Consider the following 112921-nt stretch of genomic DNA (forward strand, 5'->3'; position numbering starts at 1 on the left):
CGTCGCCTTCGGCTCCTCGCAATGACGAGGACGAGAGCTTCGTAAGTCATGACGCGCCCCGTCATCGCGAGTCGCGAAGCGACGTGGCGATCTCCGTCCAGAGCCACCGGTTCCGGCGTGCCGGCAAAGTCGGCCGATTGCCGCGTCGCCTTCGGCTCCTCGCAATGACGAGGACGCTATGGGATGGACGAAAAGGCCAGCGCGAGCGCCAGCAGCAGGATCATGGTGGTGGCCACGCGCCCGATGACCGGCCAGCGATGCAGCTGGCGTTCCGTCAGGGTCCACCAGTGGGCCAGCCGGCCCATGCCGGGCAGGGGGCGCGGGGCGCTTCGGCCGGGTGCGGGTGGCCGCGCCGGGGCCACGCCGATCCCGGGCCACAGGGATCGCAGCCACCATGCCCCGCCTGCCAGCACCCCGGCCAGTAGAAGCGGCCAGAGACCGTTCCCGATGGCCGATGCGGTCAGGGCGTATCCGCGCAGGGAAGCATCGGCCACCCACCAGGGCAGCACAAGTCCGGCAGCGAGGGTCACCCACCAGAGCATCATGCCGGCCATCATGCCCCCGTGGCGGTCATTGCCGCCGGTCGACCGCTCCGGTTCTGGCTCCGGGGTGCGGCTGGCCGCGCGGCGCAGGAAATGCAGCATCAGCAGGGCGGTGGCGGTGCCGGTCAGGCCCGCCAGCCAGCCGGGCATGCCGGACGTGAGGGCGGCTTTGGCCAGGGCTCCGCCGGAGAGCGGAGCGGCCGCGAGCGCGGCCCCGGCCAGCGCCAGACCGAGCAGTATCGTCCTCCGGGTGAAGCGATCCGCCGCCGTCGCCAGCAGCCCGGTCCCGAGGAACAGCGCCCCCTTGGCCAGGCCGTGATGAGTGAGCATCACCGCCAGGCCCGCCCAGACCGCCGCCGGTGGCGCTCCCGGCGACGTCCCGGCCGCGCCCATGCCGAGCAGGGCGACCACCAGGCCCATCTGACTGACGCTGGACCAGGCGAGGATGGTCTTGGGTTCGGACTGGCGCAGACCCACGGCCACGGCATAAAAGGTGCCCGTGAGGCCCAGCGCGGTCAGGATCAGGGCGCCGTGCCCGGGGATCTCAAGACCGCCTTCCAGCAGTCGCCATGCCCCCAGGGCGCCGACCTTGATCATTACCCCGCTCAGCACCGCGCTGGCCGGCACCGGCGCCACCGCGTGGGCCCGGGGCAGCCAGGCATGCAGCCCCGGCGCGCCCAGCTTCAGGCCGAAGCCGATCGCGAACAGCAGGGCGGCGGCCGGTTCCATGCCCGCACCCAGTCCGACGAGATCCGGCGAATTCCCCGGACCGGCGAGCATGGTGGTCCAGGCCACCGCCGTGAACAGCGCGACCTCGCCGATCAGCATCAGGCCGAGGTAGAGCCGTCCGGCCCGCAGGGCCGTCACGCCGCCGGTGTGGGTGACCAGACCGTAGGCCGCGAAGGTCATCAGCGCGAAGCCGGCATAGAAGGTGAGCAGATCCGCCGCCAGCACCAGCAGCAGGTAGCCGGCCAGGGTCAGCAGCCAGAACACGGCAAACCGCAGCGGGTGTGTCAGCGGGTGTCGATGGGCGTACGCCCCGGCGAGCAGCCACAACAGGGCGCCGGGCAACAGAAAGGCGCGGGCCGTGCCATCCAGCGCCAGACGGGCCTGATCCAGCAGCCCGGGCAGCACGATCCCGGCATCGGGGTCGGGGCCTGCCAGGGCCAGCAAGAGCGCCGGCAGGGCCGCCAGCGGCAGCAGGATGGTGGCCCGGCGACGCAGGGCGGGGAGCGCGAGCGCGGTCAGGGCCAGCCATGGCGCCAGCACGACCAGCGGCAGTGCGAGCTGCGTGGCGTTCATCCGGCCAGCCCCCCGGCCGCAAAGGCCGAGCGCAGCGCCGTGGCGAACAGGCCGCTTGCGATCGCCGCCAGGGCCAGCAGCAGTGCGGCCCGGGGCATGGCGAGCGGAATGGGCAGCGGTGGCCCCTGCGCGGGCGCCGCGGCCGCGTCATCGCTTCCCAACCGCAACGGATCCCGCAGGATGCGCCACAGGTATCCGGCGGTGATGAACGTCCCGAGCACGATCACCGCCGCCCAGGGCCAGGCGCGCGCGGCCAGCGCCGACTCCAGCAGCCACCACTTGGCGACGAAGCCTCCGCTGGGTGGCAGGCCCACCAGACTCGCCGCCGCCAGCGCGATCGCGATCCAGGCCAGCAGGCTGCCACCGGCCATCGGCGGGCCGATGCGGCGCAGATGGTCGCTGCCCCATTGCCACGCCAGGCAGCCCGCCGCCAGGAACAGGCTGCCCTTGGCCAGGCCGTGGGCCAGCAACAGCATCAGCATGCCCGCATGGGCCTGGCCGGGCAGGGCCCCGGCGGCCGCCAGCGGGAACACCAGCAGGCCGAAGCCCAGCTGCGAGACGGTCGAATACGCGATCACCATCTTCAGGTGGCGCTGGAGCATGGCCAGCACACCGCCCCAGATGACCGCCGCCGCCCCCAGCAGGCCCAGCAGCTGTGCCGGCAGCCCCGGAAGCATCCCGCCAAACGGGCCGAACCACAGACGCACCAGCAGATAGAACGCCGCGGTCACCACCACAGCGGAAAGCACCGCACTGACCGCCGCATGGGCCCGGCCATGGGCCGGGGGCAGCCAGAAGTGCAGCGGGAAGATCGCCCCCTTCAGCAACAGACCCAGAGTGATCATCACCGCGGCCGCCAGGGTGACGGGTTCCTCCGCGGCCCGGCCGGTCAGCAGGGCGATGTCCAGTGCGCCGTACTGGCCGTAGAGCAGGGCGACACCCAGAAGATACAGCGTGGAACCCAGCAGCGTTGCGAGGAAGTAGCGCCATGCCGCGGCCAGCGCCGGCCCGCCGGCGGCGGCGATCAGCGCCACCGCGGCGAGGGCCACCATCTCCAGGATCACGTAGAGATTGAACAGATCGGCAGACAGGAACAAGGCATTGAGCCCGCCCCACAGGAACAGCCACAACGGCCAGAAATAACGTCTCTGGCGACTGTCCGGCACCAGACGGCGCTCGGCAAGGCGATAGATCGCCGCGGCCAGCGCGACCATAGTGGTCAGAACAAGCAGGGTCAGGGCGAGGGCATCGATCTGCCAGCCGATTCCCAATGGCGCGGCCCAGCCCCCCAGATCCTGGCGCCAGGGGCCGGTGCGCAGGTTTTCGAGGACCAGAACGGCCAGTACCGGCAACAGCAGCAGTCCGGTACCCAGCGTCGCCATGCGGCCCCGGCGCGGATGCGCGAAGGCGACGGCCGCCGCCATCAGCGGCAGCCCCACCACCAAGGCCGTGGCCAGCGCGGTGTTCACGGGTTGCGCGACTCCCGGTCGCGGCCACTCACCGGCCCGCCACGGCGTTCCAGCAGGCGGACCATCAGCCCCAGCGCCACCGCGGTGGTGGACACCGTCACCACGATGCCCGTCAGCACCATCGCGTGGGGCACGGGGTCCAGCACCTCGGCGGCATGCGCCAGCGCCACCAGGAGCAGGAAGACCGCGGTGGTCAGGACATTCAGCGCGAGGATCTTGCGCATCAGCTGCGCACAGACGAACAGCCCGTGCAGGCCGATGATCAGCAGCGCGACGGCCAGCAGCAGATACAGGATCATGCCGGCCTCCGGGTGTCCCAGTCGGCCGGGGGTTCACCGCCCAGATACAGCGCAAACAGCAGCAGCGCGATCGACAGCCCCGCGGCCAGCTCCAGCAGCAGGATCAGCGGCCCGGCCAGCTCGACCGGGTACTCGAAGAACCCGTGACCCCCGACCATCACCGCGAAGGCCACCCCCAGCATCGCGGTCATCCCCAGCGCGAGCGCCCAGCGCCACGGGCCGTAGACATCACCCGACAGCCAGGGGCGGGCGCCGGCCAGCAGCATCAGCACGCCACCGGCGCCCATCACCGCACCTGCCGGGAAGGCACCCCCGGGCGCATGACTGCCGCGCCACAGCAGATAGGCCGAAACCAGCACGAAGGCCGGGAACAGCACGCGGCCCAGAGCGGGCAGGGCGGGCGACACCAGTTCGGGCGAAGAAGGCCAGGGAGTAGGACCCAGCGACCACAGCACGACCACGCCCAGCAGCAGAATGGCAATCTCCAGCAGGGTGTCGAAGGCGCGAAAGTTGAGCAGGACCGCGGTGACCGGGTTTTCCACCCCGGAGCGCCCGAGTTCCGCGGCCACCGGTTCGCCCAGTCCCGGGGCCGGGAGCAGCCACGCCGCCCCGCCCAGACCGGCCAGCAGCAACAGGCCCATCGGCAGCCAGAACGCCCGGTCGCGCCCGCGCAGACACACATCCGACGCGCGCCCCGACTCCCAGTCCAGCCGCCCCAGCGCGGACAGCAGCAGCGCACCGGTAATGCCCGCGCCGATCGCCGCCTCGGCCAGAGCGATGTCCGGCGCCTCCAGGCGCACCCAGGCCAGCGCCATCAGCAACCCGAACACCATGAAACTGACCACCGCGCGGAACAGTCCAGCCGCGTGGATCGCCTGCCAGGCGGTCCACAGCAGGGCCGTGGCCAGAACCCCGTCGAATGCCAGACCCAGGGCGCCCATTCACAGCCCCCACGGGCGGATTCCACGGCGCAGGGCGGCGCGCGCGATCAGGCCCGCCCCCACCGCCGTGGCGACCAGCATCAGCAGCCACACCAGCAGCAGTTTCAGGGTCACTGCAAGACTCCCCGAATATACCCCCAGCCCCAGGCAGATCATGCCCAGGCCGATGTTGTCGGCCTTGGGCTGGGCATGCAGGCGGGTATACACATCCGGGAAACGCAGCAGCCCCAGCGTGCCCAGCAGCAGGAACAGCACACCGCCCACCGTCAGGATTCCCCCGATCACGCCCGTCAGGCTCACGGCCGGTCCTCCCCGTCGCTGGAACGGGCGCGGCCGGACCAGGCTCGGTTCACGAACGTGACCACCGCCAGCGCCGACAGCAGCGCGAACACCAGCGCCAGATCCACCAGGGCCTCGCGCTGCGTCAGCACCGCCATCAGCAGCGCGATGGCAATGGCCGAGGTCGCGAACATCTCCGCGGCCAGCATGCGGTCGGCGGCCGTTGGCCCGCGCAGCACCCGCATCAGCCCCACCACGATGTTGAGCATCAGCAGGATCACCAGGAACGGGAACAGGTCAGTCATTGGGCGATTCCGGCTGAAACATGTTCATCACATGCCCCTCCAGACGCTCCAGGGTGTCCTGAGTACGGCGCGGGTGGGCCAGCACGTGCAGCGTAATCGCCTGTTCCGAGATGCGCACGCACAGGGTCCCGGGCATCAGATTCACCAGGTTGGCGAACATCAGGCGCGGGGTCCCCGCCGGCAGCGCCCAGGGATAATCCAGCAGGGCCGGTTCCAGCGGGCAACGGGGATGCACCGCGCGCCAGGCCACATCCAGCGCGCTGCGCAGCGAAAAGAACAGAAACACCGGCACGAAGGTGATAATCCCGCGGATACGCCAGCCACCCGTCCATCCCGGCGCGAAGGGATTGAACCACGCTGCCGCCAGGATCGCCGGAAGGCCCCACCACCAGGCGCCCGGGTCGCCTTCGGTCAGGATCCACCAGATCCCGGCGTAGGCCGCCACGCGCAGCACCGGGCCGGACCAGCGCGCCCGGGCCCATCCCGCACGGTTTTCCCGCAGCCCGCCGCCGGATCCGTCCATGCTTCATCCCCGCACCACAGTCGCCAGTGCCCGACAGTTTCCCCCACCCGGGCCGCATCGTGCCAGCGGGCGGAGACCATCATGCCCTGGTGGCCCGGTCGTGGCGGGGTGGAATCGGGGTCGATATCGTGGTGCTCGGGCGGATGCAGGGCGTGGGGTTCGCGCTGCGGGACAAGACCAGCGAGTCAACCTGGAATTGACCCATTGGAACCACACCAACGCCGATACCCTTCGTCCCCGCTACGGCGGTTTTTTTGGGCTCGGAACATCGTCCGTGTCCGCGATGGCGTTGGTAACCCGCAGAGCGACCGTTGGTACACGCTCCTGTACACGACTCGCGAAGTGGTACAAATCCGGGTACACAAACGAAAAAGGCCAACCCGAAGGCTGGCCTGAGTCGTTATTTTATCTGGCTCCCCGGGACGGGCTCGAACCGCCGACCTAGTGATTAACAGTCACCCGCTCTACCGACTGAGCTACCGGGGAATTAGCCGCGTATCGTATAGCCCGATCCGGGGTCCGTCAAGCGTTTCGGGAAGCGAACTCGCGCAGGCGTTCCAGTGCCTTGTCCAGCATCTCCAGGCTGGTGGCGAAAGACACGCGCAGATGCCCCGGGGCGCCGAACGCGCTGCCCGGAACCAGCGCCACGCCGGCCTCGTCCAGCAGCCGCTCACCCAGAGCTACGTCGCTGTCGACCCCGGCACGTTCCATCAGGCCGGTGACCCGCGGGAAGCAGTAGAAGGTCCCGTCGGGCATGCGGCATTCGATGCCGTCGATGGCGTTGAGGCCGTCCACCACGTGCCGCGCACGCTGGGCGAACGCCGAACACATCTGGCGCACGCAGGTCTGGTCGCCGTTGAGGGCGGCTTCGGCGGCTGCCTGGGCGATGGATGTGGGGTTGGAGGTGCTCTGCGACTGGATCTTCTTCATCGCGCCGATCAGGTCGGCCGGCCCCCCGGCGTAGCCGATGCGCCAGCCGGTCATGGCGTAGGCCTTGGACACGCCATTGAGGACAACAGTGCGCTCCAGCAGGTCGGGGGCTGCGTTGACGATGTTCACGAACTCGGTTTCGCCGAAACGGATGTGTTCGTACATGTCGTCAGTGGCGATGACGATCTGCGGATGACGCCGCAGCACCTCGGCGAGGGCCTCCAGTTCGCCACGCGAGTAGGCGGCGCCGGTGGGGTTGGAGGGGCTGTTGAGGAAGATCAGCCGGGTGCGTTCGCTGATGGCCTCTTCGAGGGCCTCGGGGCGGAGCTTGAAGCCCTGTTCCTGCGAGGCGCTCACGATGACGGGCCGCGCGCCGGCCAGCATCGCGATGTCGGGGTAGGAGACCCAGTAAGGGGCCGGCACGATCACTTCGTCACCCGGGTTGAGCAGGGCCTGGCACAGATTGAAGATGCTCTGCTTGCCGCCGGAGGAAACCAGGATCTGGCCGGGAGTGAACGTGAGCTCGTTATCACGTTCAAACTTGCGGATGATGGCGTCCTTCAGACCGGCCGTGCCGTCGACCGCGGTGTACTTGGTCTCACCGCGGGCAAGCGCATCAATCGCCGCCTGCTTGATATGCTCCGGCGTATCGAAGTCCGGCTCGCCGGCCCCCAGCCCCACGATGTCGCGGCCTTCGGCGCGCAGCCGGGCGGCCAGGGCCGTCACGGCCAGGGTGGGGGAGGGCTGGATGCTCTGCACGCGGTCGGATAGCTGGATTTCCAAGGGACTGCCTCGATGTGGATGGGGTCGAGCAGGCGGAGTGGCCGGCCGGCTCGCGGCCCGAAATGATACTGAAATCAGACGCGGAGGATAAGCGGTTGGCGGAACATGAAGACGGAACGTTCCGGGTGGTGTCGAAATACCAGCCGGCGGGGGACCAGCCCCAGGCCATTCGCGAACTGACCCGGGGCATCGAGGACGGCCTTGCGCACCAGGTCCTGCTGGGTGTGACGGGTTCGGGCAAGACCTTCACCATCGCCAACGTGGTGGAGAACCTGCAGCGCCCGACCATCGTGCTGGCGCCCAACAAGACGCTGGCCGCGCAGCTCTACGGCGAGTTCAAGGAGTTCTTCCCCAATAACGCGGTGGAGTATTTCGTTTCGTATTACGACTACTACCAGCCGGAGGCCTATGTCCCGTCCTCGGATACGTATATCGAGAAGGACGCGTCGATCAACGACCATATCGAGCAGATGCGCCTTTCGGCCACGCGTGCACTGCTGGAGCGGCGCGATGCGATCATCGTCGCTTCGGTCTCGGCGATCTACGGTCTGGGCGATCCGCGCAAGTATCTGTCGATGGTGCTGCACCTCAAGCGTGGCGAGCGCATCGACCAGCGCGATCTGCTGCGCCGCCTGGCGGAGCTGCAGTACACCCGCAACGATACCGAGCTGCGCCGCGCGACCTACCGGGTGCGCGGCGAGGTGATCGACATCCATCCGGCGGAATCCGAGCGGGAGGCGGTGCGCGTCGAGCTGTTCGACGACGAGATCGAGCGGCTGTCGTATTTCGACCCGCTGACCGGCGAGGTGCTGAACACGGTGCCGCGCCTGACGATCTATCCCAAGACCCACTACGTAACCCCGCGCGAGACCCTGCTGGAGGCGGTGGACCAGATCCGCGACGAGCTGAAGGAACGGCTGGACTTCCTGCGCCAGGAGAACCGCCTGGTGGAGGCGCAGCGGCTGGAGCAGCGCACCCAGTTCGATCTGGAGATGATCCTGGAGATCGGCTACTGCAACGGGATTGAAAACTACTCGCGCTATCTTTCCGGACGTGCGCCGGGCGAACCGCCGCCGACGTTTTTCGACTACCTGCCGGAGGATGCGTTGCTGGTGATCGACGAGTCTCACGTGTCCGTGCCGCAGGTGGGCGGGATGTTCAAGGGCGACCGTTCGCGCAAGGAGACCCTGGTGGAGTACGGCTTCCGCCTGCCGTCGGCGCTGGACAACCGCCCTATGCGCTTCGAGGAATTCGAACAGCTGATGCCGCAGACCATCCACGTCTCGGCGACGCCGGGGCCGTACGAGCGCGAACATGCCGGTGCCATCATCGACCAGGTGGTGCGGCCCACCGGGCTGCTGGACCCGGAACTGGAGGTGCGTCCGGTGGCTTCCCAGGTGGACGACTGCCTGTCCGAGATCCGCGACCGGGTGGAGCGCGACGAACGGACCCTGATCACCACGCTGACCAAGCGCATGGCCGAGGACCTGACCGACTACCTGTCGGAGCACGGCGTGCGGGTGCGCTACCTGCACTCGGACATCGACACGGTCGAGCGCATGGAGATCATCCGCGACCTGCGTCTGGGCGAATTCGACGTGCTGGTGGGGATCAACCTGCTGCGCGAGGGCCTGGACATGCCCGAGGTCTCGCTGGTGGCGATCTTCGACGCCGACAAGGAGGGCTTCCTGCGTTCCGACCGCTCGCTGATCCAGACGATCGGCCGCGCGGCGCGCAACGTGCGCGGCAAGGCCATCCTGTACGCGGACACCATCACCGGCTCGATGCGCCGCGCGATCGACGAGACCGAACGTCGCCGCGCCCGCCAGATCGAGCACAACGAGGCCCACGGGATCACCCCCGAGGGCATCCACAAAAGCGTGGCGGACATCCTCGAGGCCGGGCAGGCCGCGCCCGGCACCCGGCGCAAGTCCGGTGAGCGCAAGGGCGCGGACAAGAAGGTGGCCGAGGAGGCCGCCGACTACGTCGACGCGCCACAGAATGCGGCGCGCGAGATCGAGCGCCTGGAACAGGAGATGTTCCAGAAAGCGCGCGACCTGGAATTCGAGGAGGCGGCGCGTCTGCGCGACCGTATCGAGAAGCTCAAGGCGCTCGCCTTTCTGCCCGAGGCTTCGCTATCCTGACGCGCCTCTGACACCCGTCTGACAAGGGACTGCCCCCTTCATGCGTTATCAGCCCGATCCCCGTCCGCCCGGTCCGGTCATGCTCGACGTGTCCGGCCCCGAACTGAAGGCGGAAGACCGCGAACGCCTGCAGCACCCCGCGACCGGCGGGGTGATCCTGTTCGACCGCAACGTACACGGCCCGGAACAGGTCGAAGCCCTGACCGCAGACATGCGCCGCCTGCGCCCGGAACTGCTGATCGCGGTGGACCAGGAAGGAGGGCGGGTGCAGCGTCTGCGCGAGGGCTTCACCCGCTTCCCGCCGATGCGCAGTCTCGGCCACCTGCACGATCAGGTGCCGGCGCGGGCACGCGAGCTGGCGCGCGGGGCGGGCGAGCTGCTGGCGCTGGAGCTGCAGGCGGTGGGGGTCGACTTCAGTTTCGCGCCGGTCCTCGACCGCGATCTCGAGATCAGCGAGGTGATCGGGGATCGGGCGTTCCATTACGATCCCGCGGTGATCGCCGATCTGGGACTTGCGTTCGTACGTGGCCTGACGGTGGCCGGCATGGCCTCGGTGGGCAAGCACTTTCCCGGACACGGCGCGGTGGCCGCCGATTCGCATGTCGCGGTGCCGGAGGACCCGCGCCCGCTGGCCGAGATGGAGGCCAGCGACATCGAGGCGTTCCGGCCGCTGGCCGGCAACCTCGAGGGCATGATGCCGGCCCACGTGGTGTATCCCGCGGTGGACGACCGACCGGCCGGGTTCTCGCGCACCTGGCTGCAGGACATCCTGCGCGGCCGGATCGGTTTTCAGGGCGCGATCTTTTCCGACGACCTGGCCATGGCCGGTGCCGAACAGATGGGTTCGCCCGCGGAGCGGGCCGACGCGGCGCTGGAGGCCGGCTGCGACATGATCCTGATCTGCAATCGGCCGGACGAGGCGGACGTCATCCTCGATCACCTCGCCGACCACCGCCAGGACGCCGATACCCGGGCTCGCCTCCGGCGCATGCACGCACGCGCGGTGGCGGACGATGTGCAACATCGCACGGCATTGCAGGCCCAGTTGCATGCCTGGCTGAAGGCGGGCAGTGGCGGGGCATGACCCCCTTCGCAACCCCATGCCGCAAGCAGCGTTGGCGCCGCGCTTCCGACCCGCCTATAATGCGCCACCGGTTCGACACTGAGCTGCTAATAATATAGTTAACCAATCCCACAATGATGGAGAATCGTCATGGCCGATAAGCTCATGATCGTCATGGTCAACACCGACCCGAACAATCCGTCCGAACTCGGCGCCCCGTTTTTCCAGGCGACCGTGGCCGCCGCCATGGAATACGACGTCGAAGTCGTGATGACCGGCCGGGCCGGTGAACTGGCCAAGAAGGGCGTGGCGGAAAACCTGTTCGTGCAGGAAGGCAGCAGCAAGAGCGTCTACGACTTCATCAAGGATGCCCACGAAGCCGGCGTCGTGATGAAGGTCTGCACCCCGACGCTGGACCTGTGGGGCAACGACCTGATCGACGAAGTGGACGAGACCGTGGGCGGTGCCTACGTGATCTCCGAGGCGATGGACGACGACACCGTCACCTTCACCTACTGAGGCGAAGCGACGGAATCCGTCGAACGACCGGCCGGCCCCTGTGCCGGCCGGTTCTGTTTCGGGGCGGGGCATTCGCCGCGCCGCCAGGCCGGGCTCACAGCCCCGGCCCCAGATGAACCCCGGGGGCCCGCATGAATCCCGAACAGGCACGAGCCACGCTGCGCGACGCCGACTGCCTCTACAGCCGCGACGCGGTGGAAACCGCCATTGACCGCCTGGCCGAACGCACCGCAAGGGAACTGGCGGACGAGAATCCGCTGGTGCTGGGCGTGATGAACGGCGGGGTCGTGCTGCTGGGCGGCCTGCTCACACGCTGGTCCTTCCCGATGCAGGTGGACTACCTGCACGCCACCCGCTATCGCGGGGCCACCCGCGGCGAAGAACAACTGCACTGGCTGTCCCTCCCGCACCAGTCCATGCAGGGACGCACCGTCGTCATCGTCGACGACATCCTCGACGGCGGCATCACCCTGGCCGGTATCCAGAGCTTCTGCCAGGAGCAGGGCGCCCGTCGCGTGGTGACCATCGTGCTGGTGGACAAGACCAACCCCGAGCGGGACCCCTCGATCACCGTCGACCATGCCGCACTGGAAGCACCGAACCGGTATCTGTTCGGTTACGGCATGGATTATCAGGATTACCTGCGCAACGCGCCCGGCATCTTTGCCGTGGCCGATCACTGAAGGACGCGTGCCATGACCGCACCCCGACTGGCCATCATTGGCGGCACCGGACTGACCCGACTGAAGGACCTGGAGATCACCCACCGCCGGGTCATGCATACGCCGTACGGCGAACCCTCCGGACCCCTGGTGTTCGGGCGGCTGAACGGCATCGAAACGGTCTTTCTCCCGCGCCACGGGGCGCGACACACCATCCCGCCGCACCAGGTGAACTATCGCGCCAACATCTGGGCGCTGCATAACACGGGCGTGGAGACGGCGATCGCGGTGGCCGCGGTCGGCGGCATCAGCGAGTGCATGCAGCCCGGGCGACTCGCGATTCCGGACCAGATCATCGATTACACCTGGTCGCGTGCGAACACTTATTTCGAAGGTGGCCATCTCGATGAAGTGACCCACGTGGACATGACCTGGCCGTACTGTCCCGAAGTGCGCCGGAGGCTCCTGGAGGCGGCCCGTGAACTGGACCTGCAAATCTGCGAACAGGGGACCTATGGCGCCACCCAGGGTCCGCGCCTGGAAACCGCCGCGGAGATCGATCGCATGGAGCGCGACGGCTGCGACCTGGTGGGCATGACCGGCATGCCGGAAACGGCCCTGGCGCGGGAGCTGGGCCTGAGCTATGCAGCGTGTGCGGTGATTGCCAACCGTGCCGCAGGGCGCAGCGGCGGCGAGATCACGATGGACGAAATCGGCCGTAATCTGGAAACCGGCATGGAGCAGGTCAAGCAGCTCCTGGCCCGGGTCATCGCAACCCTGAAGTGAGTGGAAGTGAGTGAAGGAGAGGCCTGCAATCCAGGGCCTTTCCAGGTCCATTACCTAATTTAACATAATCTCCATTATGCGACGTCGTGGATCATCTCCCATCGTCAGCGTATCCGGATATTCATCGTGCTGTTGGGTCCCTGGCTGCGTGAGCGTGTCACGTTGCCGTTCTTCTTCAGCATGATCTCGAGCACCCCGTTGCCGTGGGTCTGCACGACGCGGCAGTCGACGGAATCGCCCTTGAATTCAATGGTCAGCGGGACTTCGCCCTCGAACTCCATCTGATGCAGCTCGGCGTCTTCCATGACCGCGCACTCGATGGAATATCCGGTGCCTTCCGGACCCTGCGCACTCAGCGCGATCCGGGTATCGGTTGTTGTGCCCATGGCACTGACGCCCCCAGTTATCAGCAACGTTGCGGCCGCCAATCCGGCCTTCCACCCGCCAGCGCCTCCATTCCGCGGGACCCGTAACACCCGGCATCGATTCATGAACCACCACCCCTTGCGGGAAGGAAAAATCCGACCCCGAGAAACCGGGGCCGGACAAGTCCGTTCTTCGATCAGTTCTGGAAGACGTTGGCCATGTTACCGCCACCCGCCTGGTTGACCGTCGACACGTTGCTATGACCGACCTGCTGAACGGTCGCGTGGTTGCTGGCAATGCTGCCCCAGCCGCCCAGCGTCTGGGTCACGTAGGAGCGATGGCCCAAGCCGGTCTGCTTCACGTTGGCCCGGTCGTTGTAGCCGGTCTGTTCGATATCGGAGAAATTCTTGGTTCCGTTCTGCGACACCTTGGCCCGGTTACCCAAGCCGCTCTGGTAGGTGTCCGCACGGTTCCATTCTCCGTGCTGGGAGATGTCCGACTGATTGAAGCGCCCGGACTGCTCGACGTTGGCCTTGTTGAGGTTGCCACGCTGAGTCACTTCCGAATGGTTCTTCTGGCCGGACTGCGAGACATCGGCGCGGTTATAGTTGCCACGCTGATCCACCTCGGAAGACAGACGGTAACCGTCCTGTTCGACGTCCGCACGGTTCTTGACACCCTCCTGACGGACATCGCTGGAGTTGCGGATACCGGTCTGCTCCTGGGTGGCACGGTTGCCCCAGCCTTTCTGGAAGGCGCTGGCACTGTTCTTCATGCCTTCCTGGTCAATGTCGGACATGTTGGAATATCCGATCTGAGAAACGTCGGCATTGTTGAACATGCCCGCCTGGTCAATCGTGGAATCGTTGTTGGCCGCCATGGCGGAACCGGAAAACAGAGCGCCCATCGCGATCGCAATCATGGAATATTTGAGTTTCATAATGACTACCCCCCTGAGGGTTGAGTTAGGAACACGCAGTTGAGTCATCGGGTCCCCCATCACTGGGAGGAATCCCCTGAAGGTGGAAGCGTTTCTTTCCGCCTTCACCCTGAATTCTGCACGCCCCTATAACCCCCGGGAATCAGCCGGATGGATGATTGTGGAGGTGAACTTTTTAGTACTTTCTTCATGCACCTGAATCAAAAAAGCGGACCCCCCCCCCGTAAGAGGCCCGCCCTGCTCTCGATCCAACCTTCTTTTACCCGACCCTTCTTTTACATTATGGGAACCTGGTGCGAGCGGTAAGCCTGAAACACGGGGTGCTCCACGTCCGTCGGATCATCAACATTCCACAGGCCCTTGTCCACGCCCTGCGTAATCAGATGGAGGACCGCGGACTCGATGGCCGACATCACAGCCAGCTGTACCGGCTCGTTGCGGGTATACCCGATTTCGGCGTCCAGCAATCGGCGAAAATCAATGAACCGGAAAACCCCGGCACGGATCTCCTGAGAGTAGATCGTCTTGCTGGCATTGACATTCAGGAGGACATCACCGGTGGCTACGTCCACGGCCCGCAGGTTCACCGTGACCTGATCCGACTTGAACTCACCGGACGCCCCCACACCGTAATATTCAAGACCGGCACCCCCGGTGCGCAGGTTGGAATCGTAGGCAATGATCCCGCCCTCGAACACGATTCGCGCGGCACGCAGGTTATCGAGGCTGTCTTCCTGGCCGATCCGTTCCAGATTGGCGCGAATGATGCGCCGTTCGGTCAGCAGGTTTTGCAGACCTTCGCGCTCCAGAGGCCGAAACCAGCCCGATTCGGCCAGGGCCGCACTGAGCATGGCACTACCACCCTGAGTCACCGCCGTGGAAAACGTGCTCGCCGGTGCCGGCCGGTACTGGCCGGTCTGGTCGCGGAAGTCGTAGACAGCCGCGTCCACGGGAGCCGCTGGTCGGGGCAATTCCAGGAGATCGAAATAGGTTCCGGCCCGGGGCATCAGGGTCGCCTCGGTCCCCTCCAGGTTGCCTGGCTGCGCAGCAAACGAGGCACACCCCGAGAGGATCAGGGCTGCGCCCAGCATGACGCCGATACGCGAAAGCTGTTTCATGACCATCTCCTTGTCGCTTCGTGGTCAGAACTGGCCATTGACCTGACCCAGATTCACGGTCGTCGTCTCGCCGGTGCGGCGGTCGAGGATGGTCATCACGAACCCGCCCTGGCCGGTACTGTCAATGCGGATCCTCAGGGTGGAACTTTCAATCAGGCTGGAACGCCCCTCCTCACCCTCGACGGCATCGGAAATGGCATCGTTGACCAGCGAATTACGCAGGTCCTGGAGAAAGAAATCCGTCTCGGAGAACGACCCGAAATCGGGTGCATTCGGATCGGTGTAAGTGTCCTGAGCCTGCGCCTTGTTCAGCAGGAAGCTGCCGTTCAGCGGATCGCCGCCGAAACTCGGGCTGCGGGGCTCGTAGATCAGTTGTTGAGCCTGTACGGCTCCGGCGCAGGCGAGCAGCAGACCGCCGGCGAAAATCGTCGTGACACGCATGATGGTCCTCCTCCCGGGTCAGTGCTGGATGACCTGGACTCGCGCATGCCCGCGGGCATGCTGGTGAACCTGCACCGGAGACGCGCTGCCGTTTCCGCGCTGGTCGACATGCAGATGTCCGCCGACACCGGTCTGACGGAGAAAGGCCTGCTTGCCGTAGCCGGCCTGATCCAGACCGGCCTGATGGCCGACGCCGTACTGCACAATGGTGCCCTCGTGGCTGCCCCCCAGCTGGCGTACTCGGGCATCGTTGCCGGCCCCGGACTGCACGACGGTGGCGTGGTTGTTGCGGCCGCGCTGATCGATCATGGCCAGGGATCCCTGGCTGCCGCTCTGTGTCAGACTGCTGGCAGGGGCAAGTTCGTCCACGGCGTGGAGATCGGCCGCCATCGCCGGTGACGCGAATAACGCCGCCGCCAGGGCCAGGGGAATCAGGATACGTTCGGGCTTCATGGCACACTCCTTCTCGAAGTGAATGGACTCGGTATCGAGTGTGGTGCCATGCGGGGCGCGGGCCCATCCGCCGAAGGCATGGAGCGGCGGATGGACTTTCTCCCACTTGTTCAGCCCGCGGAAGTAGCAGGTCTTTCATACCCCCCGCCGGGGGTCAGAATTCCTCGTCGGCCAGGTCGCTGCCGTCGCGGAACAGCCGTTCGAGCTCCCGCTGCACCAGCGCAGTTTCCACCTGCTCGGCGGCGGAGTCGGCAATGTCCATGATCTCCGACGGGCGTGGCGGGAGCGTCGCCGCGAACAGCACCTCGCTGCCCCGGGTCGTCACCCAGATCTGACTACCGAAGCGTGCCGACGGTCGTTCCACGATGGTGAGATCGGTACTCTGCAAAACGCCGCTTTCCAGCCGCAGTTGAGCGAAACGACGAAAGAACGTCTTGCCCATCATGGTAATGGTGCGGTCCACCACCACCGCCCCCAGCCCGGGCTCGCCGGCCGGGCGCGGAGGGCGGGATGGAAGAATGGCTCCCTCGTTGGCCTCCGCTTCCGGCTCGCCTTCCAGGTCCGTGGGGGCATCGACCTCCACCGGGGAGGATTCCCCGGCCCCGACCGAAGCCCAGGGGACCAGGCACACAATCCCGGCCACCACCAAGCCCGCAAGAACGCCCGGCGAAGAACGGACCGGGGGAATCATGCGTGCATCGCCTGACAGGTTTCTGTCAGGTTGACCGGCGGCACACCCAGATTCTCCCTCGCCCAGGCAATCGCCTGGGTGCGGTTCCTGACTTCGATTTTTCGAAACACGTTATAAAGGTGTGATTTTACGGTATGTTCCGAGATAAAGAGCTGCTTTGAAATCTCCAGGTTGGTGGCTCCCGACCCCAGCATCAGGAGGATCTGGACCTCCCTTTGTGTCAGGCCACAAGAGGGACGGAAGACGTTGATCCGGCGACGGCGGTACGTCCGGATCAGCCGCGTCATCAGGTGCCGGGACATCCACCAGTCGGCATGCAACAGGGACTGAATGCCCTTGCAGATCAACTCCGCCCGGTCGGTTCGGTAAAAGACACCCTGCAGGTAGAGCCGATCCAGCAAATCGACGGCCTCGTTCTCGTCCCGGACGTTGAAGGCCGCCATGGTCAGATCGTCATTGTGCACCAGGGCCTGCTCCACAAAGGCGATGTCATCCATCGTCAATGCGGTTGCGTCAAACAGGATCAGGGCCGAATCCAGCAGCTGTTCGGTCCAGCGCGGAGCCCGGGGCTCCACCCCCGTAACCGGCATCCCGGTCTGCTCGGATACGTAATCGAAAAACAGTTGTGCCTGTGGCGTGATCGGGGTGATAAAAACGATGGAACGCTCGGCATCGACGTCACTCATCGCGGTCAGCTCCTTGGCCGCAGAACGGCCGCTTTTCCGGAAAACTCCTGCCCGCCACCCTGCGCCGCTCGCCCGCGGGTAGTAGAAATCTGGTACGTCGGCGCGCGAACGGGTTACGAAGGTCATTCGAAAATTATCGAAAATGAATGAATGACTACGAAAACGTCCGCATGGTGCGGGTACAGGTCCTTTATGCGCCGCTCTTCCGGCGTGGTCAAGCCCCTGGAGTGAAAGCGTGATGCCGGTCCGCTTCAGTCGCGGGTGGCGATGTCGATGCCCTCGCCCATGACCTCCACGAGGAAGTCGATCTGCTCCTCGGTGATCACGTAGGGGGGCATGAGATAGGAGACGTTGCCCAGCGGGCGCAGCAGCGCCCCGCGGGTCAGACCGTTGCGATAGATATCGAGGCCCCGCCGCTCCTGCCACGGATACGGGGTCCGGCTGGCCTTGTCCTGCACCAGCTCGACCGCGGCGATCATGCCGTGCTGGCGCACGTCGGCCACGTGCGGGTGATCGTTGAGCGGTTCCAGGCGCCGTGCAATGTGCGCGGCCAGCTCGCGATTGCGCTCCAGCACCGGTTCGGACTCGAAGATGTCCAGCGTGGCCAGCGCGGCCCGGCACGCCAGCGGGTTCCCGGTGTAGGAATGCGAGTGCAGGAACATGTTGAGCTTTTCGTAATCGTCGTAGAACGCCTGATAGACCGTATCGGTGGTCAGCAGCGCGGCCATCGGCAGATAACCGCCGGTCAGGCCCTTGGACAGGCACAGGAAGTCGGGCGTGATCGGTCCCTGCTCGCAGGCGAACAGGGGCCCGGTACGGCCGAAGCCCACCGCGATCTCGTCGGCGATCAGGTGCACGCCATGGCGGTCGCAGGCGTCGCGCAGCAGGCGCAGGTATTCCGGGTCGAACATGCGCATGTGACCGGCGCACTGCACCAGCGGCTCGATGATGACCGCGGCGACCTCGTGGGCGTGGCGTTCCAGGGCCTGTTCCATGTGCGCGAACTGACGGCGGGCCACGTCGGCACAGTCCTCGCCCGGCTCGCGGTGGAAGCAGTCGGGCCCCGGGACATTGATCACGTCCAGCATCAGCGGCTCGTAGGTATGCCGGTACAGCGGCACGTCACTGACCGACAGTGCGCCGATGGTCTCTCCGTGATAGGCGTTGGAGACCCCGATGAAGCGGGTCTTCTGCGGCTGGCCGACATTGCGCCAGTAGTGGAAGCTCATCTTGAGCGCGGCTTCCACGCCGGCCGAGCCGTTGTCGGCCAGGAACACCCGGTCGAGCCCTGCCGGCGTGATGTCGATCAGGCGTTCACTCAGCTCCACCACCGGCTCATGGGTGCAGCCGGCCAGGATCACGTGCTCCAGCCGGTCGACCTGATCCTTGAGCGCGTCGTTGATGCGCGGATTGGCGTGGCCGAACAGGTTCACCCACCAGGAGCTGATCGCGTCGAGGTAACGGTTGCCGTCGAAGTCGTACAGCCATACGCCCTCGCCCCGCTCGATCGGCAGCAGGGGCAGCGTGCCCTCCTCCCCGTAATCCTTCATCTGGGTACAGGGATGCCACAGGGCCCGCAGGTCGCGCCGGCGTACGTCTTCGTTGCTCATAGGTCAGATCCCGTGGCCGGCCTTCATCGCCTCGAATTCGTCCTCGAAGAAGAACTTCTCCTCGCCGAAAGCCGGTTTCAGCTGATTCAGCCAGGTGGCGTTCTCGTCGTAACGGGCAAAGAACGGACGCTGCACCCAGTCCGGGTTGCGGCCCTGGATGAAGCGCAGCACGAAGACCTTCTCCCCGCGGATCTCGGTCACGCCCTGGATCTCCACCTTGCCCGGATCGGCGCTCATGGATGGCCCGCGCGCGGTGCGAGCCAGCCCCGAGACCTGCTGCATGGCCTCGCGATAGACCTCCCAGGCGCGCGCCAGGGGCACCTCGAAGTAGCGCCGCGCGCCGGTGTCGCGTTCCACGAACATGTAGTACGGGATGATCCCCAGCCGCACCTGTTCGCGCCACAGATCGGCCCAGGCCTGCGGATCGTCGTTGATGTGGCGCAGCAGCGGGCCCTGGGCGCGGATCTCGGCGCCGGTGTCACGCACCCGGCGGATCGCCTCGCGGGCGATCGGCGTGCGCAGCTCGTTGGGATGGTTGTAATGCGCCATCAGCGCCACGTGCTTGCCGCCTTCGATCAGCTGTTCCAGCAGCCGCAGCAGGTCATCGGCATCGCTTTCGGTCACGAAACGGTAGGGCCAGAAGGACAGCGCCTTGGTTCCGATGCGTACCGTCTGGACATGCTCCAGCCCGGGGTCCAGCAGGGCTTCGAGATAGCCGCGCAGGTTCCTGGTTTTCATGACCATCGGATCGCCGCCGGTCATCAGCAGATCGGAGATCGCCGGGTGCTGGCGCAAGTACTGGTGCAGCAGATCGGCATCGGTAGAAGCGATACGCAGTTCCTTGTCCCCCACGAACTGGGCCCAGCGGAAGCAGAAGGTGCAGTACGAATGGCAGGTCTGCCCCTGACTGGGGAAGAACAGCACCGTCTCGCGATACTTGTGCTGCAGGCCGTTCATGACCTCGCCGTCATCCTCGTTGGGCCGGTTCAGTTCCATCTGGCCAGCCGGATGCGGGTTCAGCTCATCCCGCAGCTCCTTCGCCAGGGCCGCGATCTCCTTGCGCTCGGCCCCGCGGCGATGCAGCGCAGCCATCCGCTCGTAGGCCTCCGGGGACAGCATCTCCCGCTGCGGGAAGGTCAGCTGGAACATCGGGTCGTCCGGGATATTGTCCCAGTCGATCAGCTCGTCGATCACGTACTCGTTGATACGGAATGGCAGCACGCTGGACACCACGCGCATGTCGAAACGCATGGACTCGGGCACGCGCTCCAGGGCTTCGATCCGGTCCAGATTGCGATCGTTGTAGACCTTGAAGTCACGTGGCTCGATCGAGCCCATCTCCGGGTCCCGGTAGAACTTGAGAACGGAATTCATCCGTGCCTCCTGTCGACGGTCGATGCGCCCGCTCCGCCCCTCCGGGCCGTCGCGATCGTGGGAATTACGGTTACTTCGGGACCGAGGCGGTCACACGGCGGGCCTTCGGGGCGAGGGCTGCCGCCTCGGTGGTGAGCGGCGTCAGGGAAACAGCGACGCGTACGTTATCAAGCACCTTGCGGGCGGACAAGAGATTTCGCGTGACTCTCAGGTTACCACCCCTGCGGCAGTGTGGGTTACCCTCGCCGAACCTGAAAGGAGGGCGTCATGCACCCGGAATTCCCCCATGAGGACATCATCCACCTCAACCATGCCGCGGTCGGACCGTGGCCCCGGCGCACCGCCGAAGCGGTCGAGGCCTTCGCCCGCGAGAACCTGCATCACGGCTCGCGGGGTTATGGACGCTGGCTGGAAACCATCAGCGCCACTCGGGAGCTGGCGCGGCAACTGATCGGTGCCCCCGAAGCGGAAGACGTGGCCTTCGTGAAGAACACCTCGGAGGCGCTGTCCATGGTGGCCTTCGGTCTGCCCTGGCGATCGGGGCAGAACATCGTGATTCCCGAGGGGGAGTTTCCCTCCAACCGCGTGGTATGGCACGCCGCTGCCCAACGTTACGACCTGGAAGTCCGGGAGGTCGCCATCGGCGAGGAGCCCGAGCTGGATCTGCTAAGGGCCTGCGACCATGCCACGGCCCTGGTGTCCGCGAGTGCGGTGCGCTATGACTCGGGCCTGCGCATGGACGTGCAGTTCCTCGGTAACGAGCTGCACGGGCGCGGCATTCTGTTCTGCGTGGACGCCATCCAGCATCTGGGCGCCCTGCCCTTTGACGCGCCGGGATGCCGTGCCGATTTCGTGATGGCCGACGCGCACAAGTGGATGCTCGCGCCGGAGGGCATCGGTCTGTTCTACGTCAATCCCGAGGTCCGTGATCGCCTGGAGCTGAACGAATACGGCTGGCACATGCTCGAGCACGCCGGGGACTTCGACAATCCCGCGCTGACGCCCTCGCCCGGCGCCCGGCGTTTCGAGCCCGGCAGCCCCAACATGCTGGGCATCCAGGCGCTCCACGGCAGTCTGTCGCTGTTGCTGGAAACCGGCATGGACCGGGTGGACGAAGAGATCCGGGAGCACTGGCTGCATCTCGAGGATCGCCTGCGCGGGCTGGGCTGCGAAATCCTCAGTGCCCGCCACCGCCGCGCCGGCATCCTGACCTTCCGGCCCTCCGCGGGGCTGCTGGGGGACACCCCCCTGGAGACCGTTTACCACCGGCTGCAGGCGGATGGCATCCTGTGCGCCATGCGCGGCGGCGGGATCCGTTTCTCCCCGCATTTCTACCACGAGACCGCGGACCTGGACCGCGCGGTGGAGGGACTGCGCGAGGCCCTGCCGGTCCGGTAAGGCCGTTCAGAAGGTGTGAGTCTTGCGATCCGAATTGAGCATGCCGCCCAGGTGATCCTCGATGCGGCGGCGGGTCTGCCCCTTGTCGGAGGTGTTGAACTGGACTCCGATACCGCGCAGGCGGTTGCCCTGGGCCCGTGGCGGGGTGATCCACACCACCGTACAGGGCGTTGGCAGGCGATCGCCGTCGTCCAGCAGGGACAGCAGCAGGAAGACCTGATCGCCCAGCTTGTACGACTTGTCGGTAGGAATGAACAGCCCGCCGTTGCTCACAAAGGGCATGTACGCCGCATACAGCGCGGGTTTTTCCTTGATTGCCAAGGTCAGCATCCCTTGCCCGGCCATGAGCCCTCCCCGATTTCCACAGTGGTTTTTGCAGCGGCGCTCAGTATGCCCCGGAGCGCCCCCGGGATGCCAGCCGCCCCGCCGTCGTCTGCGCCAGCATGGCCGCCGCCATGTCTTCCAGCCGCAGCTGCGGGTTCAGCTGCGCGCGCGCCTGGCGCTGCCAGCGCCGCGATTCCTGGACCAGCGAGGCCAGTCCCCGCGCCCCGCGCTCGCGGGCAAAGGCCTGCAGCCGGTCCTGCGGGAACTGCGCGCCGAATCGATCCACCTCGCCGCTCGCCAGCCAGCGCTGGGCCGACAACAGCAGGGCCTGCCAGCGCGGCAGCAGGGTCTCCAGGTTGCAGCGCGCCAGCTGCGTGACCGCCGAATGCAGCTCACGAGCCTGCAACAGTTCCGCGAGGGCCTCACGTTCCTGTCGCCAGGCGGCGTGACGCTCGGGATCCGCCAGGAGTTCGGCCGCGACCACCGGGCGTCCGAGGCTGGCCGCCCAGGCCTCGTCCACCGCCGCAGGCTCCGGCGCGCCGGCGGCCAGCCAGTCACGTGCGGCCTCGAGATCCGGCGACGGAAGATGCAGATCCTGGCAGCGGCTGCGAATGGTGGCCGGCAGGGCCGAGGGTCGCGCGCTCTCGAGAACGATCAGCCCGCCCGCCGGGGGCTCTTCCAGTGTCTTGAGCAGCGCATTGGCCGCACTCGCGTTCATGGCGTCCGCCGGATGCAGCCGCAGCACGCGCCAGTCACCGGAGCCGCTGAGCGCCAGGAACTCACCGGCTTCGCGCACGGCATCCACCGGGATGTCCTTGCCCGACTCCGGCGGCATCACGTCGTGCAACTCCGGATGCACGCCCCCGACAAAACTGCGGCACCCGCCACATTCCCCGCAGGCCGGCTGCGTGCCCGCAGCCCGTTCGCAGAACAGGCGCTGGAGCAGAGCCGTAACCAGCAGGCCCTTGCCCACGCCCTCGGCGCCGGTGACCAGCAGGCCACCGGGCAGATGCCCGGCCGCCGCACGCTGCACCAGCGTCTCCCAGGGCTGCGCGAGCCACGGCGGCACCGCGCCCGGCTCGTTCACGTGGACGCCTCCAGCAGACCGCGGCAGCGCAGCCCCTCGAGCATCCGCTGTGCCACGGTGGCGGCATCCGCCGAGGCATCCACCACCAGGTAGCGCTGCGGTTCTGCATCGGCCCGGCGCCGGTAAGCCGCGCGGGCACGTTCGAAAAATTCCTCTGCCTCGCGCTCGATGCGGTCCCGACGTCCCCGCTGCACGGCCCGCTGCAGTCCGGTTGCCGGGTCGATGTCGAGCAGGATCACCAGATCCGGGCGCAGATCGCCCTGCACCCAGTCCTCCAGTGCTGCAACCCGAGTGTCGCCCAGACCGCGCCCGCCGCCCTGGTAGGCAAAGCTCGCATCGGTAAAACGGTCGCTGACCACCCACTGTCCCGCATCCAGGGCCGGGCGGATCACTTCGGCGAGATGCTGCGCGCGCGCCGCGAACATCAGCAACAGCTCCGCTTCAGGGATCATCTCCGGCAGGTCCGGATCCAGCAACAGGCCGCGCAGGCGTTCGCCCAGCCCGGTGCCCCCGGGCTCGCGGGTCGCGCACACCCGCTGGCCGGCCGCCTCCAGTGCCTCGACCAGGGTTCCCATCTGGGTGGTCTTGCCGGCCCCTTCGATGCCCTCGAGGGTCAGGAATTGCCCCGTCATCAACGTCCCCTTCGGCCGTAGCGGCTCGCGTCGCCATCCAGCTGATAGCGAATCACGGCCTCGCGATGTTCGCGATAGGTCTCGGAAAAATGGTGGCTTCCATCATTGCGCGAGACAAAAAAGAACTCCCGGGTGTCCGCCGGCCGCGCGGCCGCTTCGATGGCGGCCCGGCCCGGCAGTGCGATGGGCGTCGGCGGAAGCCCTGGCCGGGTATAGGTGTTGTACGGATGATCCCGCTCCAGCTCCGCGCCCGTCAGTCGTTGCACGCCGGTCTCCTGCACATACAGCAGCGTGGGATCGGTCTGCAGCCGCATCCCCTCGCGCAGGCGATTCACGAACACGGCCGCCACCCGATCACGCTCGTCGCCGCGCCCGGTCTCGCGTTCCACGATCGAGGCCAGGATCAGCAGCTCGTACGGATCCTCCAGCGGCAGATCCTCGGAACGCCCCGCCCAGGCCGCATCCAGCGTGGCCCGCATTGCCTCGTGGCCACGCCGCAGGACGTCCAGCGAGTCGGTCCCGGAGCCGAAGAAATAGGTATCCGGCAGGAACCAGCCTTCGGGATGCTCGATGTCGTCGAGGCCCAGAACATCCGGCAGATTATGGACCCCTACCGACTCCGCCGGCGGGTCCAGTTCATCATGCCCGCGCACCGCAGCGAGTGCCTGGCGCACGGTCCAGCCTTCCGGCAGTGTCAGACGGTGCCGGACCACGTCGCCACGTGCCATGGCCTGGACCAGTTCCGCCGGGGTCATCCCGGCATCCACCGCGTACTCGCCGGCCTGGAGCCGGCCCGCCACACCCTGTCGCCGCGCATACACCTCGACCACCCGCGCCGACTCCACCCAGCCGCGGCGTTCGAACTCCCGGCTGAGGCTGCGCAACCCGGTCCCCGGCTGCAGCTCGAAGCGCTGCGACTCCTCCAGGGCCAGTGGCCGTTCCAGCTGGCCCCGATACCAGTCGGCCAGCCACAGCGCCCCGGCCGCGACCGCAACGAGCGTCAGTACGCCCGTTACCGCCATGATCTTCCTAATCCGTTTCATGCAGTGCCCTCCTGAGCGCCTGCAGGGCCGCAGGCTCGGTCCTCGCCGCCCCGCCCCCGATCAACACGCCCGCGGCCAGCCCCAGCCGCGCGTTGCTTACATACAGTCCGTCGGCGGCCTCCAGACGCTCGTACGTCGGCCAGGCGACCTCGGTGCTGACGCCGAATGCCTCGGCGTTTTCCAGCACCCAGGCACGCCGCGTGCCGGCGATTCCGGCCCCGTCGACCGGCGGTGTCACGAGGTGAGTCCCCTCGCGCAACCACAGGTTCCCCTGCGTTGCACAGGTAATCCGGCCGACCGCGTCCTCCAGGATCGCCTCATCCTCGCCCTCGCGCCAGTGCATGCGCGCCAGCACGTTTTCCAGGCGTCCCAGGTGCTTGATCCCGCCGAGGGCCGGATTGACGCTGGCCGGTATCGTCGAAAACCCGATGCGCAGCGGCGTCGCCTCCGCCGGGTCCGGACGGGACAGCTCCGGCCCGGCACGGACCAGCCGGGTGACCGCCGGCTGCTCCGGAGGTGCATAGCCCCGCGGGCCGCGGCCCCGGGTCAGCGTCAGACGCACCAGCCGTTCCCCGGGCCCCGCCGCCGCCTCGATTTCTTCGCGCAACCGTTCCGGGTCCTGTGCGGGAAAGCCGAGGCGCTGCAGCCCCAGCTCGAGGCGCGCCCGATGCCGGGGCCACAGGCAGGCATGCCCCTGACGTACCAGCACCGTCTCGAACAGCCCGTCGCCCAGCAGCAGGCCGCGATCGTCGGCCGTCACCTCCGATCCGGAACCACCGTTCGCCCGACTCACCCCGCGCGCTCCACGTCGGCACCCAGTGCATCCAGCAGCCCGCGCGCCTTGTGCCGCGTCTCTTCCAGCTCCTGGTCGGGGTCCGAATCGGCGACGATCCCGGCACCGGCGCGAAAACGCAGTTCCCGATCCCGAACCACCAGGGTACGGATCAGGATATTGGTATCCATGCGACCATGATCACTGACATAACCACAGGATCCGGTGTAGGCGCCGCGCGGCACCCGGCCTTCCAGTTCCTGGATCACCTGCATGGAGCGGATCTTGGGGCATCCGGTGATGGTCCCGCCGGGGAAAGTCGCGCGCAGCAGTTGTTCCGCGCGCGTCCCCGGCCGCAGCCGAGCCGTGATGCTGGAGACGATGTGATGGACCCGGCGGTAGCTCTCGATGGTCATCAGCTCGGCGACCCGCACGCTGCCGGTGCGCGCCACGCGACCCAGATCGTTGCGTTCCAGGTCCACCAGCATGACGTGCTCGGCGCGCTCCTTGAGGTTGACCTCCAGTTCGCCATACAGCTCACGATCGGCCCGCGCATCCGGATCGCGCCTGCGGGTCCCGGCGATCGGCCGGGTTTCCGCCACACCGTCCTGCGCCGATACCAGACGTTCCGGCGAGGAGCTGATCACCTCCGCTCCCGGCAGCCGCAGCCAGGCCGCGAACGGCGCAGCGTTGGCACCCCGCAGGCGCCGATAGAGCTCGCCGGTATCCAGGGGCCGGTTCGCACGCGCGTGCCATTCGCGTGACAGGTTGGCCTGGAAGGTATCCCCGGCGCGGATGTACTCCAGCGCCCCGCGCACGGCCGCGCGGTAATATTCGGGATCGTCCTCCTCGATCTGCAGCGCCGGCAGGTGGCCGCCACCCGGGCCCGCCGCGGCATCCGCCGCCACCACCGCCAGATCGGCCTCCAGCTGCTCGCGTCGCGCGCGATCATCCCCGGCATCCACCCACCAGGTGACCCCTTCGTGATGATCGCGGATCAGCGCGGCGGGAAACCGCGTCGCAACGGCCGTCGGCAACCACGGATCCGGTGCGCAGTATCCCAGCGCCGGTTCCAGGTACCAGGCGAATTCGTAGCCCACATAGAGGAACCAGCCCCCGAAGAACGGCAGGTGGGCATGTTCGGGGGCCGGCGTGTACGCCGTCGGCGGAGACCCCAGATCGACATCGGCCGCTGCCAGCAATGCGTCGCCATCGCCGGCGTCCAGCGTGCGCCCGGGGAACGCAAACAGGATGGAAAAGCGCGCCGGCGCCTGCCCGATCAGGGCCGACTCCAGCAGATGCGGATAACGCTGGGGAAAACGCCCTGCGAGGATCGCCAGATCGATCCCCGAGGGCAGCCTTTCGACGGCCATGCCCGCGCGAGGCCGGCGTCAGATGGCGCGGAACACCAGGGTTCCGTTAGTGCCGCCGAATCCGAAGGAGTTGGAAAGCGCCACGCGGGTGTTCATGTCACGGGCCTCGTTGGCGACATAATCCAGATCGCAGCCCTCGCCCGGGTTGTCCAGGTTGATGGTTGGCGGCGAGACCTGATCACGCAGGGCCAGCGCGGTAAACACACCCTCGATCCCGCCCGCGGCACCCAGCAGGTGTCCGGTCATGGACTTGGTCGAATTGACCAGAAGGTTCTTCGCATGATCGCCGAAGGTCCGCTTGAGCCCCTCGGTCTCGGCCAGATCCCCGGCCGGGGTGGAGGTCCCGTGGGCGTTCACGTACCCCACTTCCTCCGCCTCAACGCCCGCGTCCTTCATCGCCCGCACCATGCACTTGGATGCCCCGCTGCCGTCCTCGACCGGCTGGGTCATGTGGTGGGCATCGGAATTCCAGGCAAACCCGGCGATTTCGCAGTAGATGTTCGCACCGCGGGCCTTCGCGTGCTCGTACTCCTCAAGGACCATGACCCCGGCCCCGTCACTGAGTACGAAACCGTCCCGGTCGGCGTCCCATGGCCGCGAGGCGCGGGCGGGGTCGTCGTTGCGGGTCGACAGCGCGCGCGCCGCGGCAAAGCCGCCAATGCCCAGCGGCGTGGTGGCCATCTCGGCCCCGCCTGCAACCATCGCGTCGACATCGCCATACGCAATCATGCGCGCGGCGTCACCGATGTTGTGGGTGCCGGTGGCACAGGCGGAGACGATGGAGATGTTCGGCCCCTCCAGTCCCCGCATGATGGAGAGATTGCCCGCCACCATGTTGATGATGGCGCTGGGCACGAAGAACGGGGAGATCTTGCGGGCCCCGCCCTTCAGGTAGGCCCCGTAGGAACGCTCGATGTAGGGCAGCCCCCCGATGCCGGAACCGATCGCGACCCCGATCCGCTCCGGATCGGAACTGTCCGCGGACAGCCCGGAATCATCCAGGGCCTGGAGCCCCGCCGCCAGACCATAGATGACAAACGTGTCCATCTTCTTCTGGTCCTTGACCGGGACATAGTCATTGGCATTGAAGTCCCGCACCGCGCCGGAAATCTTGACCGGCATGTCCGAGGCATCGAACACGTCGATGGGCGTGATCCCGCTCTTCCCGGCCTTGATGCTGGACCAGGCCTGGTCGATGGTGGATCCGACCGGGGACACGATGCCGAGGCCGGTGACCACAACACGTCGCTTAGCCAATGATGTTCTCCCTCGAAAGACGGCTGCACGCAGACGACGAAAAGGGGGCGCCCGGCGCGGGCGCGCACCCCATCGCCGCGACCATGGACCGGATCAGTCCTTGGCGTGCTCGTTGATGTAGTCGATCGCCTGCTGCACGGTGGTGATCTTTTCGGCCTGCTCGTCGGGGATTTCCGTTTCGAATTCCTCCTCGAGCGCCATCACGAGTTCGACGGTGTCAAGCGAGTCCGCGCCCAGATCGTCGACGAAAGCGGCGGCGTTCGTGACATCCTCTTCCTTGACTCCCAGCTGCTCGACAACGATTTTCTTGACGCGTTCTTCAATGCTGCTCATGGTTGAAACATCCCCTTGGATATGAGGCGGGTCCGGTAAAGGTCCGCCATTCTATTGAAAAGCACCGCCGTGATCCACAACCCCGGCGGAGGGCTCCGCGTAACGGGCCCGTGGCTCAGTGCATGAATCAGTGCATGAACATGCCACCATTGACGTGCAGGGTCTCGCCGGTAATGTACCCGGCCTCGTCGGACGCCAGAAAGCCCACCGCCGCGGCCACTTCTTCGGCATCACCCAGCCGGCCCAGCGGGATCTCGCCCAGCAGACGTTCGCGCGTCGCCTCGTCCAGCTCGCGCGTCATGTCGGTGTCGATGAACCCGGGGGCCACCGTGTTGACGGTGATGTTGCGGGCACCCACCTCGCGCGCCAGGGAGCGGGCGAAGCCGGCCAGCCCGGCCTTGGCCGCGGCGTAGTTGGTCTGTCCGGCATTCCCGGCCGTCCCGACCACCGAGCCGATCAGGACCACCCGCCCGCGGCGGGCCTTCATCATGCCCTTGATCACTTTCTGCGTGAGCCGGGCGGCCGCGGTGAGGTTGGTGTCGATCACCGCATCCCAGTCCTCGTCCTTCAGGCGCATGAACAGATTGTCGCGGGTGATGCCGGCGTTGTTCACCAGTACCTCGATGGCGCCCTCGGTCGCCTGAATGTCCTCCAGCGCGGTCCTGACCGATTCGGCATCGGTGACGTCCATGGCGACCCCGCGGCCACCCCAGGGGGCCAGGGCCTCCGAGATCCGGCCGGCGCCGGCGTCACTGGTGGCGGTGCCCACCACCTGCATGCCCTGTTCCGCCAGACGGCGGGCGATGGCCGCGCCAATGCCGCGGCTCGCCCCGGTCACGAGAGCGATTCGTTGGTTTTCCGACATCAACGGTTTCCTTGCTGTTGGGAAATGGGCGGTCAGCCGGCGGTCAGCCGGTCACGGACGCTTTCCAGGGTGGCCCGATCGGCCACGTCCGGATGATCAATCGAACGGTCGATGCGTTTCGCCAGGCCGGTCAGCACCCGACCGGGACCACATTCCACCTGCACGCCGGCGCCCGCATCGCGCAGCCCCTGCACGGTTTCCACCCAGCGCACCGGGCGGTACAGCTGCTCCGCCAGACGGGCCTTCAGGCTGTCCACGTCGCTCGCCGGTGCGGCAGTCGCGTTCTGCCACACGGGGATCTCCGGGGCACGGAATTCGGTATTGTCCAGCACCGCCTGCAGACGTTCGGCCGCCGGGCGCATCAACGCACAGTGGGAGGGGACCGACACCGGCAGCTTCAGCGCCCGTTTGGCGCCCGCATCGCGAGCCGCCGACACCGCGCGGTCCACGGCCCCGGCCGTGCCGGCGATCACCACCTGTCCCGGTGCATTGAAGTTCACCGCCTCCAGAGTGTCGCCGTCCGCCTGTGCCTCGCACAGGGCGATCACGTCGGCATCCTCCAGGCCGAGGATCGCGGCCATGGCTCCCTCCCCTGCGGGCACGGCGTCCTGCATGGCCCGGGCGCGCTCGGCGACCAGACTCACCGCATCCCGAAACCGCAGGGCCCCGGCCGCGACCAGGGCGCTGTACTCGCCCAGGCTGTGGCCGGCCACCGCTATGGGCTCCGGCACCCCCTGTTCACGCAGCATCCGCCAGCAGGCCACGCCGGCCGCCAGCATCACGGGCTGAGTCCAGCGGGTCTCGTCAAGCTGTTCCGCCGGTCCGTGCTGAACCAGGCTCCACAGGTCGGCATCCAGGCAGTCCGAGGCTTCCTGGAAGGTATCGCGCACCACGGCGAAATCATCACCGACATCGGCGAGCATGCCCACCGACTGGGACCCCTGTCCCGGAAAAACCGCTGCCCAGGAAACTGTCATGGTTCGTGTCCGAAATTCACTGGATGAGAAAGCGGGCGTAGTTTAGGCGCTGACGCCGCCCCCGGCAAACCCCGCAACGCGACCGGCACCGTGTCCGTAAAACGAAAAACAGGGGGTTTCCCTTGAGTTCCGTCCACGCATCCGCATAATGTCGCAACCCTGACTCATTACGCGAGGAACTGCATGGCGAAGGAAGACGAAATCGAGCTCGAAGGAACGGTCGTCGAGACGCTCCCCAACACCACCTTCCGGGTGGAGCTCGAGAACGGGCACACGATCACCGCGCACATCTCCGGGAAGATGCGCAAGCACTATATCCGGATCCTGCGCGGCGACAAGGTCATCGTGCAGATGACGCCCTACGACCTGAGCAAGGGTCGCATCGTCTACCGCAACAAGTAAGCGCGCCACAGTCTCTCCGGCATGCAAAAGGCCGGCGCCCCGAGGGGTGCCGGCCTTTTTCGTGAGGGACACCACAGGCTCGCAGTGTCCCGGTCGCGGTCGGGTCAGGAAGAGACGGCGGGTTCGTGGATGTCCATCTCGAGGCCGTCCTCGCCCAGGCGCACGGTCACTTCGCCACCCTGCGCCAGCTTGCCGAACAGGAGTTCGTCCGCCAGCGGCTTCTTGATGTGCTCCTGGATGGTCCGTCCCATCGGCCGCGCACCCATCTGGGCGTCGTAGCCGTGTTCGGCCAGCCAGGCGCGCGCCTCGGATTCCACCGTCAGGGTCACCTTCTTCTCGTCCAGCTGGGCCTGGAGCTGGGTGAGGAACTTGTCGACCACGTTCAGGATGGTCGCCTCGTCCAGCGGGCCGAACTGGATGGTGGCATCCAGACGGTTGCGGAATTCCGGGGTGAAGGTCCGCTTGATGGCCTCCATCGCGTCAGTGGAGTGATCCTTGCGGGTAAAGCCCACCGACGGCCGCGAAGCCGCTTCGGCACCGGCGTTGGTGGTCATCACCAGGATCACGTTGCGGAAATCCACTTCCCTTCCGTTGGCGTCGGTCAGCGTGCCGTGGTCCATCACCTGCAGCAGCACGTTGAACACGTCCGGGTGCGCCTTTTCGATCTCGTCCAGCAGCAGCACCGAATGCGGATGCTTGAGGATGGCGTCCGTCAGCAGGCCGCCCTCGTCGTAGCCGACATAACCCGGCGGCGCACCGATCAGCCGCGAGACCGTGTGGCGCTCCATGTATTCGGACATGTCGAAGCGGGCCAGATGGATACCCATCTGCTGGGCCAGCTGACGCGTGACCTCGGTCTTGCCGACACCGGTCGGACCGGCGAACAGGAAGGAACCGATCGGCTTGTCCTGGTCACCCAGGCCGGAGCGCGACATCTTGATGGCGGTGCTCAGGGTGCCGATGGCCTCGTCCTGGCCGAACACCGTCATCTTCAGGTTGCGTTCCAGGTTGCGCAGGGTCTCCTTGTCGGTGCTGGACACCGATTTCGGCGGAATCCGCGCGATCTTGGCCACGATGTTCTCGATGTCCTGCACGCCGATGGTCTTCTTGCGCTGGCTCACCGGCAACAGCTGGCGACTGGCCCCCGCCTCGTCGATCAGGTCGATCGCCTTGTCCGGCAGGAACCGATCGGTGATGTAGCGGTCCGACAGCTCCGCCGCAGCCTGCAGCGCCGGCTTGGTAAAGCGCACGTTGTGGTGCGACTCGAAACGCGACTTGAGCCCTCGCAGGATCTGATAAGTTTCATCCACCGTGGGCTCGGGTACCTCGATCTTCTGGAAACGCCGCGCCAGTGCGCGGTCCTTTTCGAAGATCCCGCGATACTCCTGATAGGTGGTCGAACCGATGCACTTGAGCTCACCGGAGGCCAGCATCGGCTTGATCAGGTTCGAGGCATCCATTACCCCGCCGGACGCGGCACCGGCCCCGATGATGGTATGGATCTCGTCGATAAACAGGACCGCGGCGGGTTCCTTCTTGAGCTGGGCGAGCACCCCTTTCAGGCGTTTTTCGAAGTCGCCGCGATACTTGGTTCCGGCCACCAGCGCGCCCAGGTCCAGGGCATAGACCGTGGCTTCCTCGATCGCTTCCGGCACCTGGCCATCGACCACACGCCGCGCCAGCCCCTCGGCGATCGCGGTCTTGCCGACCCCGGCCTCGCCCACCAGCAGCGGGTTGTTCTTGCGCCGCCGGCAGAGGATCTGGATGGTGCGCTCGATCTCGTGGTCCCGCCCGATCAGCGGGTCGATCTCGTCATTGCGCGCCTTCTCGTTGAGGTTGGTCGCGTACAGCTGCAGCGCGTTGGTCTTTTCTTCGGTCACCGTCTCGCCCTGCTGCTCGGAGGATTCCTCCGCCTGCTCCTGGTGAATCTGGCCGAGCTCGTCCTCGCCGACCTTCGAGATACCGTGGGAAATGAAGTTGACCACGTCCAGACGCGAGATGTTCTGCTGGCCCAGCACGTACAGCGCCTGACTGTCCTGCTCGCCGAACAGCGCCACCAGGACGTTGGCCCCGGAGACCTCCTTGCGACCACTGGACTGCACGTGGAACACCGCGCGCTGCAGGACCCGCTGAAAACCGAGGGTCGGCTGGGTCTCGCGCGTGTCGTTCGGCGGGATCCGCGGGGTGTTTTCGTCGATGTAGGACTCCAGTTCGTCGCGGATCCGGTCAAGATCCGCACCGCAGGCACGCAGTACGGTGGCTGCACTGGGGTTCTGGGCCAGGGCCATCAGCAAGTGCTCCACGGTCACGAACTCGTGGCGTTTCTCGCGGGCCTCCTTGAAGACCAGGTTCAGACTGAATTCGAGTTCCTTGTCGAGCATGGGGGTCAGGCCTCCTCCATCGAGCATAGCAGTGGGTGCTGATGGCTCCGGGCGTATTCATTCACCTGGGCCACCTTGGTCTCGGCGACATCGCGGGTATAGATGCCGCACACGCCCTTGCCCCGGGTATGCACCTGCAGCATCACCCGGGTGGCCTTCTCGCGATCCATGCCGAAGAAGGTCTCCAGGACCTCCACCACGAATTCCATCGGCGTGTAGTCGTCGTTGTTCAACACGACCTTGTACTGCCGTGGCGGCTTGAGTTCCGGCCTCGATTCGTCGACCGCAACGGAATCGTCGTGATCGGGTTGGCGGGGCTTGTCGTCACTCATTTCTCGGTCCAGCTCGCACCCGTGGCGCCCTCGGGCACCGCGTGTTCATTTCTGTAGAGTCCTGACATCATCGAACGGTTCCCGGCGCTTGCCAAGTGTCCGCATGGCGCGGGAGGCCTGCCCCTGCGGGAGGCCCTGCCCCTGTGGGAGGCCAGCCCCTTGGCCGATCGGTCATGCCTGATCGCGCAGAGGGCTGCGCTCCCACAGGGGCAGGCCTCCCACCACAGGCTGGCCTCCCACAGGCTGCATCTCCACTGGCTGCCTGCGCCCGGGTCGTTCAGTCGTCCATGTGGCGGATCATCGCCTCGCCGAAGGCGGAGCAGGCGATCGGTTCCACCCCGTCCATCAGCCGCGCAAAGTCATACGTCACCTCGCCGGCGGCGATCGCGCCCTCCATGCCGCGCACCACGAGATCCGCCCCCTCGGTCCAGCCCAGGTGGCGCAGCATCATCTCGGCCGACAGCACCAGCGAGCCCGGATTGACCTTGTCCTGGCCGGCATACTTGGGCGCGGTACCGTGCGTGGCCTCGAACATCGCGGTGGTGTCCGAGATGTTGGCCCCGGGGGCGATGCCGATCCCGCCGACCTGGGCAGCCAGGGCGTCGGAGATATAGTCCCCGTTCAGGTTCAGGGTGGCGATCACCGAGTAGTCCTCCGGGCGCAGCAGGATCTGCTGCAGGAAGGCATCCGCGATGACGTCCTTGATTACGATCTCGCGACCGGTCTTCGGGTTCCGGAACACCTGCCACGGGCCACCGTCGAGGTCCTCGGCACCGAATTCCTCGCGCGCCAGCTCGTAGCCCCAGGCCTTGAAGGAGCCCTCGGTGAATTTCATGATGTTGCCCTTGTGCACCAGGGTCACCGACGGGCGGTCATTGTCGATCGCGTACTGGATGGCCTGGCGCACGAGGCGCTTCGTGCCCTCGCTGGAGACCGGCTTCACGCCAATGCCGGCGGTATCCGGGAAACGGATCTCGCGCACGCCCATCTCGTCCTGCAGGAAGCCGATCAGCTTTTTCGCCTCGGGCGTGCCGGATTCGAACTCGATGCCGGCGTAGATATCCTCCGAGTTCTCGCGGAAGATCACCATGTCGGTCTTTTCCGGCTCCTTCAGCGGGCTGGGCGTGCCCTGGTAGTAGCGCACCGGACGCAGACAGACATACAGATCCAGCTTCTGCCGCAGCGCCACGTTCAGCGAACGGAAGCCGCCGCCCACCGGAGTGGTCAGCGGGCCCTTGATCGAAACCTTGTACTCGCGCACCGCATCCAGCGTCTCATCGGGCAGACCGGAGTCATCGTCGTAGACCTGCGTGGCCTTCTCGCCGGCATAGACTTCCATCCACTCGATCGCCTTCTGGCCGCCATAGGCCTTCTCCACCGCCGCATCCGTCACCCGGCGCATCACCGGGGTGATGTCCACGCCGATGCCGTCCCCCTCGATATAGGGGATCACCGGGTGGTCGGGCACCACCAGGCCGCCGTCCTTGCCCACCTCGATGGGTTGGCCTTTCTCCGGGATGCGAATGTGCTGGTACGCCATGAAGACTCCTTTTGCAGCGCCGTGTCATTGGGATTTGGATTTCGGCGATTATACATGGCCTCCGTGGCCTTCGCCGCCGGGCGGCGGGTATCATTGCATCATGAATGAACGCCTGCGCTGCCATATCACCGTCGCCGCGGTCATCGAGAATCGAGGCCGTTTCCTGTTTGTCGAGGAAGAGGACGCGGGCCTGCGCGTTCTCAATCAGCCCGCGGGCCATCTCGACCCGGACGAGGACCTGATCGCCGCGGTGCGGCGCGAGGTCCGCGAAGAGACGGCCCTCGAATTCACCCCGCAGCACTCGCTGGGCTGCGACCTGCTGCGTCTGGCCGACGGCGCGGTCATCCTGCGCGTGGCCTTCACCGGCACGGTGTCGACACCGGCGCAGCCGATCCGCCGCGACCCCGCAATCCTCGCCACCCACTGGCTGGAAGCCGCCACCGCGCTGAACGATCACCCCCTGCGCAGCCCGCTGGTGGCCCGCAGCCTGCGACGCTGGGAATCGGGTCTGCGCCTGCCGCTGGAATCCGCCGGCGAACTCGTCGACAACGTGCGGCCCGCCCCCGCACGCCCCGAGGAATGAGCGGCATGGCCACCAGTGAACGAATTATCGTCGGGCTCTCCGGCGGCGTGGACTCGGCCGTCGCCGCCCTGCGCCTGGTGGAAGCCGGCCACCGCGTGGAGGGCCTGTTCATGAAGAACTGGGAAGACGACGACACCGACGGCCAGTGCGCGGCCGAGGACGACTACGCGATGGCCCGCGAGGTCGCGGCCACGCTGGAGATCCCGTTGCACAAGGCGAACTTCGCGGAGGATTACCGCCAGCGGGTCTTCAACCACTTTCTGCACGAGTACCGCGCCGGCCGCACCCCCAACCCGGACATCCTCTGCAACCGCGAGATCAAGTTCCGCGCCTTTCTCGAGCAGGCGCAGGCACTGGGCGCCGACGCCATCGCCACCGGACACTACGCCCGCGCCTGGCACGGCCCCGACCACAGCGAACTGCGACTCGCCGCGGACGCCAACAAGGACCAGACCTATTTCCTGCACGCCCTGGATCAGGCACAGCTGCGTCCGGCGCGCTTCCCGCTGGGCGACCTGCCCAAGAAACGGGTGCGCGAGCTGGCATACGAGCACGGCCTGCCCAATCACGCGCGCAAGGATTCCACCGGCATCTGTTTCATTGGCGAGCGCCCGTTCCGCGAGTTCCTCGCCCGTTATCTCGAGGGTAGCGAGGGCGACATCTGCACGCCGGACGGTCGGGCAATCGCGCGGCATCACGGACTGATGTTCTACACCCTCGGCCAGCGCCAGGGGCTGGGCATCGGCGGCGTCGAGGGCGCGGCCGATGCCCCGTGGTACGTGGTCGACAAGGACCTCGCGGGCAACCGCCTGATCGTGGCGCAGGATTCGGCCCATCCGCTGCTGATGAGCCCGGAACTGACGACCGAACCCGTGCACTGGATCCATCGCGTGCCCGCCGAAGGCGAGCGCCTGCAGGCACGCCTGCGTCACCGCCAGCCACTGCAGGACTGTCGCATCCACCTGGCGGCGGGCGGACGCACCCGGGTAGTCTTCGATCAGCCCCAGCGTGCGGCGACACCCGGTCAGTCCGTGGTGTTCTACCACGACGGTACCTGTCTCGGCGGGGGGGTGATCGCCACGCGCCGCACCCTGCCCTCGGACACCCCGGTGGCCGCCGGGGCATGAGTCCGGCGGCCGGTTTCCGGTATAGTGCGAGCCCTGATACCCAGACCCGGACGGACACGGCTTGGAGCGCAGCGACCACAACCGCACCCTGGCACTGGCGGCCATCTTTCAGGCCGCGAGCCTGGTCAAGGACCTGGCCTGGCGAGGCTCCTGCGACGAATACGAGCTGGAGGTCCTGATCGGGAGCCTGTTCGCCTTCGACGCGACCACGCCCGAGGAGATCTATCGCGGCGAAGTCAGCCTGCGTACCGGGCTGGAACGCGTACGGACCCAGCTGGAAAGCGGCGGCAAGCCGCCGGACATGGAGATTACCCGCTATGCGGTGGGGCTGATCTTTCTCGAGCGCAAGCTGCAGAAGCGCGGCGACATGATGCAGCAGCTGGCCGACGGCCTGCAGGGCGCCCAGCGTCAGGTGGACTACTTCACCCTGACTCACGAGAGCGTAATCTCGCGGCTGGGCGAGATCTACAAGGAGACCATCTCCGAGCTCGGCCCCCGCATCATCGTCCAGGGCGAACAGAACAATCTATCCAACCCGGATACCGCGGCCCGTATTCGCGCGCTGCTGCTGGCCGGCATCCGCGGCGCCGTGCTCTGGCGCCAGGCCGGCGGCTCGCGCTGGAAGCTCCTGTTCGGGCGCAAGCGCCTGATGAACGAGGCCGACCGCATTCTTCAACGTCTCAACACCTGAATCGGATGGACGCATCATGAGCGACGCTATGCCCCGGAACACCCGCACCCTGTCCGCCGGCGGACACGAGTGCCAGTACGTCCCGATCGCCGACGACCCGCGCGCGCAGACCCTGCCCTTCGCGCTCAAGGTGCTGCTGGAAAACCTGATGCGCCACGAAGACGGGCGCACCATCACCCGCGACGACATCGAGGGGCTGCTCGACTGGGACCCGGCCGCGGAACCCGCGCGCGAAATCGCGTTCCGCCCGGCACGCGTGCTGCTGCAGGATTTCACCGGGGTCCCGGCGGTGGTCGACCTGGCCGCAATGCGCGATGCGATGGAAGACCTCGGCGGCGATCCGGCGAAAATCGCGCCGCTGCAGCCGGCGGAACTGGTGATCGACCACTCGGTGCAGGTCGACGCCTACGGCAATCCGGATGCAATGAACCTGAACGCCGAGCTGGAGTATTCGCGCAACCGCGAACGCTACAGCTTCCTCAAGTGGGGCCAGCAGGCGTTCGAGACCTTCAAGGTCGTGCCCCCGGATACCGGCATCGTGCACCAGGTCAACCTGGAGTACCTGGCGCGCACCGTGTTCCTCGAGGACCGCGCCGACGGCAGCTGCATGGCCTATCCCGACACCCTCGTCGGCACCGACTCGCACACCACCATGATCAACGGCCTGGGCGTGCTGGGCTGGGGCGTGGGCGGGATCGAGGCCGAGGCCGCCATGCTCGGCCAGCCGATCTCCATGCTGATCCCGCAGGTGGTCGGCTTCCGCCTGACCGGCAAGCTGGCCGAGGGCGCGACCGCCACCGACCTGGTGCTGGTGATCGTCGAGCAGCTGCGCAAGCACGGCGTGGTCGGCAAGTTCGTCGAGTTCTTCGGCGACGGCCTGGCCGATCTCCCGCTGGCCGACCGCGCAACCATCGCGAACATGGCTCCGGAATACGGCGCGACCTGCGGGATCTTCCCGATCGACGACGAAACCCTGGAGTACCTGCGCCTGACCGGCCGCGAAGAAGGCCACGTCCGGTTCATCGAGTCCTATGCCCGCGAACAGGGCCTGTGGCGCGACGACAGCGCCCCGGTGGCGCGCTACAGCAACCTGCTGGAACTCGACCTTTCCTCGGTGGAACCCAGTCTGGCGGGCCCCAAACGGCCCCAGGACCGCATCCCGCTGGGCCGTGCCGGAGCCATGATCAGCCAGCACCTGGATACCCTGCTGAAGGAACGCGCCTCGGGGGCCGACGAACCGGCCGAAGCCGAGCGCTTTGCGGCCGAGGGCGGTCACACCGCGGTGGGCGTGGAACATCAGGCGGAGGAACCGCACCACACCGCCATCGAGATGAACGGCGAGACCTTCACCCTGGACCACGGCGACGTGGTGATCGCGGCGATCACCTCCTGCACCAACACCTCCAATCCGTCGGTGATGCTGGGTGCGGGCCTGGTCGCGCGCAAGGCGCGCGAGCGGGGTCTGAAGGTCAAGCCGTGGGTCAAGACCTCGCTCGCCCCCGGGTCGCGCGTGGTCACCGATTATCTGCAGAACGCCGGCCTGCTGGAGGACCTGGAAGAACTGGGCTTCCACGTAGTGGGCTACGGCTGCACCACCTGCATCGGCAATTCCGGCCCGTTGCCCGAGGCGATCAGCGAGGCCATCATCAAGGATGACCTGGTGGTCTCCTCGGTGCTCTCGGGCAACCGGAATTTCGAAGGCCGCATCCATTCCGAGGTGCAGATGAACTTCCTCGCTTCGCCCCCGCTGGTGGTCGCCTATGCCCTGGCGGGCCGCACCAACCTGGATCTCTACAACGATCCGCTGGGCGAAGATGACGCCGGCAATCCGGTCTATCTCAAGGACATCTGGCCCGGTTCGCAGGAAATCCGTGAGCAGGTGGACCGTCACGTCGGCGCCGGCAGCTTTACCAGTGCCTATGGCGACCTCTATACCGGCGAGGACCGCTGGCGCAACCTCGAGGCCCCCGCGGGCGACCGTTTCGAGTGGCAGGAAGACTCCACCTACGTGCGCAAGCCGCCCTACTTCGACGGCATGGGCATGACGCCGGCCGAGACCCCGGATATCGAAGGCGCACGGGTCCTGGCCCTGCTGGGGGATTCCGTGACCACCGACCATATTTCGCCGGCCGGCTCCATCGCGCCCGACAGCCCCGCCGCCCGTTACCTCGAAGAACAGGGCGTCAAGCCCGCCGACTTCAACTCCTACGGTTCGCGGCGCGGCAACCACGAGGTGATGATGCGCGGCACCTTCGCCAACGTGCGCCTGCGCAACCTGCTGGCGCCCGGCACTCAGGGCGGCGTCACCCGGCACCTGCCGGATGGCGAACCGATGTCGATCTACGACGCCTCCATGCGCTATCAGGCCGAAGGGACCCCGCTGGTGGTGATCGCCGGCAAGGAATACGGCACCGGTTCCTCGCGCGACTGGGCGGCCAAGGGCACCCTGCTGCTGGGCGTGCGGGCGGTGATCGTGGAGAGCTTCGAACGCATCCATCGCTCCAACCTGGTCGGCATGGGCGTGCTGCCTCTGCAGTTCCACGACGGCGAAAACGCCGAATCGCTGGGCCTGACCGGCGAGGAGACCTATACCATCAGCGGCATCCGGGGTGGCGAGGCGAAGGAAGCGACGGTGACCGCCACCGCCGATGACGGTGCACGGAAGGAATTCCGCGTGCGCGTGCGGCTGGACACCCCGCAGGAGATCGACTACTACCGTCACGGTGGAATATTGCCGTACGTCCTGCGTCAACTGGCGGGCAAAGGCTGAACCGCTATCATGACGCAAACCGTCCCCACTGCGGAACTGCGTGCCGGAATGACGCTGGCCGCCCCGGTGCACGACCGTTCCGGTCGCCTGCTGATCCCCGCGGGCATGACCCTGCAGGACAAGCATCTGCGGGTCCTGCAGGCCTGGGGCGTCAGCGAGGTGCGGATCCAGGACGGGGACCCGCCGGCCACCGAACCCGTCCCGGAGGCGGCAGAAGGGGCGGCGCCGACCGCCGGCGAAGAGGATCCGGATGCCGCCGAGGCGCGCCTTGGCGCCACCGCGGACGAAGCGCTGGCGGAACGCTTCCAGCACTGCGACATCGAGCGTTTTCCGATGGACGGGATCTACCGCATCGCGCGACGCGCGATGATCGATGAACTGCGGCGCTCCACGGGCGGGGGGTCACAATGACGCCGCGGCTGGAAGATTTCCTGCAGGCGGACGACGCGCTGTGCAGCTTCTCCGGTGCATTCAATGCCATCGTCGAACGCATCAACGATCCGACCTCGAGCGTCGCCGACATCACCGAGGCGATCGAACTGGACCCCACGGTCGCGGCCAAGACCCTGCGCCTGGCCAATTCGTCGTTGTACGGGTTCCCGCAGGAGATCGAGACCCTGCATCGGGCAGTGGCCATCATCGGCCTGCAGCAGATCCGGCAGATCGTACTGTCCACCGTGGTGATCGAACATTTCCGCGGCCTGCCGGTGATCGGCGTGGACATGAGTTCGTTCTGGCGACACAGTCTGGCGACTGCGATCATCGCCCGCGGGATCGCCCGTTTCCGACGCGAGGCCAATGTGGACCGGCTGTACCTGTTCGGGCTGCTGCACGACATCGGCCGCCTGGTCCTGTTCCTGCGCCTCGGCCGCGATACCGAGGAGCTGATCAACCTGCGCGAACGCGACGGTGAGCTGATGTTCGTCACGGAACAGCGTTTTCTCGGATTCGACCATGCGACCATCGGCAGCGGTCTGCTGGAGCAATGGGGCATGACGCCCGCCCACGTGGAAGCCACCCGCTATCACCACGACCCGCTGGCGGCACCCGCCTTCCCGGTCGAGGCCGGCATCGTGCATGTCGCCGACGCAATCGCCAACGCCCTGCGCCTGGGTTCTTCCGGAGAGCGCATGGTGCCGCCGGTCCATGCCGAGGCCTTCGAACGGATCGGACTGGAGATGGCTGCCTGTGAAGAAATCGCCGACACGGCACGCGAACAGCTCGACCAGCTGGCCCGAATCCTCCTGGACTGAACCCGCGATGAGCGGAAAGGCCCTGACGCCATGAGCCCTTCGTACCGGACCCCGGAAGACTTCGAGCAGCTGCAGGAGCGGATCCGCTACCTGGAGCAGAGTCTCGAGGACAATGCCTACGTGATGGACGTACTGTCCTCGACCACGGCGATCTTCGGTGACACCGAGGGCAACCGCTGCCCCGACGTCATCGTGCGCAACACCCTGGAGGCCGTGCGCCGCCTGCTGGCCCTGCCGGAGTCGGCCATCTATCTGCTCGACGGCGACGCCTCGTTCAATCTGGCCGAGCACGACGCGGAAGACGACAGCCCCGGTGACCTGCCCGACCGGGTGGAACAGCTGATCCGGAAGGGCACCTTCTCCTGGGCCCTGCATGAAAACCACCCGGTATTCCTGCCCGCCGGCGAAGATGGCGGGATGGTGCTGCTGCATGTCATTTCCACCCGTACCCGGGTGCGCGGGATGTTCGCTGCCCGGCCGGGCCGGGACGAAACCCCGCGCCACGAGCTGGTCATGTCCGCCCTGACCCTGGTGCTGTTCAACGCGGCCTACGCGCTGGAATCGGCGGATCTCTATCACCTGATGGAACGGCGCCAGCAGGCCCTGCAACGCATCACCGAACGGCAATCGCGCGAGCTCCTGCATCACATGTCGCACGACTCGCTGACCAACCTGCCCAACCGCATGCTGTTCAGTGACCGTCTCGCCCGGGCCATGGAACGTCACGCCAACGGCTCCAGCCATGTCGCGCTGATCCTGCTCGACCTGGACAATTTCAAGCGGCTGAATGATGCGCTGGGTCATCGCGCGGGGGACGAACTGATCCGCAAGGTAGCCACCGACCTTTCCGCCCTGCTTGAAAGTCCCCGCGGATCAACGGGTGGCCAGGGCGCCAGCCCGACGCTCTCGCGGCTGGGTGGCGACGAGTTCGGCATCCTGGTGGAAGGGATCCAGGGGCTGGAGGGCGTCGTCCGGCTGGTGACCGAAATCGTGCGGACCACGGCGGTGGAACGGACGGTGGCCGAGCATCCGGTGCTGACCTCCTGCTCGGCCGGGATCGCGGTGTTCCCCTACGATGGCGACGAACCCGACACCCTGCTCAGCAACGCCGACGCCGCGATGTACGACGCCAAGGAACGCGGCCGCAACGGCTTCCGTTTCTACACCCAGGACCTCAATTCACGTACCTTCCGGCACTTCCGCCTGGAAACCGACCTTGGCGGCGCCATCGAGGATGACCAGCTGCGGCTGCACTATCAGCCCAAGATCGAGCTGGCGACCGGCCGTGTCGTGGGTGCCGAGGCCCTGATCCGCTGGGACCACCCGCGTCTGGGGATGCTGCCCCCCGGTCAGTTCATGGAAATCGCGGAAGACATGACCCTGATCGAACAGATCGGAGAATGGGTTCTGCAACAGGCCTGCCGCGATCTCGCCTCCCTGCCCGGAACCGCGCAGGCGCTTCCGCATATCGCCATCAACGTCTCCGCGCGCCAGCTGCGCCAGCCCAATCTTGCGGAGGAATTCTTCGCGATCACCGAGGAACACGGGATCCCCGCCGACCGCATCGAGCTGGAGCTCACCGAGAGCGTGATCATGGATGACGCCGACACCGCCGCGCGCGTGTTCCAGCGCCTGCGCGAAGTCGGCATGTCACTGGCAGTGGACGACTTCGGTACCGGACATGCATCGCTGACCCAGCTCAAGCAGCTTCCGGCCGACACCCTCAAGATCGACCGCTCCTTCGTGATGGATCTGGAGAAGAGCCACGAGGACGCCAAGATCGTGCGTGCGATCGTGGTCATGGCGCGCAGCCTGGACATGCAGCTGGTGGCCGAAGGGGTGGAAACCGACGCGCAGATCCACTTGCTGCGGGAATTCGGCTGCGATTACGCCCAGGGGTTTCGCTATTCCCGGCCGGTCGCCTTCGACGAATTGCGGGAGATGATCGTCAACGACGTGCGCATGCTGCCCGAGACCGAATGACGCGCCCCCCGAACGGTGCCGACCGGACGCCTCAGGCGCCGTTGTCCGTACCCCCGGTCAGACGCAGCGGGTCCAGCAGGCCGCGCAGGCGGTCGCGGTCCATGCCGGTGTGTTCCGCAGCCACCTCGATGATCGGCCGGCCCGAGGCGTAGGCCTCCTTGGCGATGCGGGCCCCCGCCTCGTAACCGATCTCGGCGTTGAGCGCGGTCACCAGGATCGGGTTGCGGTCCAGGGCCGCACGCATCACTTCCTCGTTGACGCTGAAGCCCGCCACCGCGCGCTCGCCCAGATGATCGGCGGCGCGCGCCAGCAGCCCCGTCATCTGCAACAGGTTGTCGGCGATCAGCGGCAGGCCCACGTTGAGCTGGAAATTGCCGGCGGCCCCGGCGGCGGTGACCGCCGCATCCAGCCCGATGACCTGGCGCGCCGCCATCAGCACCGCTTCGGGAATGACCGGATTCACCTTGCCGGGCATGATCGAACTGCCCGGCTGCAGCGCCGGCAGGGCGATCTCGCCGAGTCCCGCGAGCGGGCCCGAATTCATCCAGCGCAGGTCCTCGGCGATCTTGATCAGCGCAGTGGCCACGGTCCGCAGCTGCCCCGAATACTCCACTGCGGTGTCCTGGCTGGCCAGTGCGGCGAAGCCGTTCGGCTCGCGCCGGAATGCCAGCCCGGTGCGTTCGGACAGGCGCTCCGCCACCCGCTCGCCGAACCCTTCCGGGGCATTGACCCCGGTACCCACCGCGGTCGCGCCGATCGCCAGCCGCCCCAGCCGGCCGCGGGTCGCCTCGAGGCGCTCCACCGCCTGCTCCAGCTGAGTACGCCAGCCGGACATCTCCTGATCCAGGCGTACCGGCATGGCATCCATCAGATGAGTACGACCGGTCTTGACCAGGGTCTTTGCCCCCGCCTCGCGCCGTGCGATGGTCGCGATCAGGCGCCGCATCGCCGGCAGAAGCTCGTGTTCCAGCTGGTTGAGCGCGGCCACGTGCAGCGCCGTGGGGATCACATCGTTCGAGCTCTGCGAGCGGTTCACGTGATCATTGGGATGAACCGCCCCGGCGGCGCCGGTCGAGGCCAGATGCGCCAGCACCTCGTTCATGTTCATGTTGCTGCTGGTGCCCGAGCCCGTCTGGTACACGTCCACCGGGAAGGCATCGGCATGCTCGCCCAGCGCCACCGCCTCGGCCGCCTGCACGATGGCCTGCGCGGTCTCTCCGTCCAGCTGGCCCAGACCGTGATTGGCCTCGGCACAGGCCGCCTTGACCTGCGCCAGGGCACGGATGAAGGCCGCCGGCAGCGGGCGCCCGGCGATGGCGAAGTTGTCGATGGCACGCTGGGTCTGCGCGCCCCACAGGGCATGTTCGGGCACCTCCACGGTGCCGAGGCTGTCGTGTTCCTGGCGATGGCCTGATCGGGTCATTCCTGGCTCCGGCGGTCGACTTGATCGTTGTATTATACTGCGCCGCACAAGCAAGCCCCATCACAAGGCCGACCATGTCCCTGAACGCCCTCACCGCCATCGCCCCGGTCGATGGCCGTTATGCCCGTCACACCCGCGACCTTGCTCCCTGGTTCAGCGAGCAGGGCCTGATGCAGGCCCGCGTGCGCGTCGAGATCGCCTGGCTCAAGGCGCTGGCCGCCGAGCCCGCGATCGCCGAGGTCCCCGCGCTGTCCGCCGAAGGCACCGCCGCGCTGGAGCGCATCGCATCCGAATTCGACAACGCCGCCGGCGAACGCGTGAAGGCCATCGAGGCGACCACCAATCATGACGTCAAGGCGATCGAGTACTACATCAAGGAGCAGATGCAGGACCACCCCGAACTCGCCGCACGCATGGAGTTCGTGCATTTCGCCTGCACCTCCGAGGACATCAACAACCTCGCCTACGGCGTGATGGTGCGCGAGGCCCGCAACGAGGTGATGCTGCCGGCGCTGGACGGCATCGTCGACCGCCTGCGCCAGCTGAGCGGGGAATTCGCCGAACATCCGATGCTGTCGCGCACCCACGGTCAGCCGGCCTCGCCCAGCACCATGGGCAAGGAGATCGCCAACGTCGTGCATCGCCTGCAGGCCCAGCGCGAGCAGCTGGCCGGCGTGGTCTGCCGCGGCAAGATCAACGGCGCGGTGGGCAACTTTAATGCCCACGTGGTGGCCTACCCGGAGGTTGACTGGCCGGCACTGGCGCGGCGCGTGGTCAGTGACCTGGGCCTCGAGCCCAGTTCGCACACCACCCAGATCGAGCCGCACGACTACCTCGCCGAGATGTTCCACGCCTTCATGCGCGCCAACACCATCCTGCTGGATGCCTCGCGCGACATCTGGGGCTACATCTCGCTGGGCTATTTCAAGCAGAAGGTCGTGGCGGGCGAAGTCGGCTCCTCGACCATGCCGCACAAGGTCAACCCGATCGACTTCGAGAACGCCGAGGGCAACCTGGGCCTGGCCAACGCGGTGTTCGATCACCTCGCCGGCAAGCTGCCGGTCTCGCGCTTCCAGCGCGACCTCACCGACTCCACCGTGCTGCGCAACATCGGCATGGGTTTCGCGTGGTCGCTGATCGCGTGGAAGGCGTTCGCCCGCGGGCTGGGCAAGCTGGAGATCGAAACCGCACGCCTGGACGAGGACCTGGATGCCAACTGGGAAGTCCTCGGCGAGGCGGTGCAGACGGTGATGCGCCGCTACGGCATCGATTCGCCCTACGAAAAGCTCAAGGACTTCACCCGCGGCCGCCGGATCACCCCCGAGGCCCTGCACGAGTTCATCGACGAGCAGGACATCCCCGAAGAGGCCCGCGCGCGCCTGCGCGAGCTGACCCCCGGGCGTTACACCGGTCTGGCGGACCGCCTGGCCCGCGACGTCTGAGTCGACCGTGGCAGCGCCCGACCCGGATACCCCGCTGACCCTGCTGGGCGGACTCACGCCGGCCGCGTTCCTGCGGGATTACTGGCAGCAGAAGCCCCTGCTGATCCGCGGCGCGATCTCCGGGTTCGAGAATCCCATCGAACCCGACGATCTCGCCGGCCTGGCGACCGATCCCGAGGCCGGCAGCCGTCTGGTCCTCGGCCATCGCGAGCGCAACGACTGGGACGTGGAATACGGCCCGTTCGAGCCGGAGCGCCTGGCCCGGCTGCCGGAACGCGACTGGACCCTGCTGGTCAGTGACGTCGAGCGCTTCTGGCCGGGTGGCCCGGAGTTTCTCGCGCAGTTCGATTTCATCCCGCGCTGGCGGCGCGACGACCTGATGATCTCGTACGCCCCGCCCGGCGGCTCGGTGGGCCCGCACGTGGATCAGTACGACGTCTTCCTGTTCCAGGCCGCTGGCCGGCGGCGCTGGCAGATCCAGGACCCGCCCGGGAGCCCGGAATGCTTCGAGGATCTGCCGCTGGCGATCCTGCGCGAATTCCGGCCCACCGACTCCTGGGAGCTGGAGCCCGGAGACATGCTCTACCTGCCGCCGGGCGTCCCGCATTACGGTGAATCCCTGGACCGCGAGTGCATGACCTGGTCCGTCGGCTTCCGTGCCCCGGCCATCCTCGACGTGCTGACCGGGTTCCTGGAAGAACGCGCGAACGTGATCGGGGATCAGGCCCGCTTCGAGGATCCGGGGCGCCCCGCCGACCAGTGGCCGGGGGAGCTGCCGGCCGGCGACCGGCGCGAATTGCGCGACGCGCTGCGGGCCCTGCTGGCGGCGGACGATGCCGACCTGGACGCGTATCTCGGCCGCTTCCTGACCCGTCCCACGTCAGGCACCGGTCTGACCCCCCCGGACGACACCGAGGCCCCCGCTCCGCAGCCCGGTGCGCGTTACCGCGTCCATCCGGGCATCCGCCGGGCGTGGTACCGTGGCCCGGACGGCCCGGTACTGTGCATCGCCGGACACGACCACCCCGCGTCGGCACTGGAACCGGATCAGCTGGAGACCTTCTGCACGGTGGAGACGCTCGCCGCGGCGGACTGGGAGGCCGGCTTTCCGTCGATCCATCAGGTGCTGGAGGATGGCCTGCGCGAGGGGTGGCTGGAGCCCGACGACTGAGGAAAACACGCAGCGGCTCTGCCGCCCGGGGCCAGCCCTGCAGCGGCCTTCAGCCGGCCGGGGCCACCGCCTCGCCCTGCGCCGCCGGACAGGAGGCCGCCGCCCGTTCGATCAGTTCGGGGCCGGCATCCGATCGATGGGCCCCCTCGGTCAGGATCCGCCGCCACTGCCGGGCCCCGGGTTCGCCGTGGAACAGCCCCAGCACGTGGCGGGTCAGCCGCGCCAGCGGCACGCCGTCGCGGCGCATCGCCTCGGCCATGTCCAGCAGCCCGCGCACCACGTCCGCGCGCTCCGGCCGCCAGGCCTCGCCGAAATACAGCCGGTCCACCTCGGCCAGACTCCAGGGATGGTGATAGGCATGGCGGCCGAACATGACCCCGTCCAGGGTGGTCAGATGTTCGCGCGCGGCGGCCACGTCATCCAGCCCCCCGTTCAGCACGATCACACACCCCGGGAATTCGGCCTTCAGCCGGTGTACCCGCGCGTAGTCCAGCGGCGGGACGTCGCGGTTGTCCTTCGGACTCAGCCCCTGCAGCCACGCCTTGCGTGCATGCACGATGAAATGCCGGCAACCGGCATCCGCCACGGTACGTACGAAGGCATGCAGATCCGCATCCGAATCCTGCTCGTCGATACCGATGCGATGCTTGACCGTCACCGGGATGTCGACCGCCGCCTGCATGGCCTCCACCGCGCGCGCGACCCGGTCGGGTGTCGCCATCAGGCTGGCTCCGAAATCACCCGACTGTACCCGGTCCGACGGACAGCCCACGTTGAGATTGATCTCGTCGTAGCCGAAGTCCTCGCCAATGCGCGCGGCCTCCGCCAGCGTGTCGGGCTCGGATCCCCCCAGCTGCAGCGCCAGCGGATGCTCGACCTCCGCGTAGCCGAGGAGATGCGCGCGATCGCCCCGCACCACCGCGTTGGCATGCAGCATTTCGGTGTAGAGCAGCGCATGCCGCGTCAGAAGCCGGTGGAAGCGTCGGCACCAGCGATCCGTCCAGTCCATCATCGGCGCGACGGAAAAGCGCTCCGGCCCGCCCGCGAGCGAGGACGTGCAGGCCGTCGGCGAGCCGGATTGCGGCGCGCACACGATGGGGCTGGCAGAAGGCGGATCGGACATTCCGGACTGAACCATTAATGGGCCACCCATGGTGTCCCGGCGCGCCCCCGACGTCCAGCAACGCCTGACTCTGCCTGTGCCAATGCGACACGGGTCAGCCTGACCCGCTGTGTCCGACCGACTCGACCGCCCGCCGCCGGGCTATCTCTGGAACCATTTCACAGCATCCAACGTAACCCACTGACCCTTCGGGCTTCCAGACACCCTCTCCCTCACCTGGCACGGCCCCTGCTTTCCCGTCGGGTGCAGACGCCGGCTTCGCCGTTATCTTCGGCCTCCGGAGTCTGCGAGAACTTTCTACAGCCTCCAAGGAGCGCAGATCCATGAAATATCGCAAGACTGCCATCGCTTTTGCCCTCTCCTCCCTGTTCACCATTGGCTCCATGGCTACCGCCGGCGCCATGGGTGGCGGCGGTGCCGAACAGGGTGGTGCCCCGCCGGCCGAGGAAGGGGCACCGGAAGCGGGCGCACCCCCGGAAGCCGGTGGTGCCCCTGACGCCGGAGGGGCTCAGGGCGGTGCGCCGCCGGCAGACGAGGGTGCTGCCGGGGGTGCCGATGCCGGTGGTGCGCCCATGGGTGCAGAAGAAGACGAAGACGACGACGAAGACGACGGCGCTCCGGACTGGTAACGCGCCCTCCCCTGCCCACGCCGAAGCGGTCCTGCGGACCCTTCGGCGTCTTTTTGCCTGCATGCGGGCCTGCGCATGTACAATCCGATGCGAATTCAGTCACGGAATCGCCGGATGACGCCTCCCGCAACCCCGCAGTCCAACGATTTCCAGCAGAACGTTTCGCGCATGGTGGAACGCGCAATGCGCTACCTCGAGATCCCCGACGGGGCGCGCGAGGCGCTGCAGACCTGCGATTCGGTCATCCAGGTGTCCTTCCCCATCCAGTTCCGGGACCGCGTGGAGGTCTTTCATGGCTGGCGAGCCGTGCATTCGGCGCACCGGCTTCCGGTCAAGGGCGGCATGCGTTTCGCACCCAACATGGACCAGGCCCACGCCGAGGCCCTCGCGGCACTGATGTCCTACAAGTGCGCAATCATCGACATCCCGTTCGGCGGTTCCAAGGGCGGTCTGCGCATCGAACCGCGCCAGTACAATGAATGGGAACTGGAACGCATCACCCGCCGGTTCGCCCACGAACTGATCCAGCGCGACTACATCTCGCCGGCGCAGAACGTCCCGGCCCCGGACGTCGGCACTTCCCAGCGGGAAATGGCCTGGATTGCGGACACCTATCGCCAGCACCGTCCGGACGACATCAACCACGTCGCCTCGGTGACCGGCAAACCGGTGGATCTGGGCGGCATGCGTGGCCGGCTGGAAGCCACCGGCCGCGGCGTGCAGTACGCCCTGCAGGCCTTCTTCCGTTCGAAGGCGGCCGTCGCGGAGGCGGGCCTCGGGGGCGGCCTGAGTCAGCAGCGGGTCATCGTCCAGGGCTTCGGCAACGTGGGCTATCACCTCGCCCATTTCCTGCAGCAGGACGACAACGTCCGCATCGTCGGGATCATCAAGAGCGACGGCGGCATCTACTCCGAACAGGGCCTGGATGTCGACGCGGTACATGACTACATGAACCGCACCGGCACCCTGGAAGGCTACCCGGGCGTGCGTTTCGAACGCGACGGCAACCGCCTGATGGAAGAAGACTGCGACGTGCTGGTCCCGGCCGCGCTGGAAGGCGCGATCCACGAGGACAACGCGCCGCGCATCCGCGCCCGCCTGGTGGTCGAGGCCGCCAACGGCCCCTGCACCTTCGAGGGCGACCGCATCCTGCAGCAGCGCGGAATCACGGTGCTGCCCGACGTGTTCGTCAATGCCGGCGGCGTGGTGGTCTCCTATTTCGAATGGGTGCGTAACATCCAGCACATCCGCTTCGGCCGCATGGAGCGCCGCTACGACCAGGCCCAGGGCCAACACATCGTCAGCGCCATCGAGATGATGACCAACCAGGATGTACCCGAGTGGCTGCGCGAATCCATCGTGCGCGGTGCCGAGGAGATCGATCTGGTGCGCTCGGGCCTGGACGACACCATGCGCGAGGCCTTCAGCGAGATGCAGGAAGTGCGCGAGGTGGAAAGCAATGGCGAGGTCCTCGACTACCGTACCGCGGCGTACCTGATCGCGCTGCGCAAGATCATCCGCGCCCGTCCCGACCTGAAGGTCATCTGACCCGACCGAAACGGGCCTCCAGGGCCGCGAACACCGCCCGCAGGCCCATCGCCTCGCCACCCTTCGGCCGGCCCGGGCGTGCGCGGGTGTTGAAGGCCATGATGTCGAAATGCAGCCAGGGCGTTTCGGCCGGCACGAAATCCTGCAGGAACAGCGCCGCGGTGATCGCCCCTGCCTGCCCGCCCGAACTGGCGTTGACCACGTCGGCCACGTCGCTCTCCAGCATGTGCCGGTACGGCGCATGCAACGGCAGCCGCCAGACCGGATCGTCCCACGCGCGTGCCGGCTCTTCCAGGGCGGCGGCCCAGGCGTCGTCGCTGGCGAAGAACGCGGCGATCTCGTGCCCCACGGCCACTCGCGCCGCACCGGTCAGGGTCGCAAAATCCACCACCAGGGCCGGCTCCAGTTCACCCGCACGGTCCAGCAGATCGGCCAGCACCAGGCGGCCCTCGGCATCGGTATTGTCGATCTCCACGGTACGCCCGCTGCGCGTGCTCAGGACATCGCCCGGACGGAAGGAACGCGAGCCCACCGCATTCTCCACCGCCCCGATCAGGACCGTCAGGCGCACCGCAAGCCCGGCCCGCATGATCAGGCCGGCCAGCCCCAGCGCCGTGGCCGCACCGCCCATGTCCTTCTTCATCTGCCGCATCGCGCTGTCGGGCTTGATGTTCAGACCGCCCGAATCGAAACAGACCCCCTTGCCCACCAGCACCACTGGCGGGGCATCCTCCGGCCCCCAGGTCAGCTCGATCACCCGCGGGTGGTTTTCACTGGCGCGCCCCACGGCATGGATGCACGGCCAATCCCGGGCCACCTCGTCGGGATCCGCCACCACCCGGGCGGTTCCGCCGTGACGATCGGCCAGACCCTCGGCCTCCGCCGCCAGTTCGCCCGGCATCAGGTCGGCCGGGGCCGTATTGATCAGATCGCGGGTATGGCCGATCGCCGCCACCATGGACGTGACACGCTCCCGATCCACCCCGTCCGGCCAGATCAGCCGCACCGGCGTGTCGTCGGTCGGTGGCTCGCTGCGATACCGGCGAAAGCGATACCTTCCCAGCCCCCAGCCGACCGCCGCCCGTTCGATTGCCTCCGCTGTCAGCCCCGCCTCCTGCAGCCGATAATCTCCCCCCGGCAGGGATTCCGCCGCCGCAGCCAGCATCCACAGGGGCTGGCCCACGTCGTAGCCGACCAGGGCCGCTTCCAGCTCGCCCTGGTCCCCGGCGATCTGCAGGATACCCCCGGCCTCGCCGGTAAAGCCGGTCGCTTGCGCCCAGCGCGCATAGCGTGCGGGCCGCCCCTCCAGCGCGGCATGCAGCGACTCCGGCGTCACGGGTATCAGTTCAACGGCGGCGGACGACTCATCAACAAAAACGGATTCCACTGGGGGCTTCCTCATCTGCACGGCAAAGCCCCCATAATAACGCCACCTGCGGCCGGGACGCCCGGCCCCCACCGACCGACAGGGAACGTGCCATGACGCCAGCACTGGAAATCCGCGGGCTGCGCAAGACCTACAACAACGGCTTCGAAGCCCTCAAGGGAATCGACCTCGAGGTCTCCCCCGGCAGCTTTTTCGCCCTGCTCGGGCCCAATGGCGCCGGCAAGTCGACCACCATCGGCATCATCACCTCGCTGGTGAACAAGACGGCCGGGGAAGTCCGGGTGTTCGGCCACGACCTCGACCGGGATCCCCGGGGCGTCAAGCGCTCGATCGGCCTGGTCCCGCAGGAGTTCAATTTCAACCAGTTCGAACCGGTGGGCGAGATCGTCGTCAACCAGGCCGGCTACTACGGCATTCCCCGCCGCGAGGCCTGGGACCGCGCCGGCCACTATCTCAACGAACTGGGCCTGTGGGACAAGCGCGAGAACATGGCCCGCATGCTCTCCGGCGGCATGAAACGCCGCCTGATGATCGCCCGCGCCCTGGTGCACGAACCGCGGCTGCTGATCCTCGACGAACCCACCGCCGGGGTCGACATCGAGTTGCGGCGCTCCATGTGGGACTTCCTGCAGAAGATCAACGATGACGGCCGCAGCATCATCCTGACCACCCACTATCTCGAGGAAGCCGAATCGCTCTGCCGCAACATCGCGATCATCGACGACGGCCGCATCATCGAGAACACCACGATGAAGCAGCTCCTGGCCAAGCTCGAGACCGAGACCATGGTGCTGGACCTGGTGGAACCCCCGCTGGCGGTACCGGAGGGCGGCCCGATCCCGCTGCGACGCATCGACGAGCTGACCCTGGAGGCCGACATACACTCCAACCAGAACCTGAATGATCTCTTCCAGATTCTTGATAATCAGGGGATCCGGGTCCAGAGCATGCGGAACAAGGCGAATCGACTGGAAGAGCTCTTTGTCCGCATGACCCAGAACGAGACCACCCGCAGCCCGCTGACACCCGGCGGCGACGGAGCCACCGAGCAGCAGGAGGGCCAGGCATGACCCGCGCGGATCTCCGGTTGTGGGGCACCGCCCTGCGCACCATCGCAATCAAGGAAATACTGCGCTTTGCCAGAATCTGGGTGCAGACCGTCCTGCCCCCGGTCGTCACCACCGCGCTGTACTTCATCATCTTTGGCGGCCTGATCGGCGACCGCATCGGCGAAATGGAAGGCTTTCGCTACATGGACTTCATCGTTCCCGGGCTGATCATGCTGGCGGTAATCACCAACAGCTATTCCAACGTCGTATCATCATTCTTCGGTTCAAAGTTTCAGCGTCATATCGAGGAACTACTGGTCTCGCCGATCCCCAACAGCGTCATCATCCTGGGGTTCATATTCGGCGGGGTCGCACGCGGGCTCACCGTGGGCGTGGCCGTTCTGATCGTCTCGCTGTTCTTTTCGCCCCTGAGCGTGCACAACCCGATCGTGATGCTGCTGGTCGTCCTTTTGACTTCCATCCTGTTCGCACTGGCCGGACTGATCAATGGAGTATTCGCACGAACTTTCGACGATATCGCACTGATTCCAACGTTTGTTCTGACCCCGCTGACTTACCTCGGAGGCGTTTTCTATTCCATCAGCCTGCTGCCCGATTTCTGGCAGGGCGCGTCCATGTTGAACCCGATCTTTTACATGGTGGATGCCTTTCGTTACGGGAGCCTTGGAACCAGTGACTTTCCAGTGATCGCATCCTTTGCCATCATCGCGTTGTTCATCATTGTGCTCTATGGTCTGGCACTGTGGCTTCTGAATCGAGGAACGGGCATCCGCTCATGAAGACCTTCAAGCGACGGCACGGCGAGAATCGGCGCATCCGCGGGGGTGGTTCACATCGCGGCCAAACGTGGTATAAAACGGCATCACCCAACGGAACCATGTTCATGAACGGTCAGCGCAGGATCACGTCTTCGGTCATCGTGGGAACCGCCGGCCTCGCCCTCGCTGTGGGTTCCGGCCTGGTCCTCGCCTCCAAGCCACAGGAAACGGAACAGCCCCTGCAGATCGCGCCCCTCTCTAGCGCTGATCCCGAATCGGCGGACAACGGCTCCGGCGCCCGCGGCACGGAGATCCGTGCTGACTGGAGCCGGGCCTCGGTGGCCGAACCGGTGCCCGCGGTGGGCGGCTCGGTCCCGCCGGGCGACACTCACACGGTGGCATTCGCATTCGATCCCGACCAGGATGTCGGAGAGCCGCCGACGGCCAGCGAGCCGACGACCGGGGCCACGTCGTACGAAACCTTTGACCTGGACGACGACGAGCCCTCCGCAACGGCCGAACTCGGCCACTCCGACTGGAATTCGCACACCCTGGATCGCAACGAGCGCCTCTCCGGGCTGTGGGAACAGGAGTGGGATCTGCCGCTGGCCACGCTTTATCGCCTGCTGGACGACGACGAAAATGCCGACATCCTGAACCGCGTCCGGCCGGGCCAGGAGATCGAGTGGCAGGTAGACGACGAAGGCTACCTGACCCGCATGCGGCTGTGGACCGACAGCGCCTCGGGCTACGAATGGGTACGGGAGGAGGATGGCTGGGACTTTGACCGTCATGAGGTCGAGAATGCCCGCGAGACCTCGCACCTGATCATCAGCGCGGAGATCGACGGCTCGATCTCCGCGGCCCTGTCCCGCCAGACCGAACTCTCCTCGCGGGCGGCAGCGGCGATCGCCGTGCTGATGGATCGCCACTTGCCGGTGCGCCTGAACGCACGCGCCGGCGATGAATTCACCCTGCTGGTGGAGCAGGAAACCGTCGTCGGCGAGGACACGCCGCAGAATCTGCGACTGCTGGCGTTCGAATACAACGGCGAGCGGATACAGGAGGAAGCCGCGCGCAACGTCAACGGGCGCTTCTATCGCCCGGATGGCGAAAGCCTGCTGCCGCCGTTCGACCGCCGTCCCTTCTCCGGCAACTACCGCATCAGCTCGGGCTTCGATCCGCAGCGACGGCATCCGGTCACCGGCCGGGTCGCGCCGCACCACGGTACGGACTTCGCCATGCCGGTGGGGACCCCCATTAAGGCACCGGCGGATGGTCGGGTCACGCGCGTCGAGCACGACCGGTATGCCGGTCGCTTCATCGTGATCGAACACGGACAGGGCTACTCCACGCGCTATCTCCATCTGGACCGTGCCCTGGTCAGCCCGGGGGATGATGTCGAGCGGGGGGATCGCATCGCCCTGTCGGGCAACACCGGACGCAGTACCGGTCCGCACCTGCACTACGAGGTGCACGTGAAGGGGCGGCCGAAGGATCCGATGCGGGTAGCGTTGCCCGAAAGCGACTCGCTGGAAGGCGAAGACCTCGAGCAGTTCCGCGAGATTGGCAAAGTCCTGTTCGCGCAGCTGGAGAACGGGCAGCGCGGCGAACAGGTCGCTCTGCGGCCGTTCAGCGAACTCGCCGCGCAGTAGGAACCGGCCCGCCGCCCCGCCGTTGCCCGAAGCACTGGCCTTTGCGCGTCTCGAATGGAGGGATGGACAGCCCGTCTCTCCCGAGTTCGGCGACGGTTATTTCGGCTCGGACGCCCCGCTCGAGGAAGCGCACGAAGTCTTTCTTGAGGCCAACGACCTGCCCCGGCGCTTCGCCCGCCCCGGTACCCGGATGACCATCGCCGAGACCGGCTTCGGCACCGGACTCAACACCCTCCTGACGCTTCGCGAGTGGCGCGCCCGGGCCCCGGACGACGGCTTCCTGTCGCTGATCGGCTTCGAATCGCGGCCGCTGCATCCCGACGACCTCGCCCGCGCCCATCGGCAGCTGGGCCTTGACGGCCCGGACGCCGAACGCCTGCGCGACGGGTATCCCCCACCGGTCAGCGGCCTTCACCGGATCCATTTCCCTCGGGCACGCGCGGTGCTGACCCTGGTCTTCGGCGACGCGGCGATCACCCTCCCGCAGCTGAATGCCGCGGTGGATGCCTGGTATCTGGACGGATTCGCACCCCGCCGCAATCCGGGCCTGTGGAATATCGGTGTCTTCCGGCAGATGGCCCGTATATCCCTGCCCGGCACCACCTTCGGCACCTACGCCGCGGCCGGTCAGGTGCGCCGCGACCTGGAGGCGGCCGGCTTCGTGGTCCGGCGCAAACCCGGGCACGGACGCAAGCGTGAACGCCTGTGCGGCCATTTCCATGACCCGGCTCCCCCCGCCCTGCCCGAGACTCGCGAACGTCCGCGACGCGTAGCGGTCATCGGGGCGGGCATTGCCGGACTGTCGGCCGCCCTGGCCCTGCAGGACCGCGGCTGCCACATCACCCTGTTCGATCCCGCGGGACCGGGCGGCGGGGCATCCGGCAACCCGGCGGCGGTGCTGCTGCCTCACCTGCTCCCCGATGACCCGGGGCTCAATGCCCTGGCGCTCACCGGCATGCGCCACACCCATGCCCTGATCGAACGCGCCGCCGAGGGCCTGGAAGAGGGCCGATCGACGCTCCTGCTGGGTGACAGCGTCGCCTTCCACGGCATCTCCGCGCACGCACGCAAGCGCGTACAGCGACTTCGCGCGCGCGATCCGGCGGAGAGCGGCTACCTTTTCGACCCGGCCGCCACCGCCCCCGCCGGCACTCCCGGGCCGATGCTGGAATACCCCGGCGGGCGGGCGGTGGACATGGGGGCCCTGTGCCGCGGACTGGCCGCCGCACTGCCCGCGGTGGAGCGCACCGGGGTCAGCGCGATCGAGCCGCACGCCACCGAAGTCCGGGTGACGTTCGACGGCGACCACCCCGCGCGGGGCTTCGACGCGGTCGTGATCGCCACTGCCGGCGCGCCCCTGTGCCCGGAACAGGCGCGCCTCGGGACCGTGGGAGGCCAGATGACCCGGGTGCAGCACCCCCTCCCCGGCCCCGATTTCCGCGTGCGCACCGGTCAGGGCTACTGGATTCGACGGGACACGGATGATCACTGGATCGGCGCCACCTACCGCCACGACGGGCTCCCGGCGGATCCGGCAGCGCCCCCCGAACCGACCGCCGAAGACGACCGCCACAACCTGGAGCATCTGGCATGGGTTCCGGGCATGCCCGCCCCCGAGGATGCGCGGATCACGCAGCGCTGGACCGGCATGCGCGCCGTCTTTCGCGACCGCCTTCCGCTGGTGGGCGCTTCGCGCATGGACCGCCGGGGCCGGGTCATGCTCACCCTCGGGCACGGTTCACGAGGCCTGCTCTATGCACCGATCAGCGGCGAGCTGGTAGCCGACCGCCTGCTGGACCTGCCGGAACCGCTGGAGCAGAACGTGGCCCGACGCCTGTCGCCGCAACGGGTCGCCTAGTCCGCCCAGGCCACCGCATTGCGGCCCTGTCCCTTGACGCGGTACATCGCCTGGTCGGCCGCCGCGATCAGGTCGGCCAGGGTCTCCCCGTGTTCCGGATAGAACGCCACGCCGATACTCGCGGTCACCACCACCGAAATACGCTCCCCGTCGTCCAGGGTCAGCTCCCAATGGGTATCGAAGACGCTGCGGATCCGCTCGATCAGCGGATGCACCTCGTCGCGAGAAATCAGCGTCCCGGTCAGCACCAGGAATTCGTCACCGCCCAGCCGGACCAGCAGATCCTCGGCACGCAGGTGCGCCGCCAGATCCGCGGACATGCGGCGCAGCAGCTGATCACCGACGGCATGGCCGTGTTCGTCGTTCACCGGCTTGAAGCGATCCAGGTCGATGAACACCATGGCCAGCTGCCCCCCGTCGCGGCGGGCTCGGGATGTCATGCGGGGAAACGCCCGTTCCATCGCCGCGCGGTTCGCAGCCGCCGTCAAAGGGTCCTGCCAGGCCAGGGTGTGCAGACGCTCCTCGAGCTTGCGCCGCGCGGTCACGTCCAGCGCATGCCAGACGACCGCGGCACGTCCCTCGAAATGCGCGGCAATGGGGCGCACGCGGGCCTCGAACCAGCGCTGCCCGTTTTCGCAGCCATCCCCGGCGAGTTCCGGCTCCGACCGTCGCGCCGGATGCAGCACGCCGGGCTCGAGGAGGTATTCGGTCTCCTGCAGGGCCCCCTCGTCCAGCGCCCGCCGCACGACTGCCAGGAACTGGCGGGCCACCGCCTCGGGCAGGAACTCCTCGATGCCGTGCCCCACGATCGACCCCGCCCCCCTCCGCCCCGACGCGTCCGCCTCCTTCGCCCCCCGACTATCCCCAAAGGCCCGGTAGATCATCCCGTCCTCCCCCAGCACCAGGGCATGACCGGGCATGGCTTCGAACAGCGCCTCCTGAAGGTCGCGGGCCTGGGCGAGCGCCTCGAACAGCATCCGGTTGTCGTGCACGTCCACCAGGATCAGCAGCATGGCCCGATCCTGCTCCCACGGGATCGGCACCCAGCGCAGCAGATGAAAGCGCCAGTGGCCGTCCGCCATGCGCACGCGCACCTGGCGCCCGGCCGGATCCGGATCTTCCCTGGAAAATACCAGCCCGTTGGGCAGCAACGGGATATCGTCCGGATGGAACAGTTCGAGGTCTTTCACGGAGGTGCCGTCGACCGGGGATTGTCCGGTCGTGCGGCGAAACGCGGGGTTGGTCCAGAGGACCCGGGTATCCCGGACCACCAGAGTGGCGTCCTCCAGGTTGGCGACCAGCGTGTGGTACTGGCTCAGCAGGCGCGCGCGATCGCGCACATGCCCGCTCACGCGCCAGGTCAGTCCGCCCAGTGCAAGGGTGCCAAGGATCCCGAAGGCCCACCAGGCCGGCGGCCTGGAGGTCGGCATGGCCTCGGGCACCGGGCGCGCCAGCAGGACCCATTCGCCACCGGCAAAGCTGACCGTCTTGCGCCACTCCGCCGGCCCTTCGGCAATCCCGTCCGGATCATGGAACACCTCGCCGCGGTGCCCGGTCCCGTCTCGCCCCTGCAGCGCAAACTTGAGCGCGCCGGGAGTGCGGCCGAACCCCGCGCGCGCCAGTACCCGTTCGAAATCCACCGCCACACTGGCCATGGTAAATCCGGGATCCGTTTGCCGGGCCTCGTCCAGCGGGTCGCCCGTTTCTTCCGGACCGACCGGACTGCGGACCAGGAGGCCGGTCCCGCCCTGTGCCAGCTCCCAGGGCCCGGCGACGACGGTCTCTCCGGTTTCCATGACCCGACGGAAGGACGCCGCCTGCTCCGGATGGCTGGCCACGTCGAGACCCAGGGCATCCACATTGCCCTCGCGCGGGTAGACAAAATCGATGCGGGATCCCGCCAGTAACGTGAGCGAGCGAATGACTTCCGGGTCCCGACGGTACAGCCGGTCGGCCATGCGCTCGAACTCGTCGCCATCCAGGTGCGGGCGTGCCTCGACATAGGCGGAGAGACCAACGGTGGCGTGCACCAGGCTGTTGATCACGCTTTCCAGGCGCGTACGCTTGCTGGCCACCTCGCTCGCCAGGTTCGCCTGATGCCGCTCGGCCAGCTGATGCTCCCAGGCACGGGCGGCCAGCAGAAACATCCCGGCGAAGATCAGCATCGCGAGCAGCCCCGACACCACCGACGTGGCGGCAAAACCGCCCGTCCGACCTTGTGCTGTCCCGTCCGTCCCGGCGGTCGGGGCCTCTCCTGCGGCGCTGTCGCCCGGTATCCCGCGCATGTCCGCCCCCTTCGATCCGAACCCCACACCCCCACTATGCCCATTCACCCGGGGGCGCGTAATCCCCGGAGGATGAAAATGGTCATGGGAGGCTGAGAAAGCTCGTCCGCGACAGGCGGAAAAGACGACAATGGTGGGGACGGCCGGACTCGAACCGGCACGGCCTTGCGGCCGGCAGATTTTAAGTCTGCTGCGTCTACCTGTTTCGCCACGCCCCCGCAGACGCGGCGGATGATACCGCGTCAATCGGCGGAGGGCATTCCTTCCTCACCGGCGGCGAATTCCGCCAGCGGCAGCGGGACGTGTATCGACGCCGCCATGGCCCGCAGCAGTTCCACTTCCGCGGTCCGTACCTGCCCCCCGTGCGTCACCGTCGTCAGCATGGCCCGCACCAGCCGCTCCTTGTCCGCCATGCGCAGCGCATCGAGGGTATCCAGTACCCGGTCGAGGACGCCGGCCCACGCCCGGCTCCCTTCGGATTCGGTCCAGGCTTCGGGGAAATCCACCGCGGCAGGCGCCGCTCCCTCGATGCGCTCGATCCCCGCCGCCAGTGCGGCGCGTCCGGCGTCCGGGTCCCCGGGATGGCCATGACGCGCAAGCACGGCAAGCAGGAACCGGGCCTCTTCGTGGTGCCGGTCCAGTCGCCCATGTCCGCCGGCACCGTCCTCACCGGGCTTTCCGGCATCCATCAGGTGCCGGTTGAGCAGACGCCCCAGGGCATATTCGAATGCCGAAACCCGGCCATCCGCATGGATCAGGCGTTCCACCAGTTCCTGCAGCTGCTCGCGTTCCTCGCGCGGGTGCCGGCGCAACACCGGGAAGGCCATTTCCAGCAGCGGAATCCGCAGGTCGTCGCGCAGTTGCGGCACCATCTCGAGCAGCTGGCCGACCCTGCGCTCGCTGTCGCCGCCGCGTTTCTCCGCGACCATCAGGCGCTGTTGCTCGCGCACTTCGGGGTCGGCATTCATCAGGAGATACAGGATCACCTCGGCCGCCCAGCCATCGCTGTGGGCGGCCTGTTCCAGCGGCCCCGGCATCGAGGCCATCAGAATCCCGGCACCCAGTATCTGCGCCAGCCCGGGATCGGCAATGCCGTCCACCAGGCGGTCGGCATCCAGGGGCAGCCCCCCGGGGCCCCGCTGGTCTTCCTTTTCCTGCTGCTCGGCGGCTGCCTCGGCCGCGGCCTGCTCGGCCTCGGCTTCTTCACGCATGCGCCGGGCGACCTCCTCCAGCTCGGACGGATCGAAACCCGGTTCGATCGCTCGGATCCGCTCCTCCAGCGGCGGGTGCGTCGCGAACATGCGCCCGAGCCCCCCGCTGGCGAAGAGCATGTGCCCCACTTCTTCGGAGTCCGCATCCAGGCGGGCATGACGTGCGCCGATCTTCTTCAGGGCCCCGGCGATGCCGTCCGGCTGCCGGGTGAACTGCACGGCCGAGGCGTCCGCCAGATACTCGCGCTGGCGTGAAACCGAGGCCCGGATCCAGCGGCCGAAGAACAGGCCGATATAGCCCACCACCAGCAGTGCCAGCCCCGCGGCCATCAGGCCGGCGGCATTGCGGCTGTCACGCGAGAAACGCATGGCGATCAGCACGCGCTGCCCCACCAGCGCGAGCACCAGGATCCCGTACAGGATTCCGATCAGACGAATGTTCAGGCGCATGTCGCCATTGAGGATGTGTCCGAATTCATGGGCCACGACGCCCTGGAGCTCGTTGCGGTTGAGGGTTTCCAGGGCTCCCCGGGTCACCGCGATGGCCGCGTCACCCGGCGCATGCCCCGCGGCAAAGGCATTGATGCCGCTTTCTTCCTCCAGCACGTAGATCTCCGGTACCGGCACCCCGGAGGCGATCGCGATTTCTTCGACCACGTTGACCAGGCGTCGGCGCAGCGGATCCCGGGTGTCCGGCTCGACCCGCGTGCCACCCAGCTCCCGGGCGACCTGGCCACCCCCGCCCCGCAGTGACGACGCCCGGTAAAGGCTGGCGCCACCGATCAGGACGATCGTGAACAGGGTCACCCAGAACAGGAGATCGAGATTGTTCCGGACCAGCTTGTCCAGCTGCAGGGGCTCGCCCGGCTGTGCCGATGGATCGTGGCCCAGAAACAGCAGGGCGATCGCGTTCATCGCCACCACGATGGCCAGGACGGCCAGGGAAAACAGGACCAGCAGGACCCGGGTGCGGCGATGCGCCCGGTCCTGGTGTTCGAAAAAGTTCATGGTCGGGCTCGCTTACTGGAAGTTGACCTCGACCGCCTCCCGGCGCTGCGGATCCTCGATTTCCAGCAGCTCGGCGCGACGGAAACCGAAGTTGTTCGCGATCAGGCTGTTGGGGAACATCTCGCGCAGGATGTTGTAACTCATCACCGCGTCGTTGAATGCCTGCCGCGCGTAGGCGATGCGGTTCTCGGTGCTGCTGAGCTCCTCGGAGAGCTGCATCATGTTTTCGTTCGCCTTGAGGTCGGGATAGGCCTCGGACAGTGCGAACAGACGCCCGAGCGCGCCGGACAGACCCTGTTCGGACTGCGACAGCTCGCGCATGGCCTCGGGGTTGGACGGATCGGCCGCCGCCTTCTGCAGGCTGCTCTGGGCCTGATTGCGGGCCTCGATCACCGCTTCCAGGGTGTCCTTTTCGTGGGCCATGTAGCGATCCGCGACCTTCACCAGATTGGGGATCAGGTCATACCGGCGGTTGAGCTGCACATCGATCTGCGCGAACGCGTTCTGATAGCGATTGCGCGACGTCACCAGGCGGTTGTACGTCCACACCCCCCAGATCACCAGGAGGATCACGATCCCGAGCAGGACCCATTCCATGTCGCTTCTCCCATGCTTGTAACGAGGTCTTGGCAGTGTACGCGTTACGCCGCCCACTCGCGAGCGCGACGCGCGGACGCGGGACGTTTATCCTTGGCGGACACACACTCACTCCGGCGGCGGCTCTCATGAATCTTTCGTCCCTGCTGGGCATGATCGGCGGCGTCGTGCTGTTCGTCAGCATCATCGCCTTTACCAGCCAGGACCTGCTGGTGTTCCTCAACCTTCCCGGCCTCGGCATCGTGCTCGGAGGGACCCTGGCGGCCACCCTGCTCAGCTACCCCCTGCACGAGCTGGTGCGGGTGTTCCGTCTCGCGGCCACGGTCATCCGCGACGAGCGCTACGACGTCACTCAGGACATGGAGGAGATCGTCGAGGTCTCGCGCCTGTGGTTCGCACAGAACCTGGCCCGGGTGCAGGAACGGCTGGAGACCCTGCGCAACCCCTTCCTGAAAACCGGGGTGCAGCTGGTGATCGACGACACCCCGATGGAAGACGTGTCCGACCTGCTGCACTGGCGCCTGGCGCGGCTGCGCGCACGCGAACTCGCCGAGGCCCAGGTCTATCGCACCATGGCCACCTACGCGCCGGCCTTCGGCATGCTGGGGACCCTGCTGGGCCTGATCAACCTGCTGCTGACCACCGACACCGACGACTTCGCGGTGATCGCGGTGAACCTCGGCATTGCCCTGATCACCACCTTCTACGGCATTCTGCTGGCCAACCTGGTGTTCCGGCCGATCGCCATCAAGCTGGAACGGCGTACCGAGGAACGGGTGGTGGTCATGACCATGGTGCTGGAGGGCATCATGCTGATGCGCAAGGGCCGCACCCCCGGCTACATCCGCGAGACCCTGCGTTCGTTCGCCGAGAACCACCACGATGAAATCCGTCAGGCACCGTCCGTCGCGGAAGACGAAGCGGAGAGCGGCGGACGCTGAACCATGGCCACCCACGGCGAGCCGCAATCAACCCCGTCGGCCCGGGAGCCCACCCGCGAGGGAGACCATGTCCTCCCGCGGGAGACGCTCGCAGTGGAGACCGGACGCAGCGGGGAAAGCCTGCGCGAGGACGAACACGCCTGGATCCTGACCTACCTCGACGTCCTGACCCTGGTGATCGTGGTCTTCGTGATCATGCTGACCTTCGCCGAACCGCGGGACGAAAGCATACGTGCCGCCGATGACGACCCGGTGGAGCTGGTCTATCGCGACCTCTCCAACCTGGTCGATCCGCGCCTGTTCCGGCTGTCACCCGAGGCCCCGGAAGTGCCGCCCGGACCGGTCGAAGACCCGCCGCTGGCCGCCGATCCGCCCTCGCCCGTGGCGACCCCGGCGGACGACCCGCCACCGGAGGCCGACCCCGAGGCGGTGCGTGACATGCGCGACCGCGCGCCGGAGGGCGTCGAGGTCATCGAACAGCCCGGCAGCATCGAGCTGCGGATCCAGGACGACATCCTGTTCGCCACCGCGCAGGCCGACCTGGCCGCCGACGGGCAGGCGTTGCTGGACGACCTCCTTCCGCTGCTGGAAGAACATGAGGGTCGCGTGACCATCGAGGGCCATACGGACAACGTGCCCATTGCGACCCCGCGCTTCCCGTCGAACTGGGAACTCTCCTCAGCGCGCGCCAGCGGTGTGGTGCGTTATCTCGTCGACCGCGGCATCGACCCCGGCATCCTGCAGGCGGTCGGCCACGCGGACACCCGCCCGGTGGCCGACAACGACACCCCGGAAGGGCGTGCGGAGAACCGCCGCGTATCCATCGTGCTCGAAACCCCCGCCGACTCCTGAGGCCCGGATCAGGCGACCTCGCCGGCAGCGTGACCGGAGGCCCAGGCCCACTGGAAATTGTGCCCCCCGAGATGCCCGGTGACATCCACCACCTCGCCGATGAAATAGAGCCCCGGGTATCCCTTTGCCTCGCAGGTGCGCGACGACAGGGCGCGGGTGTCCACGCCCCCGGCCATGACCTCCGCACGGGCATAGCCCTCGGTCCCCGACGGCGTGAACACCCAGGGCTGAAAACGACCGGCCAGCGCGGCCAGCTCGGCGTCGGAGAAACGCTCCAGCGGCCGCTCCGCCACCTCCGGATCCAGCCAGTGCCGGGCGACCCGCCGGGTGAGCCATTCGCCCAGCACCCGACGCAGCTGGCGCTTCGGCGTCTCTTCGCGCGCTGCGCGCAGCCCCTGTTCCAGGGACTCCCCGGGGAAAAAATCCACCGTCACCGATTGCCCCGGCTGCCAGTACGAGGAAACCTGCAGGATCGCCGGACCGCTCACGCCCCGGTGGGTGAACAGCACATTCTCGCGAAAGCCCGCATCGCCCGCCTCCGCCACCGCGTCCAGCGCAATGCCGGACAGCGCCTCGACCGCCGCGCGTGCGTCACCGTCCAGGGTCAGTGGCACCAGCGCGGGCCGCGTGGGCTCCAGCGGGATATCCAGACGTTGCGCCAGGTCCATGCCGAAGCCCGTGGCGCCCATCCGCGGGATCGGATAGCCGCCGGTCGCGATCACCAGGGATTCGGCCTCGATGACCGCGGACGGCGTGCGCAGGCGCCACGGCGCCTGATCGGATACAACCTCCACGGGCGTGGACGTCCGCAGGGTCACCCCGGCCGTGGCGCATTCGTCCAGCAGCATGCGCACGATATCCTTCGACGAATGGTCGCAGAACAGCTGACCGAGCTTCTTTTCGTGATACGGGATCCCGTGCGCCGCCACCAGGGCCACGAAATCCCAGGGCGTGTAGCGCGCCAGGGCCGATTTCACGAAGTGCGGATTCGCGGACAGGAAGTTCTCCGGCCCGCAATCCATGTTGGTGAAGTTGCAGCGGCCGCCCCCGGACATCAGGATCTTCTTGCCGGCCCGCTCCGCGTGATCCAGAAGGACCACGCGACGCCCGCGCGCTCCCGCCACCGCCGCGCACATCATGCCCGCGGCCCCGGCCCCGATCACCGCGACATCGAAGATTTCCGTCGATTCATTCATGGGGCGGGATTCTACCGGAGCCGCACGCGGGTGACCGGCACGCTGCCCCTTGATTGTTCTATACTGGAAATGGAGCACGTAGCAGGCGCCCGGCTGTATCCATGCGCCCGACCGGGCACCGACCCGGGCCCGGCCTCCCCGTATGGACCGGCCGACGGCCAACCTCGACAGGAGCGACCCATGATCAACGGGATCGGACCCAATCCGGCCGCGACGGCCAGCCAGGCGGCGGCCGTGAATGCCAGCCAGAACCAGGACCAGAACCGCGCCCCGGGGGCCCAGCAGCCGGGCTCGGCCCAGGCGAACCAGGCTGCGCCCGGGGCACAACAGACCCAGCCGGGGCAAGCGGCGGCGATCGGCGCCAACCAGGGCGGAGCCGGCCCGTCGGCTCAGGCCGCCGACACCCCCTCGGCCGCGCGTGGCATTGCTCAGGCCAGCGGCACCCAGGAGGCGAACGCCGCGGGCGGGGCCACGGCCGCCGGTGCCATCAACGGGTCCGAGGGCGGTAACGCCGTCAGCGCCACCGACGAGGCAAGCAGCGTCGGCGGTGCTTCCGACAACGGTGACGCCCGATCCGCCGAACTCGCAGCCCGCGAAGAGGAGCAGGCGGCCGAGAACAACCTGGCCGCCACCCTGATGCCCGACGGAACCATGGACAACCGCGGCATCAACACTGCGGGCTCCACTCTGGACATCCAGGTCTGACCGCCCGGCCCAGCTGATCGCGCCCGCCCTGCCGCGGCGGGTCGCCCGCATCACCCTCCACCACCGGACGGGTGACAAACCTCATACGCGGAAGCGCCGGGTCATCTCCTGCAGCTCGCGCGCCAGGCGCATCAGTTCCGCTGCCGAATCGCTGGCCTGGCTCGCCCCCTCGGCGTTCTGCTCGGCCTCCTCGGTCACCGTGGTGACATTGCGGTTGATGGTCTCGGCGACCTGGCTCTGCTGCTCGGCCGCGCTGGCGATCTGGTCAATCATCTCGGTGATCGACTGCACCGCCTCGCGGATGTCCTCCAGCGCCGAACCGGCCTCGCCGGCCTGATCCACGGTCGCGCGTGCCCGTTCCTCGCCGGCCTGCATCACCTCCACGGCATTGCGCGTGCCCCCCTGCAGGGTCTCGACCGTGCGCCGGATCTCCTCCGTGGATTCATGCGTACGCGACGCGAGGGCCCGTACTTCGTCGGCCACCACCGCGAACCCACGTCCCGCCTCTCCGGCACGCGCGGCCTCGATCGCGGCATTCAGCGCCAGCAGATTGGTCTGTTCGGCGATCTCCTGGATCACCTGCAGTACCTTGCCGATGCTCTCCGAATCCTGCTCGACCCGCTGGATTGCCTCCGCGGCGCGATGCACCTCGGAGGCCAGCTGCTCGATCCCGGTTACGGTCCGCTGCACGACCTCCTGGCCACTGCGCGTGGATTCCAGCGAGCGGTGCGCCGCCTCGGTCGCCGATTGCGAGTTGCGGGCCACGTCCTGGGCCGTGGCGCTCATCTCGTTCATCGACGTGGCCACCTGCTCGATCTCCCGACGCTGACGATCCCCGCCTTCGCGCGTGCGGTCGGACACGTTCGAGACCTCTTCGGCCGCCGAAGTCAGCTGCCCGCTGGAACCGACCACCGCGCCGATCAGGGAACGGAACTGTTCCATCACGTCGTTGAACGCCCGGGCCGCGCGCCCGACCTCGTCATCGCCGTGCACGTCCAGCCGCCGGGTCAGATCGCCCCCGCCCCCGGCGATGTCACGCAACCCTTCCGTCATCTCGGCCAGGGGCTGCGTGACGAAACGCCGGATGAACAGAAAGATCGCACCCAGCAGCGGCAGGCTGACCAGGATCGCGAAGCCGAACAGCTGGATCCCGAAATTCGTCGCCCCCTCGTGCACCTCGGTCATGTCGAGACGCATGGACGTGGCTCCGAGAACCTCGTCTTCTTCCGCAGCACCGTGACACGCCATGCAGTTGCGTCCCAGGTATTCGCGATGATTGCGGATCGGTTTCACCACGCGCAGCTCGTCGCGCTCGCGATCCACCTCGACAAAGGGTTCTCCGGTATCCAGGACCTCGCGCTCGACCGCATCACGGGGTTCGCTGTCGGCCGTCCCTTCACCCCACTGCTCGGTGACCGACGCGGCGCGGATCGCGCGCAGGTCGCGAACATCACCCATTTCCTGGATCTGATCCATGAATTCGTGGCGCGAGTCCATGGTGCCGGTGATCATCAGGGTCGTCAGTCCGGCCCAGGTCATCTCGTGCAGACTGCCGGCAAAATGCCCGGCCTGCTCCTGGGCGGTGTCACGCTGCTCCAGCACCGCCCATCCGATCATGCCGGACCAGACGAAGACCAGGATCAGCCAGATGACGCCGAGCAGCCTCAGCCAGATGGGAAGGTCGTACAGGCGACGCAGCATGCAGTTACCCAGAGGTCATGGATTGCGGGCGCCCGGATTCACCGGCGCCTCCATCCGGGTTTTCGGCCGTTCGGCCCCAACCTTGAATGCCCGAAGGGACCGGCGAAGACCCGGCAGGCACCCCGCAAACGAAAAGGCCCGCCAGCATAAAGCCGGCGGGCCTGCAATCGAAGATGGAGGCTGGGCCCGGAATCGAACCGAGGTACGCGGATTTGCAGTCCGCTGCATCACCACTCTGCCACCCAGCCGGGGCAAGGCTTGTTCGACGGTCTTGGATGCCGCCGAAACAGAAAGCCCCGGCGGTGCCGGGGCTTCGGGAAATCGTTTGGAGCGGGAAACGAGATTCGAACTCGCGACCCCAACCTTGGCAAGGTTGTGCTCTACCAGCTGAGCTATTCCCGCCCGTCGACAAATGCGTATTCTACAGACAGCGTCGGCTTCGTCAACACCGGATACGAAAAATTCGTTCAGGCGTCCCGGGCCGCGGCCACCATGTACTGCACCATGGACACCAGCGTCAGCACCGCCGCCAGATACAGCAGCCATTCCCCGATCAGGAACAGCGACAGTCCCGCCACCGGCTCGGCCCACAGAAGCAGAAAGATGGCCACCATCTGGGCACTGGTCTTGAACTTGCCGATCCAGGAAACCGCCACCTTCGCGCTGGTCCCGACTTCGGCCATCCATTCCCGCAGTGCCGAGATCGCAATCTCGCGACCGATGATCACGATCGCGGCCAGCGCCAGCCCCACACCGGGGTTGTAGTCCACCACCAGCACCAGCGCGGCAGCGACGATCAGCTTGTCCGCCACCGGATCGAGAAAGGCGCCGAAGCGGCTGGTCACCGACCAGCGCCGGGCCAGATAACCGTCCAGCCAGTCGGTCACCGCGGCCAGCGCAAAGATGATGGCCGCCACGATCCCCGCCGCCGGCATCGGCAGCGCATAGAAGGCCCCGATCATCAGCGGGATCATCACGATACGCGACCAGGTCAGCCAGGTGGGGAGTCGTGGAAACATGTCGGATCAGGCCTCGTGGAACTGGTCGTAGATCGCCTGCGCCAGGCGACGATTGATGCCGGGCACCTTGGCCAGCTCGTCGACCCCCGCGCGGGAGACCCCGCGCAGCCCGCCAAAGTGCTTGAGCAACGCAGTGCGACGCTTGGGCCCCAGCCCGCGAATCGACTCGAGGGTGGACTCCTTGCGCGCCTTCGCCCGCCGCGCCCGATGACCGCTGATCGCGAAACGATGGGCCTCGTCACGGATCTGCTGAATCAGGTGCAGTGCACTCGAATGGGGCGGCAGTATAGAAGGCGCCTCCACCCCGCTCAACACCAGGGTTTCCATGCCGGGCCGGCGTTCTTCGCCCTTGGCCACCCCGACCACCCGGATGTGATCCAGCCCCAGATCGGCCAGCACGTTCAGGGCCTGGGTGACCTGCCCCTTGCCCCCGTCGATGAACAGGATGTCCGGTTCCCGGCCCTCGCCCTTTTTCAGGCGCGCGAAACGGCGACTGAGCGCCTGGTGCATCGCGGCATAGTCATCGCCCGGCTCGATCCCTTCAATGTTGAAGCGCCGGTAATCGGACTTGATCGGCCCTTCCGGCCCGAACACCACGCAGGATGCCACGGTGCCCTCGCCGCGGGTGTGCGAGATGTCGAAGCATTCCATGCGCCGCGGCGGCGCCTCCAGTTCGAGCTCTGCGGTGAGCGCATCCAGGCGCGCGGTCTGCCCGGCCTGACTGGCCAGCCGGGTCTTCAGGGCCTGCTCGGCATTGCGCTGCGCCATGTCGACCCAGCGTGCGCGTTCGCCCCGCAGCGACCACGCCAGCCGCACGCGTGCCCCGCGGCGCTCGCCAAGCAGGGTTTCGAGGGCCTCGGCCCCCTCGGGTTCATGCGACAGCAGCACCTGCGGCGGGGGCTCGCGTTCGGCATAGTACTGCGCCAGCACGGCCGCCATGATCTCGTCGTGGCCGGCCGCCTCCGGCACGTCCGGGAACAGCTCGCTGTTGCCCAGGTTCTGGCCATTGCGTACGAAGAACACCTCCACCGCGAAACTCCCGCCCGACTGCGCCAGGGCGATCACGTCGGCATTGCCCTCGCCGCCGGCGACAAACTGCTGCTGCGAGATCTCGCGCAGCCGGCCGATCTGATCGCGCAGGCGCGCCGCCTTCTCGAACTCGAGTGCGGCCGAGGCGGACTCCATGCGTTCCATCAGATCACCGATCACCGCCTCGCTGTCACCCTCCAGGAAACGCACGCTGGCCTCGACGTCGCGGGCATACTCCTCCGGTGAAATATAGTCCACGCAGGGGGCGGTACAGCGACCGATCTGGTACTGCAGGCACGGCCGACTGCGATGCGCGAAAACGCTGTCCTCGCACTGGCGCACCTGAAACAGCTTCTGCAGCAGTGCGAGACTTTCGCGCACCGCCCCGGCCGATGGATAGGGCCCGAAATAGCGCACGCCCTTTTTCTTCGCCCCGCGATGAAACCCCAGACGCGGATACTCGTGGCCGGAAACAAAGATATAGGGATAGCTCTTGTCATCGCGCAGCAGCACGTTGTAGCGCGGCCGGTGCTGCTTGATGAGATTGGCCTCCAGCAGCAGCGCCTCGGATTCGGTGTGCGTGACCGCGATGCGGATGTCCGCGATCTGCCGCACCATCGAACGGATGCGCGGACCGCGGTCATCCCCGCCGCGGAAATAGCTGGTGACGCGGCTGCGGAGGTTGCGGGCCTTGCCCACATAGAGCACCTTCCCGTCCACGTCCAGCATCTGGTACACGCCGGGCGAACGGGTCAGGTTCTCGAGGAAGGGTTCGGGGTCGAATCCGGTCTCTGGCGCGCTCATGGCGCTCTCAGGATACCTGTTCACGGATGCGGGCGAACAGCGTCCGGAACATCGCCGGGGTCAGGCGCCCGGTCTGGGTGTTGTAGCGCGAGCAGTGATAGGAGTCCACCAGCACGGTGTCGTCATCCAGCCGGTGCTCCGCGGCGTGAGCAAACGGGTGCCGGGCGAGTGCCAGCCCGCGCGTGCGCAGCACCGCATCGTGGGCGACCTTGCCCAGCGCCAGGATCACGCGCGGACGAACCCCGGCGATCTCCGCCGCAAGGTAGCCGTTGCACTCGCGGATCTCGGCGGTGGTCGGACGGTTCTGCGGCGGCAGACACTTCACCGCATTGGTGATGCGGCAGTCGTGCAGCATCAGGCCGTCATCGTCCCGTTCGCTCTCGGGCGCGCTGGCAAATCCGTATTCGTGCAGGGTGGCGTACAGCAGGATGCCGGCATAATCGCCGGTGAACGGCCGCCCCGTCGCGTTGGCGCCGTGCATTCCGGGGGCGAGGCCGACGATCAGCAGGCTTGCATCGGCCGGTCCGAACGACGGCACCGGAGCCGCATGGTAGCCGGGGTGCTCCGCACGCACCTCGTCGAGGAACTGTGCCAGGCGGGAACAGCGTCGACAGTCGGGGGCGAACCCCCCGGGCGGTTCCGGGGATGGCGCCCCCTCCGCCGGGTTACTCACCCCGCTCCCACTCGCTGTAGGGGTGGCGCGCCAGTTCGGTGTTGTAATAGCGCGGATCGTGCGAGACCTCGTCGCCGAGCCAATCCGGACGCGGAAATTCGGCGTCCGCATCGTCGAGTTCCAGCTCGGCGACGATCAGCCCCGCATTCGCGCCGTGGAATTCGTCCACCTCGAACACCCAGCCGTGGTGATCGACCCAGTGGCGGGTCTTCTCCACCTGCGCTCCGGCAAGGGTATCCAGCATTGTGTGTGCTTCGGCTTCCGGAACCGGGTACTGGTATTCGTCGCGCTCCACACCCAGGGTCGCGCTCTTGATGTTGAGGTTGGCGGCCCCCGACTCCACCCGAACGCGGATGGACGCCCGGTCGTTGCCGCACAGGTAGCCCTGGCGCATGTAACAGGAACGGTGCGCCTGCTCGCGCCAGCCGTCCCCTGCCAGCAGGAACTTGCGTTCGATTTCGCGTCCCATGTCGGTGTTTCCCCTACATGCGGATCAGGGCCGAGCCCCAGGTGAAGCCGCCGCCGAAGGCCTCGGTCAGGATCAGGTCCCCGCGCTTGATGCGTCCGTCGCGTACCGCCGTGTCCAGCGCCAGTGGCACCGAGGCCGCCGAGGTGTTTCCGTGTCGATCCACGGTGACCACCACGTCATCCATGGACATGTTCAGCTTCTTCGCGGTGGCCTGGATGATGCGGATGTTGGCCTGATGCGGGACCAGCCAGTCCAGTTCCGACTTGTCGATCCCGTTGTGCTCCAGGGTTTCGTCGACGATCTGGTCCAGGGTATTGACCGCCACGCGGAACACCGCCCGGCCTTCCATGCGGATAAAGTCCAGATCGGGGTTGTCACCCGGCTGCGAAATCCCCCCCGGGACTTCCAGCAGGGACCGGTGCTGGCCGTCGGCATGCAGATGGGTGGAGATGATGCCGGGATCCGTGGACCGCGAGAGAACCACCGCGCCGGCACCATCGCCCCACAGGATGCAGTTCGAGCGGTCGGTGTAATCGGTGATGCGCGACAGCGTCTCGGCCCCCACCACCAGCACGTGCCGTGGCCCGCCATTGCGCATGAAACGGTCGGCAGTCGCCAGGGCGTACACGAAGCCGCTGCACACCGCCTGGATATCGAACGCCGGGCAGCCGCCGATGCCCAGCTTGGCCTGCAGGATACAGGCGGTGCTGGGGAAGATCTGGTCGGGCGTCGTGGTCGCCACCAGGATCAGGTCCAGGTCGGAGGCCTTCAGGCCGGCGGCATCCAGAGCACGCTGCGACGCCTGCAGCGCCAGATCCGAGGTCAGCTCCTCGTCCGCGGCGATGTGCCGCTCGCGGATCCCCGTGCGCTCGCGGATCCAGGCGTCGGAGGTCTCGACCATGGATTCCAGTTCCTCGTTGGTGAGGATGCGCTCGGGGAGGTAGCTCCCGGTTCCGGCAATACGGGCGTGGTTCACTCCGGCGTCTCCTGCCGCAGCAGCCGCTCCAGCTGCTTGTCGATGCGGGTCGCGATATTGGCCTCGGCCTCGATCCGCGCGATGCGGATGGCATTGGCGAAGGCCAGCGAATCCGCGCTCCCATGACTCTTGATGACGATGCCCTGCAGCCCCAGCAGCGAGGCGCCGTTATAGCGCCGGTGATCGAACCGCTGGCGCAGTCGGCGCAGCACCGGCAGGGCCATCAACCCGGCCAGACGCGAGTACAGCGAGCTGCGGAACTCGGCCTTCATGTTGCTGGTGATCATTTTCGCCACGCCTTCGCTGGTCTTCAGCGCGACGTTGCCGACGAAGCCGTCGCAGACCACCACGTCGACGTCACCGCAGTAGACATCATTGCCCTCGACAAAACCGACGTAGTTCAGTGAGGATTCCTCGAGCATGCGCCCGGCTTCGCGCACGCGGTCGTTGCCCTTGATCGCCTCCGAGCCGATGTTCAGCAGACCGACCCGCGGGCTGTCCAGGCCGTCCACGGCCTTCGCCAGCACCGAGCCCATCACCGCGAACTGATACAGGTGCTCGGCCTCGACATCGACGTTGGCGCCCAGATCCAGCATGTGGGTATGGGCGTTCATCGACGGCAGGGCGGTGGCGATCGCCGGCCGGTCGATCCCGGGCAGGGTCTTGAGCACGTAACGCGCGGTGGCCATCAGTCCACCGGTGTTGCCGGCGCTCACGCAGGCCTGGGCCTCGCCCTTGCGCACCTGGTCGATGGCGACCCGCATGGAAGAATCACGCTTCGTCCGCAGGGCGACGGCCGGCAGTTCTTCCATGCCGACCACCTGGGACGCGTGGACGATCTCCACCCGATCGCGCTCGGACGCGTTCCAGTCCTCCAGTTCCGGCTCGATGACCTCCCGGTCACCGACCAGCTGAAGCCGGAAATCGCCCTGCCCCTTGAGGGCCCGTCGCGCTGCCGGAAGCACCACGGACACGCCGTGATCGCCGCCCATCACGTCCAGGGCGATGGTGTAGCTGCTGCTCATGCCGAGTACCGTTGTGGCTGCCGGAACCGGGGCTCCCCGGAAACAACGGGGCCACGAGGCCCGTCACCCCGTGGCCCCCGCATGTCCTGCAATTCAGTCTTCGTCGTCGTCGACTTCGACCGGCTGCTGCACGACCTGACGGCCGCGATAGAAACCATCCGGCGTCACGTGATGCCGGCGATGGATCTCGCCCGTGGTCGGATCGGTGGACAGGGTCGCGCCCTTGAGCCCGTCGTGGGAACGGCGCATGTCGCGCTTGGAACGGGTCTTGCGGCGTTGCTGAACGGCCATGATGAATCTCCAGATTGAAGCCAGTTGGTACGGATAGCCCGTGAAACGGGCGGCAGTATAGCGTTTCACCGCGGCGAATGCCCGCCCCGGTCCCCGCGGTCGGGTCAGGAATCGTCCCCGCGGCCGGCAAGGTCGTCCTTCAGCCCGGCCAGCACCGCAAACGGATTCTCGCGTCCCTCACCCTCGGCGAATTCGTCCGTCCGACCGGTGTTGCAGTCCTCGTGGCGCGGCACCAGCGGCCAGGCCAGCAGGACCTCCTCCTCCACCCAGTCGCGCGGGCGCAGCAGGCCCTCGGCATCCAGCTCGATGAAGTCGTCACCGGCGTCGAGGCCCTCGATGGAGCCCTCCAGCGGCACCAGCACCGCGTCCGGCGTCAGGCGAAAACGCCAGGCCATCGGCTGCAGACAGCGCTGACACTCGTGCCACAGCTCGCCCTCGATGGTCCCGGAGAGCCGCAGCTCGCCCAGCGCCCCCCGCCGGATCTCGAAGCGCGCCGCCACATGCAGCGGATGGCCCTCCAGCGACTCGGCACGCAGACGCGGCAGATCGCCGGCCACGAGCGCGTCCATGACGAACTCGCGCTGCTGGACGCGGGGCTGCTGCGGATCAAGTGAGGCGGGGACGCGGCTCATACAAACGGGACCGTGTACAAGGGCGCGGATTATGCGCGCGCGCGAACAGGGCGTCAAACCGAAACAGAAACTTGCGAGCACCCCCCGGGCGTGTCGATACTGCGGTTTCGAGGGTCGCCCGGAGAGCGATGTTGATCCGCAAACTCCTGATCGCCAACCGCGGCGAGATCGCCGTCCGGATCATCCGCGCCTGCCGCGAGCTGGGCGTCACGCCGGTGGCCGTACATACGGACGCCGACCGCCACGCCCTGCATGTCCATCGCGCGGCGGAAGCGGTCGACCTCGGCCCCGACACCGAGTCCGGTTACCTCGACACCGCCCGACTGGTGGAAGCCGCCCGGGCGCGGGGCTGCGACGCCGTGCATCCGGGCTACGGCTTCCTGTCGGAAAACGCCGATTTTGCCGAAGCCGTCACGCAGGCCGGCCTGATCTGGGTGGGTCCGCCGGCCGAGGTCATCCGGCGCATGGGCGACAAGGTCGCCGCGCGGGCGACCATGCAGGCGGCCGGTGTCCCGGTCACGCCCGGATCCGACGGCAACCTCGCCGATGCCGAGGAAGCCCGCGCGGTGGCCGACCGCATCGGCTACCCGGTGATGCTCAAGGCGACCAGCGGGGGCGGCGGACGCGGGATTCGCCTGTGCGAGGACGCCGCCGCGGTGGAGCGGCAGTTCGAACGCGTACGCTCGGAGGCCACGCGGGCCTTCGGCCGTACCGAGATCTTCCTCGAGAAGGCGGTGCTCAATCCACGCCACATCGAAGTCCAGATCCTCGCCGATGCCGCCGGCCGCGCCGTCCACCTGTACGAGCGCGACTGCTCCATCCAGCGGCGTCACCAGAAACTCCTGGAGATCGCCCCGTCGCCGGCCCTGACGAGCGACCAGCGGGAACACCTCGGCGCCCTGGCGGTGCGCGCCGCCGAAGCGGCGGGCTACCGCAACGCGGGGACGGTCGAGTTCCTCCTGGACCATGAAGGGTCCTTTCATTTCATGGAGATGAACACGCGTCTTCAGGTGGAACATCCGGTCACCGAAATGATCACCGGCATCGATCTGGTCCAGGCGCAGCTGCGCGTGGCGGCCGGTGAACCACCGGGATTCATCCAGGCCGACATCCATCCGCGCGGGATGGCGATCGAATTCCGCATCAATGCCGAAGACCCGGCGAACGACTTCCGGCCCGACACGGGCCGGATCACGCGTTTCGTGCCGCCCGGGGGCCCGGGGGTGCGCACCGACAGCGCGCTGTACGACGGTTACGTGATCCCGTCGAATTTCGACTCGATGTGCGCCAAGCTGATCGTTCACGCCGATACCTGGCCCGCCCTGCTGGCCCGTTGCCAGCGTGCCCTGAACGACCTCGAACTGCGCGGCGTACACAGCACCGTGCCTTACCACCTGGCCATTCTGGACGATCCGGATTTCCGCAGCGGCCACTTCGACACCGGATTCATCGAAGCCCGACCCGGGCTGGCACACCTCCGGCCGCGGCCCGATCCGCGCCGCCGGGCGGCACTGGTGGCGGCCGCGATCGCCGCCCATCACGGCCTGCACACATGGGCATGATGAGCCGACCATCCCTTTCCCACCTGCCAATGGACCGCCCATGGACCGCGTTCGCCTGACCGACGTGACCCTGCGCGACGGGCACCAGTGCCTGATCGCGACCCGCCTGCGGACCGAGGACATGCTGCCGGCCTGTGCGCAGCTGGATGCCATCGGTTTCCACTCACTGGAGGTCTGGGGCGGCGCCACCTTCGACGCCTGCCTGCGCTACCTGGGCGAGGACCCGTGGGAACGGCTGCATCGCCTGAAGGCCGCCCTGCCCCGCACCCCGCTGCAGATGCTGCTGCGTGGCCAGAATCTGCTGGGCTATCGCCATTATGCCGACGACGTGGTGCGCGCCTTCGTGGATCGCGCGGTGGCAGGCGGGATCGACATCATCCGCATCTTCGACGCGATGAACGATGCGCGAAACCTTCGGGTGGCGATCGAGGCGACCCGCGAGGCCGGGGCCCACGCCCAGGGCACGCTCTGCTACACCACCGGGCCGGTGCATGACAGCGGCCAGTTCGTGGCGCTGGCGCGCGAACTCACGGCCATGGGGGCGCAGAGCATCGCGATCAAGGATATGGCCGGCCTGCTGACACCTTCGGCCACGCGCGAACTGGTCACCGAACTGGTCGACGCCCTGGACGTACCCGTGCATCTGCATGCCCACGCGACCTCGGGCCTGTCCGAGCTGTGCCACTGGGAGGCGATCCGTGCCGGCTGCCGGCACATCGAAACCACGCTGACGCCATTCGCCGGCGGTACCAGCCACCCGCCGACCGAGAGCATGGTGGCCGCACTGGCCGGCACGGAACACGACACCGGCCTTGACCTGGAAGCCCTGCAGACCGTCGCCCGCCATTTCCACGACGTACGGCCGAAGTACCACCGCTTCGAGAGCCGCTTCACCGGGGTGGACACCCGGGTTCAGGTCAACCAGGTGCCCGGCGGCATGGTCTCGAATCTCGCCAGCCAGCTGCGCGAACAGGGTGCCCTGGACCATTTCGACGCGGTGCTGGAGGAAGTGCCGCGGGTACGCGAGGACCTCGGATACCCGCCGCTGGTCACCCCGACCTCGCAGATCGTGGGCACCCAGGCGGTGATGAACGTGCTCGGCGGAGAGCGCTACGCCCATGTCAGCAACGAAGTGAAGCGCTATCTCGGCGGGCACTATGGCCGGGCCCCGGGACCGGTGAATGCCGAAGTGCGCCGCCGGGCGATCGGCGACGAGCCGGTGCTGGAAGAACGGCCCGCCGATCACCTGGAACCCGAGATGGAACGGCTGACCGCCGAGGCCGGGGATCTGGCCGAATCACCGGAGGACGTCCTGACCTGCGCGCTGTTCCCCGAGATCGGCCGACGCTTCCTCGAGGACCGGCGTGCCGGGACCCTCGCCCCGGAACCCCTGGACCTGCCCGGCGATGACCGCCCCGGCTGCCCCGCGCCGCGGCGTTTCATCCTGCAGCTCGACGGCGAAGACCACGAGATCGAGATCCGCGGCAGCGGACCCCGCGACGATGGCAACCGGACCCTGTTCCTCAGCGTGGACGGCCTGCCCGAAGAGGTTGGCGTGCACACCCTGGATACCCAGGTCACCGGCCCCTCCGGGACGTCCGCAGCGGAGTCGGCGGCGCCATCCGCCGGCGGCGCCGCGGGGCCGCCGGCCGGCCCCGGGGATGTCACTACTACCCTGCCCGGTACCGTGGTGGACATCCTGGTGGCCCCGGGCGACCCGGTGGAGGCCGGGCAGGCGGTGGTGGTGGTCGAGGCCATGAAGATGGAATCCGAACTGGTCGCCCCCGCCGCAGGCACCGTGACCGCAGTCCATGTAGAGCGCGGCGCCGCGGTGACCGCCGGGTGCGTGCTGGTCACTGTCGAAACCGCCGTCGCCACGGGAGACTGAGCCATGCCATCGCCGGAACGCAGCGTCATCCTTGCCTCGACCTCGCCCTATCGCGCACAGCTGCTGCAGCGTCTGGCGCTGCCGTTCGGCACCGATGCCCCCACCGTGGACGAACAGCCGTACCCCGGCGAAGCACCGGCGGATCTGGTCCGCCGCCTGGCCGAAGCCAAGGCACGCGCGGTCAGCGGGCGCCACGGCGACGCCCTGATCATCGGTTCCGACCAGAACGCCGCCCATGCCGAGCGCATCCTGGGCAAACCCGGAGACGAAACAAGCGCCCGCGAGCAACTGGCAATGCTTTCGGGGGGCACGGTCACCTTCCACACCGGGCTTTGTCTGCTGGACACCGCAACCGGCGAGGCACAAGTGGAAGAGATCCCCTGCCGGGTGACCTTCCGCGATCTGGACGCCGCCGAGATCGCCGCGTACGTACGCCAGGACCAGCCGCTGGACTGCGCCGGCAGTTTCCGTTCGGAGGGTCTTGGCATCAGCCTGTTCGAACGCATGGACACCGAGGACCCCACCGCACTGGTCGGCCTGCCCCTGATCCGCCTGGCCGCCCTGCTGCGCGCGGCGGGCGTGAGCGTTCCCCCGCGTACCTGAATCCGGGACATTGGTCCGGCAGCGGTTTGCGGGTATGATTCGCGCGACTGACTGCAGCCATTGCCCGGTGATCCCCTGATGAATTCGTCGCAGGAGCTGCTCGACCATCTGAGCCGCAACAGCGCGCCCTACGAGGATCCGCTCCTGCGAGTGGAATGGGAGGCGTTGTCCCTGGACGATTTCTGGATCCCGGAGCCGGCCATCTCGCTGTACGGCACGCCGGAATACGACCGCCTGTCCGATGCGCTCAAACGGCGCCTGTCGCAATACGAATTCATCTACTTCATCAGCGGGGCCCTGTGGCTGGAGGGGCTGTTCATGGAGCGCATCGCGCGCATCTCGATGCACTCCGCCGACCGCCTCGACCGGCTCAATTACCGTCTGCACGAACTGCGCGAAGAAGCCGGTCACAGCCTGATGTTCATCGAGTTCATGCGGCGCAGCGGTCTGGAACTGCCGCTCCGGCGGTTCCCCAAGCCGCGCATGGCCACGCTGGTCGGACGCTTCGCCCCGTTCGAATCGGCGGTGTTCTGGATTGCGGTGATGATCGGCGAAGAGGTCCCCGACCGCATGAACCGGCTGATCCGCCGCCACCGCGAGACCATCAGCCCCACGGTGCACGACGTGGTCACCACGCACATGATCGACGAGGCGCGGCACATGGCCCACGCCCGGGATACGCTGGAACAGCACATGGAAACCCTGCCGAACTGGCAGAAGATGCTGTACCGGCCGCTGATGCGCCGGGTGTTCCGCCAGTTCGTGCACGCGTTCTATTACCCCACGCAGGACATCTATCAGCTGGCCGGGCTGCCCGAGGGCCCCGACTACTGCCGCGTCGCCCGCAACAATCCGCAGCGCGCCGCGTTCATCGACGACTGCGTGGACCCCGCCCTGCAGCTCCTGCGCGAACAGGGCCTGGTGCTGCACTGGCGCTGACTCGAACCGGCCGCTGATCCGGATCACGGATCCCGAGCGGCACGATGCGCTACCCTTCGGCCCATGCGCCCGACCCGCCGCCTCCGCCCCGCACTCTCCACGCGCCACCAGATCGAACTGGGCGTGTTCGTCGTGGTGCTGGTCGCCATTGCGCTGCGGGTATGGCTGCAGCCCGCGCCGGTCACCGAGCAGATCCAGTTCCGCGAGGAACTGCGGGTGGCCTTCGTGGAACATGCCCTGGGCCGCTCCGACCTGGCGGACTACGGGGGGCGCGAACAACTGGAACTGGAGCTCCTCGACCGCCTCGCCGAGCGTCTGGGCGTTTCCCTGGAGGTCCGGCGCGTGGAACGCCCCGCGGATGTCCACGCCCTGCTCCGGGCCGGTCGCGTCGATCTGGGAGCCGGTCTTCTTGTGCCGCCGGGCGACGATGCCGGACTGCGACGGGGCCCCGAGATTCTCGAGGTTCAGCGTATCCTGGCCTACTGGCGGGGTTCCGCGAACGGCGGCCCCCTGCTGTCGCCCATGGACATCCCCGCAGGCAGCCGGATCGGCGTCCCCGCCGGGGCATCGCTGCCGCCCATGCTGCATCGCCCGCACCGGGAGAATGGCCAGGATGATGTCGCCACCACGGCCCCGCATGAAGTCCTGCCCCTGCCCGGGCCGGAGCGGATGCGCGACGCCCTGGAGCGCGGCGAGATCGATTTTGCCCTGATGACATCGCTGGAATACCGGCGCCTGCAGCGGCTGCATCCCGAACTGCGTGCCGGCTACGAACTGGCCGGCACCACCCCGCTGGTCTGGCTGTTTCCCGACCGTGGCGACACCAGCCTGGAACGTGAAGCCGGACGCTTCCTGCAGTCCCTGCGGGACACCGGTGAACTGGAACGGCTACTGGACCGTTACCTCGGCCACCTGGAGACCCACGACCTGGTGGACACCCTGACCTTCGAGCGACGCGTCCATGACCGTCTGGAACGTTTTCGCGATCTGTTCGAGGCCGCCGGCGAGGAATACAACCTCGACTGGCGCTTCATTGCCGCCGTGGCCTATCAGGAATCGCACTGGAACCCCGACGCGGTCTCGCCCACGGGGGTGCGGGGCCTGATGATGCTGACCCGGGCCACCGCGCAGGATCTGGGGATCCCCGACCGCACCGATCCACAGGCTTCGGTGGACGGAGGCACGCGCTACCTCCTGCAGATGCGCGAACGCCTCCCCGAAAGCATCCCCGAACCGGACCGCACCTGGATGACCCTGGCCGCCTACAACGTGGGCCTGGGGCATGTGAACGACGCACGTGCGCTGGCCGCCAACAACGGCGACGATCCGGACCGCTGGGTCGACGTGAAGGAATGGCTGCCGCGACTGGCCGAATCCCGCTGGTACGAACAGACCCGGCACGGCTACGCCCGCGGCTGGGAGCCGGTCAGCTACACCCGCAATATCCGCAGTTACTACGACAAGCTGATGCAGCGCTTCCCCGAACCCGGCGATCGCGCGCAGCCCCCCGCCCCCGGTTACCGCAACACCCCCCTGGCACTGTAGCCGGGTTATTCGGCACGCCCGCCCGACGATCCGGCACAGTAGCGTGCCAGCGGGGACACGTCGGCGTCACCGCGCCCGTCCGCGCAGGCGGCGTCCACGGCAGCGCCGATCCGCCGGACCCCGTCCAGTTCCAGACCCGTGCGCCGGGCCAGCTCGGCCACGATCCCGGCGTCCTTCTGGTAGAGTCCCAGCTGGAACCCGGGCTCGAAGTCGCCGTCCAGCAGCCGCTGGCCGTGCACCTCGAGGATCCGCGATCCGGCAAAACCGCCCAGCAGCGCCTCGCGGATGCGTGCGGGATCCACGCCCTGCCCCTCGGCCAGCGCAAAGGCCTCGCCGATCGCCGCCAGGGTTTCGCCGACCACCAGCTGGTTGCAGGCCTTGGCGATCTGCCCGGCACCGCTGTCACCGACATGGGTGAGCGTGGAGCCCACGGCCTCCAGCAGGGGCCGGATCTGCTCGACCGCGTCCGCGGGCCCGCCGATCATCAGGCTCAGGGTACCGGCGCGGGCACCGGGCTCGCCCCCCGAAACCGGGGCGTCGATGAACACCATGTCACGCTCCGCCGCGGCGCGTGCGAGCTCGCGGGAACGTACCGGCTCGATGGTGCTGTGGTCGATGATGATCAGGCCCGGACGACCGTGTTCGAGCACCCCGCCGGGCCCCTCCATCAGGGCCGCGACGTCGGGCGTGTCCGAAACGTTGAGCACCAGGACGCAGACCTGCGCGAGCAGCCCGGCCAGATCCCCGTGCACCCGGGCACCCTCCGGTTCGAGGGCCCGCGCCTGTTCCGGACGTCGGGCCCAGACATGCACCTCGGCCCCCGCAGCAAGCAGGTTGCGGGTCATGGGCCCGCCCATGATGCCCAGGCCCACGCAGCCGACCGGCTGCAACGCGGCGGGGATCGTCGCTGACGACATGGAAAACTCCTCGGACTGGAAATCCGGCCAACGTAGCAGAAAAGGAGCCCGCATTGATTCGCAACCTCAGTCCGCACGCCACCGGTGCCCTGTTCGCGTTCATCGGAGTCATGGCGATCAGCTTCGACGGCCTGCTGGTGCGCCTCGCCGATGCCAGCGCGCCGGACATCCTGTTCTGGCGCGGCCTGTTCATGGCGATCACCCTCACCGTCGTGCTGCGGCTGATGAACGGGCGCTGGAGCTGGGCCTGCATGCGGCGCGGCGGCATGGACGCGTGGTGGACCGCGACCGGATTCGCTGCCACCAACTATCTGTTCGTCCTCGCGGTTTTGCATACTACCGTCGCGAATGCCGTGGTCATCCTCGCCGCCTCGCCGCTGTTCGCGGCCCTGTTTTCGGGCCTGATCCTGCACGAATGGATCCCGCTGCGGACCTGGGTCGCGATCCTGCTCAGCCTGGCCGGCATCGTCGGCGTGTTCGCCGGCTCGCTGGAAACCGGCGGCTGGCTGGGGGACCTGTTCGCGCTGGGCGCGGCCATGGTGGTCGGCCTCAAGCTGACCCTGCTGCGCCGTTCGCCGCAGATCGACCGGCTCGCGGTGATCGCCACCGGCGGCCTTCTGGGCGCGGCGATTGCGCTCTTCTTTGCCGCGCCGCTGGCGGTGTCGGCCACCAGCCTGGCCACGCTGCTGCTGATGGGCGCGGTCCAGCTGCCACTGGCGCTGGTGATGATCGCCCTGGCCACCCGCCACCTCCCGGCCGGGGAAGTCGCCCTGTTCCTGGTCCTGGAAGCGGTATTCGGTACCCTGTGGGTCTGGCTGTTCCTGGCCGAGGCGCCGCCGCTGATGACGCTCGTCGCGGGGACGGCCGTTCTGGTGACCCTGGCCCTGCACGCGCTGGCCAGCTGGCGCGACGAGGCACGCTGAAAGCCGGTTATACTCGGCGACAAGGAACAGTACGGGGAGCCCCATGCCGGGAAGGCACGATCCACCCGCGAAGAACCACGGACATCCGGCATGGATGTTCGCGGTACTGGCCTGGATACTGATGGGCTTCCTGCTGCTGTCGCTCGCCGGCGGCACCGCCCAGGCCCAGACCCCGGGTGGCGAACCCGACGACGCCGACGGGGCCGCCCCCACCATCACCCTGCATTTCTTCTGGACCCGCGAGTGTCCGCGCTGCCTCGACGCACTGCCCGTGGTCCATCAGCTGGCGCAGGACTACCCCTGGCTGGACGTGCGCAGCTACGACCTGACCGCACACCCGCAACTGGGCTCGATCTACCGCCAGATGGCCGCCGAACGCGACGAGCAGGCCCGGGCGGTACCCGGTTTCCTGTTCTGCGGGGCGATGCTGGAGGGGTTCGACACGCGCGGACGTCAGGAGGCCCGGCTGCGCGAATTGCTGGAGACCTGTCACCGGCGGGTTCAGGCCGGCGAACCGCCCGAGCTGGAACGCGCGCTGTGGACCGGGGCCGAGCCGCTGCGCCTGCCCCTGTTCGGCGAGCTGCACCCCGACCGGCTGTCCCTGCCGGCGCTGACGCTGATCCTCGCGGGCTTCGACGCGTTCAATCCCTGCGCCTTCTTCGTCCTCTTGTTCCTGCTGAGCGTGGTGGTGCACAGCCGCAGTCGGGGCCGCATCCTTCTGATCGGAGGGGTCTTCGTGGCCATCTCCGGGGTCATCTACTTCACCTTCATGACCGCCTGGCTGAACGCCTTCCTGGTACTCGGCGAGATGCCTCTGATCACGCGCATCGCCGGGGCCGTGGCGCTGGCGATGGCGTTGATCAACATCAAGGACTACTTCCTGTTCAAGCGCGGGGTATCGCTGAGCATCCCGGATTCGGCCCGGCCGGGCCTGTTCCGCCGCATGCGCGAGCTGACCCAGGCCGACAGCCTGCCCTGGGTGCTGGGCGCCACCGTGGTCCTGGCGGTGGTGGTCAACCTCTACGAGATCCTGTGCACCCTGGGCTTCCCGATGATCTACACCCGGATCCTGACCACCCACGATCCCGGCGCGGTGAGCTATTACGGCTATCTGGTCGCGTACAACCTGATCTACGTGCTGCCGATGCTGGCGATCGTCGCGCTGTTCGCCTTCACCCTGGGCAACCGCAAGCTGCAGGAACACGAGGGACGCCTGCTCAAACTGCTGTCCGGGATGATGATGCTGGCGCTGGGCCTGTTACTGCTGCTGCGCCCGGACCTGCTCTCCAGCCCGGCGTTCGCGATCGGGGCGATCGGCGTGGCCGTCCTGCTGACGCTGATCATCCGCCGGCTCACCCGAACGCGCGCCTCGAGCTGAGATAACTCCTGTCACACCGAGCTTGCCCGCACGCGAATGCAGCCGCGGCCGCTCCTGCGATACCTCCACCACACCTGCCTGTGGGAGCGTGCTTGCACGCGAACGCGACATGCGCCGGCAAGAATCTCCCGGCAATCACACCCGGGCCGTCGGCTCGAACGGGACGACCAGGGCCTGCTCCTCCTCCTGCATCCGCTCGCGTTCTTCCTCGGCCGCATCCTGCAGCCCGAAGAACCACACCACGAACAGCAGCGTGAACACCACGAAGAACGCCATGCCCGCCCACGAGAGCACGTGCAGCACCGGTCCCGGGCGATCCTTTTCCGGCACCTCGGGGCGCTGGATGGCGCGATAGTTGAGCCAGGCGAACACCGGCGAGGTCAGGAACGACACCACCATCGCGAACTGCAGCATCGCCAGCAGATCGGTCAGCAGGAACTGAATGATCACGATGCAGGCCACCACCGTGAACAGCAGCCATGCGACCAGCGTGCGCCGCAGCCCCGTCTCCGGGCGGTCGAACAGCAGCAGGGTGCTCATCGCCAGTGAGCGCGGCCAGCCGTCCATGCAGGTCAGGGTAGTACTGAACATCGCCGAAAACGCCGCCAGCACGATCAGCCAGTGCGCCCAGTCGCCGATGGTCGAGGTATACATCTCGATGAAGCGAGCGGAGAACTCGCCGGCCGTCATGTCAGCCAGCTCGATCCCTGCGCCCGCGCGGTACATCACCAGCGCACCCAGGGCGAGGAAGAACACCGCCAGGACCACGGTCACGATGTAGCCGATGTGGAAATCGGTGGTCGACTCGCCCACCGTGGCGCGGTGGCCGGTCTCGATCTCGCGCGAAGTCCGCCACAGCGACGGCCACGCCGCGATGTCGATGGGCGCCGGCATCCAGCCCATGAACATGATGATGAAGCCGATGGAGGCAAGGTCCCACGGGTCGCGCCCGACGAACCCCTCGGGGATCTCCGCGCTCTGCCAGATCGCCACGATCACCGCGGTCAGGGTGGACACCGCCAGCAGGAACACCACCACCTTGGCGATCTTGTCCAGCAGCTGATAATGCCCGGCGATGATGATGGCGGCACACAGCAACAGGATGCCGATGGCGATCCCGGTCACGTAATCGGCGGCATCCACGAACGGGAACGCCAGAAACAGACTGGCGGAGATGAACGCGACCCCCGCGGTATTGAGGAAGGCATTGACCAGATTCAGGCCAAAGAAGGCCGCGAGGAAGCCCTTCCCCATGCGCCGGTAGCCATGCAGGATCGTGTCACCCGTGGCCGCGCGGTACTTCACCGCGTACAGGAAGAACGGGTACTTGAACAGGTTGGCCAGCAGCAACAATCCCAGCAGGGACCAGCCGTAGAGTGCACCGGCCTGGGTCGAGGACACCAGATGGGAACCGCCGATCGCGGCGCCGGCCATCAGGATGCCCGGCCCGATCGCCTTGCCCAGATCCGTCCGGGGCTGCCAGAACAACTGCATGGATCACCTCGCGTTGGCCGGAACAGTCAGCCGCACCCGGGGCAGCACGGACTCGATCAGCGCTGCAGCTTCGCAGGGGGCCACCTGCCCTTGTGGGAGCGCGCTTGCGCGCGAACGCGGCGAAGGGTAGCGCATTGCCCGGGCGACGACCATGGGCACCGGAAATCCCCGCGCGGTCCTGCCCCCTTCGCGGCACCCGGCGGGAACGCCTTACACTGTGCGGGACCCCGACTACTCGTTTTGCGAAAAGGACACCCCTTGACCGCCATCCGCATCCAGGACCTGCGCAAGTGGTACGACGGCACGCCGGTGGTGGACGGCGTCAATCTGGACATCCCGGAAGGCGAGTTCTTCGGCCTGCTGGGCCCCAACGGCGCGGGCAAGACCACCACCCTGCGCATGTTGCTGGGTCTCAGCCCCGTCGATGCCGGTCACATCGAGGTGCTCGGCGAGACGATGCCCGAAGGCGAGCGCCGGATCCGTCACCGCCTCGGGGTGGTCCCTCAGTTCGATACCCTCGACCCGGATTTCACGGTGAGCGAGAACATGTTCACCTACGCGTCCTACTTCGGCCTGTCCGGCCCGGCGCTGCAGGCGCGGGTCGATGCCCTGCTGGAGCGGGTCAACCTGAGCGACAAGCGCGACGCGCGCATCCAGTCGCTGTCCGGGGGCATGAAACGGCGCCTGACCCTCGCCCGCGCGCTGATCAACGACCCGGCCGCGGTGATCCTCGACGAACCCACGACCGGACTCGATCCCCAGGCCCGTCACCACCTCTGGCGACAGCTGCGCGAGCTGCGGGCCTCGGGTGCCACCCTGGTGCTGACCACGCACTACATGGAGGAGGCCGAAGAGCTGTGCGACCGCATCGCGATCATCGACCATGGCCGCATCATCGCCTGTGACACGCCCGCCGGGCTGATCCGCGAGCACGTCGAGCCCTGGGTGGCCACGGTCGCCGGCCACGGCGCCGCCGCGTCCATCGAAAACGAACTGGGGCCGCGCGACCGCGCCCACCAGGTCGCCGACACCTGGCTGATCTACACCCCCGACCCGGAAGGCCTGCGCGGCCGGCTGGAGGCGCGCGGGGAACGCATGGGCCTGCGCGAGGCCAACCTCGAGGACGTCTTCCTCAAGCTCACCGGCCACGACCTGCGGGACTGAATACCCATGCGCCAGCGCACCCACCCCCTGCTGCCCCGCCCCGGCCCGCGCCTGTTCGCCGTATGGCGCCGCAACCTGCGGGTCTGGCGCAAGCTGCTGCTGCCCGCGGTGGTCGGCAACTTCGGCGAACCGATCCTCTACCTGCTGGCGTTCGGGGTCGGCTTCGGCGCCATGGTGGGCGAGGTCGACGGCATGCGCTACATGGTGTTCATCGCCTCCGGCATCGTCGCCTCCAGCGCGATGATGACCGCCAGCTTCGAGGGCATGTACTCGGCCTATACGCGCATGGCGGAACAGAACACCTGGCTCGGCATGCTCGCGACCCCGCTCACGCTGGACGACATCGTGTTCGGCGAGGCGGTGTGGGCGGCCACCAAGGGCCTGATCTCCGCGATCACCGTACTGATCGTGGCCAGCCTGCTGGGGCTGGTGGCCGATGCGCGCGCCCTGCTCGCGCTGCCGGTGATCTTCCTCGCCGCCTTCACCTTCGGCGCGCTGGCGCTGGTCGTCACCTCGCTGGCACGCAGCTACGACTTCTTCCTCTACTACTTCACCCTGGCGGTCACCCCCATGTTGCTGCTGTCCGGGGTGTTCTTCCCCCTGGAACAGCTCCCCGGCTGGGTGCAGACCCTGGCCTGGATGCTGCCGCTGGCTCATGTGATCGAGCTGGTGCGGCCCTTGATGACCGGCGAATGGCCGGTCCGCTGGCTGCCGCATCTTGCGGTCATCACTGGCTACGGGGTCCTGGCCATCAGCGTGGCCAGCTACCGCATCCGCCGCCGGCTGTTGCAATAGAGCGGGAATGTTCCAATGATGCGCGTTGTCCTCCGAAAACGAACCCTTTCCATCACCTTCAGGTACGAATCGATGAAGAACTGGCTGTTTGCAATCCTTCTGGCCCTGCCGGCCGCCGCGCTGGCGCAGAACGTGGAAATCCGTGACATCGAGGAAGGCGACGGCGACGAGGTCGTGCGTCATGACACCGTGACCGTGCATTACACCGGCTGGGTCCACGAGGATGGCGAGGATCAGGGCGAGCCCTTCGACTCCAGCCGTGAACGTGGCCAGCCGTTCAGCCTGACCCTGGGCGCCGGCGAGGTCATCCCCGGCTGGGAGAAGGGCCTGGAAGGCATGCGCGAAGGCGGCGAGCGCGAGATCATCATCCCGCCGGAACTGGGCTACGGTTCGCGCGGCGCCGGTGACGTGATCCCGCCGGATGCCACCCTGCGCTTCGAGGTGGAGATCCTGGAGGTGGAACCGGCCCCGTTCGGCGGACTCGACAATGACGAACTGGCCGGGATGCTGGAACGCGACGACGTGACCGTGGTCGACATCCGCCGGCCCGACGAATGGGCCGAGACCGGGGTGGTCGAAGGCAGCCTGCGCATGACCGCCTTCGACGAACGCGGCCAGTTCATTCCGCAATTCGGTCAGGCGTTCACCGATGCGGTAGACCCGGATGACACCGTGGTCCTGATCTGCCGCACCGGCAGCCGCACCGGCGTACTGGCTCGCGCGCTGGCCGACGGTCTGGGGTACGAGGACGTCCATAACGTCACCGACGGCATCAAGCACTGGCTGGAAGAAGACCGCGTGGTGCAGCACGACTGCCCCGACACCGAGGAGACGGCGGTTTGCTGATGCGGCGGCATGGCGGCCCCGGTGCCCTGGGTCTGGTCCTGCTGCTGCTCGCTGCCCCGGCACCGGGCGAAGAAGACAACCGCGAGGAACTGCCGACGGTCATTCCCGAGCCGGTGACCACCACGCATTCGCTTGAAACGGTGGACGGCGAACGGCTGGAATACCGCGCGACGGTCGGCTACACCCCGCTGGGCGAGGATCGCGAACACCCCGAGGCACGGGTCTTCAGCGTGGCCTACACGGTGGAGGATGAAGACACCGACCGCCCGGTGACCTTCCTGTTCAACGGCGGCCCGGGGGCGGCCTCCGCCTATCTCAACGTCGGCGGGCTCGGCCCGCGCGTGCTGGACACCGACGAGCGTGGCCTCTCGGCCACCACCCCGCCGCGCCTGGTGGACAACCCGAAGACCTGGCTGGCGTTTACCGACCTCGTCTTCGTGGATCCGCCGGGCACCGGTTTCAGTCGGGTGATGGAGGCCGGCGATCCCGAAGATTTCTTCGAGCCGGAGGGCGACCTGGCCGCCCTGGAAGAAACCCTGGAACGCTGGCTGGACGACCACGGACGGCGCGGCGACCCGGTGTACCTCGGCGGGGAAAGCTATGGCGGCTATCGCGCCGGTGCCCTGCCCGCGCGGCTGATGCGCAACTCCGGCATCAGCGTCTCGGGCACGGTGCTGGTCTCCCCCGCGCTGGATTTCGGCATGCTCGAGGGCGGCACCGGCCGTCCGCTCCCGCACGCCCTGATGCTGCCGGCGCTGACCGCCTCGGCACGCGCGCATGACCGCCTGGGCGATGACCCGCCGAGCCTCGAGCAGGCGGAGGCATTCGCGCTGGGGGACTATCTCGAGGGGCTGCTGCACCCGGGACGGATCGACGCCGACTGGATCGATGAGGTGGCCCGCTTCACCGGCATCGACCGCGACCACCTGCGCGCGACCGGCGGCCGCATCACCCTGAACATGGCGCAGCGTGGCCTGCTGCGAGACGAGGGCCGGCTGGTCAGCCTGTACGATGGCGGGATCGATTCGCCGGATCCGGTCCCGACCCGCACGCGGCCGCGGGCCGATGCCATCCTCGACGGTCTGGTGGCCCCGCTGTCCACCGCCATGCTGGACCACCTGCGCAACACCCTGGACTGGTCGCACGGGCATCAGTATCGCCTGCTCAGCCGCGAAGTCTTCGGTGCCTGGGACTGGGACAGCTCGCAGCGCACCGGCCCGGCCTCGGCGATGGACGACCTGGCCACCGCCCTGGCACTGGATCCCCGCTTTCGCATCTTCAGCGTGCACGGCGAGGCCGACCTGATCACCCCCTATTTCGCCACCGAATGGCTGCTGGGGCAGATCGCGCATGCCGCGGACCCGGACGACGACGAGCGCATTGTCACCGGCCGCTATCCCGGCGGGCACATGCTGTACATGCGTGCCGACACCAACGCCGAGCTGTTCGACGACGCCCGGCGCTTCTACACCGGACACGCAGCGGACCCCGACTGACCGCTTGCCGACCCGGGCACCCTCCAGTTACTGTAATTATGAACAGTATCCGGAGCCGCCCCGTGTCGTCCGTCCCGTCGCTCACCCCGCGCCAGCAGGCCATCCTCGACTACATCACCGAGGTGGTGACCACCCAGGGCACCGCGCCCACGCGCAACGAGATCGCCACGGCCTTCGGTTTCCGCTCGCCCCATGCGGCGGAATGCCACCTCAAGGCCCTGGCGCGCAAGGGTGCGATCGAACTGGTGGGCGGGGCGGCCCGCGGGATCCGCCTGTCCCCCGACACGCGCCCCTCGCCCGCCACGCCGTCCGGGGCGGAGGGCATTCCCCTGATCGGCCGGGTCGCGGCCGGCTCGCCGCTGCTGGCCACCGAACACATCGAGGGGCACTACCAACTCGGCGACGCCCTGTTCCGCGCCCGCCCCGACTACCTGCTGCGGGTACACGGCGAAAGCATGCGTGATGCCGGCATCCTCGACGGTGACCTGCTCGCCGTGCGCCGCACGCCGGAGGCCCGGGATGGCCAGATCGTGGTCGCGCGCATCGAGGACGAGGTCACGGTCAAGCGCTTCCACCACGATGGTTCGCGGATCCGCCTGCTGCCCGAAAATCCCGATTTCGCCCCCATCGAGATCGATCCCGAACGCCGCGAACTGGCGATCGAAGGGATCGGTGTGGGCGTGCTGCGCGATCTGGAAAGGGAATGAGCCGCGCCCTGGACTCGCTGCTGGAACACCCGTCCCTGTGGCGCGGCCGCCAGGGCGCCCCCGCCAGCGGCGACGCGGTCTGGCCGGCGGGGACACCCGAACTGGAAACGGCCCTGGGCGGCGGCTGGCCGCGCGGCCAGCTGGTGGAACTGCTGGGCGCGCCCTTCGGCAGCGGCGAGACCCGCCTGCTGGTCCCGATGCTCGCCGCCTGCGGGCGCGCGCGGCTGTGGATCGCCCTGATCGGCCCGCCGGCCACCCCCTGGCTCCCCGGCTGGCAACAGCTGGGCATTCCCCCGGAGCGGGTCCTGCTGGTGCGGGCCGACCAGGACGGCGAACGCCTGTGGAGTGCGGAACAGTGCCTGCGCGACCCGGCCTTTGGCGTGTTGCTGATCTGGATCCATGGCCCCGCGGAGACCGCACGGCTGCGGCGTCTGCGCCTGGCGGCCGGCGAAAGCCGCGCCTGTGCCGTGCTCCATCGTCCGCCACAGGCCGCGGAACAGCCCTCACCCGCACATCAGCGCCTGCAATGGCAGCCCCATGGCCGGGGCCTGCGCCTGCACTTCATCAAGGGCAGCGGCGCCCGGTACCGGCGCGGCCGGCCGCTGGATCTCTCCGTGGCGCACCCGCCTCCCGCGGAGGGCACCCCGTGATCCCGGACACACGTCCTGCACGACCGGCACCCGACACGGAGCAGGCCCACCCGGGGCCGACCCTGCAACTGCTCCCGGGGCTCCCGGAGCCGGCGCGGGAACCTGACCCCGCTCCCGTCCCCGCGCCGGAGGCCCGGGAATGCTGGCTGGCCGTGCAGCTTCCGCATCTGGCCCTGGATCTTCAGGCCCGCCGCCGCGCGGATGCCGCCCGTCTCGCGCAGCATCCCCTGCTGATCGTGGAACGCGGGGAACGACCCCGGGTGCATGCCGCCAACCGTGCCGCGCGCCGCGCCGGCGCCCGCCCGGGCATGCCCCTGGGCGATGCCCTGGCCCTTCTGGACACCCCGGAACTGATCGAGGACGACCCGGCGGCCCGCGCGCGCGAGATTCACCAGCTCGCCGCCGCCCTGCTGCAGTTCAGCGACCACGTGCATCCCGAACCCGAAGAGCAGCGCATCCTGCTCGAGGTCGGGCGCAGCCGGCGCCTGTTCGGCGGGCTGCCGGCCCTGCGCGAACGGGCAGAGGCGGTGCTGCGCGAACTGGGTTTCCAGCCGCGCACCGGCATGGCCCGCAGCCCGGCCGCTGCACGGCTGTTCGCCGCGCACCGGCACCCGGAGATCCCCGAGGACCGCGACGCCCTGCGCCGCAACCTGGCACGCTTCCCGCTGAACACCCTGCCGTTGCCCGCGGGCACCCGCGAGGCCCTGCAGGCCACCGGCCTGCGGATGTTCGGTGACCTGCTGCGTCTGCCGCGCACGGAACTGGCACGACGCCACGAACCGGAACTTCTGCAGACCATCGACCGCCTGCTGGGTGATGCCCGCGAGGCCCTGCCGCGCTTTTGCCCCCCGGCCACCCTCGAACTCGCCCTGCGCCTGGATCACGAGATCCGCGCGAGCACCGCGCTGGTGTTCCCCCTGCGCCGCCTGCTGCAGCAGGCCGAGCAGCAACTGCGCGGGCAGGCCCTGAGCCTGCAGCGCATGCAGCTGGAACTGCGGCATCGCGAGACCACCACCCGCCTGAGCCTGGAACGCGGCCAGCCGGGCATCCGCGCGGCGGACTGGCTGAGCCTGTGGCAGACCCGACTGGAGCGCGAAACCCTGCAGGCCCCGGTCATCGGCCTGCGCCTGCACGCGGCCGACTTGCTGGACCCGCCCGCCACCGATGACGGCCTGCTGACCGGGGATCCCGCCGGCGAGAACAGCCCGGGCATGCACCTGCCCGCCGTGCTTGCCCGCCTGCGGGCACGCCTGGGGGCACAGAAGGTCGGCGGCCTGAGCAACCGGGGAACCCCGGCCCCGGAAGACGCGCAGGAGCCCGTCGGCTCCACCCTGCAACGGCTCCGATCCACGCCCGCGCCCGGCCCCGCGCAGCAGGCCTGCGGCACGGCCCTGTGGGTGCACGCGCCGGTGCCGGCAGCGGCCACGGATCTGCAGGGGCTGCAGCCCCTGGGACGCATGGAAAACGGCTGGTGGGACCGGGGAAACGATCAGCGCCGCGACTATGCCCTGGCGCGCGACCCCCGCGGTCGCGGGGTCTGGGTGTTCCGCTGCCTGCGCAGCGGGCAATGGTATCGCCAGGGCTACTGGGGATAGGACCCCGCGGTTACCGGTGGTGTTCGCCCGCCCGCTCCGGCTGAAACAGCACCTTGTCGATGCGCACGTGCATCACGCCCCCGCCCGGACGCGGCCACTCGATCTCCTCGCCCTCCGAGAGCCCGAGCAGGGCACTGCCCACCGGCGCCATGATCGACAGGGAAAGGCCGCCGCGGCAACGACGGACACTACAAAGCCGGGCACGCGGACGCCGGTGCCTCTGTCCCATCGATTCTGGGGGCGAATGACACAAAAGACAAACCCTCCGCACGATGTGATCCGCATCAAGGCCACACGGTCACCGAACTGCTACACAGGGGGCAGATGTGCATCCCGAGGCCCGCATGAATCTCCAGATGAACGAACCGTTGCCCGGCTTCGATCGCCCCCTCGAAGTCCTGCGTGCCTGTCATCGTCGCCTGAAGGGCTGTCTGGAGACGCTCGACCGCCTGCAGGCCCATGTCCCCGATCATGGTGCGGATGCCGAGGCCCAGGCCGCCGCCCAGCGGCTGCTGAAATATTTCCATGCCTCCGCACCGCACCACCATGCCGACGAGGACGAAGATCTGTTCCCGCGGCTCAAGGGCCTTGGCAATCATCCCGACTGCCATCCCCAGCTGCCCGACTGGCTGGACCGTCTTACCGCGGAGCACGAAACCCTGGAAAACGGCTGGTCCCGGCTGGAGCCGGCCCTGCTCGACATCGCCGAAGGACGCGATGCCTCGCTGGACGGCGCGGCGGAATGGATCGACCAGTACCGCCGCCATCTGGCCCTCGAGGAAGAAGCCGTGCTGCCGCTGGCCGAACACCTGCTGGACGCCGATCAATGCCGCGCCATCGGCGAATCCATGGCCCGCCGGCGCGACCTGGAACCGGAACCCCATGGCTGATTTCACTCTCGACCTGCGCGGGCTGGGCGACCATGCCCATACCCGCGCCTATTACACCCTGCGCGAACTCGGTGCCGGTCAGACCTTCGACGTGCTTGTGGAGGAAGAGCCCGAACTGCTGATGGCCGCGGTCGCACAGCAACTGCGTCATGCCATCCACTGGGAAACCGTCGAGGCCGGCCCGCCGCTGTGGACCCTGCGGGTCCGCCGGCGCGACGACACCGAACCCGTCGACCTGGTCGATCTCCTCACCCGCGACCACCTGCGTATCGACCGCCTGTTCGCCAGCGCCCTGCACCGGGTCAATGCCGGCGACGCCGAGGGCGCAGCCCCGGCGTTTCATGCCTACGTCGCCGGACTGCGACGCCACGTACACGTGGAGAACGAACTGATCGTCCCGCTGCTCGATCTGCCGCGCCATCCCCGCGGCGATGACCCGACCTCGATCATGCTGCGCGAACACGAGGAGCTGCTGGACCAGACCGCGATGCTGGAACACGAATTCACCGAGGGCGTGGACGAACCCTGGGCCATCGCACCGTTCTTCGCCCTGATCTCGGGTGGTCTGGCCAAACACGAAGGACGCGAGGAACAGAACCTGTTTCCCCACTGGAGCCGGCATTTGCGCGAACAACCCGATGTCGCGCGCGAACTCTTCGGCAAGGCCCGGAGCATGCTCATCGTCCCCGGCGAGACGGACGAAACGGAGGATTCGCCGGAAACGGATCGTTCCCGGGGGCCTGCCCGCTAAGGATCGTCGATGCCGGGCGTCAGGGTCTCCAGCCGGCCGTCCGGATACAGGCCGACCACCCCGGCCCGCCCGACGCCGCGCACCCGCACCCCGTCCGGGGTATGCGCCTCGTAGTCCTGGTGATGGTGCCCGTGAACGATCAGCCCGGCCCCCAGCAGCTCGGCCAGGCCGTCGATGGTGTCGAAGCCGCTGGCATGCGGCGACGGCGCCTCGTGGGTGACCAGGATGTCGGCCCGCAGCCCGCGCAGGCGCTCGATGTCTTCGGGATAGATGGAGGTGCGATGGCGCCGGGGCAGGCCCGGTTCGCGATCCCCGGCGCCCTGCCAGCGATCGCGTTCGGGGAGCTGCGCCACATGTTCGCTTCGGGTGAAGAAGACCGGCGCCTTGCAGCGCGGGCCCCGCGGGTACCAGACGCGGCCACGGAACACCCCGCCGAGACCCGCTACCGGTCGGCCGGCCACTTCCGCCACGCGCGCGTGCAGATTGCCCGCCACATAGGAACTGCCGAACACATGCGCCCAGGCCGCATCGGTATCACTCTCGTGATTGCCGGGGATCCAGTAGATCGCCGGCATCGTGGCACCCGTCGCCACGGCTTCCCGCAACGGCGCCAGTACGGCATCCAGTGACTGTTCGCGCAGTTCCATGTCCCCCAGCAGGACCACGGCCCGCGGCCGGTACCGTGCCACCGCCTCGATCAGGGGATCGAAGAGACCATGGGGGTCGCCATAGAACAGAATATCGGGTGCCACGCCGCTCCCGGGGGGTTCGCGAATGCGCCTACCCTAACGCATCCCCGCCCCCGGGCGCGCGCCGCCCGCGATCAGCGCAGGTAACGCCCGCGCAGCATGTTGTAGTACAGCGGCTTGATCATGTGCACCTTCAGCCGCCACCACATCCAGCTCGGCTGCCCCTGGTCGATGAAGCCGAAGGTCGGGACCTCCTCCAGGGTGTAGTCGAACTCGACCAGGGCCGCCTTGCCCACCTCGGTGATCAGCGGGCAGGAGGTGTAGCCGTCGAAACGCTGTTGCGGTTCGCGATCCTGCAGCACCGACACCAGGTTGTCCGGGGTCACCGACCCGTGGGCCCGGACCGTGGAGGCCGTCTTGCCAATCGCCGTGTCCACCACGTCACCCGCGCCGAACACGTTCGGGTAGCGGGCATGCTGCAGAGTCTGGTCGTCCACGGCCAGCCAGCCGCCTTCCGCCAGACTGCCGTCTTCCACCGCCAGACCGGCCTCACGCACCCAGTCGTGGGCGCGCATGGGCGGCACCACGTGCAGGTAGTCGTAGTCCACCGTCTCGCGATTACCGTCGCCGTCCACGAAGGTCGCACGGCGCAGCTCAGGCTCCACGCCCTGCAGCACGGACCCGGATTCGATCCCGACTCCGCGCTCGCGATAGATGTCGCGCACCATCCCGTCAAAACGTTCGACGCTGAACAGCGCGCCTTCCGGGGCGTGATAGTGGAATTCCATGCGATCCCGCTGCCCCGCCTTGCGCAGCAGGTCCTCCGCGATCAGGGTCGCCTTGATCGGTGCACCCGCGCACTTGATCGGCGTATTCGGAATGGTGAAGCGGGCCACCCCGCCCTGCTCGCCCAGGCGCTGCGTCTGTTCGTAGGCATGCCGCGCCTGCTCGGGGCCGGCATAGATACTGGTCAGGCCGTTCTGCCCGATATCCGCGCGCTCCAGGCCTTCGATCGCCTCGTAATCCAGATGGATCCCGGTGGCCACGACCAGGAAGTCATAATCCAGACGATCGCCGCCGGCGGTCTCGACCACCTGGCTCTCCGGATCCACTGCGGCCACGTAGTCCTTCTTCCAGTCGACGCCGCGCGGGATGTAATGCTCGTTGCGCGCGGTCACGTCGCTGACCGAATAGGTCCCGGCCGCGACCAGGGTCCAGCCGGGCTGGTAGTGATGGGTCTCGCTCGGCTCCACCACGGTGATGCGCGCCCCGTCCAGCAGGTCGCGCAACCGCGCCGCCACGGTCAGCCCGGCGGCGCCGCCGCCCAGCACAACGATCCGCGCGCGGGTCTGCACTCCGGCCTGCGCCGCCGCGGGCGCGGACCCCACGGCTGCCGCGGCGGTCAGCCCGCCGGTCAGTTTCAGGAAGTCCCGCCGCGAAAGTCCGTCCCGCAATACCAGCGGTGCCTTCGACGAACCTGCCTTATTGCGATCTGTCATGTGTATGCCTCCTCGCGACCCCGTCATCCCGCGGGGCGTCTTTTTCCGGAGCGGTCGCCGGTGGCGCCGCGCTTCAACCCTTCTGACATACAGTTTTCGTGCCAGTGCCACAAAACCCGCAAAAACCGCTTTCCGCGCGCCTCGGCCGCCCGACTCCGGACGCTTTGTCTGCCGTGACTGTCATTTCCATGTTCCAGACTGTCATGTGCGGCATGTACAACACCCCGGGACTACGAGGCTCGTCCCGGGCCGATGCCGCAAACCGCGTCGCAGCGCGAACACGCACGCCAGAGCGAGAACTGGCACGCAACTTGATTGTCATCCGGGCGGAACGCACCACGCGTCCTCTCTCAATCGTTCACGGAGGCAATGCCATGGAGCTTGACCCCTTACTCCTGTCACGACTGCAGTTCGCATTCGTCGTGTCATTTCACGCACTGTTCCCGGTATTCACCATCGGGCTCGCCTCGTTCATCGCCTTCCTGGAGTTCCGGGCCTGGCAGACCGGTGATGCCCTGTACACCCGGATCTCGAAGTTCTGGATCAAGATCTTCGCGGTCGTGTTCGGCATGGGGGTGGTCTCCGGGATCGTGATGTCCTTCCAGTTCGGCACGAACTGGAGCGTGTTCTCGTATGCCACGGCCAATTTCCTCGGGCCGGTGCTGTCCTACGAGGTCATCACTGCGTTCTTCCTGGAGGCGGCCTTCCTCGGCGTACTGCTGTTCGGTCGCGACCGTGTGCCGCAGGGCGTGCACGTTTTCGCGGCAATGATGGTGGCACTGGGCACCTTCATCTCGTCGTTCTGGATCCTGGTGGCCAACAGCTGGATGCAGACGCCCGGCGGTGTGGAGCTGGTTGACGGAGTTTTCCAGGTGACTTCCTGGGGTCAGGCCATCTTCAACGACAGCTTCTGGCCGCGTTTCTTCCACATGGGTCTGGCCTCGCTGCTGACCGCCGGCTTCGTGGTGGCGGGCGTCTCCGCCTACTACCTGCTGCGCAACAAGCACGTCGAGATGAACCGCAAGGCGCTGGGCGTGACCATGTGGATCCTGCTGTTCGCCGCCCCGGCCCAGCTGGTGGTGGGCGACATCCACGGCCTTAACACCTTCGAGCATCAGCCGACCAAGGTGGCGGCGATGGAAGGCGTCTGGGAGACCGAACGCGGGGCCCCGTTCCTGCTGTTCGCCATCCCCGATTCGGCCAACGAGACCAACCACTTCGAGATCGGGCTGCCCAACATGGCCTCGCTGGTGCTGACCCACGAACTGGACGGCGAGGTGCCCGGGCTGAACGAAGTGCCCGCCGAGGAACGTCCCCCGGTCGGCATCACCTTCTGGTCGTTCCGCATCATGCTGGCCATCGGCTTCGTCATGATCGGGTTCGCCCTGTGGAGCGCCTGGCTGCGGTTCCGTGGCGACCTGTACCAGTCCGAGCGTTTCCTCAAGGGCCTGACCTGGATGATCCCGACGCCGTTCGTCGCGGTGCTGGCGGGCTGGTTCGTAACCGAAACGGGCCGTGCGCCCTGGCTGGTCTACGAAATCATGGACCACGCGACCGGCCTCACGCCGTCGCTGACCGGTGGCATGGCGCTGTTCAGTCTGCTGGGTTACATCGCGGTGTATGCCGTGGTGTTCACCGCCGGCGTCTATTACATCGTGCGCATCGTGCGCAAGGGTCCGGAGCCGGACCATCCGGTGCAGGAGCCGCAGCACGCCAAGCGCCCGCTGTCGGCGGCCGATACGCCGTTCAACGACAACCCTGCCGCTGACGCAAGGAGCTGAAACCATGGTCGATATCACACTGGTATGGGTCGTGATCATCGCCGTCGGACTGGTCGGCTACGTCCTGATGGACGGGTTTGACCTGGGCGTGGGGATCCTCTTCCCCTTCGCCCCCGGCGAGCAGTCGCGCGACATCATGATGAACACGGTCGCCCCGGTCTGGGACGGGAACGAGACCTGGCTGATCCTCGGGGGCGCCGGCCTGCTGGCGGCCTTCCCGCTGGTCTACTCGGTGTTCCTGCCGGCGCTGTACATCGGGGTGTTCCTGATGCTGGCCGGGCTGATCTTCCGCGGCGTGGCCTTCGAGTTCCGCTTCAAGGCGAGCTCGGCGAAATCGCGGCGCGGCTGGAACGCCTCCTTCGCGATCGGCTCGATGGTGGCGGCCTTCGCCCAGGGCGCGGTCGTCGGGGCCTATATCCAGGGCTTCCAGATGGACGGGCTGAACTACGCCGGCACCGCGCTGGACTGGCTGACCCCGTTCACGGTGCTCACCGGTCTGGGACTGATGGCCGGCTACGCCCTGCTGGGCGCGACCTGGATGATCCTCAAGACCGAGGGTGAAACCCAGGCATTCGCCTACCGCGTGACCCCGTGGCTGCTGGGTGCCGTGCTGGTGGTGTTCGGGCTGGTCAGTGCGATCACGCCGTTCATTGATGCCAAGGTCATGGAACGCTGGATGGGCACCTTCGAGATCCTGTGGGTCCTTCCGGCCCTGGCGCTGCTGGCGGCCTGGCAGATCCTGCGCTCGGTGCGCCGGCGCCACGAAGGGCTGCCGTTCGTCGCCACGATCGCCCTGTTCATCTTCACCTTCCTGGGGCTGATCGTGAGCAAGTGGCCGTACGTGGTCCCGCCGGACTACACCTTCTGGGACGCCGCATCTTCCCCGGATGCGCAGCTGTTCATCCTGATCGGGGCGCTGTTCATCATCCCGATCATCCTCGGCTACACCGCGTGGACCTACTGGGTCTTCCGCGGCAAGGTCACGGCGGACGCGGGTTACCACTAGCGCCATCGCCTGACCTTTCAGGGTTTGCGACCGGGTCTTTCTCTCTCTCTCCGGACCCGGCTCGCAAGCAACCGCCCGCTGCGGGGCGTAAGGGAGACACTGCCCCGTATACGCGTTCGTGTTGGTGTCCCATGTTTTCCGAGACCAGGCGCGGCGCGCTGCCGGTAGTGGTTCTACCGGCAAGGGCCGCAACGCAGAATCGGGGAACATGGGACTCCAACCCCGAAGGGGCTCGGCCGCTTTTGCCCGCTGACGGCGTTGCGGCTCGTTCATGTAGCGCGGCTACACTTCACTCACCGCGCCTTGTCAGCGCGCAAAAGCGACTCGAGCACGAACGCGTATACGGGGCAGTGTCTCCCTGGGCGCCACGAACCTTCGGGTTCGTGGCGTTTTTTGTTTGCGGAGCACCGGAACACGATGCGGGAACATGACTCCAACCGGGAACACGGGAGACACTGCATCGCGCAGGGACCCATTCCCGGACACCGGAGCCGTCAGCATCGTGAACGAAAAGTTGCCCACAGAATCCGTGCCTCAATGGACACGCGGCCTGGACCGCGACGAGGTGGTCAGCATCCTCGACGTGTTTCAGGAGCCCGCCATCCTGCTGTCGCCGGATTACGACATCCTGGGTGCCAATCAGGCCTATCGGCATCTGTACGAGGTAGATGCCGGGGGCAACGGGCAACGCTGCTACGAAGCCTCGCACGACTTCCGACGGCCCTGTGATGAAGCGGGCGAGACCTGCCCTCTGCGTGACACCCTGGCCACCGGCAAGCCCAACCGCACGCTGCACGTCCACCACACGGCTCGCGGCAAGGAACACGTGGATGTCGAGATGTTCCCGATCCACGGTTCCGACGGCAAGCTGCGCTACCTGATCGAGGTTCTGCACCACCTTCCGGTCTCGTCGCCGCAGGCCGGGGAACAGGGGCTGGTCGGACAGTCCGCCGCCTTCAACGAGATGCTGGGGCTGGTCAGCCGGGTCGCGCCCAGCGAGGCATCGGTGCTGCTGCAGGGCGAGTCGGGCACCGGCAAGGAGCTGGTGGCCCGTGCCGTGCACGACCAGAGCCGCCGCGCGGAAGGCCCGTTCGTGCCGGTGGAATGCTCCGGCCTGACCGAGACCCTGTTCGAAAGCGAGCTCTTCGGCCATGAACGCGGGGCCTTCACCGGGGCCACCCATGCCAAGGCCGGGCTGGTGGAGTCCGCCGCCGGTGGCACGCTGTTCCTCGACGAGATCGGCGACGTGCCCCACGGGCTGCAGGTCAAGCTGCTGCGCCTGCTGGAGACCCGGACCTTCCGGCGGGTGGGCAGCACCGAACCGCGGCGCGCCGATTTCCGCCTGGTCTGTGCCTCGCACCGTGATCTCCGCCAGCTGGTCCGCGAAGGGGAATTTCGCGAGGACCTCTATTACCGGCTGAGCACCTTTCCCATTCGCGTACCGCCGCTGCGCGAACGCAAGGCCGACATCCCGATCCTGTCCCAGGCCCTGTTCGAGCGCCTCGAACTGCCGGCCCGCCCGTATCTCAGTCAGGGCGCGCGCGAGGTGCTGGAACGCTATCCCTTCCCCGGCAACATCCGCGAGCTGCGCAATATCCTGGAACGCGCCGCACTGCTCAGCGACGGCGAGGAGATCCGTGCGGAACACCTGGGCACCGAGGTGACCGAAGGCGTCGACGACCGCGATCTGCCGCCGCCGCGCGCGCTGGCCGGCGGCGAGATCCGCCCGCTGGAGGAAGTGGAACGCGAATACCTGCGTTACGCGGCCACCGTGCATCGGGGCGACCGGCGCTCGCTGGCGGCGCGTCTGGGACTCAGCGAGCGCAGCCTGTACCGGCACCTGCAGCGGCTGGATGACGACCTCTGAGCCGCACCCGCCGGTGCCGCTCCGCGTGGCGCATCAGCTCGTGACAACCCCGTAACAGCGATCCCCCAGCGGACAGCCGTCGCACAGCGGCCGTGGCCGACAGCGCTGTTTGCCGTGCTCCACGATCAGCGCATGCAGTTCGTTGAACGCCACGGTATCCGCACCCAGCTCGGCCTCCACCGAAGCCCGCAGCGTCTCGTAGCCGTCCCGCGCATGCGGTCGCCCGAGGCGTTTGAACAGTCGCCGGGTGTAGGCATCCACGACGAACACCGGGCGGTGGAAGGCGTACAGCACGATGTCATCGGCCGTTTCCGGACCGATGCCCTTTACCCCCAGCAGGGCCTCCCGCAGTGACCCGGTCTCCAGCGCAGACAGCGCCTCGATCCCGCCCGTCCGCTCGAGGAACGCCAGCAGGTGCCGCAGGCGCCCGGCCTTGACGTTGTAATACCCCGACGGGCGGATCCGCTCGGCCAGTTCCTCCGGCTCCAGGGCCGCCATCCCCGCCGGCGTCAGCGCATCCGCCTCGCGCAGGGCCGCAAGTGCGCGCTCCACGTTGCTCCAGGCCGTGTTCTGCGTCAGCACCGCCCCGACCATGACCTCGAACGCGGTCTCGGCCGGCCACCAGTGCAGCGGACCGTAATGCGCGTACAGCCGCTCCAGCACCGTGCGGCAGTCCGGCACCGCGGTGTCAGACCCGTCGGTCATGGCTCAGCGCCCCGGCCGGCCGCGTCCGCTGCGCGCCCCCCTGCCCCGGCACGCGCCGGGCTTGCCGGATTTGGCGGATTTGGCGGTCTTCGCCCCGGCACCCGGACGTGACGAACTCCAGCCCTCGCCCTTGTCGCGACCCCTGGCTGCCCCGCCCTTTTTCTTTTTCGGCCGTGTGCCGCGACGTTTCTCCGGCGGCTGCAGGTTCTCCGGCACATTCAGGCCCGCCTCGCGATACAGCGCGGCCACTTCGCCTACCTCCAGGTCACGCGCAGCGCCCGATTTCAGCCCGCGCCCCAGCACCACCGGCCCGTAGCGAACCCGGATCAGGCGGCTGACCGTGACTCCGACTGCATCCCACAGCCGCCGCACCAGGCGATTACGCCCCTCGCTCACGATCACGTGATACCACTGGTTCGCCCCGTCGCCGCCACCGGCCTCCAGCGCATCGAAGCGTGCCGGACCATCCTCCAGTTCAACGCCCTCCAGCAGCATCCGCCGGGTCTCTTCCGGGACTTCCCCCAGCACGCGCACGGCATATTCACGTTCCATCGCACCGGCCGGATGCATCAGGGCGTTGGCCAGTTCGCCGTCGGTGGTGAACAGCAGCAACCCGGAGGTGTTGAGGTCCAGGCGGCCCACCGCAACCCAGCGCTGGCCCTTGAGCTTCGGCAGGCTGGCAAACACCGGACGCCGGCCCTCGGGATCGGAGCGCGAACAGATCTCGCCGACCGGCTTGTGATAGGCGATCCAGCGGTCCGGATATTCCGGTCGCGTGACCACGCGGCCGCGCACCCGGATCACGTCATCCGGCCCCACGCGATCCCCCAGCGCGGCGGTGCGCTGGTTGATCTGCACCTCGCCGCGTTCGATCCATCCCTCGATCTCGCGCCGCGAACCCAGCCCGCGCGCCGCGAGGACCTTTTGTACCCGTTCCTGCATCGAGTCCTGCCACTGTTTATGATGACCGCCCACGATACACCAAGCGGATACCGCCATGAGCACGAATACGCCCGACACCGGCCATGAGGCCGGCCGTGAGACCGGGGATCCCGTCACCACGCCCCTGAACATCGCCGTGCTGACCGTCTCCGACAGCCGTTCGGCCGCCGAGGACCGCTCCGGCGACGCACTGGTGGAACGTCTGGAAAAGGCCGGTCACCGGCTCGCGGAGCGCGACATCCGGCCGGATGACATCTACGCCCTGCGCGCGGTGATTTCGCGCTGGATCGCGGACCCGCAGATCGACGCCATCCTCACCACCGGGGGCACCGGCATCACCGGCCGCGACGGCACCCCGGAGGCGGTGTCGGTGCTGCTGGACAAGACGATCGAGGGCTTCGGCGAGCTGTTCCGCATGCTGTCGTGGGAGGAGATTGGCACCTCCAGCCTGCAGTCGCGCGCCCTGTCCGGCGTGGCCAACGGCACCTATATCTTCGTACTGCCCGGTTCCACCGGCGCCTGCCGCACCGCCTGGGATCGCATCATCCGCGCCCAGCTCGACGACCGCACCATGCCCTGCAACCTGACCATGCTGATGCCGCGCCTGAAGGAGAGCTGAGACGCGCAGGAGGTCAGCCCCCTGACCGATCCCCTGACCGCTCCGGCACGGCATTCAGCCATCCACGTGGACCTGCAGCCAGTACTCCAGCAGCGCCGCGTGCCACAGCTTGGAACCCTGGATCCGGGTGAAATACTGGTCCGGGGCGTCCAGCAGTTTGTCGACGTAGGCCGGCTGATACAGCCCGCGCTCGCGCGCCGCACGCGAGTTGAGGATGTCGCGCATGAACTCGAGGAACTCGCCGCGCACGTATTTCAGCGCCGGTACCGGGAAATAGCCCTTGGGCCGGTCCAGCACCGCGTCCGGCAGACGGCCGCGGGCGATGCGCCGCAGGACGTCCTTGCCGCCGTCGCCCAGCTTCAGGTGCGGCGGCATCGCCGCGGCGGTCTCCACCAGTTCGTGGTCCAGGAACGGCACCCGCGCCTCCAGACCGAAGGCCATGGTCATGTTGTCCACGCGCTTGACCGGGTCGTCGACGATCAACGTGGTCACGTCCAGCGCCAGCACCGCGTCGATGAACGAATCCGCACGGTCGGTCTCGAGCTGGCGGAACTGCTCGCGCAGCCAGTCCCCGGTGATGTCGTCCGCCGGCGGATGGCGCAGCATCTCGGCCATCTCCGGGTGATCGCGGTCGAAGTAATGCCGGCGGAAGCGTTCCACCCAGTCGCCGTGACGATCCTCCGCCATCTGCGGGTACCAGAAATAGCCGCCGAAGACCTCGTCCGCCCCCTGGCCCGACTGCACCACCTTCACGTGCTGCGAGACCTGTTCGGAGAGCAGGTAGAACGCGACCGCGTCCTGCCCGAACATCGGTTCGGCCATGGCCTCCACGGCCTCCGGCAGCCGTGCGAGCACCTGGTCGTTGGGGATCAGCGTGGCCTGGTGATCGGTGGCGTAACGCTCCGCCACCGGATCGGAATACTCGAACTCGGAGCCCTTTTCCTCGGGCTGATCCTCGAACCCGACGGTAAATGTCCGCAGGTCGCGCGCCCCCTCTTCCATGGCCAGCGCCACCAGCAGGCTGGAATCCAGGCCGCCCGACAACAGCACCCCCACCGGTACATCCGCCACTTCCAGGCGCCGGCGCACCGCGCGGCGCAGGCCCGCCTCGATGCGTTCCTGCCATTCGGCGTCACTCACCGCCTCCGCAGGACGTCGGGCGTTCAGTTGCCAGTAGCACTGCTGGCGCTCCTGGCCGCGCGCATCGATGGTGATGTAATGCCCGGGTTCCAGCTTGCGCACGCCCCGCAACACGGTGCGCGGCGCCGGCACCACCGCATGCAGCGAGAACAGCATGTGCAGGCCCTCGGGATCCAGCTCGGTATCCACGCCGCCGCCGGCCAGCAGGGCCGCGGTATTGGAGGCGAACCGGACCCCGTCACCGGTGCGCGCGAGATACAGCGGCTTGATGCCCATGCGATCACGTCCCAGCAACAGGCGCTGGTGTTCCCCATCGAACAGCGCGAAGGCAAACATGCCGTGCAGCCGCGCCACCACGCCCTCGCCCCATTCGGCATACCCGCGCAGGATCACCTCCGTATCACCGCTGGAGAAGAAGCGGTGACCGCGCCCCTCGAGCTCGCTGCGCAGCGCGCGGAAGTTGTAGATCGCCCCGTTGAACACCAGCGAAAGTCCGGTCTCGGGGTCGAACATCGGCTGATGCGCCCGCTGCGACAGGTCCAGGATGGACAGCCGCCGGTGTCCCAGCGCCACCCGGCCCGAGGCCCACAGGCCATCGGCATCCGGGCCGCGGCGTTCCAGACAGGGCAGCATGCGCGCGACCGCATCCGCGTTCGCGCGCCGTTCGCCCCAGACAAATTCTCCGGCGATTCCGCACATGGGTTATGGATCCATCCCGGTCGAGGTTGGCGAAGTTTGAAAGGCCGTGCGCAGCGCGTCAGCCAGCGCCCGCCCGGCGATGCCGGCCGCGTCACCATCGGCTAGCGTCAGATAGAACGGGACGCGCACACGCCCGCCCGCCTCCAGCGGCAGTTCCGTCAGGCGCCCGGCGTCCAGATCCGCGGCGACCCGGTCCAGCGGGACCCAGGCAAACCCGACCCCGGAACGCAGCACCTCCAGCACCGTGGACACATGCCCCACGGTCCAGCGCTGGTCGGCGTCCAGCCAGCCGCCTTCACCGTTGCCACGGGCGCCCGAATCGCGCAGCACCACCTGGCGGTGCGGGCGCAGATTGCGACGCGTCAGGGGAGCGCCGGAGGTCGCCAGCGGGTGCCCCGGATGAGCGACACACACCATGGTCTGTTCCCCGATTTCCTGCGCCAGGAAATCCGAGGGCACCTGGGGCGCCAGCAGCATGTCCACGCGCCCCTGCTCCAGGCGCTGCGGACCGTCCTCCAGCACCACCTCGTGCAGCTGGATGCGGGTCGCCGGCTGTTCGCGCGAAAACGCCTCCAGGGCGTGGATGACCCGCGCGGCGGGGATGATCTGCTCCACCGCCAGGTGCAGTTCCGATTCCACACCGGTGGCCAGCGCGCCGGCCAGGGCCTCGATATCCGCGGCCTCCTCGAGCAGGTGTTCGGCGCGCCGCAACAGCGCATGGCCCGCCGGCGTCAGTTCCGCCTTGCGGCCCTGCAGCTCGAAGACCTCGACCCCCAGCTGTTCCTCCAGCTTCTGCACCGCGTGATTCACGCTGGAGGCGCTCTTGTGCACCCGCTCGGCGGCGCGGGCGAAACCGCCCGCATCCACCACCGCCTTGAGCATGCGCCACTGCTCGAGGGTTACCCGGGACATCCGCAGTCCGGGCTGTGCGTGCGCGCATGCCATTCCGCACGCATGCGCTCCACCGCCCGCGTCCCCAGCAGGACCACGTGCACGGTCGACGGATAGATGGTGCCGGCCGCACGCCATTGCTCGGCAAGCTCGGGCTCCTCGCCCCGCCGGATCAGGAAGAAGTCACGCCCCTCTTCCAGCTCACCCTCGCGGGCCCGGAACATGCGGAACGCCGTGCCCTTGGGCTGGCCGTTCCATTCGTCGACCTGACGCAGCGTCAGCACCGGCACATCGCGGTAGACCACCGGCTCGGGTTCCGGCCCGCCGGCATCCTCGCAACCATGAAAACGACCCGGAGCGCGCGGGTCCCAAGCGTCGGAAGCAATCATGGTGGCATTATGGCACGCACAGACGATGCGTCGACCACCCGCCGACCCCGAGGAATCGCATGGAACTGCTGCAGGATTACGGACTGTTCTTCGCCAAGGTCGTCACCGCCGTCATGGCGGTGCTGATCCTGATGAGCGCCTTTGTCGGGCTGATTGCCCGCAGCCGCGAGCGCCGGCCCGACCAGCTCAACGTCAAACGCCTGAACGACCGCTATGCACGCATGGAAAAGACCGTGCGCCGCGCGGTGGAAGGCCCGCGCACTCGCCTGCAGCGCCTGCGAGACCGCCTGCGCCGGCGCCGCCACCCCGGACACGCCTTTGATGGCAATGGCAATGGCAACGGCCAGGGCAACGGGACCCCCGATGGGTCGACGGAATCCGCCGGGAAAAGCGACGCCGACACCGCCGAATCGCCGGCCGACCCGTCCGCTTCTTCCGCACCCGGCGGAAAGCCGGTCAGCGAATCACCCACCGTGATCGAACTCGAACACGAAGAGGCCCCCGCGCCGCGGGTCTTCGTGCTGCGCTTTCAGGGCGACATTCGGGCGTCGGCAGTGGACAACCTGCGCGAAGAAATCACCGCCGTACTCACCCTGGCCGAGCCCGGCCGCGACCAGGCCGTGGTGTGCCTCGAGAGCCCCGGCGGCATGGTGCCGTCCTACGGGCTGGCCGCCTCGCAGCTCGGACGCCTGCGCGAGGCAGGACTGGATCTCACCGTGGTGGTCGACCGCGTGGCCGCCAGTGGCGGCTACATGATGGCCGCGGTCGGCCATCGCATCGTCGCCGCCCCGTTCGCCATCCTCGGCTCCATCGGGGTGGTGGCGCAGATCCCCAACCTGCATCGCTGGCTCGACCGCCACGACATCGACTTCGAACTGCTGACCGCCGGGGACTACAAGCGCACGCTGACCGTGTTCGGCGAGAATACCGACGCCGCCCGGCGCAAGTTCCAGGATCACCTCGACGAAACCCACGAACTGTTCAAGCAGTTCCTGCAGCGCTACCGCCCGCAGCTGGAACTGGACCGGGTCGCCACCGGCGAACACTGGTACGGGGACCAGGCCCGCGCCCTGGGGCTGGCCGACGAGATCGGCACCAGCGACGACCTGTTGATGAAACTGGCGCGTGAAGCCGAGGTCTTCGAGGTCTCCTATACCCGCGCGCAACCGATCGGCCGACGGATCGGCATGGCCGCCGAACAACTGCTGGAACGCGTGCTGCACGCCCGCAGCCCCGAAGAACACGCCCGCGGGCCGGGCGAACCGCCACGCTGACGGACACACTGACGGAATGGATCCGGCCCGTCCATGCGTCTTGCTGGTATAGCCAGCCCACATTGCAAGGGAGAACGTGATGTCCGCACATGCAAGCCGTATCGGTCCCCTCGCCAGCCTGGTCGCCGGGGCACTCCTGCTGGGCGCCCCGCTGACCGCCCCGGCACAGGACGACATGCCCTGGGGCTCCGCCGAGGTCAACCAGAAGGAGTACGAACCGGCCCGCGTGGTATATGACGTGGCCGTGGATACCGCGGACGAGATGGATTTCGTCCTCGACCGCGTCAGCATGCTCAACAACGTCTACGAGGCCGATCCGTTCGACTCGCATATCGTGCTGGTGCTGCACGGCCGCGAGGTGCCCTTCTTCACCCGCGATCAGTTCGATGAACATCGTGACCTGATGCGCCGCGCCGAGTCCCTGACCCGCGCCGGCAACATCGACATCCGCATGTGCGAGGCCTCCGCCGCCCTGCGCGGCATCGAGCCCGAGGACGTGCACGGGTTCGTGGAGATCGTCCCCATGGCCGACTCCGAGATCATCCACCTGCAGCAGGAAGGGTATTCCTACATGCAGTGAGCACCCGGCTTCCCGGCCGCGGTCACACTGCAGACCGGAAGACACAAAAAAGGCCGCCGGGGCAAACCCCGGCGGCCTTTTGGCTGTATTGGTCGGGACGGCAGGATTTGAACCTGCGACCCTCTGCACCCCATGCAGATGCGCTACCAGACTGCGCTACGCCCCGAACGCGACATATGGTAATCGAGTGCGGCCGATCGCGAAAGGGGGGCGATCCCGGGTGGCCGCCGCATGGCTCAGTTCCGCAGCACCTTCAGTACCGACTCCAGCTCCTGGATCGTGTCCTGGATGATCTGCCGGGCCTGCTGGTGATCCTCGCGCGCCTCGTCCCCGGAGAGCTTCTGCCGCGCGCCGCTGATGGTATAGCCTTCTTCGTACAGCAGCGCGCGGATCTGGCGGATCAGGATGACGTCCTGACGCTGGTAGTACCGCCGGTTGCCGCGCCGCTTGACCGGCTCCAGCATCGGGAACTCCTGCTCCCAGTAACGCAACACGTGCGGCTTGACCAGGCACAGCTCGGCGACTTCCCCGATGGTGAAATACCGCTTGCCCGGGATCGCCGGCAGCTCCTGGTGATTACTCGCTTCCAGCATAGCTCTCGACCCGTTCGCGCAGTTTCTGGCCCGGGCGGAAGGTCACGACCCGGCGCGCGGAGACCGGGATCTCTTCGCCGGTCTTGGGATTGCGCCCCGGGCGCTGGTTCTTGTCGCGCAGCACGAAATTGCCGAACCCCGAGAGCTTCACGCCCTCGCCGTCTTCCAGCGACTGCCGCATCTCCTCGAAGAACATTTCGACGAATTCCTTGGCCTCGCGTTTGTTCAGGCCCAGTTCCTCGTTCAGCGTGGCGGCCAGATCCGCCTTGGTCACAGCTGCCATCGATCAGTGCCTCAGGGTCGCATTGAACCGGCTTTCGAGGTGCGCCACCACCGCATCGGTCACGGCGGTCACATCGGAGTCATCAAGCGTGCGATCAAATGCCTGCAAAATCAAGCCCAGAGCCAGACTCTTCTCGCCCGGATTCAGGCCCTTGCCCCGGTAGACATCGAACAGCCGGACGTCACGCAGCAGCTCCAGGTCGAGTTCGCCGATCGCCGCCAGCAGATCCCCGGCGGGCACGTTCTCCTGCACGACCAGGGCCAGATCCCGCCGGATCGAGGGATAAGCCGACAGGGGCCGGAACTGCGCGACCGGGTCGGTACTGACGGTCCGTGCATCCAGGTCGAACAGGAACACCGGGGCCCCGAGGTCGAAATGTTCCGCCAGCGACGGATGCAGCTTGCCCACCCATCCGATCGCCTGCTCACCGGCCAGCACACGGGCACTCTGACCATCGTGCAGCGCGGGATGCTTTTCCGCGCGGAAGCGCAACGGCTCCGCCAGGTTGCCGCAAAGGGTCTCCACCTCGCCCTTCGCATCGAAGAAGTCCAGCTCGCGGGATGCCGTCTCCCAGTGCTCGGGCATGGCCCGTCCGCTCAGCAGCCCGGCCAGCCGGGGTTCCTGGGACAGACCGGAAGGCCCGGGCACGAAGCGCAGGCCGTGTTCGAACAGCCGCAGGTCGTACTGCTGCCGGGCCGTATTCCAGGCGGCCGTGCTCACCAGCCCCGGCCACAGGCCGGGGCGCATCACGCTCATGTCAGAGGCGATGGGGTTGGCCAGCGCCAGCGGCTCCACCTCGGGATAGAAGCGCTGCGAGACCTCGCGGTCGATGAAGCTGAAACTGATCACCTCGTGGAACCCGCGCCGGGTCAGCCCCTCGCGCAGCGCCTTCAGCCCGCCCGGCGGTGTCACCGGCGGCACCGCGCCCGGCAGGGTGCGCGGCAGCCGGTCATACCCGTGCACCCGCGCCAGTTCCTCGATCAGGTCTTCCTCGCGCTCCAGGTCGAATCGCGCACGCGGGGCCAACACCCGCCACGTGCCAGCGCCACCGGGCTCCACCACGCAGTCCAGCGCCCGCAGGATACGCTCCACCTCGCCGTCGTCCAGGGCAACCCCGAGCAGCCGCTCAATACGTCCGGCGCGCAGGGTGATCGGCCGTTCATCGTGCGTCGAGGGGATGTCGCCGGCCGTCTCCACGGGCCCGCAGGCGCCGCCGCAGATCGCCAGCAACAGCTCGGTGGCCCGCTCCATCGCGCGCGGCACCAGAGTGGGATCCACACCCCGCTCGAAACGGTGCGACGCATCGGTATGCAGCCCGTGTTCGCGCGCCCGGCCGGCCAGCGCATGCGGCGCGAAATGGGCACATTCCAGGACCACCCGGGTGGTGTCGTCATCCACCGCCGAAGCGGCTCCGCCCATGATTCCGGCCAGCGCCAGCGGCTGTGTTTCGCCGGCGATCACCAGATCCCGTGGCGACAGCTCTACCGTCTGCTCGCCGCCCAGCAGGGTCAGGGACTCGCCCTCGCCGCCCCGGCGCACGCGAATTACTTCGCCGGCACGGTCGGCATCGAAGGCATGCAGCGGCTGACCCAGCTCCAGCATCACGTAGTTGGTCACGTCGACAATCGCGGAGAGCGGGCGCACGCCGGCCCGGCGCAGGCGTTCGGACATCCACAGCGGCGTGGGCGCCCGGGCATCCAGGCCCTCGAGGATCCGTCCCGAGTAGATCGGGCAGGCCTGTGCATCATCGACGGTCACGCGCACGCGTCGATCCAGCGTCGCTTCCACCGCGGGCGCCGGGCGGACCTGCAGCGGCCGGTCCAGCAGGGCCGAGCACTCGCGGGCGATCCCGCGCATGCCCAGACAGTCCGCGCGATTGGGTGTCAGGTCGACCTCCAGCACATGATCGTCCAGACCCAGCGCCGCGCGCAGGTCGCTGCCGATTTCCAGGTCCGCGGGCAGATCCAGCAGCCCCTCGGCGTCCTCGGCCAGGCCGATCTCGCGTGCGGAACAGAGCATCCCTTCGGAGGTCACGCCACGCAGCTTCGAGCGCTTGATGCGGAACTCGCCCGGCAGCTCCGCCCCGATCATCGCGACCGGTGCCACCATCCCCGTATAGACGTTGGGTGCGCCGCAGACGATGTTCAGCGGTTCGGCCTCGCCCGCCTCCACCTGACACACCCGCAGGCGATCGGCGTCCGGGTGCGGCTCCACCGCGGTGACGCGGCCAACCCGCACGCCGTGGAACGCCGGCGCCGCCGGCTCGATGGCGTCCAGCTCCAGCCCGGCCATGGTCAGCCGGTGCCCGAGATCCTGCGGGGTCTCGTCGATCTGCAGCCAGTCCTGCAGCCATTCGATACTGATGCGCATTAGCCTGCCTGCCCGAATTGCCCGATGAAGCGGATATCGTTGTCGAAGAACAGCCGGAGGTCATTGACGCCGTGGCGCAGCATGGCCATGCGCTCCACGCCCAGGCCGAACGCGAACCCGGTGTATTCCTCGGGGTCGATCCCGACATGGCCCAGCACGTTGGGATGCACCATCCCGCAGCCCATCACCTCGAGCCAGCCGGTGTGCTTGCATACGCGGCAACCGTCGCCGCCGCAGTGCACGCACTGGATGTCCACCTCGGCCGAGGGCTCGGTGAAGGGAAAATACGACGGCCGGAAGCGCGTGGCCAGGTCATCGCGTTCGAAGAAGCCGCGCAGAAACGCATCCAGGACCCCGCGCAGATCGGCAAAGGTAATGTCCTCGTCCACGCACAGCCCCTCGATCTGATGGAACATCGGGCTGTGGGTCAGATCCGAATCGCAGCGGTAGACCCGCCCCGGCGCGATCGCCCGCAGCGGCGGTTTCTGCTGTTCCATCGCGCGAATCTGCACCGACGAGGTATGCGTACGCAGCACGCGGTGGGCATCGAAGTAGAACGTGTCGTGCATCGCCCGCGCCGGATGATGCGCCGGGATGTTCAGGGCCTCGAAATTGTGGGTGTCG

106 protein-coding genes, 5 tRNA genes and 1 pseudogene (1 of these 112 cut by a window edge) are annotated in these 112921 nt (G+C 67.6%); 47 read left to right on the top strand and 65 right to left on the bottom strand.

Annotated elements, in window-relative coordinates; all coding sequences use genetic code 11:
• Positions 1 to 176: 176 nt before the first annotated feature.
• The 9 genes from F790_RS0107115 to F790_RS0107160 all read right to left on the bottom strand — a co-directional run bounded on the left by F790_RS0107115 (position 177) and on the right by F790_RS0107160 (position 7373).
• Positions 177 to 1844, bottom strand: a complete 1668-nt coding sequence (locus F790_RS0107115; protein WP_019591219.1) for a proton-conducting transporter membrane subunit — start codon at positions 1842 to 1844, stop codon at positions 177 to 179.
• Positions 1841 to 3313, bottom strand: a complete 1473-nt coding sequence (locus tag F790_RS0107120) for a complex I subunit 5 family protein (protein ID WP_019591220.1) — start codon at positions 3311 to 3313, stop codon at positions 1841 to 1843. The genes F790_RS0107115 and F790_RS0107120 overlap by 4 nt, the downstream gene beginning before the upstream one ends.
• The gene (locus F790_RS0107125) at positions 3310 to 3612 is read right to left on the bottom strand and encodes an NADH-quinone oxidoreductase subunit K (protein ID WP_019591221.1); all 303 of its coding nucleotides are present in this window, start codon (positions 3610 to 3612) and stop codon (positions 3310 to 3312) included. Before F790_RS0107125 ends, F790_RS0107120 begins: the two co-directional genes overlap by 4 nt.
• Positions 3609 to 4553, bottom strand: a complete 945-nt coding sequence (locus F790_RS0107130) for a hydrogenase subunit MbhD domain-containing protein (protein ID WP_019591222.1) — start codon at positions 4551 to 4553, stop codon at positions 3609 to 3611. Before F790_RS0107130 ends, F790_RS0107125 begins: the two co-directional genes overlap by 4 nt.
• The gene (gene mnhG, locus F790_RS0107135) at positions 4554 to 4853 is read right to left on the bottom strand and encodes a monovalent cation/H(+) antiporter subunit G (protein WP_019022065.1); all 300 of its coding nucleotides are present in this window, start codon (positions 4851 to 4853) and stop codon (positions 4554 to 4556) included. It abuts the gene before it with no gap.
• Positions 4850 to 5137: a monovalent cation/H+ antiporter complex subunit F gene (locus F790_RS0107140; RefSeq protein WP_019570276.1), complete on the bottom strand. Its 288-nt coding sequence runs from the start codon at positions 5135 to 5137 to the stop codon at positions 4850 to 4852. Before F790_RS0107140 ends, mnhG begins: the two co-directional genes overlap by 4 nt.
• Complete coding sequence (locus tag F790_RS0107145; protein ID WP_019591223.1) at positions 5130 to 5660, bottom strand: Na+/H+ antiporter subunit E; 531 nt, start codon at positions 5658 to 5660, stop codon at positions 5130 to 5132. Before F790_RS0107145 ends, F790_RS0107140 begins: the two co-directional genes overlap by 8 nt.
• Positions 5661 to 6070: 410 nt before the next feature.
• Positions 6071 to 6146, bottom strand: a tRNA-Asn gene (locus F790_RS0107155).
• Between the two features lie 36 nt (positions 6147 to 6182).
• The gene (locus F790_RS0107160) at positions 6183 to 7373 is read right to left on the bottom strand and encodes a pyridoxal phosphate-dependent aminotransferase (RefSeq protein WP_019591224.1); all 1191 of its coding nucleotides are present in this window, start codon (positions 7371 to 7373) and stop codon (positions 6183 to 6185) included.
• A 62-nt stretch (positions 7374 to 7435) separates the two neighbouring features.
• Between F790_RS0107160 and uvrB the strand changes: the two genes are divergently transcribed.
• From uvrB to F790_RS0107185, 5 genes are all read left to right on the top strand, one after another.
• Positions 7436 to 9517, top strand: a complete 2082-nt coding sequence (gene uvrB / locus F790_RS0107165) for an excinuclease ABC subunit UvrB (protein WP_051081896.1) — start codon at positions 7436 to 7438, stop codon at positions 9515 to 9517.
• A gap of 40 nt (positions 9518 to 9557) precedes the next feature.
• A complete protein-coding gene (gene nagZ / locus F790_RS0107170; protein ID WP_019591226.1) occupies positions 9558 to 10601 on the top strand; it encodes a beta-N-acetylhexosaminidase in 1044 nt (347 codons plus the stop codon).
• Positions 10602 to 10730: 129 nt separating this feature from the next.
• Entirely contained in the window at positions 10731 to 11099 is a 369-nt protein-coding gene (locus tag F790_RS0107175) for a DsrE/DsrF/DrsH-like family protein (RefSeq protein ID WP_018869416.1), read from the top strand.
• Between the two features lie 131 nt (positions 11100 to 11230).
• Complete coding sequence (locus tag F790_RS0107180; protein WP_019591227.1) at positions 11231 to 11782, top strand: hypoxanthine-guanine phosphoribosyltransferase; 552 nt, start codon at positions 11231 to 11233, stop codon at positions 11780 to 11782.
• A gap of 12 nt (positions 11783 to 11794) precedes the next feature.
• A complete protein-coding gene (locus tag F790_RS0107185; protein WP_019022058.1) occupies positions 11795 to 12547 on the top strand; it encodes an S-methyl-5'-thioinosine phosphorylase in 753 nt (250 codons plus the stop codon).
• Between the two features lie 104 nt (positions 12548 to 12651).
• Here F790_RS0107185 and F790_RS0107190 read toward each other — a convergent pair whose 3' ends face one another.
• From F790_RS0107190 to F790_RS0107230, 9 genes are all read right to left on the bottom strand, one after another.
• Positions 12652 to 12933 (bottom strand): hypothetical protein, encoded by a 282-nt coding sequence (locus F790_RS0107190; protein WP_019591228.1) that lies wholly within the window; start codon positions 12931 to 12933, stop codon positions 12652 to 12654.
• A 176-nt stretch (positions 12934 to 13109) separates the two neighbouring features.
• Positions 13110 to 13853, bottom strand: a complete 744-nt coding sequence (locus F790_RS0107195) for a hypothetical protein (protein ID WP_019591229.1) — start codon at positions 13851 to 13853, stop codon at positions 13110 to 13112.
• Between the two features lie 275 nt (positions 13854 to 14128).
• Complete coding sequence (locus F790_RS0107200; protein ID WP_232199256.1) at positions 14129 to 14977, bottom strand: CsgG/HfaB family protein; 849 nt, start codon at positions 14975 to 14977, stop codon at positions 14129 to 14131.
• Between the two features lie 18 nt (positions 14978 to 14995).
• Entirely contained in the window at positions 14996 to 15412 is a 417-nt protein-coding gene (locus tag F790_RS0107205) for a curli assembly protein CsgF (protein ID WP_018869410.1), read from the bottom strand.
• 18 nt (positions 15413 to 15430) lie between these two features.
• Positions 15431 to 15865, bottom strand: a complete 435-nt coding sequence (locus tag F790_RS0107210; protein ID WP_018869409.1) for a hypothetical protein — start codon at positions 15863 to 15865, stop codon at positions 15431 to 15433.
• Positions 15866 to 16019: 154 nt separating this feature from the next.
• Complete coding sequence (locus tag F790_RS0107215; RefSeq protein ID WP_019022055.1) at positions 16020 to 16556, bottom strand: CsgE family curli-type amyloid fiber assembly protein; 537 nt, start codon at positions 16554 to 16556, stop codon at positions 16020 to 16022.
• Positions 16553 to 17242 (bottom strand): LuxR C-terminal-related transcriptional regulator, encoded by a 690-nt coding sequence (locus F790_RS0107220; protein ID WP_019022054.1) that lies wholly within the window; start codon positions 17240 to 17242, stop codon positions 16553 to 16555. The genes F790_RS0107215 and F790_RS0107220 overlap by 4 nt, the downstream gene beginning before the upstream one ends.
• 251 nt (positions 17243 to 17493) lie before the next feature.
• Positions 17494 to 18852, bottom strand: a complete 1359-nt coding sequence (locus tag F790_RS0107225; RefSeq protein ID WP_019591231.1) for an adenosylmethionine--8-amino-7-oxononanoate transaminase — start codon at positions 18850 to 18852, stop codon at positions 17494 to 17496.
• A 3-nt stretch (positions 18853 to 18855) separates the two neighbouring features.
• The gene (locus F790_RS0107230; protein ID WP_019591232.1) at positions 18856 to 20226 is read right to left on the bottom strand and encodes a KamA family radical SAM protein; all 1371 of its coding nucleotides are present in this window, start codon (positions 20224 to 20226) and stop codon (positions 18856 to 18858) included.
• A 267-nt stretch (positions 20227 to 20493) separates the two neighbouring features.
• Here F790_RS0107230 and F790_RS0107235 point away from each other — a divergent pair, with 267 nt between their 5' ends.
• On the top strand, positions 20494 to 21624 hold the full coding sequence (locus F790_RS0107235) for an aminotransferase class V-fold PLP-dependent enzyme (protein WP_019591233.1): 1131 nt from the start codon (positions 20494 to 20496) through the stop codon (positions 21622 to 21624).
• 6 nt (positions 21625 to 21630) lie between these two features.
• Here the strand turns inward: F790_RS0107235 and F790_RS0107240 are convergent, their stop codons facing one another.
• The 10 genes from F790_RS0107240 to fabD form a co-directional block, all read right to left on the bottom strand.
• Positions 21631 to 21969, bottom strand: coding sequence for a PilZ domain-containing protein (locus tag F790_RS0107240; protein ID WP_018869403.1), 339 nt, complete (start codon positions 21967 to 21969; stop codon positions 21631 to 21633).
• A gap of 40 nt (positions 21970 to 22009) precedes the next feature.
• On the bottom strand, positions 22010 to 23035 hold the full coding sequence (locus F790_RS0107245; protein WP_018869402.1) for a DNA polymerase III subunit delta': 1026 nt from the start codon (positions 23033 to 23035) through the stop codon (positions 22010 to 22012).
• A complete protein-coding gene (gene tmk / locus F790_RS0107250; RefSeq protein ID WP_019022049.1) occupies positions 23032 to 23667 on the bottom strand; it encodes a dTMP kinase in 636 nt (211 codons plus the stop codon). Before tmk ends, F790_RS0107245 begins: the two co-directional genes overlap by 4 nt.
• Positions 23667 to 24710, bottom strand: a complete 1044-nt coding sequence (gene mltG, locus F790_RS0107255; RefSeq protein WP_026279456.1) for an endolytic transglycosylase MltG — start codon at positions 24708 to 24710, stop codon at positions 23667 to 23669. Before mltG ends, tmk begins: the two co-directional genes overlap by 1 nt.
• Entirely contained in the window at positions 24697 to 25503 is an 807-nt protein-coding gene (locus F790_RS0107260; RefSeq protein WP_198004657.1) for an aminotransferase class IV, read from the bottom strand. Before F790_RS0107260 ends, mltG begins: the two co-directional genes overlap by 14 nt.
• The gene (locus F790_RS0107265; RefSeq protein WP_019591235.1) at positions 25500 to 26855 is read right to left on the bottom strand and encodes an aminodeoxychorismate synthase component I; all 1356 of its coding nucleotides are present in this window, start codon (positions 26853 to 26855) and stop codon (positions 25500 to 25502) included. The genes F790_RS0107260 and F790_RS0107265 overlap by 4 nt, the downstream gene beginning before the upstream one ends.
• Before the next feature lie 18 nt (positions 26856 to 26873).
• The gene (fabF, locus tag F790_RS0107270; protein ID WP_019022045.1) at positions 26874 to 28094 is read right to left on the bottom strand and encodes a beta-ketoacyl-ACP synthase II; all 1221 of its coding nucleotides are present in this window, start codon (positions 28092 to 28094) and stop codon (positions 26874 to 26876) included.
• A 111-nt stretch (positions 28095 to 28205) separates the two neighbouring features.
• A complete protein-coding gene (acpP, locus tag F790_RS0107275; RefSeq protein WP_018869396.1) occupies positions 28206 to 28445 on the bottom strand; it encodes an acyl carrier protein in 240 nt (79 codons plus the stop codon).
• 127 nt (positions 28446 to 28572) lie between these two features.
• Complete coding sequence (gene fabG, locus F790_RS0107280) at positions 28573 to 29310, bottom strand: 3-oxoacyl-ACP reductase FabG (RefSeq protein WP_018869395.1); 738 nt, start codon at positions 29308 to 29310, stop codon at positions 28573 to 28575.
• 32 nt (positions 29311 to 29342) lie between these two features.
• Complete coding sequence (fabD, locus tag F790_RS0107285) at positions 29343 to 30287, bottom strand: ACP S-malonyltransferase (protein WP_083938860.1); 945 nt, start codon at positions 30285 to 30287, stop codon at positions 29343 to 29345.
• Between the two features lie 183 nt (positions 30288 to 30470).
• On the opposite strand from fabD, the gene infA reads away from it, so the two are divergent.
• Positions 30471 to 30689, top strand: a complete 219-nt coding sequence (gene infA, locus F790_RS0107290) for a translation initiation factor IF-1 (RefSeq protein ID WP_018861401.1) — start codon at positions 30471 to 30473, stop codon at positions 30687 to 30689.
• Between the two features lie 104 nt (positions 30690 to 30793).
• On the opposite strand, the gene clpA is transcribed toward infA, so the two are convergent.
• From clpA to icd, 3 genes are all read right to left on the bottom strand, one after another.
• Positions 30794 to 33070: an ATP-dependent Clp protease ATP-binding subunit ClpA gene (gene clpA / locus F790_RS0107295; RefSeq protein WP_019591237.1), complete on the bottom strand. Its 2277-nt coding sequence runs from the start codon at positions 33068 to 33070 to the stop codon at positions 30794 to 30796.
• A 5-nt stretch (positions 33071 to 33075) separates the two neighbouring features.
• Positions 33076 to 33402, bottom strand: coding sequence for an ATP-dependent Clp protease adapter ClpS (gene clpS / locus F790_RS0107300; RefSeq protein WP_018869392.1), 327 nt, complete (start codon positions 33400 to 33402; stop codon positions 33076 to 33078).
• A gap of 277 nt (positions 33403 to 33679) precedes the next feature.
• On the bottom strand, positions 33680 to 34942 hold the full coding sequence (icd, locus tag F790_RS0107305; RefSeq protein ID WP_018869391.1) for an NADP-dependent isocitrate dehydrogenase: 1263 nt from the start codon (positions 34940 to 34942) through the stop codon (positions 33680 to 33682).
• 100 nt (positions 34943 to 35042) lie between these two features.
• On the opposite strand from icd, the gene F790_RS0107310 reads away from it, so the two are divergent.
• The 7 genes from F790_RS0107310 (at position 35043) to F790_RS0107340 (ending at position 43349) form a co-directional block, all read left to right on the top strand.
• Complete coding sequence (locus F790_RS0107310) at positions 35043 to 35525, top strand: NUDIX domain-containing protein (RefSeq protein ID WP_019591238.1); 483 nt, start codon at positions 35043 to 35045, stop codon at positions 35523 to 35525.
• Positions 35526 to 35530: 5 nt separating this feature from the next.
• Positions 35531 to 36652, top strand: coding sequence for a tRNA 2-thiouridine(34) synthase MnmA (gene mnmA, locus F790_RS0107315; RefSeq protein WP_019591239.1), 1122 nt, complete (start codon positions 35531 to 35533; stop codon positions 36650 to 36652).
• A gap of 61 nt (positions 36653 to 36713) precedes the next feature.
• On the top strand, positions 36714 to 37343 hold the full coding sequence (gene hflD, locus F790_RS0107320) for a high frequency lysogenization protein HflD (RefSeq protein ID WP_019591240.1): 630 nt from the start codon (positions 36714 to 36716) through the stop codon (positions 37341 to 37343).
• A gap of 16 nt (positions 37344 to 37359) precedes the next feature.
• The gene (acnA, locus tag F790_RS0107325; RefSeq protein WP_026332888.1) at positions 37360 to 40113 is read left to right on the top strand and encodes an aconitate hydratase AcnA; all 2754 of its coding nucleotides are present in this window, start codon (positions 37360 to 37362) and stop codon (positions 40111 to 40113) included.
• A 48-nt stretch (positions 40114 to 40161) separates the two neighbouring features.
• A complete protein-coding gene (locus F790_RS0107330) occupies positions 40162 to 40524 on the top strand; it encodes a hypothetical protein (RefSeq protein WP_019570309.1) in 363 nt (120 codons plus the stop codon).
• Positions 40521 to 41366, top strand: coding sequence for an HDOD domain-containing protein (locus tag F790_RS0107335; RefSeq protein WP_019570310.1), 846 nt, complete (start codon positions 40521 to 40523; stop codon positions 41364 to 41366). The genes F790_RS0107330 and F790_RS0107335 overlap by 4 nt, the downstream gene beginning before the upstream one ends.
• Before the next feature lie 30 nt (positions 41367 to 41396).
• A complete protein-coding gene (locus tag F790_RS0107340) occupies positions 41397 to 43349 on the top strand; it encodes a bifunctional diguanylate cyclase/phosphodiesterase (protein ID WP_019591242.1) in 1953 nt (650 codons plus the stop codon).
• A 31-nt stretch (positions 43350 to 43380) separates the two neighbouring features.
• Here the strand turns inward: F790_RS0107340 and F790_RS0107345 are convergent, their stop codons facing one another.
• Positions 43381 to 44772: a lyase family protein gene (locus tag F790_RS0107345; RefSeq protein ID WP_019591243.1), complete on the bottom strand. Its 1392-nt coding sequence runs from the start codon at positions 44770 to 44772 to the stop codon at positions 43381 to 43383.
• 74 nt (positions 44773 to 44846) lie between these two features.
• Here F790_RS0107345 and purB point away from each other — a divergent pair, with 74 nt between their 5' ends.
• Positions 44847 to 46214 carry an adenylosuccinate lyase gene (purB, locus tag F790_RS0107350; protein ID WP_019591244.1) on the top strand — a complete coding sequence of 456 codons (1368 nt, stop codon included), beginning with the start codon at positions 44847 to 44849 and terminating at the stop codon, positions 46212 to 46214.
• Positions 46215 to 46221: 7 nt separating this feature from the next.
• On the top strand, positions 46222 to 47385 hold the full coding sequence (locus F790_RS0107355; protein ID WP_019591245.1) for a cupin domain-containing protein: 1164 nt from the start codon (positions 46222 to 46224) through the stop codon (positions 47383 to 47385).
• A 49-nt stretch (positions 47386 to 47434) separates the two neighbouring features.
• Here F790_RS0107355 and dusA read toward each other — a convergent pair whose 3' ends face one another.
• Positions 47435 to 48508, bottom strand: a complete 1074-nt coding sequence (dusA, locus tag F790_RS0107360) for a tRNA dihydrouridine(20/20a) synthase DusA (RefSeq protein ID WP_369773035.1) — start codon at positions 48506 to 48508, stop codon at positions 47435 to 47437.
• Between the two features lie 323 nt (positions 48509 to 48831).
• On the opposite strand from dusA, the gene F790_RS0107365 reads away from it, so the two are divergent.
• Both F790_RS0107365 and F790_RS0107370 read left to right on the top strand, forming a co-directional pair.
• Positions 48832 to 49137 carry a hypothetical protein gene (locus tag F790_RS0107365; protein WP_018869379.1) on the top strand — a complete coding sequence of 102 codons (306 nt, stop codon included), beginning with the start codon at positions 48832 to 48834 and terminating at the stop codon, positions 49135 to 49137.
• A 114-nt stretch (positions 49138 to 49251) separates the two neighbouring features.
• Positions 49252 to 50685: a Glu/Leu/Phe/Val dehydrogenase gene (locus F790_RS0107370; protein ID WP_019591247.1), complete on the top strand. Its 1434-nt coding sequence runs from the start codon at positions 49252 to 49254 to the stop codon at positions 50683 to 50685.
• Here the strand turns inward: F790_RS0107370 and F790_RS0107375 are convergent.
• Complete coding sequence (locus F790_RS0107375) at positions 50678 to 52072, bottom strand: M17 family metallopeptidase (protein WP_019591248.1); 1395 nt, start codon at positions 52070 to 52072, stop codon at positions 50678 to 50680. The two genes, F790_RS0107370 and F790_RS0107375, sit on opposite strands and share 8 nt — an antisense overlap.
• A gap of 92 nt (positions 52073 to 52164) precedes the next feature.
• Here F790_RS0107375 and F790_RS0107380 point away from each other — a divergent pair, with 92 nt between their 5' ends.
• The 4 genes from F790_RS0107380 (at position 52165) to mnmD (ending at position 57413) form a co-directional block, all read left to right on the top strand.
• Entirely contained in the window at positions 52165 to 53142 is a 978-nt protein-coding gene (locus F790_RS0107380; protein ID WP_018869376.1) for an ABC transporter ATP-binding protein, read from the top strand.
• Positions 53139 to 53921: an ABC transporter permease gene (locus tag F790_RS0107385; RefSeq protein WP_018869375.1), complete on the top strand. Its 783-nt coding sequence runs from the start codon at positions 53139 to 53141 to the stop codon at positions 53919 to 53921. The genes F790_RS0107380 and F790_RS0107385 overlap by 4 nt, the downstream gene beginning before the upstream one ends.
• A gap of 104 nt (positions 53922 to 54025) precedes the next feature.
• Positions 54026 to 55555, top strand: a complete 1530-nt coding sequence (locus tag F790_RS0107390; protein WP_026332890.1) for a peptidoglycan DD-metalloendopeptidase family protein — start codon at positions 54026 to 54028, stop codon at positions 55553 to 55555.
• A gap of 22 nt (positions 55556 to 55577) precedes the next feature.
• Positions 55578 to 57413: a tRNA (5-methylaminomethyl-2-thiouridine)(34)-methyltransferase MnmD gene (mnmD, locus tag F790_RS0107395; RefSeq protein ID WP_019591250.1), complete on the top strand. Its 1836-nt coding sequence runs from the start codon at positions 55578 to 55580 to the stop codon at positions 57411 to 57413.
• Here mnmD and F790_RS0107400 read toward each other — a convergent pair.
• The 4 genes from F790_RS0107400 to F790_RS0107415 form a co-directional block, all read right to left on the bottom strand.
• Positions 57410 to 59698, bottom strand: a complete 2289-nt coding sequence (locus F790_RS0107400; protein WP_232199258.1) for a diguanylate cyclase — start codon at positions 59696 to 59698, stop codon at positions 57410 to 57412. The genes mnmD and F790_RS0107400 overlap by 4 nt on opposite strands.
• Before the next feature lie 131 nt (positions 59699 to 59829).
• Positions 59830 to 59916 (bottom strand) — tRNA-Leu (locus F790_RS0107405).
• Positions 59917 to 59940: 24 nt separating this feature from the next.
• Positions 59941 to 61917, bottom strand: coding sequence for a M48 family metallopeptidase (locus F790_RS0107410; protein ID WP_019591252.1), 1977 nt, complete (start codon positions 61915 to 61917; stop codon positions 59941 to 59943).
• 12 nt (positions 61918 to 61929) lie between these two features.
• Positions 61930 to 62514, bottom strand: a complete 585-nt coding sequence (locus tag F790_RS0107415; RefSeq protein WP_019022023.1) for a LemA family protein — start codon at positions 62512 to 62514, stop codon at positions 61930 to 61932.
• A 128-nt stretch (positions 62515 to 62642) separates the two neighbouring features.
• On the opposite strand from F790_RS0107415, the gene F790_RS0107420 reads away from it, so the two are divergent.
• Positions 62643 to 63455, top strand: a complete 813-nt coding sequence (locus F790_RS0107420) for a motility protein A (protein WP_018869369.1) — start codon at positions 62643 to 62645, stop codon at positions 63453 to 63455.
• Between the two features lie 93 nt (positions 63456 to 63548).
• Positions 63549 to 64307 carry an OmpA family protein gene (locus F790_RS0107425; protein ID WP_018869368.1) on the top strand — a complete coding sequence of 253 codons (759 nt, stop codon included), beginning with the start codon at positions 63549 to 63551 and terminating at the stop codon, positions 64305 to 64307.
• Positions 64308 to 64315: 8 nt separating this feature from the next.
• Here the strand turns inward: F790_RS0107425 and F790_RS0107430 are convergent, their stop codons facing one another.
• Positions 64316 to 65503, bottom strand: coding sequence for an NAD(P)/FAD-dependent oxidoreductase (locus tag F790_RS0107430; protein ID WP_019590231.1), 1188 nt, complete (start codon positions 65501 to 65503; stop codon positions 64316 to 64318).
• Positions 65504 to 65683: 180 nt separating this feature from the next.
• Between F790_RS0107430 and F790_RS0107435 the strand changes: the two genes are divergently transcribed.
• Positions 65684 to 66208: a hypothetical protein gene (locus F790_RS0107435; RefSeq protein ID WP_019591253.1), complete on the top strand. Its 525-nt coding sequence runs from the start codon at positions 65684 to 65686 to the stop codon at positions 66206 to 66208.
• 81 nt (positions 66209 to 66289) lie between these two features.
• Here the strand turns inward: F790_RS0107435 and F790_RS0107440 are convergent, their stop codons facing one another.
• The 11 genes from F790_RS0107440 to F790_RS0107490 all read right to left on the bottom strand — a co-directional run bounded on the left by F790_RS0107440 (position 66290) and on the right by F790_RS0107490 (position 74827).
• On the bottom strand, positions 66290 to 67909 hold the full coding sequence (locus F790_RS0107440; protein ID WP_018869365.1) for a methyl-accepting chemotaxis protein: 1620 nt from the start codon (positions 67907 to 67909) through the stop codon (positions 66290 to 66292).
• A gap of 174 nt (positions 67910 to 68083) precedes the next feature.
• Positions 68084 to 68157 (bottom strand) — tRNA-Cys (locus F790_RS0107445).
• Between the two features lie 78 nt (positions 68158 to 68235).
• Positions 68236 to 68311: transfer RNA gene (locus F790_RS0107450), tRNA-Gly, on the bottom strand.
• Positions 68312 to 68376: 65 nt separating this feature from the next.
• Positions 68377 to 68928 carry a CDP-diacylglycerol--glycerol-3-phosphate 3-phosphatidyltransferase gene (gene pgsA / locus F790_RS0107455; protein WP_019591254.1) on the bottom strand — a complete coding sequence of 184 codons (552 nt, stop codon included), beginning with the start codon at positions 68926 to 68928 and terminating at the stop codon, positions 68377 to 68379.
• A 6-nt stretch (positions 68929 to 68934) separates the two neighbouring features.
• A complete protein-coding gene (gene uvrC, locus F790_RS0107460) occupies positions 68935 to 70761 on the bottom strand; it encodes an excinuclease ABC subunit UvrC (RefSeq protein ID WP_018869363.1) in 1827 nt (608 codons plus the stop codon).
• A gap of 7 nt (positions 70762 to 70768) precedes the next feature.
• The gene (locus F790_RS0107465) at positions 70769 to 71434 is read right to left on the bottom strand and encodes a uracil-DNA glycosylase (RefSeq protein ID WP_019591255.1); all 666 of its coding nucleotides are present in this window, start codon (positions 71432 to 71434) and stop codon (positions 70769 to 70771) included.
• On the bottom strand, positions 71427 to 71903 hold the full coding sequence (locus F790_RS0107470; RefSeq protein WP_019022017.1) for a CYTH domain-containing protein: 477 nt from the start codon (positions 71901 to 71903) through the stop codon (positions 71427 to 71429). Before F790_RS0107470 ends, F790_RS0107465 begins: the two co-directional genes overlap by 8 nt.
• A 13-nt stretch (positions 71904 to 71916) precedes the next feature.
• Positions 71917 to 72879 (bottom strand): beta-ketoacyl-ACP synthase III, encoded by a 963-nt coding sequence (locus tag F790_RS0107475; RefSeq protein ID WP_019591256.1) that lies wholly within the window; start codon positions 72877 to 72879, stop codon positions 71917 to 71919.
• Positions 72876 to 73904: a phosphate acyltransferase PlsX gene (gene plsX / locus F790_RS0107480; protein ID WP_018869359.1), complete on the bottom strand. Its 1029-nt coding sequence runs from the start codon at positions 73902 to 73904 to the stop codon at positions 72876 to 72878. Before plsX ends, F790_RS0107475 begins: the two co-directional genes overlap by 4 nt.
• Positions 73905 to 73997: 93 nt before the next feature.
• Positions 73998 to 74195 (bottom strand): 50S ribosomal protein L32, encoded by a 198-nt coding sequence (gene rpmF, locus F790_RS0107485; RefSeq protein ID WP_018869358.1) that lies wholly within the window; start codon positions 74193 to 74195, stop codon positions 73998 to 74000.
• A gap of 104 nt (positions 74196 to 74299) precedes the next feature.
• Complete coding sequence (locus tag F790_RS0107490) at positions 74300 to 74827, bottom strand: DUF177 domain-containing protein (RefSeq protein ID WP_026300845.1); 528 nt, start codon at positions 74825 to 74827, stop codon at positions 74300 to 74302.
• Between the two features lie 131 nt (positions 74828 to 74958).
• On the opposite strand from F790_RS0107490, the gene F790_RS0107495 reads away from it, so the two are divergent.
• The 5 genes from F790_RS0107495 (at position 74959) to mltF (ending at position 81364) form a co-directional block, all read left to right on the top strand.
• The gene (locus tag F790_RS0107495) at positions 74959 to 76389 is read left to right on the top strand and encodes an acetyl/propionyl/methylcrotonyl-CoA carboxylase subunit alpha (RefSeq protein ID WP_026332891.1); all 1431 of its coding nucleotides are present in this window, start codon (positions 74959 to 74961) and stop codon (positions 76387 to 76389) included.
• A gap of 40 nt (positions 76390 to 76429) precedes the next feature.
• A complete protein-coding gene (oadA, locus tag F790_RS0107500) occupies positions 76430 to 78277 on the top strand; it encodes a sodium-extruding oxaloacetate decarboxylase subunit alpha (RefSeq protein ID WP_019591258.1) in 1848 nt (615 codons plus the stop codon).
• A gap of 3 nt (positions 78278 to 78280) precedes the next feature.
• Complete coding sequence (locus F790_RS0107505) at positions 78281 to 78880, top strand: nucleoside triphosphate pyrophosphatase (RefSeq protein ID WP_019022012.1); 600 nt, start codon at positions 78281 to 78283, stop codon at positions 78878 to 78880.
• A 78-nt stretch (positions 78881 to 78958) separates the two neighbouring features.
• On the top strand, positions 78959 to 79819 hold the full coding sequence (locus F790_RS0107510; protein ID WP_018869353.1) for a diiron oxygenase: 861 nt from the start codon (positions 78959 to 78961) through the stop codon (positions 79817 to 79819).
• A 63-nt stretch (positions 79820 to 79882) separates the two neighbouring features.
• On the top strand, positions 79883 to 81364 hold the full coding sequence (gene mltF / locus F790_RS0107515; protein WP_019591259.1) for a membrane-bound lytic murein transglycosylase MltF: 1482 nt from the start codon (positions 79883 to 79885) through the stop codon (positions 81362 to 81364).
• A 5-nt stretch (positions 81365 to 81369) separates the two neighbouring features.
• Here mltF and F790_RS0107520 read toward each other — a convergent pair whose 3' ends face one another.
• The gene (locus F790_RS0107520; RefSeq protein ID WP_026332892.1) at positions 81370 to 82281 is read right to left on the bottom strand and encodes an NAD(P)-dependent oxidoreductase; all 912 of its coding nucleotides are present in this window, start codon (positions 82279 to 82281) and stop codon (positions 81370 to 81372) included.
• A gap of 53 nt (positions 82282 to 82334) precedes the next feature.
• Between F790_RS0107520 and F790_RS0107525 the strand changes: the two genes are divergently transcribed.
• A complete protein-coding gene (locus tag F790_RS0107525) occupies positions 82335 to 83204 on the top strand; it encodes a DMT family transporter (protein WP_019591261.1) in 870 nt (289 codons plus the stop codon).
• Between the two features lie 94 nt (positions 83205 to 83298).
• Positions 83299 to 84582 (top strand): thioredoxin family protein, encoded by a 1284-nt coding sequence (locus tag F790_RS0107530; protein WP_019591262.1) that lies wholly within the window; start codon positions 83299 to 83301, stop codon positions 84580 to 84582.
• A 135-nt stretch (positions 84583 to 84717) separates the two neighbouring features.
• Here the strand turns inward: F790_RS0107530 and F790_RS0107535 are convergent, their stop codons facing one another.
• A complete protein-coding gene (locus F790_RS0107535) occupies positions 84718 to 86076 on the bottom strand; it encodes an NRAMP family divalent metal transporter (RefSeq protein ID WP_019022006.1) in 1359 nt (452 codons plus the stop codon).
• 258 nt (positions 86077 to 86334) lie between these two features.
• On the opposite strand from F790_RS0107535, the gene F790_RS0107540 reads away from it, so the two are divergent.
• The 7 genes from F790_RS0107540 to F790_RS0107570 all read left to right on the top strand — a co-directional run bounded on the left by F790_RS0107540 (position 86335) and on the right by F790_RS0107570 (position 93329).
• Positions 86335 to 87240 carry an ABC transporter ATP-binding protein gene (locus tag F790_RS0107540; protein ID WP_019591263.1) on the top strand — a complete coding sequence of 302 codons (906 nt, stop codon included), beginning with the start codon at positions 86335 to 86337 and terminating at the stop codon, positions 87238 to 87240.
• Positions 87241 to 87246: 6 nt separating this feature from the next.
• The gene (locus F790_RS0107545; RefSeq protein WP_019591264.1) at positions 87247 to 88035 is read left to right on the top strand and encodes an ABC transporter permease; all 789 of its coding nucleotides are present in this window, start codon (positions 87247 to 87249) and stop codon (positions 88033 to 88035) included.
• 72 nt (positions 88036 to 88107) lie between these two features.
• A complete protein-coding gene (locus tag F790_RS0107550; protein WP_019591265.1) occupies positions 88108 to 88881 on the top strand; it encodes an FKBP-type peptidyl-prolyl cis-trans isomerase in 774 nt (257 codons plus the stop codon).
• Complete coding sequence (locus tag F790_RS0107555) at positions 88881 to 90377, top strand: S10 family peptidase (protein WP_038036628.1); 1497 nt, start codon at positions 88881 to 88883, stop codon at positions 90375 to 90377. The genes F790_RS0107550 and F790_RS0107555 overlap by 1 nt, the downstream gene beginning before the upstream one ends.
• A gap of 38 nt (positions 90378 to 90415) precedes the next feature.
• Entirely contained in the window at positions 90416 to 91084 is a 669-nt protein-coding gene (gene lexA / locus F790_RS0107560; RefSeq protein WP_198004658.1) for a transcriptional repressor LexA, read from the top strand.
• Positions 91081 to 91734, top strand: coding sequence for a translesion DNA synthesis-associated protein ImuA (imuA, locus tag F790_RS0107565; RefSeq protein ID WP_018869342.1), 654 nt, complete (start codon positions 91081 to 91083; stop codon positions 91732 to 91734). Before lexA ends, imuA begins: the two co-directional genes overlap by 4 nt.
• 146 nt (positions 91735 to 91880) lie before the next feature.
• Positions 91881 to 93329 carry a DNA polymerase Y family protein gene (locus F790_RS0107570; protein WP_026332893.1) on the top strand — a complete coding sequence of 483 codons (1449 nt, stop codon included), beginning with the start codon at positions 91881 to 91883 and terminating at the stop codon, positions 93327 to 93329.
• Between the two features lie 10 nt (positions 93330 to 93339).
• Here the strand turns inward: F790_RS0107570 and F790_RS13760 are convergent.
• Positions 93340 to 93498, bottom strand: a pseudogene (locus tag F790_RS13760) (GreA/GreB family elongation factor); the annotation flags it as partial.
• Between the two features lie 175 nt (positions 93499 to 93673).
• Between F790_RS13760 and F790_RS0107580 the strand changes: the two are divergent.
• Positions 93674 to 94219 carry a hemerythrin domain-containing protein gene (locus F790_RS0107580; protein WP_019570345.1) on the top strand — a complete coding sequence of 182 codons (546 nt, stop codon included), beginning with the start codon at positions 93674 to 93676 and terminating at the stop codon, positions 94217 to 94219.
• Positions 94212 to 94970 (top strand): hemerythrin domain-containing protein, encoded by a 759-nt coding sequence (locus tag F790_RS0107585; protein ID WP_018869338.1) that lies wholly within the window; start codon positions 94212 to 94214, stop codon positions 94968 to 94970. Before F790_RS0107580 ends, F790_RS0107585 begins: the two co-directional genes overlap by 8 nt.
• On the opposite strand, the gene F790_RS0107590 is transcribed toward F790_RS0107585, so the two are convergent.
• Both F790_RS0107590 and F790_RS0107595 read right to left on the bottom strand, forming a co-directional pair.
• The gene (locus F790_RS0107590) at positions 94967 to 95722 is read right to left on the bottom strand and encodes a metallophosphoesterase (protein WP_019591270.1); all 756 of its coding nucleotides are present in this window, start codon (positions 95720 to 95722) and stop codon (positions 94967 to 94969) included. The two genes, F790_RS0107585 and F790_RS0107590, sit on opposite strands and share 4 nt — an antisense overlap.
• 71 nt (positions 95723 to 95793) lie before the next feature.
• Positions 95794 to 97158 (bottom strand): NAD(P)/FAD-dependent oxidoreductase, encoded by a 1365-nt coding sequence (locus tag F790_RS0107595; RefSeq protein WP_019021997.1) that lies wholly within the window; start codon positions 97156 to 97158, stop codon positions 95794 to 95796.
• Between the two features lie 374 nt (positions 97159 to 97532).
• On the opposite strand from F790_RS0107595, the gene F790_RS0107600 reads away from it, so the two are divergent.
• From F790_RS0107600 to F790_RS0107610, 3 genes are all read left to right on the top strand, one after another.
• Positions 97533 to 98939, top strand: a complete 1407-nt coding sequence (locus F790_RS0107600) for a cytochrome ubiquinol oxidase subunit I (protein ID WP_019590247.1) — start codon at positions 97533 to 97535, stop codon at positions 98937 to 98939.
• A 4-nt stretch (positions 98940 to 98943) separates the two neighbouring features.
• Positions 98944 to 99945, top strand: a complete 1002-nt coding sequence (gene cydB, locus F790_RS0107605) for a cytochrome d ubiquinol oxidase subunit II (protein ID WP_019591271.1) — start codon at positions 98944 to 98946, stop codon at positions 99943 to 99945.
• A gap of 502 nt (positions 99946 to 100447) precedes the next feature.
• The gene (locus F790_RS0107610; RefSeq protein ID WP_019021994.1) at positions 100448 to 101812 is read left to right on the top strand and encodes a sigma-54-dependent Fis family transcriptional regulator; all 1365 of its coding nucleotides are present in this window, start codon (positions 100448 to 100450) and stop codon (positions 101810 to 101812) included.
• Positions 101813 to 101845: 33 nt separating this feature from the next.
• Here the strand turns inward: F790_RS0107610 and F790_RS0107615 are convergent, their stop codons facing one another.
• Together F790_RS0107615 and rluB are read right to left on the bottom strand one after the other, a co-directional pair.
• Entirely contained in the window at positions 101846 to 102517 is a 672-nt protein-coding gene (locus tag F790_RS0107615) for an endonuclease III domain-containing protein (RefSeq protein WP_019591272.1), read from the bottom strand.
• Between the two features lie 3 nt (positions 102518 to 102520).
• Complete coding sequence (gene rluB / locus F790_RS0107620; RefSeq protein WP_019591273.1) at positions 102521 to 103459, bottom strand: 23S rRNA pseudouridine(2605) synthase RluB; 939 nt, start codon at positions 103457 to 103459, stop codon at positions 102521 to 102523.
• Between the two features lie 55 nt (positions 103460 to 103514).
• Here rluB and moaB point away from each other — a divergent pair, with 55 nt between their 5' ends.
• Entirely contained in the window at positions 103515 to 104078 is a 564-nt protein-coding gene (gene moaB / locus F790_RS0107625; RefSeq protein WP_019591274.1) for a molybdenum cofactor biosynthesis protein B, read from the top strand.
• A 54-nt stretch (positions 104079 to 104132) separates the two neighbouring features.
• On the opposite strand, the gene F790_RS0107630 is transcribed toward moaB, so the two are convergent.
• From F790_RS0107630 to F790_RS0107640, 3 genes are read right to left on the bottom strand one after another with little or no spacing between them, the layout of a single operon-like run.
• Positions 104133 to 105917 (bottom strand): N-acetylglutaminylglutamine amidotransferase, encoded by a 1785-nt coding sequence (locus F790_RS0107630; RefSeq protein WP_019591275.1) that lies wholly within the window; start codon positions 105915 to 105917, stop codon positions 104133 to 104135.
• A 3-nt stretch (positions 105918 to 105920) separates the two neighbouring features.
• On the bottom strand, positions 105921 to 106829 hold the full coding sequence (locus F790_RS0107635; RefSeq protein ID WP_019591276.1) for a LysR family transcriptional regulator: 909 nt from the start codon (positions 106827 to 106829) through the stop codon (positions 105921 to 105923).
• On the bottom strand, positions 106817 to 107197 hold the full coding sequence (locus tag F790_RS0107640; protein WP_028491127.1) for a hypothetical protein: 381 nt from the start codon (positions 107195 to 107197) through the stop codon (positions 106817 to 106819). The genes F790_RS0107635 and F790_RS0107640 overlap by 13 nt, the downstream gene beginning before the upstream one ends.
• A gap of 59 nt (positions 107198 to 107256) precedes the next feature.
• Here F790_RS0107640 and sohB point away from each other — a divergent pair, with 59 nt between their 5' ends.
• Both sohB and F790_RS0107650 read left to right on the top strand, forming a co-directional pair.
• Complete coding sequence (gene sohB, locus F790_RS0107645; RefSeq protein WP_019591277.1) at positions 107257 to 108471, top strand: protease SohB; 1215 nt, start codon at positions 107257 to 107259, stop codon at positions 108469 to 108471.
• A gap of 79 nt (positions 108472 to 108550) precedes the next feature.
• Positions 108551 to 109051, top strand: a complete 501-nt coding sequence (locus tag F790_RS0107650) for a DsrE family protein (protein ID WP_018869325.1) — start codon at positions 108551 to 108553, stop codon at positions 109049 to 109051.
• A gap of 89 nt (positions 109052 to 109140) precedes the next feature.
• Here F790_RS0107650 and F790_RS0107655 read toward each other — a convergent pair.
• From F790_RS0107655 to pheS, 5 genes are all read right to left on the bottom strand, one after another.
• Positions 109141 to 109217, bottom strand: a tRNA-Pro gene (locus F790_RS0107655).
• 70 nt (positions 109218 to 109287) lie between these two features.
• A complete protein-coding gene (locus tag F790_RS0107660) occupies positions 109288 to 109644 on the bottom strand; it encodes a MerR family transcriptional regulator (protein ID WP_019021987.1) in 357 nt (118 codons plus the stop codon).
• Positions 109628 to 109927 carry an integration host factor subunit alpha gene (locus F790_RS0107665; protein WP_024329755.1) on the bottom strand — a complete coding sequence of 100 codons (300 nt, stop codon included), beginning with the start codon at positions 109925 to 109927 and terminating at the stop codon, positions 109628 to 109630. The genes F790_RS0107660 and F790_RS0107665 overlap by 17 nt, the downstream gene beginning before the upstream one ends.
• A 3-nt stretch (positions 109928 to 109930) precedes the next feature.
• The gene (pheT, locus tag F790_RS0107670; RefSeq protein ID WP_019591278.1) at positions 109931 to 112297 is read right to left on the bottom strand and encodes a phenylalanine--tRNA ligase subunit beta; all 2367 of its coding nucleotides are present in this window, start codon (positions 112295 to 112297) and stop codon (positions 109931 to 109933) included.
• A protein-coding gene (pheS, locus tag F790_RS0107675; protein WP_019591279.1) for a phenylalanine--tRNA ligase subunit alpha crosses the window boundary here: on the bottom strand, positions 112297 to 112921 show its 3' portion. 404 nt of this gene lie beyond the right edge of the window; the window shows 625 of its 1029 coding nt (coding positions 405-1029); its start codon lies off the right edge, out of view — the gene reads right to left on this strand; its stop codon occupies positions 112297 to 112299. Before pheS ends, pheT begins: the two co-directional genes overlap by 1 nt.

The organism is Thioalkalivibrio sp. ALE20, assembly GCF_000381405.1.
Classification (GTDB): domain Bacteria; phylum Pseudomonadota; class Gammaproteobacteria; order Ectothiorhodospirales; family Ectothiorhodospiraceae; genus Thioalkalivibrio.

What these genes read in the sequence shown, in the direction of transcription:
- fabD (WP_083938860.1), bottom strand. Translation starts at nt 30,287, where the DNA reads ATGACAGTTTCCTGGGCAGCGGTTTTTCCGGGACAGGGGTCCCAGTCG.
- F790_RS0107385 (WP_018869375.1), top strand. Translation starts at nt 53,139, where the DNA reads ATGACCCGCGCGGATCTCCGGTTGTGGGGCACCGCCCTGCGCACCATC.
- F790_RS0107585 (WP_018869338.1), top strand. Translation starts at nt 94,212, where the DNA reads ATGGCTGATTTCACTCTCGACCTGCGCGGGCTGGGCGACCATGCCCAT.
- F790_RS0107555 (WP_038036628.1), top strand. Translation starts at nt 88,881, where the DNA reads ATGCGGCGGCATGGCGGCCCCGGTGCCCTGGGTCTGGTCCTGCTGCTG.
- F790_RS0107125 (WP_019591221.1), bottom strand. Translation starts at nt 3,612, where the DNA reads ATGATCCTGTATCTGCTGCTGGCCGTCGCGCTGCTGATCATCGGCCTG.
- F790_RS0107650 (WP_018869325.1), top strand. Translation starts at nt 108,551, where the DNA reads ATGTCCGCACATGCAAGCCGTATCGGTCCCCTCGCCAGCCTGGTCGCC.
- pgsA (WP_019591254.1), bottom strand. Translation starts at nt 68,928, where the DNA reads ATGTTTCCACGACTCCCCACCTGGCTGACCTGGTCGCGTATCGTGATG.
- purB (WP_019591244.1), top strand. Translation starts at nt 44,847, where the DNA reads ATGTCCCTGAACGCCCTCACCGCCATCGCCCCGGTCGATGGCCGTTAT.
- F790_RS0107470 (WP_019022017.1), bottom strand. Translation starts at nt 71,903, where the DNA reads ATGGGACGCGAAATCGAACGCAAGTTCCTGCTGGCAGGGGACGGCTGG.
- nagZ (WP_019591226.1), top strand. Translation starts at nt 9,558, where the DNA reads ATGCGTTATCAGCCCGATCCCCGTCCGCCCGGTCCGGTCATGCTCGAC.
- F790_RS0107370 (WP_019591247.1), top strand. Translation starts at nt 49,252, where the DNA reads ATGACGCCTCCCGCAACCCCGCAGTCCAACGATTTCCAGCAGAACGTT.
- F790_RS0107580 (WP_019570345.1), top strand. Translation starts at nt 93,674, where the DNA reads ATGAATCTCCAGATGAACGAACCGTTGCCCGGCTTCGATCGCCCCCTC.
- imuA (WP_018869342.1), top strand. Translation starts at nt 91,081, where the DNA reads ATGAGCCGCGCCCTGGACTCGCTGCTGGAACACCCGTCCCTGTGGCGC.
- F790_RS0107440 (WP_018869365.1), bottom strand. Translation starts at nt 67,909, where the DNA reads ATGCTGCGTCGCCTGTACGACCTTCCCATCTGGCTGAGGCTGCTCGGC.
- F790_RS0107330 (WP_019570309.1), top strand. Translation starts at nt 40,162, where the DNA reads ATGACGCTGGCCGCCCCGGTGCACGACCGTTCCGGTCGCCTGCTGATC.
- F790_RS0107230 (WP_019591232.1), bottom strand. Translation starts at nt 20,226, where the DNA reads ATGAATTCCGTTCTCAAGTTCTACCGGGACCCGGAGATGGGCTCGATC.
- plsX (WP_018869359.1), bottom strand. Translation starts at nt 73,904, where the DNA reads ATGAGCAGCAGCTACACCATCGCCCTGGACGTGATGGGCGGCGATCAC.
- mltG (WP_026279456.1), bottom strand. Translation starts at nt 24,710, where the DNA reads ATGAAACGGATTAGGAAGATCATGGCGGTAACGGGCGTACTGACGCTC.
- F790_RS0107630 (WP_019591275.1), bottom strand. Translation starts at nt 105,917, where the DNA reads ATGTGCGGAATCGCCGGAGAATTTGTCTGGGGCGAACGGCGCGCGAAC.
- sohB (WP_019591277.1), top strand. Translation starts at nt 107,257, where the DNA reads ATGGAACTGCTGCAGGATTACGGACTGTTCTTCGCCAAGGTCGTCACC.
- F790_RS0107390 (WP_026332890.1), top strand. Translation starts at nt 54,026, where the DNA reads ATGAACGGTCAGCGCAGGATCACGTCTTCGGTCATCGTGGGAACCGCC.
- F790_RS0107195 (WP_019591229.1), bottom strand. Translation starts at nt 13,853, where the DNA reads ATGAAACTCAAATATTCCATGATTGCGATCGCGATGGGCGCTCTGTTT.
- F790_RS0107665 (WP_024329755.1), bottom strand. Translation starts at nt 109,927, where the DNA reads ATGGCAGCTGTGACCAAGGCGGATCTGGCCGCCACGCTGAACGAGGAA.
- F790_RS0107535 (WP_019022006.1), bottom strand. Translation starts at nt 86,076, where the DNA reads ATGCAGTTGTTCTGGCAGCCCCGGACGGATCTGGGCAAGGCGATCGGG.
- uvrC (WP_018869363.1), bottom strand. Translation starts at nt 70,761, where the DNA reads ATGAGCGCGCCAGAGACCGGATTCGACCCCGAACCCTTCCTCGAGAAC.
- F790_RS0107240 (WP_018869403.1), bottom strand. Translation starts at nt 21,969, where the DNA reads ATGGCCGGGCAAGGGATGCTGACCTTGGCAATCAAGGAAAAACCCGCG.
- F790_RS0107200 (WP_232199256.1), bottom strand. Translation starts at nt 14,977, where the DNA reads ATGGTCATGAAACAGCTTTCGCGTATCGGCGTCATGCTGGGCGCAGCC.
- F790_RS0107345 (WP_019591243.1), bottom strand. Translation starts at nt 44,772, where the DNA reads ATGACCCGATCAGGCCATCGCCAGGAACACGACAGCCTCGGCACCGTG.
- mnmA (WP_019591239.1), top strand. Translation starts at nt 35,531, where the DNA reads ATGGCCACCAGTGAACGAATTATCGTCGGGCTCTCCGGCGGCGTGGAC.
- F790_RS0107420 (WP_018869369.1), top strand. Translation starts at nt 62,643, where the DNA reads ATGAATCTTTCGTCCCTGCTGGGCATGATCGGCGGCGTCGTGCTGTTC.
- F790_RS0107225 (WP_019591231.1), bottom strand. Translation starts at nt 18,852, where the DNA reads ATGAGCAACGAAGACGTACGCCGGCGCGACCTGCGGGCCCTGTGGCAT.
- F790_RS0107140 (WP_019570276.1), bottom strand. Translation starts at nt 5,137, where the DNA reads ATGACTGACCTGTTCCCGTTCCTGGTGATCCTGCTGATGCTCAACATC.
- clpS (WP_018869392.1), bottom strand. Translation starts at nt 33,402, where the DNA reads ATGAGTGACGACAAGCCCCGCCAACCCGATCACGACGATTCCGTTGCG.
- F790_RS0107145 (WP_019591223.1), bottom strand. Translation starts at nt 5,660, where the DNA reads ATGGACGGATCCGGCGGCGGGCTGCGGGAAAACCGTGCGGGATGGGCC.
- F790_RS0107435 (WP_019591253.1), top strand. Translation starts at nt 65,684, where the DNA reads ATGATCAACGGGATCGGACCCAATCCGGCCGCGACGGCCAGCCAGGCG.
- F790_RS0107180 (WP_019591227.1), top strand. Translation starts at nt 11,231, where the DNA reads ATGAATCCCGAACAGGCACGAGCCACGCTGCGCGACGCCGACTGCCTC.
- F790_RS0107175 (WP_018869416.1), top strand. Translation starts at nt 10,731, where the DNA reads ATGGCCGATAAGCTCATGATCGTCATGGTCAACACCGACCCGAACAAT.
- infA (WP_018861401.1), top strand. Translation starts at nt 30,471, where the DNA reads ATGGCGAAGGAAGACGAAATCGAGCTCGAAGGAACGGTCGTCGAGACG.
- icd (WP_018869391.1), bottom strand. Translation starts at nt 34,942, where the DNA reads ATGGCGTACCAGCACATTCGCATCCCGGAGAAAGGCCAACCCATCGAG.
- dusA (WP_369773035.1), bottom strand. Translation starts at nt 48,508, where the DNA reads ATGTCCGATCCGCCTTCTGCCAGCCCCATCGTGTGCGCGCCGCAATCC.
- mltF (WP_019591259.1), top strand. Translation starts at nt 79,883, where the DNA reads ATGCGCCCGACCCGCCGCCTCCGCCCCGCACTCTCCACGCGCCACCAG.
- cydB (WP_019591271.1), top strand. Translation starts at nt 98,944, where the DNA reads ATGGTCGATATCACACTGGTATGGGTCGTGATCATCGCCGTCGGACTG.
- F790_RS0107640 (WP_028491127.1), bottom strand. Translation starts at nt 107,197, where the DNA reads ATGATTGCTTCCGACGCTTGGGACCCGCGCGCTCCGGGTCGTTTTCAT.
- F790_RS0107530 (WP_019591262.1), top strand. Translation starts at nt 83,299, where the DNA reads ATGTTCGCGGTACTGGCCTGGATACTGATGGGCTTCCTGCTGCTGTCG.
- F790_RS0107215 (WP_019022055.1), bottom strand. Translation starts at nt 16,556, where the DNA reads ATGATTCCCCCGGTCCGTTCTTCGCCGGGCGTTCTTGCGGGCTTGGTG.
- acpP (WP_018869396.1), bottom strand. Translation starts at nt 28,445, where the DNA reads ATGAGCAGCATTGAAGAACGCGTCAAGAAAATCGTTGTCGAGCAGCTG.
- F790_RS0107410 (WP_019591252.1), bottom strand. Translation starts at nt 61,917, where the DNA reads ATGAACTTTTTCGAACACCAGGACCGGGCGCATCGCCGCACCCGGGTC.
- F790_RS0107210 (WP_018869409.1), bottom strand. Translation starts at nt 15,865, where the DNA reads ATGAAGCCCGAACGTATCCTGATTCCCCTGGCCCTGGCGGCGGCGTTA.
- F790_RS0107545 (WP_019591264.1), top strand. Translation starts at nt 87,247, where the DNA reads ATGCGCCAGCGCACCCACCCCCTGCTGCCCCGCCCCGGCCCGCGCCTG.
- moaB (WP_019591274.1), top strand. Translation starts at nt 103,515, where the DNA reads ATGAGCACGAATACGCCCGACACCGGCCATGAGGCCGGCCGTGAGACC.
- F790_RS0107615 (WP_019591272.1), bottom strand. Translation starts at nt 102,517, where the DNA reads ATGACCGACGGGTCTGACACCGCGGTGCCGGACTGCCGCACGGTGCTG.
- F790_RS0107550 (WP_019591265.1), top strand. Translation starts at nt 88,108, where the DNA reads ATGAAGAACTGGCTGTTTGCAATCCTTCTGGCCCTGCCGGCCGCCGCG.
- F790_RS0107115 (WP_019591219.1), bottom strand. Translation starts at nt 1,844, where the DNA reads ATGAACGCCACGCAGCTCGCACTGCCGCTGGTCGTGCTGGCGCCATGG.
- lexA (WP_198004658.1), top strand. Translation starts at nt 90,416, where the DNA reads ATGAACAGTATCCGGAGCCGCCCCGTGTCGTCCGTCCCGTCGCTCACC.
- F790_RS0107365 (WP_018869379.1), top strand. Translation starts at nt 48,832, where the DNA reads ATGAAATATCGCAAGACTGCCATCGCTTTTGCCCTCTCCTCCCTGTTC.
- F790_RS0107415 (WP_019022023.1), bottom strand. Translation starts at nt 62,514, where the DNA reads ATGGAATGGGTCCTGCTCGGGATCGTGATCCTCCTGGTGATCTGGGGG.
- rluB (WP_019591273.1), bottom strand. Translation starts at nt 103,459, where the DNA reads ATGCAGGAACGGGTACAAAAGGTCCTCGCGGCGCGCGGGCTGGGTTCG.
- F790_RS0107130 (WP_019591222.1), bottom strand. Translation starts at nt 4,553, where the DNA reads ATGGGCGCCCTGGGTCTGGCATTCGACGGGGTTCTGGCCACGGCCCTG.
- F790_RS0107235 (WP_019591233.1), top strand. Translation starts at nt 20,494, where the DNA reads ATGCACCCGGAATTCCCCCATGAGGACATCATCCACCTCAACCATGCC.
- F790_RS0107380 (WP_018869376.1), top strand. Translation starts at nt 52,165, where the DNA reads ATGACGCCAGCACTGGAAATCCGCGGGCTGCGCAAGACCTACAACAAC.
- F790_RS0107595 (WP_019021997.1), bottom strand. Translation starts at nt 97,158, where the DNA reads ATGACAGATCGCAATAAGGCAGGTTCGTCGAAGGCACCGCTGGTATTG.
- acnA (WP_026332888.1), top strand. Translation starts at nt 37,360, where the DNA reads ATGAGCGACGCTATGCCCCGGAACACCCGCACCCTGTCCGCCGGCGGA.
- F790_RS0107340 (WP_019591242.1), top strand. Translation starts at nt 41,397, where the DNA reads ATGAGCCCTTCGTACCGGACCCCGGAAGACTTCGAGCAGCTGCAGGAG.
- uvrB (WP_051081896.1), top strand. Translation starts at nt 7,436, where the DNA reads ATGATACTGAAATCAGACGCGGAGGATAAGCGGTTGGCGGAACATGAA.
- tmk (WP_019022049.1), bottom strand. Translation starts at nt 23,667, where the DNA reads ATGACGGGGCAATTCCTGACCCTCGAGGGCATCGAAGGGGCCGGCAAG.
- F790_RS0107265 (WP_019591235.1), bottom strand. Translation starts at nt 26,855, where the DNA reads ATGGCCGTCGAAAGGCTGCCCTCGGGGATCGATCTGGCGATCCTCGCA.
- F790_RS0107510 (WP_018869353.1), top strand. Translation starts at nt 78,959, where the DNA reads ATGAATTCGTCGCAGGAGCTGCTCGACCATCTGAGCCGCAACAGCGCG.
- F790_RS0107660 (WP_019021987.1), bottom strand. Translation starts at nt 109,644, where the DNA reads ATGCTGGAAGCGAGTAATCACCAGGAGCTGCCGGCGATCCCGGGCAAG.
- F790_RS0107400 (WP_232199258.1), bottom strand. Translation starts at nt 59,698, where the DNA reads ATGCGCGGGATACCGGGCGACAGCGCCGCAGGAGAGGCCCCGACCGCC.
- F790_RS0107220 (WP_019022054.1), bottom strand. Translation starts at nt 17,242, where the DNA reads ATGAGTGACGTCGATGCCGAGCGTTCCATCGTTTTTATCACCCCGATC.
- F790_RS0107635 (WP_019591276.1), bottom strand. Translation starts at nt 106,829, where the DNA reads ATGTCCCGGGTAACCCTCGAGCAGTGGCGCATGCTCAAGGCGGTGGTG.
- oadA (WP_019591258.1), top strand. Translation starts at nt 76,430, where the DNA reads ATGGACCGCGTTCGCCTGACCGACGTGACCCTGCGCGACGGGCACCAG.
- F790_RS0107505 (WP_019022012.1), top strand. Translation starts at nt 78,281, where the DNA reads ATGCCATCGCCGGAACGCAGCGTCATCCTTGCCTCGACCTCGCCCTAT.
- F790_RS0107600 (WP_019590247.1), top strand. Translation starts at nt 97,533, where the DNA reads ATGGAGCTTGACCCCTTACTCCTGTCACGACTGCAGTTCGCATTCGTC.
- rpmF (WP_018869358.1), bottom strand. Translation starts at nt 74,195, where the DNA reads ATGGCCGTTCAGCAACGCCGCAAGACCCGTTCCAAGCGCGACATGCGC.
- F790_RS0107190 (WP_019591228.1), bottom strand. Translation starts at nt 12,933, where the DNA reads ATGGGCACAACAACCGATACCCGGATCGCGCTGAGTGCGCAGGGTCCG.
- F790_RS0107490 (WP_026300845.1), bottom strand. Translation starts at nt 74,827, where the DNA reads ATGAGCCGCGTCCCCGCCTCACTTGATCCGCAGCAGCCCCGCGTCCAG.
- F790_RS0107185 (WP_019022058.1), top strand. Translation starts at nt 11,795, where the DNA reads ATGACCGCACCCCGACTGGCCATCATTGGCGGCACCGGACTGACCCGA.
- fabG (WP_018869395.1), bottom strand. Translation starts at nt 29,310, where the DNA reads ATGTCGGAAAACCAACGAATCGCTCTCGTGACCGGGGCGAGCCGCGGC.
- pheT (WP_019591278.1), bottom strand. Translation starts at nt 112,297, where the DNA reads ATGCGCATCAGTATCGAATGGCTGCAGGACTGGCTGCAGATCGACGAG.
- F790_RS0107520 (WP_026332892.1), bottom strand. Translation starts at nt 82,281, where the DNA reads ATGTCGTCAGCGACGATCCCCGCCGCGTTGCAGCCGGTCGGCTGCGTG.
- F790_RS0107310 (WP_019591238.1), top strand. Translation starts at nt 35,043, where the DNA reads ATGAATGAACGCCTGCGCTGCCATATCACCGTCGCCGCGGTCATCGAG.
- clpA (WP_019591237.1), bottom strand. Translation starts at nt 33,070, where the DNA reads ATGCTCGACAAGGAACTCGAATTCAGTCTGAACCTGGTCTTCAAGGAG.
- F790_RS0107335 (WP_019570310.1), top strand. Translation starts at nt 40,521, where the DNA reads ATGACGCCGCGGCTGGAAGATTTCCTGCAGGCGGACGACGCGCTGTGC.
- F790_RS0107205 (WP_018869410.1), bottom strand. Translation starts at nt 15,412, where the DNA reads ATGCGTGTCACGACGATTTTCGCCGGCGGTCTGCTGCTCGCCTGCGCC.
- F790_RS0107430 (WP_019590231.1), bottom strand. Translation starts at nt 65,503, where the DNA reads ATGAATGAATCGACGGAAATCTTCGATGTCGCGGTGATCGGGGCCGGG.